The organism is Ferrovibrio sp. GW821-FHT12D07 (assembly GCF_058807275.1).
Genome location: NZ_JBXAQN010000002.1, coordinates 276,715 through 388,223 on the forward strand (window position 1 = coordinate 276,715; position 111,509 = coordinate 388,223).

Consider the following 111,509-nt stretch of genomic DNA (forward strand, 5'->3'; position numbering starts at 1 on the left):
GCCTCGCCGCCGATAATGACAAAAGCCGCATCGCCGGGATCACCCTGATGAAACAGGACATCGCCAGTTTTGTAGGTCAGACGCTGACTGGTAAAGGCCAGCAGTTTAAGCTTCGACGGTTCGATCTTGGCAAAAAGCGGAATCCGCCGCAGCAGGTCGACTTCTTCGTTCAGGCTCATGATCCGCTCTCCATCACTCAGGCCCCATCTGTTCAGGCTGGGGCAAGCATCTGCTTGAAACGGCTGCTGCGGTCGCGCATTTCGGCAAACGAGCCGACCTGACTGATCCGACCGCTTTCAACCAGAACCACAACATCGAATCCTTCGGCATCGGCCGCCCGCTGCAGCGACCAGACCAGACCTGCGTCCTTGCGTGCTTCCACGATTGCCTTCAGTACGGTGGCCTGGCTGCGCGGGTCCATTGCGGCCGTGGCTTCCGACAGCATCAGCCAGTCGGGACGCTTCACCAAGGCGCGGGCAATGGCCAGCTTCTGGCGCTGCCCGGCATTCAGCCGGCCGCCGGCGATCCCCACCTCAAACTGCAGGCCGACGGCGATGATCGGTTCGCGCAGCTTGAGCTGCTCGACCACATCGGCCATCACCTTGCCGATCTTTTCCTGCGCCTGCGCCTGCCCATAGGCAACCCGACCGAACAGGATGTTGTCGACGATACTGGACGATACCGTGAAATGTTCCGGATCGAAGAAAGCGATGGCGTCCTGCCGGTTCTCCGGCAGCGTTTCGGCAAAAATCCGACGGCCCTTGAGGATTGCCGCCCGCTCCTCTTCATTGAAATGCCCCAGACGGTGGCGCGCCAGGATCAGCTTGAACGGCAGCGACATCAATCTGACGCGGTCGTCTTCCGAAACCTGATCCAGGGCTTCGGCCTTCACCCGCATCAGCATGTCCTTGTAATCCGGCAGATCATCGGACGAGATGAAGCTGAATTGCTGGAAGAAGGCGTGATCCGGCGGCAGGTCGGCGAACAGTTCAACCATGGTCCCGGCCACTTCATATCCGATTTCCAGGAAGCGCCGGCGCAGCCCGACCTGATCCAGCACCGATAGCATGTGCGGATCGCGGGCCAGATTGTCTTCGTGATAAATGCCGTTGCGCGATGTGCCGAACATCAGATTCTCGGCCACGGTGGCATTGCTGTTGTAACGCTCCGGGTCCCAGCTTTCGACCAGATCGGCGAGCGCACCATTGGTCAGGTTATCGCGGAACGCGCGGCGCGCCGCGAGGACGCGATCAGCGACATCCGGATTGGCTTCGGGGTCGACAGTGCCGCGCATGCCGATCTGGTAGACATCGTCTTCGAAGGCCGTCGCCTTCAGGGCCGCAATGGCGACAGCGGTGATCTCTTCCGGGCTCTTGGCGCCCGCTGCCTCGTAATCGGTCCAGTCGGCATCCGGATCATGCGGTGAATTGCCCGAGGCCAGCGCCTCTGCGATCTCGCGCTCGAAACGCTGCAGAACCTCACCCTCCAACTTGCGCGACTGCTGCGGCCGGTGCCGCAGTCCGAGAAACAGGTTGTCGCCCAGCGTGGTGTTGAAGACATAGCTGGCCGGACCGACATAGGCGAGACGACGTCCGGTCACCGTTTCAGGTAGATCAGCGGTGTTATGCTCGTTCAGCACGATCTTGCCGCGCGCCGGCAGCAGCGTCCGGGCCAGCACATGCATCAGCTCATCGCGGCCATGATCGCCGACCACAGCCACCCGGGCCGGCCAGGGCAGCGTCAGGCTCGCATTGTCCAGGACCGTCAGCCCCTGGTCGTCGTGCAGCACGACATTGCTGGCCACCAGCGGGCCGGCCAGCGAGATTGCCTGCTCGGGTTCGTCATGCTGGTCTTCCGGCGGACGCATGCCCTCGGGTTCGAACTGACTCACCACCTGTTCATACTTCTGTTTCACGTCTTCGCGGGTCTGGTAGTGATTCAGCAGCTCCTTCCACGGCGCCGCCATTTCCTTATGGGCATTCACCGCAGCAACAACCGTACCCACATCCATCTGGCCCCGAATGGTCAGGTAGCCGCCGATGGCATAGAAGAAAAACGGACCAAGCTGCTGAATAAAATTGTTCAGGAACTTGATCATGAACTTGCGTTGAAAAATCTCGACGCGGATCCAGTAGCTGAAGCTCAGGCGCCGGGAAAATTCCGACAGCATGCGGTTCGACACGTCATGCGTATGCAGGTCGGTCACGCCGCTGATGGTTTCTCCGATCCGGTCCGACAGGCGGCGCTGGTTCTTGATGCGCTCGCGGCCCAGCGCCCGGACCTTGGCCTGCATTTTGGGCACGAAATAGAACTGGATCGGATAGAGCGCAATGGCGGCAAACGCCATCAACGGGTTCTGAAGCAGCAGGAACCCGAAAATAACCAGCAGCATGCCGCCCTGGAAAATCGGCAGAGCGAAGCTTTCGCCAATGAAGCCGCCGATGGGCTCCACCTCGGCGATGACCATCGGAATGATCTCACCCTGGCTGGTGCGCCGGAACGTTGGCAGCGGGAAGCGCAGAATCTGCGAATAGAGACTGTAGCGCAGCCGCCGCAGCATCCGCTCGCCAGCCACGCCCTGATAGTAGTTGATGATGTATTTGAAGCCCTGCTGGACCAGCACGAGGCCGAGAAAGCCGACGCAGAGGACGATCAGGTAATCGGTATGGTCGAGGCTGTAGCCCATCCCGAAAAGGTTGACGGGAAAGCTGATGTCCTTGCCTTGGATGCCCTGGTTGACGATCGCCTTGGGCATGGCGAGGTAATAGTAGTAGGGCACGAAGGACGCGACGGAGAGCAGGGTAATGATGACCTGCTGCTTCAGGCTGTATTTGAGAATAAAGCTGTAGAGATTCTTTTCCACGACGTCTCCGAGGCCAGCCCAGACCTTAACCCATGCCCGGCACTCCGCTCAATTGCCCGGCCTGCATGGAACCGTGTCCGTTGCATGGAACGTGCCCGCAGTCACGCCATGCCCCCAACACAGCGGGGGACTGGAGCCGATCAGGGGCTTGGCCTTGCCCCCCGGCCTATGCCATAGTCCCGCAAGATTATTACCCAGCCCAGCTCCCAAAACGGGGGGACCAGCATGGTATCGCGCAGCGATGGCACCCGTGTGCTGATCTACAGCCACGACACCTTCGGACTTGGCCATCTGCGCCGGTGCCGGACGATTGCCCATGCCTTGGTCGAACGCCACAAGGACATGTCGGTTCTGATCATGTCCGGCTCGCCGATCATCGGCAGCTTCGATTTCCGCAGCCGGGTTGACTTCGTGCGCATTCCCGGCGTGATCAAGCTGCGGGATGGCCAATACACCTCGCTCAGCCTGCCGATGGATATCGAGGAAACCCTCAAGCTGCGGGCCGAGATCATCCAGCACACCGCCCGCGTCTTCGACCCCGACATCTTCATTGTCGACAAGGAGCCCCTGGGCCTGCGCGGCGAAGTGCTGGAAACCATGAAAATGCTCAAGACCCGCGGCACCCGTCTGGTGCTGGGCCTGCGCGACGTCATGGACGAGCCCAGCGCACTGAAGCCCGAATGGGAACGCAAGAACGTCATGCCGGCGCTCAAGAACCTGTATGACCAGATCTGGGTCTACGGCCTGCCGCAGTTCTGCGACCCCCTGGAAGGCATCACCCTGCCCGAGAAGGTGCGGCGCAAGGTCGTGTATACCGGCTACCTGCCACGCGATGCCGCCGAAGCGACGCCCGAGCATCAACTGCCGGAAATCACCCAGCGTCCTTTCCTGCTGGTAACTCCGGGCGGCGGTGGCGATGGCGAAGGCCTGATCGAATGGGTGTTGCGCGCCTATGAGAGCAACGAGATGCTGCCCTATCCGGCCCTGATCGTGCTGGGGCCCTTCATGCACAAGGAGCGGCGGACCGACTTCCTGAACCGCGTCGCTCACCTGCCGCGTGTCGAGGCCATCACCTTCGATGCCCATATGGAACATCTGGTGCAGAATGCCGTCGGCGTGGTTGCCATGGGCGGCTACAACACCTTCTGCGAAATCCTCAGCCTGGACAAACGCGCCATTATCATGCCGCGCAAGCGACCGCGCATGGAGCAGTATATCCGCGCCGATCGCGCACAGCAGCTCGGTCTGGTTCGCATGCTGGAAGACGACGGCGAGTATAATGCCGGTGTCATGGCCGCGGCCCTGCGCAACCTGCCGCGCCAGAACCAGCCTTCGGAAATCGTCATTCCCGGCCTGCTCGAAGGTCTGGATAACCTTGACCGCCTGGTGCAGCCCTGGCTGCGTCCCGCGGCGCGGATGGCACCCGACAACGTCGTCGAGTTGCGGGGCTGACCGCCGCTCCGGCGCAGCACACAAAGCGTATGTCAGCGTTACTTTCCCCGACCGTTGCTTTCGTTCTGAAAGGGTATCCGCGCCTGTCGGAAACCTTTATCGCGCAGGAAATCGCCGCCCTGGAAGCACGCGGCCTCGACCTCATGATCGTTTCGCTGCGCCATCCGACCGACAAGAAACGACATCCGCTGCATGACCAGATCCGGGCACGCGTACTGTATCTGCCGGAATACCTCTATCAGGAACCGCTGCGCGTCCTGCGCGGCTGGTGGAAGGCCCGCCGTCTGCCCGGCTATGACGCGACCCTGCGCCAGTGGTGGCGCGACCTGAAGCGTGACCGCACGCCCAATCGCATCCGCCGGTTTGGCCAGGCGATGGTGCTGGCCGCCGAACTGCCAGACAGCTGCCGCCATCTGCATGCCCATTTCATTCACACGCCGGGCTCGGTCACGCGCTATGCCGCGCAGATTCTGCAATATCCCTGGACGGCGTCGGCCCATGCCCGCGACATCTGGATCACACCGGAATGGGAGAAGCGCGAAAAGCTGGCCGATTGCCAGTGGGCCGTGACCTGCACTGCCCATAACGTGTCGCATCTGATGGCGCTGAGCGAGCCTGCGAAGGTTTCGCTGGTCTATCACGGACTAGATTTCTCCCGCTTCCCTGCAGCGCCGGACTGGCGACCGCGCCGCGATGGCCGCGACGTGCAGGACCCGGTGAAACTGCTGTCTGTCGGCAGGGCGGTGGAGAAGAAAGGCTATGACATCCTGCTGCAGGCGCTGGCCCGCCTGCCCGTCGACCTGCACTGGCATTTCACCCATATCGGTGGTGGCCCTCTCCTGCCGACCCTGAAAGCCCAGGCGGCGCAACTCAACCTCACCGATCGCATCATTTGGCGCGGCGCCGAAGCGCAGGATGCAGTGATCGCTGCCTATCGCGAGGCCGATATCTTCGCTCTGGCCAGCCGCCGCGACAAAGACGGTGATATGGACGGTCTGCCCAATGTGCTGATGGAAGCGCAGAGCCAGGGCCTGCCCTGCGCTGCGACCTCGATTTCAGCCATCCCGGAACTGATTGTCGATGGCGAGTCCGGCCTGCTGGTACCAGCCGAGGATGTCGGCGAGCTGACGGTCGCCCTCAATCGCCTGATCGTCGATCCCATGCTGCGCCAGCGGCTGGGCGATCGGGCCTCTGCCCGCGTGCGGCAGGATTTCGGCATGAGCCGCGGCATTGCCGAACTGGCGAAACGTTTCGGCCTTTCGGCCTGAGGCGGCGCCATGCGGATCGGTTTCTATGCACCGCTGAAACCACCGGATCATCCGGCGCCGTCTGGCGATCGCCGTATCGCGCGGCTGTTCATGGCCGCCCTGCGCGGGCTTGGCCATGACGTGACATTGCTGTCCGATCTGCGCAGCTTCAATCGCGATGGCGATCCGGCACAGGAGGCCGCCACGGCCACCACTGCATCGGCCGAAGTGACCCGGCTGCTTGCTGCCTGGAAGCAGAATCCAGCGGTCAGGCCCGATCTGCTGTTCACCTATCACGTCTATCACAAGGCCGCCGACTATGTGGCACCGGCACTCAAGGCGCAGACCGGCCTGCCCTATGTGATCGCCGAGGCCTCGGTCGCACCGAAACGCAAGGATGGCCCCTGGGCGGCCGGCTATGCACAGGCAGCCACTGCCATCCGCGCAGCGGACACCATTCTGGCCATCACCGCGCTGGATCGTATCTGCCTGAATGACTTCGCCGGGACGAGCAAGGTCACTCCCTTCCCGCCCTTCCTGGAAACCGGCCTGTTCATGACGGGGGCGGCGCAGCGTGACGACCACCGCCGCACCCTGGCCGAACGCTTTGCCCTGCCGGCCGCAAAACCCTGGCTGCTGGCTGTCGGCATGATGCGCAGCGGCGACAAGCTGGCATCCTTCCGCCGGCTGGCCGAAGCACTGCCGCTGGCACTTCAGCATGACTGGCACCTGCTGCTGGTCGGCGACGGGCCCGAGCGGAGCGCTGTGGAGACAGCTTTCGCGGTGCTGAAAGATCGCGTGAGCTTTATCGGCCAGCTGGAACCGGACCGGCTATCGGCGCTTTACGCCGCCAGTGACCTGTATGTCTGGCCTGCCGTCAATGAAGCCTATGGCATGGCGCTGCTGGAGGCGCAGGCGGCAGGCTTGCCGGTGCTATCCGTCAATACCCGCGGCGTTCCCGACATCGTGCGCCACGATATCAGCGGCTGGCTCGCACCGGACGATCAGCCCGCCACACTGGCCGTCGCACTGAACATGCTGCTGGCCGATCCGGTCCTGCTTAAACGTCTGGCGTATGAAGCGCCGCGTCATGTCGCCGCCAATCACGCGATGCCGGCGGCGCAGATGCGGCTGAATGCCATATTCGACCGTCTGGGCCTGACGTCATGACCCGGCTTGTCCTGCTGCGTCATGGGGCAACAGAGTGGAATGCGGCGAAGCGGCTGCAAGGACACGCGGATATCCCGCTCTCCGAGACGAGTCGCGCGGTATTATCCACCCGCACCATCCCCGCTGCGTATCGCTACCATCCGTGGTTCGTCAGCCCGCTGCTGCGTGCGCGCCAGACCGCCGAAGTCCTGCATCTGCAGGCGACCGTGGAACCGGCGTTGATCGAGATGCACTGGGGCGATTATGAAGGCCATACGCTGGCCGAACTGCGGACCCTGCATGGCGATACTTTCGCCGCCAACGAGGCGCTTGGCCTGGATTTGCAGCCACCCGGAGGCGAAAGCCCGCGCATGGTGCAGCAACGCCTGCTACCCTGGTTGCGCAACCTGAAAGCCGATACCGGTGCAGTGACCCACAAGGGCGTGATCCGCGCCCTGCTCGCGCTGGCCTTCGACTGGCCGATGCAGGGCAAGCCGCCGGTGAAACTGGACTGGCACTGCCTGCAGGAATTTCGCATAACCGAAGACGGCCGGCCCGAGCTGCTGGCCGCCAATATTCCTCTGGAGTAACGCCATGTCCGCGCCGCGCGTCATGATCTATGTGCAGCACCTGCTCGGCGTCGGGCATCTGCACCGCGTGACCGCCATCGCCCGGGCTTTTGCCCGCCACGGCAGTCCCGTGCAACTGGTATCCGGCGGCATGCCCGATCCCACCCTGCACGGGCTGGATGGCATTACCTTCGTGCAACTGCCGCCGACCCGCGCCAAGGATGCCACCTTCAAGGTCCTGTTGGACGAGACCGGGGCCATCGTCACCGATGCCTGGCGCGCCAACCGCATCACTCGGCTCCAGTCGGTCTTCGATGACTTCGCACCCGATGCACTGCTGACCGAACTGTTTCCCTTCGGCCGCCGCCCGATGCGCTTCGAGCTGCTGCCGCTGCTGGCGCATATCCGCAAGATGCCGAAACGTCCTCTGGTGCTCTGCTCCGTGCGCGACATCCTGGTCGACCGCACCAAGCCGGAGCGCGACCTCGACAGCATCCAATGGCTGCAGGACTACTACGACTACGCCCTGATCCACGGCGATCCGACGGTGGTGCCGTTCGAAAAGACTTTTCCGCTGGCCGAGCGCATCAAAGACCAGCTGCGCTACACCGGCTATATCGTCGAGCAGCATGCGGTGCCGAAGACGGATGCCGGCAAGGATGAAGTGCTTGTCTCGGCCGGCGGCGGCGCCGTCGGCCTGCCGCTGTTCCGCATGGCGCTGGCTGCCCGCCCACTTTCGGCAGCGCGCGACAAGCCCTGGCGCATCCTTGTCAGCCCCCATGAAGACCCGACAGCGGTCGACGATCTTCGTCGGCTTGCCGGTGCCGGCGTCATCATCGAGCATGTGCGCCCCGATTTTCCAGGCATGCTGCGGCATTGCCTGCTGTCGATCAGCAAGGCCGGCTACAACACCGTGATGGAAACATTGAGCAGCGGCGCACGGGCGATTGTCGTTCCCTTCGCCGGTGGCGAGGAAACCGAACAGGCCTTGCGCGCCGAACTGCTGGCCGAACGCGGTCTGCTGCAGGTGCTGCGCGAAACCGATCTGACACCCGAACGTCTGGCCCAACGCATCGATCAGGCGCTCGCCATGCCCAAGGCAGCCGGCGCCGGCATCCGCCTCGATGGCGCAGACGAGGCCGTGCGCCTGGTGAATGACCTTCTGGGCAAGCCGCGCTGATGGAGGCCATGGCCACATGGGCGGACCTGCAGGCCGAGCTTGATCGCTGGGCTGCCGGAGACCGTGTGGCCAATATCTGGTGGCGTGACGACGATGCCATTGAGGTCACCCCGGCGCTGGAACGGCTGCTGGCCCTCCATCACAACACCGGTGCACCCCTGGCATTGGCCATCATTCCCGCCCGGGCCCAGCCCACGCTGGCTGCCCGGCTTATGGATATGCCCGGCATTGCTGCGCTGCAGCATGGTTTCGCGCACCAGAATCACGCAAGGGTGACGGCCAAGAAATCCGAACTGCCGGCTGACCGTCCGCTGCCACGCCGGCTGGATGATCTGCGGGCCGGACAAGACCGTATGAAAGATATGTTCGGCAGCCGCCTGCAGCCGATTCTGGTGCCGCCCTGGAACAGGGCCGCCGAGGACCTGTTGCCGGCGTTGCCGGCCCTGGGCTTCACCGCGATCTCGGGCTTCAAACCACGATCGGCATACTGGGCCGCCATGGATCTGACCTGGCTCAACACGCAGGTCGATCCGGTTGACTGGCATGGCGGAAACGCCGCAATCGGCGCGGCGCGGGCACTGCATGCCGCCTGCACTATGCTGCGCGGCATGCGGCTGGATGAACTGCCGCTGCAACCTCTAGGATTGCTGACCCATCATCTGCGCCATGACGAGGCTGTCTGGGATTTCATAGGCCGCTTTTTCGAGGTCACACGCCATCCGGCCATACGCTGGATCGATACGGCGTCGGCGCTCGGGGTCGGCCGCCCGGCCGACGTCATACCCCCGTCATGACCCGCCTGTATTACCCGGTCTCCCGGCTGCTGCCGGATTACCTGCGCGCCGGTCTCGGGCTGGTTATGTGTCTGGGACTTCTGTTGTTTGCCGCTCCCCAATCTGTCATTTTTACGGTGTTAGCCGGATTAAGCCTGTTACTGACCTGGCTCGGCGCCGTCACGTTATGGCGCCAGCAGACCGAGATCGCACTCGACGCGTCAGGCGTGACACGGACCGGCCGATGGGGTTTGGGAAAGCGGTTGGTCCTGCCATGGCCCGAGGTCCGGAAAGTGACCTTGCGGTATTATTCGACCCGCCGCGACCGCAGCGAAGGATGGCTGCGGGTGACCATTGAGGGGACTGGGGGAACTTTGCGCGCCGATAGCGAGTTGATCGGTTTTCCGCAACTGGTTGGCCAGGCATTCGCCGCGGCCGAGCGGAATGGTGCTGTCATTGACGACACATCCCGCCTCAATGCTGAGCATCTGCATGCCACAAAGGGTCTCTGAATATGAGCGCCCCGACCACCAGCACCTCCCCAGCCAGCGCGAATGTCCTTGAGGTCAAAGACCTCAAGGTGCAGTTCAGCCTGCCCGAGGGCCTGATCAGGGCGGTCGATGGCGTCAGTTTCCGCATTCCGCAGGGCGGCACGGTCGCGCTGGTGGGTGAATCCGGTTCCGGCAAATCCGTGGTCAGCCAGGCGATCATGGGCATCCTGCCCAAGCTGGCGCGCGTCGCAGGCGGCGAAATCCTGTTCAACGATCCGATGCAGCCGGGCCAGACCGTCAATATCGCGGCCCTGCCGCGCGGTGGCCGCGCCATGCGCGATCTGCAGGGTGGTCGCATCTCGATCATCTTCCAGGAGCCGATGACCTCGCTCAGTCCGCTGCACACTATCGGCGACCAGATCACCGAATCCTTGCAATTGCACCGCCGCGCCAGCGATGCGCAGGCCCGCGAACTGGCCATGGAGATGTTGCGCCTGGTCGGCTTCCCCGATCCGCAGCGCGCGCTCAAGACCTATGCCTTCGAACTCTCGGGCGGCCTGCGTCAGCGCGCCATGATCGCCATGGCGCTGGTCTGCCGTCCCGCCCTGCTGGTGGCGGACGAACCGACGACGGCGCTCGACGTCACCATCCAGGCCCAGATCCTGAAATTGCTGAAGGACCTGCAGGGCGAACTGGGCATGGCGATCCTGATGATCACCCATGACCTTGGCGTGGTTGCCAACATGGCCGACGAGATCGTCGTCATGTATCACGGCCAGGTCATGGAGCGCGGCGGCCTGCAGGATATCTTCGGCGCACCGGAGCATCCCTATCTGAAGGCCCTGCTGCATGCGGTGCCGCGCTTCAACATGAAGCCGGGCGAGCGCCTCGTGCCGATCCGCGAAATCAAGGGTGAGGTCGGCAGCCTGTTACGCAGCGGCAAGCAACGCGTGGAGACGACTGCGGCCAATGAAACGCTGCTGGACGTATCTCACGTCAGCAAGAGCTTCACCCTGCGCAAAAGCGGCCTGTTCGGGCGCAGCCCGTCCAGCGCCGTGACGGCCGTCGACGATGTCAGCTTCACCGTGAAACGCGGCGAATGCTTGGGCCTAGTGGGCGAGTCCGGATGCGGCAAAACCACGACCAGCAAGATGATCCTGCGTGCGGTCTCCACCGACAGCGGCAGCATCCGCTTCAACGACGGCACGAAGGAGGTCGATGTCCTGAAGCTGGAAGGCGACGACCTGTTCCGCTATCGCCGGCAGGTGCAGTTCATTTTCCAGGACCCCTTCTCGTCGCTCAACCCACGCATGACGGTGTTCGATATCGTTTCCGAACCGCTGGTGATCCACGGCATCGGTGATTCCGACGAGCGTTTCGCCCGGGTCAAGGAACTGATGACCCTGGTCGGACTCGACCCGCGCTTCCTGCGGCGCTATCCGCATTCCTTCTCGGGCGGGCAGCGCCAGCGCATCGGTATCGCCCGCGCCCTCGCCCTGCAACCTGACCTGCTGATCTGCGACGAACCTGTCTCGGCGCTGGATGTCTCGATCCAGGCGCAAATCCTGAATCTGCTGAAGGACCTTAAAAGCGAGCTGGGCCTGACCTATATGTTCATTTCGCACAACCTGGCCGTGGTCGATTACATCGCCGATCGCATTGCCGTGATGTGCGCCGGCCGGCTGGTGGAACTGGCGCCGCGCGAGCAGCTGTTCAGCAACCCTGTCCATCCCTATACCAAGGCGTTGCTGTCGGCCGTGCCCAAGCCCGATCCGAACAGCCGGCTCGACCTGCGACTGCTGATGGAGGGCAAGGCCTCGAAACCCGCCGCCTGGCCGCAGCCCTTCACGATTGACGCCAACGCGCGCCCGCGCATGATCGAGGTCAGTAATGGCCATCTGGTCCGCGCTGCGGCCTCTGCCGATTTCCGGGATCTGGTTGCATGAAGACGCTGTTCACTTTCGCTTTCCTTGCCGTCGCAGCCCCGTCTGCCACGCCTTCGCATGCGCAGACACCTGACCTGCAGGAAACACCGTCTCTCGCGGCGGATGTAGCAAGCGGCAAGCTGCCGGCCATTGCCCGGCGCCTGCCGGAGAAGCCGATGGTGGTGTCCTTTACCGCGCCCAACGAGGAAGGCCGGCAAGGTGGCGACCTGCGCACCATGATCAGCCGCGCCCGCGAGACCCGGCTGCTGAACGTGATCGGCTATACCCGGCTGGTCGTCTATAACGAGCGCTACCAAATCGTTCCCGATCTGGTGGAGTCGCTCGATGTCCAGGAAGAGCGCGTCTTCACCTTCCACCTGCGCAAGGGCCACCGCTGGTCGGACGGCAAGCCCTTCACGGCGGAAGACTTCCGCTACTACTGGGAAGATGTTGCCAATAACAAGGAGCTGTACCCGGCTGGCCCGCCGGCCGACCTGCTGCTGGATGGCGAAAAGCCCAAGGTCGAATTCATCGACGAAACCACCATCCGGTACAGCTGGTCGAAGCGGAATGCTGCCTTCCTGCCGCGCATCGCCGGCACCTCATCCTTCAATCTCTACCGCCCGGCTCATTACCTGAAGCAGTTTCACAGCAAGTATGCCGACGCGGCGAAACTGGCCGCACTGGTGACCGCCGAAAAGCGCGCCAACTGGGCGGCGCTGCATAATCGCATGGACAACATGGTCGAGGGTGACAATCCGGATATCCCGGGCCTTGATCCATGGATCATCGCAACCAAGCCGCCGGCCGTGCGCTTCATCGCCGTGCGAAACCCCTATTTCCACCGTATCGACAGCAGCGGCCGCCAACTGCCGTATCTGGATCGCATTGTCATGTCGCAGGCGGATGGCAAGCTGATCCCGGCAAAAAGCGGCGCGGGTGAAGTCGACCTGCAGTTCCGCAACATCAGTTTCAACAACTTCACCTTCCTGAAAGAAAATGAGAAGCGCGCCGGCTACCGCACGCTGCTCTGGCGCACGGCCAAGGGCTCTCATTTCGCCCTTTATCCCAACCTCAACTGCAACGATCCGACCTGGCGCAGCCTGATGCGCGATGTGCGCTTCCGCCATGCGCTTTCACTCGGCATCGACCGCCAGGCCATCAATGAATCACTGTTCTTCGGCCTGGCTATTGAATCCAACAATACGGTCTTGCCTGACAGCCCGCTGTTCAAGCCGGAATACCAGAACACCAATGCCAAGCTGGATGTGACCACCGCCAACCGCCTGCTCGACCAGATCGGCCTGACGCGACGGGACAGCAACGGCATCCGCCTGCTCAGTGACGGTCGCCCGGCCGAAATCATCGTCGAGACCGCCGGCGAGGATACCGAGCAGACCGATATCCTGGAACTGATCGGCGAGAACTGGGCCAAGATCGGCATCAAGCTCTTTGCCAAACCGAGCCAGCGCGACGTGGTTCGTAATCGCATCTTCTCGGGCGAGGCCATGATGTCGGTCTGGGCGGGCCTGGAAAACGGCCTGCCGAATGCGGACAGCAAACCCAACGAACTGGCGCCCACCTCGCAATACGGCCTGCAGTGGCCGAAATGGGGCCAGTGGCATGAAACCGGGCACCAGTCAGGCGAACCCATCGACATGCCGCTGGCGCAGGAACTTTACGATCTTTATCAGGCCTGGCTGGATACCGGCGACGCGGCAGAACGCGCCCGCATCTGGAATCGCATGCTGGCGATCCATGTCGAGCAGACCTACAGCATCGGCGTGGTCAGCGGCATATTCCAGCCGATCGTCGCCAGCAGGAAGCTGAGGAACCTGCCGAAGGAAGGGGTCTTCAATTACGACCCGGGCGCGTTCATCGGCCTCTATCGTCCGGAAACCTTCTGGCTGCAGCCGTAAGCCGGATTTGACATGCTGACTTATCTTGCCCGTCGCCTGTTGCTGATGATCCCCACCCTGATGGTCATCAGCCTGTTGATCTTCCTGATCATCAAGCTGCCGCCAGGCGATTATCTGACCAACCAGATCGCGGAACTGCGCGCACAGGGCGAGACCAGCGCATTGGAGCGCGCGGAATTTCTGCGCCGGCAATATGCACTGGACCGGCCGCTGCTTGAGCAATACGCCATCTGGATGGGCTTCTGGTCCGGGCCCAACGGCTTTTCCGGCCTGCTGCAGGGTGACTGGGGCTGGTCGTTTGAATACAACCGGCCGGTCGGCGAGCTGATCGGCGACCGTCTGGCCATGACGGCGATCATCAACTTCTTCACCATCCTGTTCATCTACCTGGTCGCCTTCCCCATCGGCGTTTATTCGGCGACCCGGCAGTATTCCTGGGGTGATTACGGCTTCACGCTGTTCGGCTATATCGGGCTGGCGACGCCGAACTTCCTGCTGGCGCTGGTGATGCTCTATTACGCCAATATGTGGTTCGGCATCAGCATGGGCGGTCTGGTTGATCCGGAACTGGTCGATGCACCCTGGGACATGGAAAAGATCCGTTCCCTCCTGGTCCACATGATCGTGCCGGTCATCGTGATCGGCACCTCGGGCACGGCAGCAATGATCCGCCGCCTGCGCGCCAACCTGCTGGATGAGCTGCAGAAGCAGTATGTCACCACCGCGCGCGCCAAGGGTCTGCCGCCGCTGCGCCTGCTGGTGAAATACCCCATCCGCATGGCGCTCAACCCCTTCATCGCCGATATCGGCAACCTCCTGCCTTCCATCGTCTCAGGCTCGGTCATCGTCTCGGTGGTGATGAGCCTGCCGACGGCAGGTCCCATGCTGCTGGGGGCATTGCAGTCGCTCGATCAGTATCTGGCCGGCTCCTTCCTCATGTTTCTCGCCCTGCTGACCGTCATCGGCATGCTGGTCTCCGATATCCTGCTCGCGCTGCTTGATCCGCGAATCCGCCTCACCGGTGGACAGGCGAAGTAGGCGTCATGAGCAACCAGAACCGCCCGCCGGTCGAACACTGGGTCAACCCCAGGCCCTTCGATCCCTATTCCGTAGAGGCGATGACGCCCGAACAGGAAAAGTATTACCGCGCCTCGCAATGGAAGATGATGTGGTGGAAATTCCGCCGCCATCGCCTCGGGCTGTGGAGTGGCGTGGTGCTGCTGCTGATCTATGCTTCCACGCTGTTTTCGGAATTCATCGCACCCTACAATCTGCAGACCCGCAATCCGCGTGGCATCTATGCGCCGCCGCACGAGATTCATCTGTTCCACGAAGGCAGCTTCGTCGGGCCGTTCGTTTATGGCCTGCGCTTCAAGATGAATACCGAAACCCTGAAGCGCGAATACAGTCCCGACACGACCAAGGTGCACAAGCTGCGCTTTTTCTGCCAGGGTGATGATTACGACTTCTGGGGCCTGGTGCCGATGAGCTTCCACTTCGTCTGCCCGGCCGAAGATGGCGCCTTCTACCTGATGGGAACAGACCGTCTCGGACGCGACATCTTTTCCCGCATCGTCTACGGCACCCGCATCTCGCTGACCGTCGGCCTGATCGGCATCGCCATCAGCTTCATCATCGGCATCGTGCTGGGCGGCATATCGGGCTATTACGGCGGCTGGATCGACAATGTGATCCAGCGCCTGATCGAACTGATCCGCTCGCTGCCCGAACTGCCGCTGTGGATGGCGCTCTCGGCCGCCCTGCCCGTCACCTGGTCGCCGATCCTGGTCTATTTCGGCATCACCATCATCCTTGGTCTGCTCGACTGGCCAGGGCTGGCGCGTGCTGTGCGATCCAAGCTGCTGGCCCTGCGCGAGGAGGACTTCGCCACGGCAGCAAAGCTGATGGGCGCATCACCCCAACGTATTATTGGGCGCCATCTGCTGCCCAGTTTCATGAGCCATCTGATTGCATCCGCCACGCTGTCGGTGCCGTCGATGATCCTTGGCGAAACCGCATTATCATTTCTTGGCTTGGGCTTACGTCCGCCCATAACCTCTTGGGGTGTACTCCTCAACGAAGCGCAGAATATCAATGTAGTCGCGCTTTATCCTTGGTTGATGGCGCCCGCCATACCCGTGATCATTGTCGTTCTTGCGTTTAATTTCTTCGGTGACGGCCTGCGCGATGCGGCAGACCCGTATCGCTAATCATCCGAAACGCAAAAACTAAATCACGTTTCAAGCGCTTCTCTCTCACTGCGCGCGGGATTAGATTCTCCAGAGTTTGTCTGGGATGAATCGTGATCTGGATTTCCGAGCCTCAGCGGTATGTCGACGACATCCGCATGCATCAAAAAGCGCATCTTGTCCAAATGATGCCGTTTCTCGTATTCGGAAACACCGTCATTGGAATCCTGACGTATTTGCATGCTCCCGATGCCGTCATGACATCAGGGGCCGTTTACGGCCTGATCGCAGAAGCCATCTGCAATGCGCCGATGTTCTTTACGTGGCTCAAGCTGCGCAAGGCCCCGCGCCGGCAATCCCGTACACACCGCCTGCTGCGCACAACACCTTATCATGCCGCGGCCATGGGCATCGCCTGGGCGATAACGGCCGCCCTGCTTCTGCCCGCGTTATCTCCCGAACAATTCGGCGTCCAGGTTGGAATTTTCTGCTTCCTGGCATTAGGCGCAACGCCAGCGCTTTCCTATCTGCCTGTCAGTTGCATGCTGTGCTCGGCCCCGCTGCTGCTCAGCATGCTTGTGAATGCCGTCATACTTGACCAGACCGAAACCCGGATCATCACCGCCGCCATCGTCGTGGCCGCGATCTGGTTCATCCTGATCGGACATCTCCTGTGGTTGAGCTTCCTGGACTATGTCCACGATTCCGCAGATCGCACGCGCTTGCTCGCCGAACGGCTGGAAACGCAGGATGCCATGGTCACGGCCCAGCATGACCTGATCGAAGCGCTTCCGTTTCCGCTCGTATTGACTGATGGCGACATGCCGCTTTATGCCAGCCAGCGGGCAATCGAGGTTTTCGGTTCTCCGTCATCCGAAAAAGACTCACCCCATACGAACAAGAGATTTTTCGTAAACCCGGATGATTACAACAGCATCGCCCGGAAGCAGCGACGCATGGAGCCGTATGATGAATACGAAGCTCAACTGTGCGATTCTGAGGGCCGGCCTTTCTGGGCACAACTTTCTGCCCGACCGGTTCGCCATAATGGCCGCATGGCATGGGTGAATGCATTTCTGCCGATCGATGAACGCAAGCGGGTGGAGCAAGAACTGGCGGAAGCCAGAAATCGCGCTGAAACCGCCTCCGATGCGAAGACCGACTTTCTCGCCAGCATGAGCCATGAACTGCGCACGCCGCTGAATGCCATCATCGGCTACAGCGAGATGCTGATCGAGGATCATGAAAGCAGTGCCAATGAAACGCTAAAAAGCGACTTGCGCCGCATTCGTATATCCGGCCGGCATATACTGGCTCTGGTAAACGACATCCTCGATCTGGCGAAGATCGAGGCGGGAAAAATGGAAATCCTGCCTGAACATGTCGAGATCGCCGATTTCATCGACGACGTATGCGCCGTCTGTCGCCGCCTGATGGATAAAAATGAAAACGACTTTGTGGTGGAGAATCGCGCCACCATCGGATCACTGAATACCGATGTCACGAAAGCCCGACAGACCGTCATCAATCTTCTGTCGAATGCCGCGAAGTTCACCAAGAATGGCACGGTATCCCTGATCGTCCAGTCCACGGAACGCGATGGCCAGTCATGGGTATCGTTCTCGGTTCAGGACACCGGTATCGGCATCGCCGAAGACCAGATCGAGGTCATTTTCGACCAGTTCAATCGCGGCGATGTCTATGCATCGCGGAAATTCGGTGGCACCGGCCTGGGCTTGGCCCTCAGTCGCAAGATTTCCCGTTTGCTGGGCGGCGACATCAGCGTCACATCCACTCTCGGCACCGGCTCGACATTCGCCTTTGAAATCCCCGCCCAGTTGACCGACTGACCGCACAGCATGCTGAAGATTCTGATCGTTGAAGACAATGAGATGAACCGGGACATGCTGTCGCGCCGCCTGATGAGGCGTGGCTATCATGTCTGTCTCGCCACCAGCGGCGAGGAAGCCCTGACTGTCGCCGTACATGAACACCCGGACGTTGTTCTGATGGATATCGGTCTGGGTGAAGGCATTGATGGCCTGGAAACCGTCCGACGCCTCCGGCAGCAGCCTGATTTCGCCGCCACACCCATTGTGGCCCTCACCGCCCGCGCCCTGGTGGCCGATCGCGAGCAGTGCCTTGCCGCCGGTTGCTCGGACTACGACACCAAGCCGGTCGATCTACAGCGTCTGATCACCAAGATCGACGCCCTCCTGCCTCACTGAGAAGGTCCCATGTCTGTCGTTCTGCCTGCATATTCGTCTTACCGCGTCCTGGTCGTCGACGACCAGTACGACATGATCGACCTTATACCGCGATTGCTGCGCCGCATCGGTTTTGTCGAGATTACCACTGCCCGCTCGGTCAATGAGGCGGCGCGCCTCCTCATGACACATGACTTCAATCTCATCCTGACCGACTTCAACATGGGCAACCATACCGGTCTGGATCTGATGAGAAAGCTGCGGGAACCTGAAGACAGGCAGATGACCTACGGCAGCGTACCCGTAATCGTTATCACCGGTTATCGTGAAAAGGGGAAGGTTCTCTCCGCCCGCGATGCCGGCGCCAACGCTTTCCTGATCAAGCCGATTGTGGCGAGGCAACTGGAAGAAAAGATCAGGACTGTCCTTATGAACGCGCCGCCACCCAAGCAGAACAGGGCAATCTAGATCGCGGGCTTTATCAGCCACAGGCTGGCCGGCAGGGATTCCGCCATATGCGGTAATCGGCCGACGATGCTGCCACTGACCGCCTGCGCTAGCCGTGTCCGCGCATAATGGCTGGCAAACAGCGGCTTGAAGCCGCCGGTGAGCAGCGGGCCGATCAGCTGCTGCTCGTTATAGCCGCGCCAGGCCCATTCGGCCGGATAGTCGTCCGGCATGAAGATGTCGTGGATATGCACCAGCACGCCATTCGGCAATGCCGGCAGCACGCGATTGAACAGCCAGTCGACATCGCTGCCCGGCATCAGGATATGGCTGGAATCGATGAACAGAATGTCGCCGGCCTGCAGCGTCGTAAACACCGCCGGATCAGCGGTCTGCACCACAGCCGGCAGGAAGCGTACATCCAGTCCGCTCAGCGCTGAGCGCGGCTGCGGATCGATGGCGGTAATTTCGGTCGGGATGCCGGCATCGGCCACGGCACGGACCAGAAAGCGGGTCGAATGCCCGGAGCCGATCTCGATGATGCGGCGCGGCGCGTGCTGGCGCACCAGCGTATAGGCTGCCACGGCATCCAGCGTGGGGAACCAGCTCTGCGTGAAGCGCGGCGCCGGCTGCGGAGCACCATCATTGGCAATACGGAGTAGCGCATCGGCATAAGTGTCGGCGCGGCGCAGCAAGTCAAGGAAAACGCCTTCCGCCGCAGCGAACTGCGTGGCGATGCCGTCATACAGCGGCTGATGCGGCGCAACGGTATCGGCATAGCGATAGGGAATGAAAAAACCCTGCCGGCGCAAGCCGAGTATGGTCTGCAGCCCCATGCGGAGCCGGCGCCAGGTTACGCGCGACATCAGGGACGCAGGACCAGGCCCTCGCGGGCCACCACCGACCCGGGCCGTGCGGCGGCGACATCGGCCGCCACCTTGTCCATGAAGGCGTCGTCATGCTCGGGGTCATGATGGAAGACCACGAAAGTCTTCACGCCCGCCGCGTCGCAAAGCTTGGCGCCGGCCTGCCAAGTGGAATGGCCCCAGCCCTTGCGGCAGCTATGCTCCTCGTCGGTATACATCGAGTCATAGATGACGATGTCGGCGCCCTGGATCAGCTTGAGGATATTCTGGTCTATGCCCTGCTCGGGATGCTCAGTGTCGGTCAGATAGCAGATCGATTTGCCCTGATACTCGACGCGATAGCCGGTCGCAAGATCGGGGTGGCTGAGCGGGCCAGTGCGCACTGTGACGCCCGGATGCGGATGCAGCACGGCACCCTGGTCGAAATCATGGAAGCTGATCTTGGCCTGGAAGATTTCCAGCGGCACCGGGAACAGCGGCGAGCACATCATCTGCTTCAGCACGCCCTTGATGCCGCCGTTATCGGTAACATGGCCGGCATGGATGCGGAACGTATTGCGCGGATCGAAGGCCGGGCAGAAATGCGGCAGGCCACAGACATGGTCGTAATGGGTATGGCTGAAAAAGACATCCGCATCGATCGGCTCTTGCCGGCCGGTCAGGGCAACGCCCAGCGCCCGGACGCCCGTGCCGGTGTCAAAGATCAGCGTATGCGCGCCGCACCGCACCTCGATCGACGAAGTGTTGCCGCCATAGCGCATGACTTCTGGTGAACCGACGGCAATGCTGCCGCGCACGCCCCAGAAGCGCACGTAAAAATCGTCAACCCCCACCTGGGCCTCCTTTTTCCCGTCAGCGTCGAGGGATGGAGTGCCTTCTGTGCCGACTGATCCTTGCCGGTCGGCGAGGTCTGTGCGGAAATCTGTCATGAACAAGATTAAGGGCGGGCATACGCATGTCTCAAGCGTTTATTACCGAAATCCAAGGTTCCTTGGCGGCCATCACATTTTGCCGGCCTGAAAAGCATAATGCCCTGGAAATCGCCGATCTGCAGGCCCTTGACGCGGAGTTGATGACGTTAGGGAAACGGTCCGATATCCGCACACTTTTACTGCGTGCTCAGGGCAAAAGCTTTTGTTCCGGCGTCGATTTCGGATCCGTGGCCGGTCATGACTGGCGCGATAATCCGCTGGAACACGTCTGTGACCGGCTGGAGGCTTTCCCCTTCCCCACGATCTGCGTGCTGCAGGGCGGCGTTTATGGCGGCGGCACCGATCTGGCGCTGGCCTGCGATTTCCGCCTGGGTGCCGAGGGCATCCGCTGCTTCATCCCGCCGGCTAAACTCGGCATCCAGTACCATCCGCATGGGCTAAAGCGCGCTGTCACCCGGCTGGGCCTGGGCCCGGCCAAGCGGCTGTTCCTCGCCACCGAAACCTTCGATGCGACAGAGATGCTGCGCACCGGTTTCCTCGACTGGCTAGTTCCGGGGGCCGAACTCGACGCCCGCGCCCAGGCGCTGGCGACGACACTGACCAGCCTCGCTCCGCTGGCGCTGCAGGGCATGAAGCGCAGTCTGAATGAAATCGCCGCCGGCCTGTTCGACGAGCGCGCCGCACGCGACCGTGCCGCCGCCAGCTTCCGTACCGCCGATCATGTCGAAGGCCGCCAGGCCCTGGCGGAGAAACGCCCGCCGCAATTCACCGGCGCCTGATCGGCGCCGCCCGAGCTTCACGGCTGCAGACGATAGCCGCCTGGATCGGTGATCAGCAGCCGGGCGACGCCCGGATCGCGCTCGATCTTCTGGCGCAGGCGATAAATGTGGGTTTCCAGCGTATGCGTGGAAACGCCGGCATTATAGCCCCAGACCTCGGCCAGCAGGGTTTCGCGTGGCACCGGCTTGGAACCGGCACGCAGCAGATATTTCAGGATTGCGGTTTCCTTCTCGGTCAGCCGCACTTTCTTGCCGGCCTTCTCGGTATCCAGCAGCATCTTGTTGGACGGACGGAAGCTGTAGGGTCCGATGGCGAAGACCGCGTCCTCGCTCTGCTCGAACTGCCGCAGCTGCGCCCGGATGCGAGCCAGCAGCACACCCAGCTTGAAGGGCTTGGTGACATAGTCGTTGGCGCCGGACTCCAGCCCCAGGATCGTGTCGGCCTCGCCGTCGGCCGCGGTCAGCATGATCACCGGCGCGCGCAAGCCCTGCTCGCGCATCTTGCGGCACAGGTCACGACCGTCCATGTCGGGCAGGCCGACATCCAGCAGCACCAGATCGAAATGTTCGCCCGGCAAGGTCTGCAGCGCAGCGGCCGCATCGTTGACGCAGAGCGTCGAGAATTCACGGGTGGTCTCGAGCTGTTCAGCCAACAGGCTTTGCAGCGTCGTATCGTCGTCCACCAGAAGCAGGCGTTTGGGTCCGCTCATCTTTCCCCCTCAGCGCAGCATGGCTGCCATTGCGCGATGCATGGCCGTGCCGGGTTGCGCCAGCTCGTCGATGATATCGAAATGATGCCGGTCTGGCACTGTGACCGCAGTCACGCGGCTGGTCCCTAGACCCTGCCAGGCTATCACAAAATCGTGCTGTTGCTGATGAAAGGCTGATGTTTCTGCTCCACCCACCGCGCAAACCAATGGCGGCAATGGTCCAGTGAAATCCGGCAGCAGCAGCAACGGCGAATTACGCTCCGCCACCGCATCATCCATCCCCAGCTTCTCGTTCAGATAGGTCTGCCGGATCGGTCGCAGGTCGTTGAGTCCGGACACCGAAAAACCGCTCTTGATCAGATCGGCCGGCGCCGCGCCGTCCAGCCGCGCCCAGTCAGTCAGCAGCGCCATGGTGGTCAGATGTCCGCCGGCGGAATGCCCGCAGACATGGATGCGGGCGGGGTCGAAACCCAGGGGCGCCGCTTCGCGCCACAGGAACAGGATCGCGCGACGGATCGAGGCCACGATGCGGTCCATGTCGGCCTCGGGTGCCAGTGGATAATTGATCACCGCGACATTGGCCAGGCCGGCCTCGCCGGCATAGCCCGAGGCCACGAAAGCATTGTCGGCCTTGCTCAGCGCCTGCCAGTAGCCGCCGTGAATGAAGACCAGCAGCGGCCCGTCCGCATGCGGCAGGGTATAGAGGTCGAGCGTCTCGCGCGGATGCGGGCCGTAGGCGATATCGGCGCGATGGCCCAGTGCCTGCCGCGTCCGGCTGCTGTTTGCAGCCCAGCGGTCAAGATCGCGCTGATGCGTCGGTACTGCAGCCCGGTTGTTGTAGAGCTTGTCGAGAGCCGCACGATCCAGCATCGGCATGCTCTCCGCCCCGCTTACTTGAAGGCGACCGAAACGATCTCGTAGGCCTTGGCGCCGCCCGGCGTCGAGACTTCAACGCTTTCGCCGGCAGCCTTGCCGACCAGGGCCCGCGCCAGTGGCGCGGTGATCGACAGCAGGCCGGACTTGATGTCGGCCTCGTCGGCACCAACGATCTGGTAGGTGCTTTCCTCGTCGGTGTCCTCATCGGCCAGCACAACGGTGGCACCGAACAGGACTTTCTCGCCCGACAGCTTCGACACGTCGATCACCTCGGCGCGGCGCAGCTTGTCCTCCAGCTCCAGGATGCGGCTTTCGATCCAGCCCTGGCGCTCCTTGGCGGCATGGTATTCGGCGTTTTCAGACAGGTCGCCATGCTCGCGGGCTTCCGAAATCGCACGGATCACCGACGGCCGTTCGACCGACTTCAAATTCTTCAGCTCGGCCTCCAGGCGCTGGTAGCCGCCTGCGGTCATCGGGATTTTCTGCATCATTCCCTTCCTGTCAGACCTTTAAAAGTAGGCTTGGAGGGGCGCGACCGCAAGGCTCCCTCCGCGCAGGGCCTCAATGGCCCGCACCGCGGCCTTGGCGCCGGCCACGGTGGTGAAATACGGAATCTTGTTCATCAGGGCAGTACGGCGCAGGTCAAAGCTGTCGCGGATCGACGCAGCACCCTCGGAAGTGTTGAAGACCAGCTGGATATCGCCGTTCTTCATGGCATCCACCACATGCGGCCGCCCTTCCATCACCTTGTTGACCCGGCTGACCGCGATCCCGTGCTCCTCGAAGAAACGGGCCGTGCCGGTGGTGCCGACCAGGCCGAAGCCCATGGCGATCAGGCGGCGTGCCGCATCCACCAGGGCCGACTTGTCATTATCGCGGACCGAGATGAAGACACTACCCTGCAGCGGCAGAATGGTGCCGGCGGCGATCTGCGCCTTGGCGAAAGCCGTACCGAAATCATGATCGATGCCCATGACTTCGCCGGTCGACTTCATCTCGGGGCCGAGAATGATGTCCACGCCGGGGAAGCGGGCAAACGGGAAGACGGCTTCCTTCACCGCGATATGGTCGACCTTGTTTTCATGCAGGTTGAAGCTGGCAAGCTTCTCGCCTGCCATGACGCGCGAGGCGATCTTGGCCAGCGGCACGCCGATGGCCTTGGCCACGAAGGGCACCGTACGCGAGGCGCGCGGATTGACTTCGAGGATGTAGACCACCCCGTCCTTCACCGCATACTGAACGTTCATCAGACCGACCACCTTGAGCGCACGCGCCAGGGCTTCGGTCTGCTGTTTAATATCGGCGATGATTTCCGGCGCCAGACTGTAGGGCGGCAGGGTGCAGGCGCTGTCGCCCGAGTGAATGCCGGCCTCTTCGATATGTTCCATCACGCCGGCGACGAACTGCGTCTCGGCATCGGCCAGGCAGTCGACGTCGACTTCGATGGCATCCGACAGGTAGCTGTCGATCAGCACCGGCGACGAGCCCGAGACCTTCACGGCCTCGGTCATGTAGCGCTCGAGCTGCGCGTTGCTGCGCACGATTTCCATGGCGCGGCCGCCCAGCACGTAGGAGGGCCGGATGACGACCGGATAGCCAATGCGGGCGACGACCGCGCGCGCCTCGTCTTCCGACCGCGCGATGCCGTTCTCGGGCTGCTTCAGGTCGAGCTTCTGCAGCAGCTGCTGGAAGCGTTCGCGGTCCTCAGCCAGATCGATGGCATCCGGCGAGGTGCCGAGGATCGGCACTTTTGCTGCTTCCAGGCCGGCGGCAAGCTTCAGCGGCGTCTGGCCACCGAACTGCACGATCACGCCTAGCAGCGTGCCCTTCGACTGCTCGACCCGCACGATCTCCATGACGTCTTCGACCGTCAGCGGCTCGAAATACAGGCGATCCGAGGTGTCGTAATCGGTCGAGACGGTTTCCGGGTTGCAGTTGACCATGATGGTCTCGAACCCGGCTTCCTTCAGTGCATAGGCGGCATGGACGCAGCAGTAATCGAATTCGATACCTTGGCCGATGCGGTTCGGACCGCCGCCCAGGATCATTACCTTCTTGCGGTCCTGCGGCTGCGCCTCGCATTCGGCCTGCGGGCCGAATTCGTAGGTCGAGTACATATACGGCGTATTGCTCTCGAACTCGGCAGCGCAGGTATCGACGCGCTTGAACACCGGCACGACGCCCAGCTTACGGCGGTCGGCCGAAACCTCGGCTTCCTTCTTGCCGGCCAGTTCGGCCAGACGGGCATCGGAAAAGCCCATGCGTTTCAGCGCCTGCAGGGCTTCGGCATCCTTGGGAACACCGGCCTTGCGGACCTGCTCCTCGGTCCGGACGATCTCTTCGATCTGCTCCAGGAACCACGGATCGTATTTGCAGGCGGCGTGAATCTCGGCGCTCGTCAGGCCATGGCGGAAGGCCTGGGCGATCACCAGCAGGCGATCCGGCGTCGGCTTGGCCAGCGCGGCAACGATGGCTTCCTTGCCGTCGGTGTCGTCGGCATTGGCGATCGTCACTTCATTGAGGCCGGTCAGGCCGGTTTCCATCGAGCGCAGCACCTTCTGCAGGCTCTCCTGGAAACTGCGGCCCATCGACATGGCCTCGCCCACCGACTTCATCGAGGTGTTCAGCAGGCGATCGGTGCCCGGGAACTTCTCGAAGGTGAAGCGTGGCATCTTGGTGACGATGTAGTCGATGGTCGGCTCGAACGACGCCGGCGTCACGCCGGTAATGTCGTTCATCAGTTCGTCCAGCGTGTATCCGACCGCCAGCTTGGCGGCGACCTTGGCGATCGGGAAGCCGGTGGCCTTGGAAGCCAGCGCTGAGGACCGCGACACGCGTGGATTCATCTCGATCACCACCATGCGGCCATCGGCCGGGTTGACGGCGAACTGCACGTTCGAACCACCAGTCTCGACGCCGATCTCGCGCAGCACCGCCATCGAGGCGTCGCGCATGATCTGGTATTCCTTGTCGGTGAGTGTCAGCGCCGGGGCGACGGTCACGCTGTCGCCGGTATGCACGCCCATCGGATCGATATTCTCGATCGAGCAGATGATGATGCAGTTGTCCTTCTTGTCGCGGACAACCTCCATCTCGTATTCCTTCCAGCCGAGCACTGACTCATCGATCAGTACTTCGGTGGTGGGCGAGGCATCGAGGCCGCGCGTGACGATTTCGTCGAATTCCTCGCGCGTATAGGCAATGCCGCCGCCGGTGCCGGCCAGCGTGAACGACGGCCGGATCACGGCGGGCAGGCCCACGGTGGGCAGCAGCGCGCGCGCTTCATCCAGCGTGTGGGCGGTGCCCGACCGCGGCATGTCCAGTTTCAGGCGGTTCATCGCCTGACGGAACTGCTCGCGATCCTCGGCCATCACGATGGCTTCGCGGCTGGCGCCGATCAGCCGGACGCCGAATTTCTTCAGCACGCCCTGCTCGTCCAGCTTCATCGCGGTGTTCAGCGCGGTCTGGCCACCCATGGTGGGCAGCAGCGCGTCGGGGCGTTCTTTCTCGATCACCATCGCCACGATCTCGGGCGTGATCGGCTCGATATAGGTCGCATCGGCCAGACCCGGATCGGTCATGATCGTGGCCGGGTTCGAATTGATCAGGATGACGCGGTAGCCCTCGGCCTTCAGCGCCTGGCAGGCCTGCGTGCCGGAATAGTCGAACTCGCAGGCCTGGCCGATCACGATGGGACCGGCGCCGATGATCAGGATGCTTTTGATGTCAGTACGTTTGGGCATGATTCACCTGGGAGCGAAGCGCAGCACGGATCAACCGCGCTTCTGCTCCATCAATTGCGCGAAGCGTTCAAACAGATAGTGGCTGTCCTGCGGGCCGGGCGAGGCTTCCGGATGATGCTGCACCGAGAAGACCGGCTTGTCGGTCAGCTTGATGCCTTCATTCGAGCCGTCGAACAGCGACACATGCGTGCGCACCACATTCTTGGGCAGGCTTTCCTCGATCACGCAGAAGCCGTGGTTCTGGCTGGTGATCTCCACCTTGCCAGTCTCCAGGTCCTTCACCGGATGATTGGCGCCGCGATGACCGCGATCCATCTTGCCGGTCTTGCCACCAAGCGCGAGCGCCAGCATCTGGTGACCGAGGCAGATGCCGAAGACCGGCTTGCCGCTGTCGACCAGCGCCTTGATCGTCGGCACGGCGTATTCGCCGGTCGCCGCCGGATCGCCTGGGCCGTTCGAGAGGAACACGCCATCGGGCTTGTGCCGCATGATGTCTTCCATCGTGGCGTTGCCCGGCACGACGGTGACCTTGGCGCCGATATCGGCCAGGCAGCGCAGGATGTTGCGCTTGATGCCGTAGTCGACGGCGACCACATGGAATTTCGGGTTGGTCAGCTTGCCGTAACCCTTGCCGAGCTGCCAGCGCGTCTCGTCCCAAGTGTAGGTCTGGCGGCAGGTGACCTCGGCGGCGAGATCCATGCCTTCCAGGCCCGGCCAGCTCTTGGCCTTGGCGTGGAGCGCGGCGAGATCGAGCTTGCCATCCTTGCGATGGGCGATCACGCCGTTCGGCGCGCCCTGGTCACGGATGCGGCGCGTCATCGCGCGCGTGTCGATGCCAGAAATGCCGATCAGGTTACGCAGCTTCAGCCAGTCGTTGAGATGGCTGTTGCTGCGGAAGTTGGACGGGCTGGTGATCGGGGCGCGCAGGATCAGGCCGCGCGCGGCGATGCCCTGGGTCTCGATGTCTTCGGCGTTGGTGCCGACATTGCCGATATGCGGGAAGGTGAAGGTGATGATCTGGCCGGCATAGGAGGGATCGGTGAGGATTTCCTGGTAGCCGGTCATCGAGGTGTTGAAGCAGACCTCGCCCACGCTGTCGCCCTCGGCGCCCAGTCCGTGGCCCCAGAACACGCTGCCATCCGCCAACACCACAACGCCGGTATAGCCGGGGCCCGGCGGTGCGGCGTATTTCGGTGTCTCGGCCATGATGGGCTCCATTTACTCGGGTCGGGCGGCGCAGGCGTCAGGCCGCAAAAAGCCACCGGAGGCGAGCGCATCCGGCGGTACGGCACAGCTGTTCACGATGATTGCGGCGGCGGCGGGCGCCGCTTCAACCGAGGCCGGACCATATCAAAACTTCCGCCCCAGTCAACCCCGCCCGAAAGGTTAAAAGCATATGAAAATCATATACTTATTCGCTTTGCACAGCGTGGTGGTCTGGGCTATGCTGCGCGCCTTCCGAAAACACCCCGATTCCGTCTACCGCTAGAGGACTGCGATGCTGCGCGACACGCTCAACCAGGCGATGAAGGATGCCATGAAGGCCAAGGACGCGCGGCGTCTGGCCACCATCCGCATGGTCCTGGCCGCCATCAAGGACAAGGACATCGCCGCCCGCACCTCGGCCGAAGAGCGCACCGGCATCGACGACGGCGCCATCCTGTCGCTGCTGCAGAACATGGTGAAGCAGCGCCGTGAGTCGGCTGCCGCCTTCGAGGCCGGCGGCCGCATGGAGCTGGCGACCCAGGAAAAAGAAGAAATCGTCATTATCGAGGGCTACCTGCCTCAACAGCTCTCCGACTCGGACGTCGAGGCCGCCGCCAAGGCCGCCATCGCCGAGTCGGGTGCCGCCAGCATCAAGGATATGGGCAAGGCCGTCGCGATTCTGAAGGCGAAATACGCGGGTCAGATGGACTTCGGCAAGGCAGCGGCTATCCTGAAGGCTCAACTCAGCTGAACAGCCCCGAGTCGTTCCGAGTCGCGGCTGGAATGGGCGTTTAGGGAGCGGCATGGCCTTCCCCGATTCCTTTCTGGAAGAACTGCGCAACCGGCTGCCGCTGTCGGGCGTGGTCGGCCGTTCGGTGCGCCTGATCAAGCGCGGCCGCGAGTTCACCGGTCTCTGCCCTTTCCATAACGAAAAGTCGCCGTCTTTCACCGTCAACGACGACAAGGGCTTCTTCCACTGCTTCGGCTGCGGCGCCCATGGCGACGTGATCGGCTTCACCATGCGCAGCAGCGGCATGGGCTTCCCCGAGGCCGTCGAGCTGCTGGCCGGCGAAGCCGGCCTCGATGTGCCACGCATGCGCCCAGAGGATCGCGAGAAGGCCGAGCAGGCCGCAACGCTGGGCAAGGTGATGGAGGAAGCCACCAGCTGGTATCAGGCGCAGTTGAAAGGCGCCGTCGGCAACGAGGCTCGCGCCTATATCCAGAAGCGCGGCCTGCAAGCTGAAACCGTCGAACGTTTCCGCATGGGCTTCGCACCGCAGAGCCGCACGGCGCTGAAAGAGGCGATGCTGGCCCGCAAACTGCCGGAAGACCTGCTGATCGAGAGCGGGCTTCTCATCAAGCCTGAAGACGGTGGCGCAAGTTATGACCGTTTCCGCAACCGTGTGATGTTCCCGATCGGCGACCGCCGCGGCCGCATCATCGCCTTTGGCGGCCGCGCGCTCGATCCCGATGCACCGGCGAAATACCTGAACTCGCCGGAGACACCGCTCTTCCACAAGGGCCACAATCTCTACAACCACTCGATAGCGCGTGAAGCGGCCCGAGAAGCCGGAACGGTGATCGTGGTCGAAGGCTACATGGACGTGATCGCACTGGGCCAGGCCGGCATCAATCACGCCGTGGCACCGCTGGGCACCGCGCTGACCGAAGACCAGATCGTCCTGCTCTGGCGCATGTCGGCCGAACCGATCCTGTGCTTCGACGGTGACAATGCCGGCATCCGGGCCGCCATGCGCGCCGCCGACCGGGCGCTGCCCATGCTCGAGCCAGGCAAGTCCTTCCGCTTCGCCTTGCTGCCGGGCGGCCAGGATCCGGACGACCTGATCAAAAACCAGGGCCGGGCCGCCATGGACGGGGTGCTGGCCGCCGCCGCCCCCCTGGCCGATATCCTGTGGCGCAAGGAAACCGAGGGCCGGCCGCTGGATACGCCGGAACGCCGGGCCGCCCTCGAAGCGGCACTGTACGGGGTGGCCGGCCAGATCAAGAATCCGGCGGTCCAGAACCATTACCGCGACCATTTCCGCACCCGGCTGCGCACCCTGTTCGCCCCGACCCGGACCTGGACCCCCAATAACCGGCCTAATCGCCCCCAGGGCCAGTTCGGCAAGCCCCTGCCCCCCTTGGCCGTGGGCGGCCCCATTAACGCAGCACCGGGCCGGACCGAACGGGCGCTTTTGGCCGCCGTTCTGGCCCATCCGTGGCTGCTGGAGGAGCATGGCGAGGCCTTTGGCAGCCTGAGCTTCCCGTCGGGGCCGCTTGACAGCCTTAAGAGCCGGATTCTAGAAGAAGCCTCCCGCCATCCGGGTCTTGACGGCGAGGCTCTCGCAGCCCATCTCAGGCAGCGAGGACTCGGAGCCGCGCTCGACCTCGTGACTGGCGAGACCGGCCGGATTCTGGAGCCCTTTGCGCGCGCCGATACCCCGGCGGACAAAGTTGAGCGAGGGTGGTGGCAGGCTGTGCAGCGGTACCGTCTGGCGGAGCTGGAGCAGGAGCTGGCGGCGGCAGAGGCCGATCTGGCCAGTAACACAAATCCCGAAGCATGGCAGCGCTTCCAGGCCTTACAGGCAGAGGTCGGTTCGGCGCGCAGTCAGGTTTCGGTATCGGATACGGATTGAACGACAGGCCGCTCATACCGGGCGGCCTTGAGCATTTTACAAGACAGGACAGTTAGGACCCGGCATGGCAAAACAGGCAGCGGCCCCTGACACCGCAGAAGCACCCGAAAAAGAAGAGACCGTTGACACGCCGCTGATCGACGCGTCGATGGCTGCCATCAAGCGCATGCTGGCCAAGGCCAAGGAGCGCGGCTACGTCACCTATGACGAAATCAATGCCGTGCTGCCGCCCGAGCATGTCTCGTCCGAGCAGATCGAAGACACCATGGCGATGCTGTCTGAAATGGGCATCACCATCGTCGAGTCCGAAGAGCAGGAAGATGGCGGCGTAGCCGCTGTCGACAAGGAAGAAGCCGACGGCGACGCTGAAAGCGGCGACGGCGACGGCCCTGCCGCCACCGCGCCGGCCAAGGCCGAGGTCGACCGCACCGACGATCCGGTGCGCATGTACCTGCGTGAAATGGGTTCGGTCGAGCTGCTGTCGCGCGAGGGCGAAATCGCCATCGCCAAGCGCATCGAGGCCGGCCGCGAGAAGATGATCGGCGCGATCTGCGAAAGCCCGCTGACCATCCAGGCCATCGTGAAGTGGCGCGATGACCTGGTGGACGGCAAGATTCTGCTGCGCGACGTGGTCGATCTGGAAGCGACGCTGGGCGGTTCCGCCGGCGGTCCGGATAATGCCGCGCTGGATGGCGTGGAGGCCGACGAGGCCGAAGACGCCAACGCGCCGCCGAAGGTGGACGCCAAGCCGGCGAAGCCGGCTGCCGCCGCGCCGCCCCCGGTGAAGGCCGAGAAGATCGAGAAGAAGAAAGCTGCGGCGCCTGGCGATGAGCCGGAAGTTCCCGCCGCGCCGGAAGAACCCGATGAGGAAGACGAGGCCAACCTGTCGCTCGCCGCGATGGAAGCCCAGTTGAAGCCGCAGGTTCTGGAAGCCTTCGACGCCATCGCCAAGCATTACAAGAAGCTGCAGAAAACGCAGGAAGAGCGCCTGCAGGCGGCTTTGGCACATGCCGATGCCGACGTTCGCAAGGACAAGGCCTATGCCAAGTCCAAGCAGGAAATGATTGTCCTGATGGAATCGGTGCACCTGAACAACGGTCGCATCGAGAGCCTGGTCGAAAGCATGTACGGCCTGAATAAGCGGCTGATGATGCTGGAAGGCAAGCTGCTGCGCTCGGCCGAGAGCTTCAAGATTCCGCGCGACGAGTTCCTCAAGCAATATGACGGCCAGGAACTCGATCCGAACTGGATGGCCAAGGTCGCCAAGCTGAAGTCGCATAAGGGCTGGGCTCGTTTCGGCGAGGCCGCTCCGCGGGAAATCAATCCGATCCGCGAGCAGATCACGACCATCGCCACCGAGTTCGGCCTGCCGATCTCGGAATTCAAGCGCATCTACAAGCAGGTGCGTGAAGGCGAGCGCGAAGCGAGCGTGGCGAAGAAGGAAATGGTGGAGGCCAACCTGCGCCTCGTCATCTCCATCGCCAAGAAGTACACCAACCGCGGCCTGCAGTTCCTCGATCTGATCCAGGAAGGCAACATCGGCCTGATGAAGGCGGTCGACAAGTTCGAATACCGCCGCGGCTACAAGTTCTCGACCTACGCCACCTGGTGGATTCGTCAGGCGATCACCCGTTCGATCGCCGACCAGGCCCGCACCATCCGTATCCCGGTGCATATGATCGAGACGATCAACAAGCTGGTGCGCACCAGCCGCCAGATGCTGCACGAGATCGGCCGCGAGCCGACGCCGGAAGAACTGGCGACCAAGCTCGGCATGCCGCTGGAGAAGGTGCGCAAGGTGCTGAAGATCGCCAAGGAGCCGATCTCGCTCGAAACGCCGATCGGCGACGAGGAAGATTCGCATCTGGGCGATTTCATCGAGGACAAGAACGCCGTCCTGCCGGTGGACGCCGCGATCAACTCGAACCTGCGCGAGACCACAACCCGCGTGCTGGCGACGCTCACTCCGCGCGAGGAGCGCGTGCTGCGCATGCGCTTCGGCATCGGCATGAACACCGACCACACGCTGGAAGAAGTCGGCCAGCAGTTCTCGGTGACCCGCGAGCGTATCCGCCAGATCGAAGCCAAGGCGCTGCGCAAGTTGAAGCACCCGAGCCGGTCGCGTAAGTTGCGTTCGTTCCTGGACACGTAAGCGGTCCGGAGCGACAGAGATCAGGGCCCCGGTCTCAACGCCGGGGCCTTTTTCATGACGGGGACTTTATCTTCGTCAGAGGGGAATGTGGGCCTGTAGCTCAACTGGTTAGAGCCGGCCGCTCATAACGGTCTGGTTGCTGGTTCAAGTCCAGCCGGGCCCACCATTCCCTGCCCTTTTCCGTTCAAACCATTGATATCTATGGGCCAGACCTGTCCCATTGGGGGCCAGCCGGAGCCCATTCAGGGCCAATTCCGTCCCATTGAGAGCCAGTTCGATCCCGTTCAGAGCCAATTGAGTCCGATTGGAGCCAATAGGGAAGTCGTATTCACGATGGACAACAGCGATCTTGAAATCAGAACATAAATCGAACATATATTCAAGACACGCCAGCCCCTGTTTCATTGCCCGCCGTCACAGCCGGGGCTGAAAGCCTCAGCGGACCGCGGGCAGCGGCGTATACTCGAACCATACGAGGGGACGATTTCCGATGACCGAGGCCGCCGACAGCATCCGCCGCAAACTGACAACGATCTTCTGCGCCGACGTGCAGGGCTACAGCGCGCTGGTCGAGCGCGACGAGGTCGGCACGGTGACGCGGCTGAAGCAGTATCGCGAAGTGATGGTGGCCGAGATCGAGCGCCATCACGGCCGCCTGATCAACACCTGGGGCGATGGCCTGCTGGCCGAATTCTCCTCGCCGGTCGAGGCCGTGTTCTGTGCCGTCGAAACCCAGCGCCGCCTTGCCTTGCGCAACCTCGACGAACCGATGGCCCCGGCCATGCAGTTCCGCATCGGCATCAACATCGGCGACGTCATGATTGACGGCAACGACATCTATGGCGAGGGCGTGAATATCGCAGCCCGGCTTGAATCGCTGGCCGAGCCCGGCGGCGTCTGCATTTCCGGCATGGTGTTCGAGCAGGTGCGCAAAAAGCTCGATCTGGGCTTCGATTTCATCGGCGCGCGCGAAATCAAGAATATCGCCGAGCCGGTGCAGGCCTATCGCGTGCAGATGGGCAGCGCCGATGCACCGCACGCGGTGCGTCCTATCGAGCCCGCAAGGTCCATTTCACCTGCATCCGACGAAACAGAAGCCGCCCTGCTCAAGTGGAAGCGGAACGCCTGGCGCTTCGGCGCCGTGCTGATCGCACTGATCATCATCAACCTGGCGACCTCGCCCGGCCGGCTGTGGTTCCAGTGGCCGATGATGGGCATCGCGCTGATGCTGGTCCTGCGCTTCCCCTATGGCGTCGATCCGCGCCGGCTCTGGCCGTCCAAGCGCGACTGATCCGGCTCAGGCCGTCTTGAGACGGCTCTGGTAGGCGCACAGGTTGACATAGGCAAGCGACAACAGCGGCATTGCCATGCCGGTCTCCTTCGCGCGGGCGATCAGGTCGCCGACGATCTGGTCGGCCTCGACAGCATTGCCCTTCAGCAGATCACGATACATCGACGAGGTATGCGCCGAGCCCTGCTTGGTCAGCGTCTCGCGGGTATTCGCCACGAAGGCCTCGCTGGGCGCAACGCCGACGGCCTTGACCGCCGCCACCACCTCATCCACCAGGCTGGCCGCGAACGCCGTGCCGCCCGGCGCGGCCACCACCTCGCCCACCGCGCCGCGCATCAGGCAGCAGATGCCGCCCAGCGCCGCCAGCAGAATCCATTTTTCCCACATCTCGCGTTCGATATGCGGCGTCAGCCTGGCGTCGAAGCCGGCATCTTTCAGCGCGGCATCCAGCTTCTGGATGCGCGGCGTGATGCTGCCATCCATCTCGCCATACGCAAGATCATGGAACTTGCCCATCTGTATCACCCGGCCATCATCGTCGAGCTGGGCCGGAATGCGGCACAGGCCGCCGATCAGCGCCTTTTGCCCGAAGCGCGCCACGATGGCATCGACATGCCGCATGCCATTGAGCACGGGGATGACCATGGTCTCAGGCCCGACCGCCGGTGCCATGTCGGCCAGCGCGGCCTCCAGCGAATAGGCCTTCACCGTCAGCAGCACGGCGTCATAGGGCCCGGCAATCCTGTCGGCCGTGACCAGCGTCGGCGTCAGGCTAGCATCGCCCACCGGACTGACGATCTGCAGACCGGTCTTCTGCAGCTGGGCTGCACGGCCGGGGCGGACCAGGAAAGTGACATCGCGGCCCGCCTGGGCCAGCCGGCCGCCGTAATAACCGCCGGTCGACCCCGCACCCACCACCAGAATACGCATGGAATTCCCCTCTCAGGATGACGCATCAATCTGTCCCGATATTGCGCGATCCGGCATCACGAATACAGGGTCGCAACCCGCTGCACTGGTATTCGCAGGCGCACCTAGAAATTTGTCGCCGTTCACAGCCATGATTGCAGTTGTGCGATCCGGTTCCACTGCCGCAGAAATTTTTTTGTAAGGCAATTATCGCTGGCACCCGGTTGCCGGCCGGTCCAGCATTATGCCTGCGGGGGTAGTGAGACTCGACAGGAGAGCGCCATGGTTGCCGCCACCCGACTGCAAACCGCCTATCAGTCCAGCATGCAGATTCTGGAACAGGTGATGCAGGCGCAAAATGATCTGCAGGCCGTGTTCGGCAATGGCGTGGTCGATACCCGGGGCATCATCCGCGATGTCGCCAGCTGCAACGAGGCCCTGAACGATGCAATCACGCATCTGCTGGACGCGCAGCGCCGGCTGAACGACACGCCCTGGCCGGAAGATGAGGATTACGACGTGGTGGATGCGGCCGACTGACCGGCCGGCTCAGTCCTCGCCTCAGTCCGGATCAGGATTGACGATGGTCTGACCGGGCTGCTTTGGGAGCTTGTCGCGGCCCTTCGGATCAGGTGGCAGCTTGTCGCCGACCTGCTTGCCCTCCACATGCTTTTCCTTTGCATGCTTGAGCGTGCGTTCGGTTTCCCGCACCCGCTCGTGTTTGGCGCGCGGGTGCTTGGGGGGATGCTGACTGGCCATGGTCGCCTCCTCAGGACTTCCGGCGTGTGGTGATGCCGACCACGCGCATGAACAGCGTCGGCGGCGGCATGGACAGTTCCGAATCAGCCTGCATGGCACCGCCCGTCCGGCTCAGCGCCCCGCCCGAGCCCGCACCGAAACCGTCGTCGAACATGCGGTCGATCTGGCGATCCAGGGACCGGAAGGGATTGAGGGCCACGCTGAACGGGCTGAATTCGCGGTCGGCCATGAAGGATTCTCCTGCGGCGCGGCTGAAGCTGCTGGCAGGGAAACAGGCCTGGAACCCCGGAGTTCCCATGCAGATGCTTTATTCCCGGGCCGCCAGCCCGGCCAGCTTCTTCGGCGCGATCAGCACGTAACTGCGCCGCACCAGCTCGGCCACCTCTGCCCAGTCGGCTTTCTTGTCGAGCCACATGCCGACCCAGCCTTTGTGGCCCAGATACGGCGGCACGAAGAAGCGTTTGGGATCAGCGCTGACCAGCAGTTCCTGGCTGCCGGGTTGCGCCTTGCACCAGACGGCGGGGCGCTCGTCGATGGCGCTTTCGAGCGCGAAAATCTTGCTGCGGATGCGGTAGGTGGAAATCTCCCAGGTCTCGCGCTCCTCGGCCTCGGGCAACGCCATGCAGATGGCGCGCAGGCGATCCGTTGGCGTCTTCGGTGCCATCTTGCGTACGTCGTTCTTTTTCGGCACCTGGTACTTCCCGGCCATCAGAACAGACTCCCCTGCCTGGTATCCAGCAGCGGCGGCTGGAACAGGTCCTTGCGGATCGACAGCCGGCGCTCGTTGAAGCCGATGCGCTTGATCGCCAGCCGGAAGCGTTGCGCGATCAGGTCGGCATAAGCGCCCTGCCCGCGCATGCGGTCGCCGAAATCGGCCACGTAATCCTGGCCGCCGCGCGACTCCTGAATCAGCTTCATCACCTTCGACGCGCGGTCAGGATAATGCGCCTGCAGCCATTCGCGCCACAGCTCGCGCAGCTCATAGGGCAGCCGCAGGAACACCCAGCCGGCCTCGCGCGCGCCGGCCACCCAGGCGGCCTCCAACAGGTTTTCCATTTCCATGTCGTTGATGGCCGGGATCATCGGCGCGGTCATCACGCCGCAGGGGATGCCGGCCTCGTTGAGCAAGCGGATGGCCTCCAGCCGCTTGCCCGGCGTCGATGCCCGCGGCTCCATGTTGCGTGCCAGATGCCGGTCGAGCGTGGTGACCGAGAGATAGACCTTCACCAGGTTGAGCCTGGCCATCTGCGCCAGCAGGTCGATATCACGGGTGACCAGATGGTTCTTGGTCACGATCCCCAGTGGATGTTTGGTCTCCAGCAGCACCTCGATGATGCTGCGGGTGATCTTCAAGTCGCGCTCGACCGGCTGGTAGGGATCGGTGTTCGTCCCCATCGACATGGTGGCGACCTTGTAATTTTTATGCGCCAGTTCCTTGCGCAGCAGCGCGGCGGCATTGCGCTTGACCATGATCTCGGTCTCGAAATCCAGACCGGGCGAGTAACCGAGATAGGCATGGCTCGGCCGTGCGAAGCAGTAGATGCAGCCATGTTCGCAGCCACGATAGGGATTGATCGAGCGATCGAAGGGAATATCGGGCGACTTGTTCCAGGAGATGATGCTGCGCGTCGCATCGTCATGCAGATGCGTGCGGATCGGATCGGCCTCTTCCAGGCTGTCCCAGCCGTCATCCTGCTTCTGCCGGGTTTCCGTGTCGTAGCGGCTGCGCACGCTCGACAGCGCGCCCCGGCCGCGCCGCGCATCGGGATGGGCGTGGTCCTCAGGCGTGGAAATGGCGCGGGCGACGACTCTCTTCATGACCGCGAGGATATCGCGGTGACAGGAACATTTCAAGAATACATAGATATTTGGGAATATAAGCTTAAATCAGGGCTTTAAAAGCGGAAAAGCCCGCCAATCCGTCCACTGGCATTGCCGCCATTCTCGCTGCCGCCACCATCCACTGAGGCATTGCTAGCGCAAGCCGTCAGGCCGACGCATATGAGACCGATCATCAGCAACCGCATCACCGTCATGGCTCGCTCCGGTTCTTGTGTTAGAGCTCGATATTATATCGCACGAAAGGCGCGCGTTTGGCCACGCGCTCGTAGAGCCGCCGTGCAGTGCCGTTGAACTCTTCCGTCTGCCAGTAGAGTACGCCTGCCCCCTTGGCCTTCGATATCTCGGCGACAGCAGCGATCAGCCGGCGGCCGATGCGTTTGCCGCGCGATTCCGGCACCACGAACAGGTCCTGTAAATAGACGTTGCCGCCCATGTTCCAGGTGGAGGGATGCAGCAGATACTGCACCAGACCCAGCGCTACATCGCCTTCCCAGGCGATCAGCCCCTCGATGGCATTCGCCGGATCGAGCAGACGCGTCCAGGTGGCGTCGGTGACGGCCTGCGGCACACTCTTCTCATAGAAGGCCAGATAGCCGAGCCAGAGCGGCTCCCACTGCTTGCGCTCGGTGGATGCAACGGGACGGATGACAATGTCGGACATGATGGGATTCCTGAGGAGGCGATCCCATCCGATTACCCCGACAGCGGTCCTGATAAAAGCACCAGTTTAGGCAAAAGACATGGGGCCAGTTTACTTGCCGGCCCCGCGGCGTTCGTGCTCGCGCAGGCGCGGGAACAGTTCGACGAAATTGCAGGGCTTGTGGCGATAGTCGAGCTGGTCTTTCAGAATCATGTCCCAGGCATCGCGGCAGGCGCCGGGCGAACCCGGCAGCGCGAACAGATACGTGCCGCGTGTTACGCCGGCGGTGGCGCGCGACTGGATCGTCGAGGTGCCGATCTTCTGGTAGCTGAGCATGCGGAACAGCTCGCCGAAGCCGGGGATGCTTTTCTCGTAGATGCCTTCAAAGGCCTCCGGCGTCACGTCGCGACCGGTGACGCCGGTACCGCCGGTGGCGAGGATAACATCGACGGTATCATCATCGATCCAGTCGGTGAGCTGGCCCTGAATCTCGGCCACGTCATCCTTCACAATGGCGCGCGCGGCGAGCTGATGCCCGGCCTCGGTCAGGCGCTCGGCCAGCGTGTTGCCGGATTTGTCATCCTCGAAATTCCGGGTATCCGAAACCGTGAGCACGGCGATGCGCACCGGCACAAACAGGCGCTTGCCATCGGCATCGACAAAGGACTGCGGCTGAAGGGCGGTCATGGCGGCTCCGGTGATGAGACGCCTTTAACCTATGGCGTCAGGTCGCGCTGGACCAGAGGCTCAGTTCTTCTTTTCAGCGCGCTGCTCGCCGCGGTCGAGGCCGCGATAGATGGGCCAGCCGCCGGTCATGGTGGCGCTTAAAGACGTATCGGGCTGGCCGATGCGGGTGCGATAGACCCAGTAATTGGTCAGCACGCGCTGCACGAAGTTGCGCGTCTCGGACAGCGGAATGGTCTCGATGAACAGATACGGGTCGTTCTGATCGGGCGAAGCCCGCAGCCACTTCTGCAGATTGCCCGGACCGGCATTGTAGGCGGCGGTCAGATACAGCAGGTTGCCGCGGATCATCGGCATTTCCAGCAGGTGCTGCAGATACTTCTGGCCCAACTCGATATTGTATTCCGGCGCGAACAGCTTATGGCGACCGGTCTTGTGGTGCAGGCTCTTGTCGTTGGCGACAGCACCTGCCGTGCGCGGCATCAGCTGCATCAGGCCGGTCGCGCCGGCCGTGCTCATGGCGCGCGCATTGAAGGCACTTTCCTGGCGCATGAAGGCGAAGACCAGCGCGCGGTCGACATTGAATCCACCCTCCGGTTCCCACGGCGGCAACGGATAAAGCGCGCTGTCATAGCCCTCGCCCTTCACCGTGTACCAGGCGATGGAAATCTTCATCGACGAGGCCGGTGCCGCCTGCATGCGGCTGACCAGACCGAGCAGCGCGCCGGCAAGCTGGTCCGGCGACTGCGCGAACAGCCGCAGCACCTCGCGGTCGGCCCGCACCGCCTCACCCACTTCGCTCAAGGCCAATGCACGGCGCACGGCAGGAATTTCAGACAGGCGCTTGGCTTCGGCCGGATCGAGCGGCGGCGGCGTCCAGCGCAGCGGCTGGTCAGTGCCAAGCTGCGCCAGTGCCAACTGGCCATAGAAGGTGCGTTCGCTCTGCGCGCCGATTTCGAGCAGGCGGATGGCTTCTGACGGCTGGCGCAGGCGCAGCTGCACGCGCGCGCCCCACCAGGCGCCGGCTGATCTTTCCCAGCTCGACGCGACCTTGGAGAACGCCAGGTTCTCGAAATGATGCGCGGCATTGTCGTATTTGCCCAGACGCCAGGCGGCGATGCCGGCGACCCAGTCGGGCTCGGACAGACGACCACGCGAGCGCTGCGCAGCCGCGGCGGCGAGATTGAGCGCGCGCTCGTCCTGGCCTTCCAGCACCGACATCCAGGCCAGACGGCGCCGCCAGTCATCAAACTCGACGGCGCTCAGCTTGCTACGCACATCGGGCTTGTTGAGAAAGGCTTCGGCCTCGCCCAGACGCTCGCGCTTGAGCAGCGCATTGAACTGGCTCTCGGCCTGCACGATGGCATTGCGATGTTCGGGATCGCGGTCCTTGGACTGCGGGATGCGCCGCGTGGTGGCGACCTGGCCCGGCTGCTCGCCGTTGTATTCGCCCATGTCGGTGCCCAGCGGCGCGACCGGTGCCTTGTCCTTGCGGCCCTTCTTTTTCAGCGCGGCGCGATAGATTTCCTCGGCACCGGAATGGTCACGGTATTTCGCCATCCAGTCAGACAACTCGGCGTAAGTCGCGTTGTAGCCCGTGGGATGGGTGTACCGTTGCTGCAGCACATGGCCGATCAGCACGCGGTCTTTCAGGCGGCTGATCTCACGATCGGCCTTGGCCCATTCGGCATCGGTCTGGAAATCGAAAATGCGCTGATAGCGGTCAACATCCTCGGCGGCCAGCACGGCGGGCAGGTCGTTGGCCTGCGCGGCAGCAGGACCGGCGGCGGCCAGCAACAGGCCACAGACAAGGAGTATCCCCCCGAAATGCATGATCCCCCCAACCCGAAAACGGTCTCCCGGATACCGCATGCGGCGGGAGGGGACAAGTAAAGTTACGTCAACCGAGGGTAGCGGCCTTACTTTTCAACATGTTGCGGCAAGCGCAGAACGATACCGGCAGCGATCACGCAGCCCACCGCGCAGATCAGGATCGGCCAGGTGTAGCTGCCGGTCGAATCGAAGACCCAGCCGGCCAGGGTCGGCCCAAGCAGCGTGCCCAGGGCCACAGAGGTATAGAGCACCCCCAGCACCGAGGACATGGCGCGCAGGCCAAAGAGATCAGCCGTCACCGCCGGCACCAGCGCGACAAAGCCGCCATAGAACAGTCCGAAGACCAGCGCGAAGACGGCCAGCGCCAGGAAGCCCTGCGCCACGATCCAGTAGAGCAGCGCCACGCCGGTGCAGAGCATGATCAGGCTGAGGCAGCGGCCGCGTCCGATGCGGTCGGCCAGACCGCCAAGCACAAAGCGGCCGAGCGTGCTGCCGACGCCGATCATGCCAACCAGCCAGACGCCCTCGCTGCGGCTCAGGCCCTGGTCCATGGCGAAGGGCGCGAGATGCACGAAGGGCACGAAGGTGCCGATGCAGTTCAGGCCGCCGGCGGCATAGAGCAGCCAGAAGGCCGGATGCCGCAGCGTGGCGGAAAGCTCGAGACCGGGTGGCGGACTGGCTGCGGCTGCCTGCGGCATGGCTGTCGCGCCATCGGGCTGCAGCCCCATCTCTGCCGGAGACGCGCGTAGCAGCAACGTGGCCAGCGCGCCGAGCAACAGCACGGCGACACCAAAGACAACGTAAGCATCGCGCCAGCCCAGATGTTCGATGACAACGGCGGCGGCCGGCGGCGCGGCCATGGTGCCGATGCCGATGCCGGCGACCGCCCAGCCCGAAGCCTGGCCACGCTTGGCAATGAACCAGCGCTGCACCGTGCCGATGGCGGGCACATAGGCGAAGCCGACGCCGATCCCGATGCCGATGCCATAAAAGATGATGATGCTGGCGAGGCTGTCGGCGAAGCTGGCAGCGATCAGCCCCAGCCCGATGCAGGCCATGCCGAAACCGACCACCGGCCGGGGCCCGATACGATCGGCGAGCCGCCCGCTGACGGCGCCAAGCGCGAAATAGAGGAAGCCGGCGGCGGAAAACACCAGCGAGACGGTGCCGCGCGTGGCGCCGAATTCGCGGCTTAACGGCTCGAAGAAGGCAGGAAAGCTGTAGGCCGCACCGAAGCAGGTGAACATCGCCAGGAAGGCGGCACCGACCACCACCCAGCCATAGAACACCCGCGTCATGCGCGCGCGATCTCTTCCAGCTTCGCGTTGAGCTCCAGCATATCGCGCCAGGCTTCACGCTTCACGCCGGGCTGGCGCAGCAGATAGGCCGGATGCAGCAGCGGCATCGCCGGGATCACCAGATCGCCGCGCTTGTAGTCATGCCAGCGACCGCGCACGCGAGTGATGCCCTGCGTGGTGCCGAGCAGGGTCGCAGCCGAAAACTTGCCGGCGCAGGCGATGATCCTGGGCTGCACCAGCTCGATCAGGCGTTCGATGAAAGGCCGGCAGGCCAGCAGTTCCTCGGTGGAAGGATCACGGTTGCCCGGTGGCCGCCAGAACAGCAGGTTCGAGATATAGACGTTGCTCTCGTCGCGGCCGATGGCCTTCAGCATCTTGTCGAGCAACTGGCCGCTCTCGCCGACGAAAGGCAGGCCTTGCGCATCCTCGTCGCGCCCGGGCGCCTCGCCGATGATCATCAGCGGCGCCTTCGGGTTGCCGCGCGCGATCACCGTGTTGGTGGCCGTCGCCTTCAGCGCGCAGCCGTCGAAGGCTTTGATCGCGGCTTCCAGTTCAGGAATGGTGTTGCAGGCCTGCGCCGCCTTGGTGGCGGCGGTTTCAACCGCCTGTCCCGACAGCATCGCCGGGCTGGGCATCTGGGCCGGACGCGAGGCCTGGAAAGCCGCGGCACCGAAAGCCGGGCCGGACGTTGGAGTATTGCCCTGGGCCCCTGCACCAGCCTGTGCCGTTACGGCAGGTTTCGACGCCGTCTGAGTCTGGGGTTGCGCCTGGGGCAGCGTGGTGCGGTCGATTGCCACATCACCGATCACCTCGTCCACGCCGGCTTCGGCATAGAACAAGGCAATATCGAGCATAGTCGGTGGAAAATCAGGAGTTTCCGTGGCGTTCATCGGTTCCGGCCAGTGGTCGCGCCGTTGGCTTGCCCCCTATAGTCTGGTAAGCAGACAGGGAGCGTCAAGCTGACCAGCAGTGATGCCCCCAAAATAAAAAAGACATCAATTCAGAGGTGCCCCGTGTCTGAACGCGAATCGATGGAATATGACGTGGTTATCGTCGGCGCCGGCCCGTCCGGCCTGGCTGCCGCGATCCGTCTGAAGCAACTGGCTGCCGAGCAGAATCACGAGATTTCCGTCTGCGTATTGGAGAAAGGCTCCGAAGTCGGTGCCCATATCCTGTCCGGCGCCGTGGTCGATCCCATTGCGCTGAACGAGCTGATCCCGGACTGGAAGGCCAAGGGCGCGCCGCTGAACACGCCGGTGACGGATGACCGGTTCTGGATCCTGACCGAAGCCAATCACATCCCGATCCCGAATATCGCGATGCCGCCGCTGATGAACAATCACGGCAACTACATCGTCTCTCTTGGCAATGTCTGCCGCTGGCTGGCGAGCCAGGCCGAAGAACTGGGCGTGGAAATCTTCCCGGGTTTCGCTGCCGCCGAAGTGCTGTATGGCGACAAGGGTGAAGTCGTTGGCGTCGCCACCGGCGACATGGGCATCGGCCGCGATGGCGAGCACAAGTCGGGCTATACGCCGGGCGTCGAGCTGCGCGGCAAGTACACCCTGATCGGCGAAGGCGTGCGCGGTTCACTGGCCAAGGAGCTACAGAAGAAATTCAATCTGCGCGACGGCGTCGATCCGCAGAAGTTCGGCATCGGCATCAAGGAACTGTGGCAGATCGATCCGGCCAAGCACCAGCCGGGCCTCGTTGTTCACACGCAGGGCTGGCCGCTGGACAACAGCACCGGCGGCGGCAGCTTCATGTACCATCTGGAAGACAATCAAGTGGCCGTGGGCTTCGTCATCCACCTGAGCTACGAGAATCCCTATCTCTCGCCCTTCGATGAGTTCCAGCGCTTCAAGACGCATCCGTCGGTGCGTGAGTTCTTCGAGGGCGGCAAACGCATCTCATACGGTGCCCGCGCCATCAACGAGGGTGGCCTGCAGTCGATCCCGAAGCTGACCTTCCCGGGCGGTGCGCTGATCGGCTGCTCGGCCGGGTTCGTCAACCTGCCGCGCATCAAGGGCAGCCATAACGCGATGAAGACCGGCATGCTGGCCGCCGAAGCCGCCTTCGCGGCGCTGAAGGGCGGCGCTGCCGGCGGCGACGAACTGACCGCCTATCCGGAAGCCTTCAAGGACTCCTGGTCGTTCAAGGACCTGTGGAAGGTGCGTAACGTCAAGCCGGCGATGAAGCACGGCATGTGGATCGGAACGCTGCTTGGCGGCATCCATATGTGGCTGAACGACCTGGGCCTGGGCTTCCTGGTGCCCTGGACCACGCGCCACACCAAGGCCGATCACGAGACCTTGAAGCTGGCCAAGGACTGCCAGCCTATCGTCTACCCCAAGCCCGATGGCAAGATCAGCTTCGACAAGCTGTCTTCGGTGTTCCTGTCGAACACCAATCACGAGGAAGATCAGCCGATCCACCTGAAGCTGAAGGACCCGTCGATCCCGATTGCGGAGAACCTGCCGAAATTCGACGAGCCGGCGCAGCGCTACTGCCCGGCCGGAGTCTATGAAGTGCTGCGGGACGACGCGGGCAACAACCCACGCTTCCAGATCAATGCGCAGAATTGCGTCCACTGCAAAACCTGCGACATCAAGGATCCTGCACAGAACATCAACTGGACCGTCCCTGAGGGGGGCGGCGGTCCGAATTATCCCAACATGTGAGCCATGACAGACACAGCCTCCCGCACCCGACGCACATCATACCGCCTGGCCGCCACGCTTCTGCTGGCCGCCATCCTGCCGCTGGCCGCCTGCAGCACGCAGGGCGGCTCTTCCGGCTTCTCATCGCGCGGCGGCTATCGTCTCGACTCTCCCTATGGCAATTTCCTCGCCGCCCGCCATGCGCGCGAGATGAACGACAACACCGCCGCCGCCAACTATTACCTGCGCGCGCTGCGGGACGATCCGGCCAGCAGCCTGCTGGCCCAGGGTGCCTTCATCGCCCTGATCGCCGATGGCCGGGTGCCTGAAGCCGTGACGCTGGTGCCTTCCTTGCGCCAGCTCAATCCCGGCGAATACCTGCCACGCATGACGCAGGCGTCGGCCATGATGCTGGCGCGCGATTACAACGGCGTGCTGAAGCTGGTGGCCGAAGGCCCGACCAGCGGCATTCACGCAGCCTTCAATCCGCTGCTCGCCGCTTTCGCCCATGCCGGCAATGGTGAGGGCGACCAGGCCATCGCCAACCTGCAGCGCCTGGAGCGCCACCCGCTGCTGAGCGGCGTGCACACCTATCTGAAGCCGCTGCTGCTGGAAATCCTCAATCAGGCCGAACCCGCCGAGGCCGCCTATCGCGAGGCCATCGAGGGCCGCGACCGGGCCGGCACGCGCCTGATCGACGGCTACAGCCGCTTCCTGGAGCGCCGCGGCCGTATGGCCGAGGCGCGACGCCTGCTGAACGAGCACATGGTGCAGAACCCGGACAATCCGGTGCTGATCCATGCACTGCGCCGCCTCGATTCCAATCGCGGCCAGACCGCGCCGCTGATCGGCAATGCAGTGGAAGGCATGGCCGAAGCCATGTTCGCCTCCGCCTCTGCGTTGGGCCGTTCGGATGGCGGCGAGCTGGCCGAACTGCATCTGCAGCTGGCGCTGTTCATGCGCCCCGATCTGGATGACGCCCGCATGCTGCTGGGCGACATCTACGAAAGCCGCAACCGCTACGACCAGGCGCTGACCATGTACAGCAAGGTCGCGACCGGCTCGGCCTACAGCGAAAGCGCCCAGCTGCGTGCCGCCTGGTGCATCAACGAACTGGGCCGCACGGATGAAGCCGTGCGTATCCTGCGCCGCATGGCCAGTGCCGATCCGGCCAGTTCGCGCGCCCTGCTCACGCTGGCCGACATGTATCGCAACATGGAAAAATGGCCCGAGGCGGCGAAGGAATATTCCAACGCGCTGGAACGGATTCCGCGCCTGGAGCAGCGCCACTGGAGCATCGTGTTCGGTCGCGGCATCGCCTACGAACGCTCGAAGCAGTGGGACAAGGCCGAAGTCGACATGCTGAAGGCGCTGGAACTGCAGCCCGACCAGCCGCTGGTGCTGAACTATCTCGGCTATTCCTGGGTCGACATGCATCGCCATGTTGATCGCGCCACCAAGATGATCGAGCGCGCGGCCCAGCTTCGCCCCAATGACGGCGCCATCATCGACAGCCTGGGTTGGGCGCTGTATCGCCAGGGCCGCTATGCCGAAGCCGTCGTGCAGCTGGAGCGCGCCGTCGAGCTCAAGGGCGGCGATCCGGTGATCACCGACCATCTGGGCGATGCCTACTGGCGTGTCGGCCGGCAGGAAGAGGCCAAGTTCCAGTGGCGTCGTGCGCTGGGCCTGAAGCCCGAGCAGGAACTGGGTCTGACCGTGCAGCGCAAGATCGATCACGGCCTCGATCCGGTCGCCGCCAAGTAGGACATGTCATGAGCGCCGGAACAGCGTTGAGCCGGCTGGCGCCGGCCAAGATCAACCTGTTCCTGCATGTTACCGGCAAACGAGCGGATGGCTATCACACGCTCGAAAGCCTGGTGGTCTTCGCCCAGGATGCCGTCGCCTGTGACCGCATCGCGGCCGCGCCGGCGGAAGACCTGAGCCTCGCCATCGAGGGCCCGCAGGCAAAAATCCTGCAGGCCGAAGCCGCCGCTGACAATCTGGTGCTGCGCGCCGCTTCCCTGCTGCAGCCGATGAACCTGCAGACCGGCGCCATGAAAGGTGCTGCGCTGACGCTGACCAAAACCCTGCCGGTGGCGTCCGGCATCGGCGGCGGTTCGGCCGATGCAGCGGCAGCGCTGCACTGCCTGCGCGCGCTGTGGCAGATCGAACTGGACGACGAAGCCCTGGGCAATGCGGCCATCCGGCTGGGCGCTGATGTGCCGGTCTGCCTGCAAGGCCGCGCAACATTCATGCAGGGGGTTGGCGAACAGCTGGCGCCGGCACCGCCCCTGCCGCCCTTCTGGCTGGTGCTGGTCAATCCGGGCGTGGCGCTGGCGACCAAGGATATCTTCACGGCGCTGGCGGGACAATACGGCGCACCGCAGCCTCTGGAGCGCCGGCCCGACAGTGCGGCGGATCTGGCCATCCTGCTGCGGGCGCGGCGCAACGACCTGGAGGCGCCGGCGCGCTTCATGGCGCCGGAGATCGATCCGGTGCTGGCGGCGCTGAAGGCCCAGGCCGGCTGCCTGCTGACAAGACTCTCAGGCTCGGGCGCGACCTGTTTCGGCCTGTTCGCCGAGAAACGGGATGCCGATTTCGCCGCCCGCAATATCGGTCGCGCCTATCCGAAATGGTGGGTGGCAGCAACGGCGGCGGGTTGAAACCGCTCCCCGCCCCCAGTATTGTCCGGCCCGCCTGACCGGCCTGCTTCATGCGGGCGGTTTCTTCAGGCCCTGCTGGGGCGTAGCCAAGCGGTAAGGCAGCGGTTTTTGGTACCGCCATTCGGAGGTTCGATCCCTCCCGCCCCAGCCAGCCTGTACAAGGCTGCACAGATCACGACGATGATCCCCTGGATGCTCCCCAGTCGCTTTTGAAGATCGCCACCAGATGGTCGATCACGGCACGGATCGCCGGCGCCTTGCCGACATCGCGGTGGAACACCAGCCAGAGCTCGCGAGACGGCGCCGGCGTTGCCGTCTTGATTTCCTTGAACGCCTTGTCCTGGCCGACCATGCCGCGCGGCAACGCAGAAATGCCAAGCCCGGCACGCACCGCACCGATGATCGCCGTCATGTCATTGGCGCGCAGCGTCAGTTCGCGGCCATCGGAAAGTGTCCTGAGCCATTGTTGCTGGGGCACATGATCCCGGCTTGAATCAAATCCCACATAATCCCACTCCTCCGGCGATCGCGCGGCCAGATAATCCTTCGCGCCATACAGGCCGTAACTGATCTCACCCAGCTTGCGCGTGATGAGGCCGCTCTCGCGCGGCTTGGACAGACGCAGGGCGACATCCGTCTCGCGCCGGTTGAGCGACAGTTCGCGCGACTCCCCGATCAGCTCCAGCTGCACATTCGGATACTGGCGCTGCAGCTTGAGGGAGCGTGGGGTGACGAAATTCATGATGATGGCGTGCGGCCCGCTCACCCGCACCAGCCCTTCCGGTGACGCGGCATTGCCGCGGGCGAATCTCTCGATTTCTTCGACAGCGGCCTCGGCCCGCGCTGCCATCGTGCAGACCTCCTGGCCCGCCGCCGTGATGCTGTAGGCCCGTGCGCGCCGGTCCACCAGCCGCAGCTTGAGCTCTTTCTCCAGCGCCACGATGCGCCGGGCGACAGTGGAATGATCGGTCCCCAGTATCTTCGACGCAGCCGAAAGACTGCCCGTGCGGGCAAGCGTCAGGAAATAATGGAGATTATCCCAGTTCATGGCTTGCGCGTTTTTCCCCAAGCGATCTGCAAATATATGCATTTTCACCCAATAGGGGGCAGCATAAACAGGCGGACCAGACACCTCAACGTCAAACCGTGAAGATACATGCCCAGCCTTACGATCAATGGAAAGACCGTCGAGATCGATGCGGACACCGACACCCCGCTGCTGTGGGCGATCCGGGAGAATGCCGGCCTGACAGGGACAAAATACGGCTGCGGCATCGCCGAATGCGGCGCCTGCACTGTCCATATCGATGGTGTGGCTGCACGATCCTGCGGCGTGCTGGTCGAGGATGCGATCGGCAAGGCGATCACCACCATCGAGGGACTGGCGGCCAGCGGCGCGCCGCACAAGGTGCAGCAGGCCTGGATTGAGCATGACGTGCCGCAATGCGGCTACTGCCAGAGCGGCATGATCATGGCCGTGGCCGCGCTGCTGCGCGAGAATCCGAAACCGACCGACAAGGATATCGACGAGGCCATCACCAATATCTGCCGGTGCGGCACCTTCCAACAGGTGCGCGCGGCCATTCATGCCGCCGCGAACGCTTAAGAGGCAGACATGACCGCATCAGCAGCCGTCCTCAACCGTCGCGCCTTTGTCATTGGTGCCGCCGCCCTGGGCGGCGGACTGACGCTCGGACTGAGCATTCCCTTTGGCGGTACCTCCGAGGCGCAGGTAGCCGATGGCGCACCGGAAGTGAATGCCTGGGTCGTCATCCGGCCGGACGAGACCGTGGTCGTCCGCATCGCGCGCTCCGAAATGGGCCAGGGCCTGCAGACCGGCCTCGCCCAGCTCGTGGCGGAAGAACTCGACTGCGACTGGTCGAGGGTCACGACGGAATATCCCACGCCCGGGCAGAACCTGGCCCGCAAGCGGATCTGGGGCAGTTTCTACACCGGCGGCAGCGTCGGGATCCGTCTGTCGCAGGACTATATGCGCAAGGGCGCCGCCGCCGCCCGCATGCTGCTGCTACAGGCCGCGGCCAATGACTGGAACGTGCCAGTCACAGAATGCACCACGGCCAACAGCGTCATCACCCACACGCCGTCGCGCCGCACCACCACCTACGGAAAAGTGGCAAGCGCCGCCGCAAAGCTCGAGCCGCCGGCCACCGTCAGTCTGAAGGACCCGAAGGACTGGAAGATCGCGGGCAAGCCACTGAAGCGCCTCGACACCGTGGACAAGACCACGGGCAAAATGATCTACGGCATCGATGTGAAGCTTCCCGGCATGCTCTGTGCCGCGATCAAGGACTGTCCGGTCTTCGGCGGCACGCTGAAGCTTTTCGACGACAGCATGATACGCCGTATGAAAGGCGTGAAGGCAGTCCTCAAAGTCGGGGCCACTGCCGTTGCAGTTGTGGCCGATACCTGGTGGCACGCCAAGACGGCGCTGGATGCCCTGCCCATTGTTTGGGACGACGGCGAGCATGCCCAGGCGTCCAGCACCGCCACCGCCGCATGGGTGGCGGAGGGGCTTGATCCGGCACAGCCGGCATTCGCCGGCAACCAGAACGGCGACGCGAAATTCGCCATCTCCACGGCCGCGAAAAAAGTGGAGGCGGTCTATTCATATCCGCATCAGGTCCATGCTCCCATGGAGCCCCTGAATGCCACCGCGCTTTATACGACCGAGCGGTGCGAAGTCTGGACCGGCACCCAGAATGCCGACATCGCCCTGGCGGCCGTGGCGCGGGCCTCCGGCCTTCCCATCGAAAAATGCGATGTCCACAAGGTCATGATGGGCGGTGCCTTTGGTCGCCGCGGCGTGAGCGACTACGTTCAGCAGGCGGTGGTCATCGCCCGGCAGATGCCGGGCATTCCGGTCAAGCTGCTGTGGTCACGCGAAGAAGACATGACCCATGGCCGATACCATCCGCTGACGCAGTGCAGGCTCACCGGCGCATTCGACACCAACAACACCCTCACTGGCCTACATATGCGGATTTCCGGCCAGTCTATTTTCGCCAGCGCGAACCCCGAAGCCCTGCAGAACGGCATGGATCCCTTCGCGTTTCAGGGGCTGGCCAATAATATCCCAGGCAATATCGGACCGGCCAATATCGGCTACACGATCCCCCATCTGCTCGTCGACCACGCGATCCGCAACCCCCATGTTCCGCCCGGAGTCTGGCGCGGCGTGAACGCCAACCAGAATGCGATCTATCTGGAATGCTTCATGGACGAGCTGGCGCATGCCGCCCGTCAGGACCCGCTGGCGTTCCGGCGCAAGCTGATGGCCAATCATCCCAAGCATCTCGCCGTGCTCAATGCCGTCGCGGAAAAAGTCGGCTGGGACAGGCCCGCTCCGCGCGGCGTTTTCCGCGGCATCGCCCAGCAGATGTCGTTCGGCAGCTATGTCGCCGCAGTTGCGGAAATCTCGGTGACCAACGGCAACAGGATCAAGATCCATCGTATCGTGGCCGCCACCGATCCAGGCCATGCCGTCAATCCGGCCCAGATCGAGCGGCAGATCGCGGGCTCGTTCGTCTTTGGCCTGTCCGCCCTCTTCTATGGGGAATGCACGGTGAAGGATGGCCGCATCGAGCAGGAGAATTTCGACACCTACAACTCGATGCGCATCGCGGACATGCCGAAGGTCGAGTCGATCATCATGCCCAGCGGCGGCTTCTGGGGTGGTGTCGGGGAACCGACGATTGCGGTGGCCGCACCGGCTGTCCTGAATGCCTTCTTTGCAGCGACCGGAAAGCGCATCCGCTCTGTTCCATTGAAGAACCACGACATCGCCTTTGCGTGATGCCCGCGGGTATCGCCCCATATAGGCCACCCATGCGGCCAGACGAATCGTGGCAATGAGGTGCGGCGGTTCGCTGACCTTGACATCGCCCAGGTCGGTTGCAATCATCCTTCGGTAATTTGGGGATGGGGGACTTCACCTTGCCGGCAGCCAGTACACAAGAAATATCGCCCGACACCTATCTCAAACCACTGGCTGAGTTGGTCGCCCTATGCACTGGCATGCCTAACACGCCGATGTCGGCGCATGCACGCATCAGCGCCCTTGCCGCCCTGAACCTGCGATACATCCCAATCCTCTCTAATCACAATCTTCCAGAGCACCCTTATAAAATCGTTGCCGGCTTCATCGCCGACACCACTGCTGCGATCAGGGCATGGGCCGAGGTGCCGTGGGCAGAGATTGACACCAAGTCGTTCGACGCCGTGCGCCCGGAAGACATGGAGGCCATGCACAAGGAAGTGTTTCCTTCGCTGTGGACCCAGTACGACATTGAAGAATACAAATCGGATCGGCTGTCCCGCTATCAGCGGCGCATTGAGGTCAACAATCTTGAGCCCCTGATCAAAGGGAAACGCTGCATCGATTTCGGCTGTGGTCATGGCAGTTTTGGCCAGGCCCTGCTGACCCGCGGCGCCGGCTACGTCCTCGGCGTGGATTATGCCGCAGGCAATATCGAGCATGCCCGCAGCATGTCCCAGGCCCTGGGCGTCACCGAAGATCGCATCCAGTTCCGCATGGCGACGGTCTACGAAACGGGAGAGCCGGATAATTCCTATGATTTCGCCATCCAGAATGGCGTCTTCCATCATCTGCACGATGAGGATTCCGCCTATAAAGAGGTGTTCCGGGTTCTGAAGCCCGGCGCCTGGCTCTGGGTTTACACCGACGGCGAAGGCGCGATCTCACATCATCTGTGGGATGCATCGCGGGAATCCCTGGCCAACATCCCGCCCGGCTTCATCATCCGGCAGCTCAAGGACATGAACCTGCAGACCGGCCTGCGCTATCACCTGGGCGACGGCTTCAACGCGGTCTACCGCCACACCACCTGGGAAGGCATCACCGGGCGTCTCGGCCGACTGGGCTTTGGTAATTTCCGCCGGCTTGTCGGCGGATATCCTTCGGATTTCGATCACGATGCCATCGCCGCCGATCGCTACGGCAAAGAGAAATTCGGCTCCGGCGACCTGCGGCTGCTCTGCCAGAAAGTCTAAGGGTCTTTCTAGTCGGCGTAGATCATCTTCACGCTCAGGCCACCGTCGATGATGATGTCTTGGCCGGTCATGAATTCCGCCCCGGCGATGTAGAGACAAGCATCCGCGATATCCTCTGGCCGGCCGACACGGCCGACCGGATGCTGTGCGCGATCTTCCTTTGAATGCTGCGGCGTCTCGCCGCGTGTTTTCAGGCTATCGAGAAGTTCTGCGCCGGCATCATGGGCCGGATCGGCGATCGAGACCGCATAGCCCGCCGCGGCGAAGCCCTGCGCCCCGCCGGTAATCGCCAACAACCGTCATGCCATCCTCCACTTCTGCCGCACCGAAACTGCCGCCGAGGCGTTTCGGTGCGGCAGATGGAGAACGTCAATTACTTCGCACCCGGTTACTTGGCCAGCGGGCAGTTGCCGTCGGCCAGCGGGCGGAAGGCCTTGTCGGCAGGCACAGTGCCCGCAACCTTCAGGAAGTCCCAGTCGCCTTTCGATTCAGCTGGCTTCTTGGCTTCCAGCAGATACATCGGATGCAGCTTGCGGCCATCCACGCGGATCGTGCCCTTGCCGAACAACGCGTCATCGGTAGGCATCGCCTTCATCGCCGCCACCACGGCGCGGCCATCGGCCGGGCTGCCGACCTTCTCCACCGCCTTGAAATAATGCATCAGGCTGGCATAGACGCCGGCATGCATGTCGTTCGGCATCATCTTCTTGCCATGACGGGCCTGGAAGCGCTTGGACCATTCGCGGGTTCCGTCATTGAAATCCCAGTAGAAGGGCGCGACCGACTGCAGACCCTGCGTCGCCTGCAAGCCGAGCGCAGGCACGTTGGTCACGCCGAAAATCAGGCCGACCAGGCGCTGCTTGGTGCCGAGGCCGAACTCAGCCGCCTGCTTCAGCGCGTTGGTCAGGTCGCCGCCGGCATTGGCAAAGGCCACCACATCGGCGCCGGATGACTGCGCCTGCAGCAGGAAGGAACTGAAATCGCTGACGCCGACCGGATGACGGGCAGAGCCGATAATAGTGCCGCCCAGCACCTTGATCTCGTCGCTGGCCTGCTTTTCCAGGTCATGGCCGAAGGCATAGTCCGCAGTGATGAAATACCACTTCTTGCCGCCCTGCTCGAAGGCTGCACGCGCCGCCGAATGGCCGTAGGACCAGGTGTCGTAGGTCCAGTGCACGAAATTGGCCGAGCATTGTTCGCCGGTCAGCAGCGAACTGCCCGCACCCGAACCAAGCACGGCCTTGTTCTTGTCCTTGGCGATCTGGTTGACGGCCAGCGCCACCGCGGAATTGGGCAGATCGACGATCACGTCGACATTGTCTACGTCATACCACTGGCGCGCCATGTTGGCGCCGACATCGGGCTTGTTCTGATGATCGGCGAAGATCACATCGACCTTGCGCTTGCTCATCTTCATGAAATCCTCGGCGGCCATCTGCGCCGCCAGCACCGAACCCGGCCCCTGGAAATCGGCATAGACGCTGGACATGTCGTTCAGCACGCCGACCTTGATCGGCTTGTCCTGGGCCTGCGCGGCGAGAGGAGCGATCAGAGCGGATAATGCGCCGGCAGCCATAAAGACTGCGGCGCCAAGAGTGTGGCGCATGGTTTCCTCCGTTTATTGTTACGGAGGATTATTGTTTGTATTGCAAACGATCGTCAATGGGCTTTCACCATGCTGCAGTGCACAGCATGGCGGGCCCGAAAAGACTCCGGCAGATCAGGGCAATTGCAGCAGCACCGGCAGCCAGCCGGCCTCCTGCAGCATCTCGATGCCTTCCAGCAGCGGAATGGCGATGAGGAAAGACAGCGCATCGCGGAAGGTGATCATCACCATCCGCGGCTGCACGGTCAGCTCGGCATCGGAATGCCAGTTGGAAAAGCACGGCCCCCAGCGCGGCACCAGCGCTGCATAGGCGGCGAACTCAGCGGGGAATTTCGACTTGAGGAAACCCTCTTCCTGGGCGATCACCACGCTGAACAGCGCGAAGACGAACAGGCCCAGCACCAAGCCGGTCACCATGTTGCCAGCCTGCAGGCCGATGCCCAGTCCGCCCAGCACGGAGAAGAAGTACAGCGGATTGCGGCTCAGCGAATACGGTCCCTGGTCGACCAGAAGCTTCTTCTTGCGCCCGCCGATATAAAGCGAACACCAGGTGCGGCCGGCGATGCAGAGCAGGATCAGGCCATAGCCCAGCAGCTCCAGGCTTTCATGCGGCATGGTCTCCGAGGGCCACATCGATTCCGTGAGCAGCAGCACCAGCAATAGCAACAGGCCGCTGCCGAAGGCGAACTGCTTGCGGCGGCGCTGCACGAGCGACAGACGGTCCTCGACTGGCTGTGGTGCTGCGGACAGGGTGGCGGATGCAACGGATGACATGGCGGTGGTTCCCCGGGATTGCCTGCCCGCAGTATAGCACCGGTTTCATGACCGTTCGGCCACCCCGCCTGCGACCTGACGTCGCGGGCGCTCCTCTCTTAACGGGCCCTCCCTTAACGGGCGAAGTGGCGCCGCAAGGCGCGCGCATAGGGCGCGGCCGGGGTCGCCTTGATCCATTCGATGGCGCGCTTTTTCAGTGAGAAGGTGAAGGCCTGGGTGCCGTAAATGTCGACATCGCTGCCGAAGATGCGCGCCGACTTCTCGAAGTAATAGCCGCAGCGCGCACGCAACGCGCTGCGATAAAAGCCGGTATCGCCGGCGAAGGTGAAATAGGTCTTGTTCGGTGTGACGGCAAAGGGCCGCAGGCGGCTGGCGGGCTCCATCATGTAACGCGCCACGCCCGAGGCGACATCGGGCCAGTATTCGTTGAAATAGTCGTCCAGGATCACCACGCCTTTCGGTGCCAGTACGGACTCTATCAGGCCGAAATCATTGACCACGCAGTCCTCGGTATGGCCGCCATCGATGGAAGCCAGTCGCAACGGCCCGACGCTGTCGAGGATATCGGCCGGCGCAACATCAAAGGAGGAGCGCTGCAGGATGCGTACGGCGGATGCATCGGCCAGCCAGCGGCCGATATTGCGCTCGAAGACCGCACGGTCGCCGTTGCCGGAATCATCCAGATTGAGATGCTGGTCGTCGAAGACATCGATCGCGATGGCGCGCTCGCCCGGTTTGCGCCCCAGCGCCATCAGGATGAACAGCTTGCCGTGATGCACGCCGATCTCGCCGACCGCACCGGCGATGCCGGCCTCGCGCTGGAGAGCGCCCAGATCGTCGATGAACGTTGCGCTATAGGGAAAAAGCCAGCCGCCCACCCGGCGCTGGCCCTGCTTCAGATATGCCTGCCGTTCCGCCACGCCATAGTCCTCTCTGCTGCCGATATGCAGAGGTAAGATCAGCGCAGCGCTTTGGGCGTGACCAAGCTGTGGCCACACCCATTGCGAAACATGACGGTTAGTTGACGACGCGCCAGGCGCCATCCGGCATCAGGCAGGCGGTGCCATAGCCGCGCTGCGGACCGCCACCCACCGTGACGCCGCCCTGGTATTCGCGGCAATACTGGCCGTTCGGCGCGACATAGACCGGCGAGGCCGGGGCGGCCGACATCATCGGCGGCGCGGCATAGACCGGAGGCGCGGCGTAAACTGGCGGCGGTGCGTAGACGACCGGCGGCGGCACATACATCACGGGCGGTGGCGCGTAATACCGGTAGCTGTAATACGAGGAATACCGCGGATAAGGGCGGTGATAGTGCCGTGGCCCGTAATAGCCCCGGCGGTAATCGCCCGAGGAATAGCCGAACGAGAAGCTGTCGGCCTTGGCCGGCGCGGGCGCAAACAGCACCCCGGCAGCAACGGCGGTGAAAGCGACAACAGCGAGCGAGCGGATCATGATACAGCCTCCTTGGACTGCTTCTACAACAGTCAAGCTGTGCCGGGATCATGGCGGATTTGTGTTAGATGCGGCTGTGACAAAACAAAAAAACCGCCGCAGGATTTCTGCGGCGGTTTCGTAACGATGGCACAAGCGGCGGAAAACCGCCCGAGCTTCGCCCAAGAACTGGCTTTTGTCAGTACATATGCTGGCCGCCGTTGATGCTGAGCGTCGAGCCGGTGATGAAACCGCCCTCGTCCGCCACCAAGAACAGCACGCCGCGTGCAATTTCCTCGGCGCGGCCGAGTCGACCGACCGGAATCTTGGCAACGATCTTTTCCAGCACATTGGCCGGCACGGCAGCGACCATGTCGGTGTCGATATAGCCCGGCGCAATGGCGTTCACGGTGATGCCGCGCGCGGCACCTTCCTGCGCCAGCGCCTTGGTGAAGCCGTGGATGCCCGACTTGGCGGCGGCATAGTTCACCTGGCCATACTGGCCGGCCTGGCCGTTGATCGAGCCGATATTGACGATGCGGCCAAAGCCGCGCTCACGCATGCCATCGATGGCGGCGCGGCACATGTTGAAGCAGCCGCCGAGATTGGCGTCGATCACCGCCTGCCACTGGTCATGCCCCATGCGATGCATGGTGCCGTCGCGGGTGATGCCGGCATTGTTGACGATGACATCGACCGGACCGAGATCGCGCTCGACCTGCTTGACGCCGGCCTGGCATTCATCGAAATCGGCGACGTTCCACTGATAGGTCTTGATGCCGGTTTCCGTCTCGAAGGCCTTGGCGCGTTCGGTATTGCCCGCATAGTTGGCGGCAACCTTGTATCCGTTCTGATGCAGCAGACGGGAAATCGCAGCGCCGATACCGCGGCTGCCGCCAGTGACAATGGCTACGCGAGACATGGTAATCCTCCTGTTGAATACTTTTTTGCTATTTGGCTGTCAGATGATGGTCTTTTCTTGATGAAAAAAAAGCCGGGATCTCCCCTCCCGGCCTTTTTCCCAAATCGTCAGTCGCGCTGGATGCACATCGCGATGCCCATGCCGCCGCCGATGCACAGCGTGGCGAGGCCTTTCTTGGCATCGCGGCGCTGCATTTCATAGAGCAGCGTCACCAGCACGCGGGCACCCGAGGCACCGATAGGATGGCCGATGGCGATGGCGCCACCATTGACGTTCACCTTGTCGGTATCCCAGCCCATGTCCTTGTTCACGGCACAGGCTTGGGCGGCGAAGGCTTCGTTGGCCTCGACCAGATCCAGATCGCTCGCCTTCCAGCCGGCTTTCTTCAGCGCAGCGCGCGAGGCCGGGATCGGGCCGGTGCCCATGATCGACGGATCGACGCCCGACTGCGCCCACGACACGATGCGGGCCAGCGGCTTCACGCCGCGCTTCTTGGCTTCGTCGGCGCTCATCAGCACCACGGCGGCAGCGCCGTCGTTGATGCCTGAGGCATTGCCAGCGGTGACCGAACCATCCTTGGAGAAGGCCGGACGCAGCGCCTTCATGGCGTCCACAGTGGAGCCATGACGGATGTATTCGTCATTCTCCACCACGGTGTCGCCCTTGCGGCCCTTGATGGTGACGGGAACGATCTCGTCCTTGAACTTGCCGGCCTTCTGCGCGGCCTCGGCCTTGTTCTGACTCTTGGCTGCGAATTCGTCCTGCTGGTCGCGGGTGATCTGGAACTGCTTGGCCACGTTCTCGGCCGTGGTGCCCATATGATAGCCGTTGAAGGCATCCCACAGACCGTCGCGGATCATGGTGTCGATGAAGCCGAGATCGCCCATCTTGTGACCGGCACGCAGGTAAGCGGCATGCGGCGCCTGGCTCATGCTTTCCTGGCCGCCGGCGACGACGATCTCGCTGTCGCCGTTCTTGATCGCCTGGAAGCCCAGCGCCACCGCGCGCAGGCCCGAACCGCACAGCATGTTGACGCCCCAGGCCGGGACCTCCACCGGCAGGCCGGCATTGATCGACGCCTGTCGTGCGGGATTCTGCCCCTGCGCGGCAGTCAGGATCTGGCCCATGATCACTTCGCTGACGTCTTCGGCCTTCACGCCGGCACGCTTCAGCGCGCCATCGATGGCAACCTGGCCAAGGTAATGCGCCGGCACGCCGCTGAGCGCACCATTGAACGAGCCGACCGGCGTGCGCGCGGCGCTGGCAATGACAATATCGGTCATGGGATGTCCCTCCACTCTGGACTTATATATGTGATGCTAGGTCGAGACGGTGTTGTCTAACTGGAATTTGTCGAAACGATACCGGTCTTTTCGCAACTGCGGCAAGACCCGCGGCACCGCAAAAACGCCGGTCAAGCTTGCACTTTGGTCTTGCGCCTCTGAGGTGACGTAGCGGATCGCTCCGTCACCAGAGTACCCGCCTGCAAAAGCCAGTCGGCCAGCGGTTGCCACAGCCCGGTTTCCGCACGCGGCCCGGCCACCATGCCGATATGTCCGCTGGGCGCGTCCAGCCGCGTCGCCTGCGGGAGCTGATCCAATAAAGCGGCAGCCCCTTCCTTGGGCACCAGCTTGTCGCGTTCAGGCAAGACCACCAGCGTCGGTCCGGTCCAGTCCTGCGGCCGCACCGGCTTGCCGCCGATATGCCACGCGCCCCGCACCGGACGGTTCTCGCCATACCAGCCGATCAGGCATTCGCGCGCCACCGGTCCGGCCAGCGGCACGCCGTCATTCAGCCAGTCTTCCATGGCAATGAAACGCCGCTCGCCCTCGCTTTGCTCCGGCATGGCGTCGAACAGGTTGAACTTTTTCAGCGCCGTGAAGGGGTCCAGCGCCCAGAAGAAGCCCTGCAGCGTATCCACCTCCAGCATCGGCGGCGGCTCATCATCGGTGGCGGGCGGCGGCACCAGCGCCGGCGCGAGCGCCTGGACCAGGGCGGCATGATGGGCGCCGCCGGCGTGGAAATCCCAGGGCGTCGCCAGCAGAGCCAGCGCCGCCACGTCATCGGGCGCCTGCAGCGCCGCGGCCAGGGTCAGGTTGCCGCCCATGCAATAGCCCAGCAGCAGCGGGGCGCGCCCGGTTTCGTGCTTCACCGCGGCCAGCGCCCGCACCAGCCGTGCGATATAGGCCGTAAGATCGAAGCGTTGCTCGGTCTCGCCCGGGTCGCCCCAGTCGAGCAGGAAGGGACGCAGGCCGCGCCCATCTTTGCGCACACTGGGCAGCCAGCGCGCGAGGCTCTGTCCTTCGGCCAGGTCGAGGATATAGGCGCGATTGACCAGCGAGGGCACCAGCAGCACGGGAATGCCGTCATCGGCAAAAGACAGCAGCCGGCTGCCGCCCTCACGCCAGAATGTCGGTGGATCGGCAAGCTGGCGGCGATAGTCATGCTGGCGATAGCGGAACATCGCCCCGCTCATGGTGGTGAGCCGCGCCAGACCGGCGCGCATCAGTTCGGCGGTGAACTCAGCCGGATCGACGCTTGCCAGTTGCGGCGCGAGGGCGGCGAACCTTGCCTGCAGCTGCGGATTCCAGAACGGCGAGGCGTGCCTCGCACTCGGCCAGGCGGCGAGCGAGCTCAGCAACATCAGGTTGGCGGTCGCCAGATGCAGCGGCAGCGGACGCGGGCCCAGACGGAGTTGATGATGGGGACTTTGCGACATTACCGCCTCCCTGCGCCGCTGCGGCCGCGCCCTGCTTCCAGAGATTGAGCCAGGTCGCCGACAATTCAGCCAGTTTCGGATCGGTAGCCAGCAATCCGGCCTGTTCCTGCCAGAGATCGAGGAACTGCTGTGCCAGCGCCTGTGCATCGCCGGCTGATTTGGGGCCAGCCTTGGGATCGTCCATGTCCGCCAGCCTACACCCTGCGGACCATTCCGGGCCACCCTTTCGCGGTGTACAAGAGACTTGCGTATACAAAGGATTACGCGCGAAGATGTGTGCAACTGACCGAGGGAGCGTGGGACCGTGGCCGAAACCGACCAGACGACAGCAGCGCCTGCCATAAAGATCAAAAAGTATGCAAACCGGCGGCTGTACAATACGGCGACCTCCTCCTACGTGACCCTGGAGAACCTTTGCCAGATGGTGAAGGACGGTCAGGATTTCGTGGTCGAGGACGCCAAGAGCGGCGACGACATCACCCGCAGCGTGCTCACCCAGATCATTTTCGAGGAAGAGTCGAAGGGGCAGAATCTGCTGCCAATCGGCTTCCTGCGTCGCCTGATCACCTTCTATGGCGATAGCCTGCAGACTCTGGTGCCGAGCTATCTCGAAATCTCGATGGCCTCGTTCCAGCGCAATCAGGACGAGATGCGCCAGTATATGGCCGAAGCCTTCGGCGAGATGTTCCCCTTCCGCAGCATCGAGGAAATGGGCCGCCAGAACATGCAGATGTTCCAGCGCGCCATGACCCTGTTCAATCCCTTCGTCGCCGGCAGCGAAGCCGACGAGAGCGCCGCCGGCGAGAAAAAGCCGGAGGTCGACACCCTGAAGAAGCAGATGGAAGACCTGCGCAAGCAGGTCGAGGCCCTTGCCCGAACCAAGGGCTGAGCAGGCCGCTCCCTCGCCGGGATCCGAACCGACCGACCCGAAGCCCGCACGCCTGAAAACCCGACGGGGGCCGCGCGTACGGCCATCGATCACCTTTGTGCTGACCGTGGCTGTCGGCCTGCTGATGGTGCTGGCCGGCGTGGCCTATGGCATTGCGCTGCTCAGCGGCCGCCTGAACACGGTCGAGCTGCTGCGCGACCGCAACGAACGCATCGTCGCCCGCCTGATCGAACGCACGCGCGACCAGCTGGTGCCGGCCGCCGAGCAGGTGGAATCCCTGCGCACCCGGCTGCAGCGCAACCAGATCGGCGTCAACGACATCGGCCGGCTGACCGATTACATGACGGCAGCGCTGGACGCCCTGCCCCAGGTCGATGCCGTTGCCCTGCTGCGCAATGATGCGGTGGCGACGCGCGTGATCCGCCAGGGCGGCAACACACTGGCGCTGCATGACAGCATCCGTAATTACCCCGATACGGCGGCGCGTCTGGAAGCGCTGCGCCGCCTTTTCGAGATGCAGAACCGCCCGGACCTCTACAACAAGCCGGTGCACTGGGGCGACCTGATCTGGAACCCTGAAATCGGCCAGCCGCTGATCAATGCCCAGACGCCGGTCGTTCTCGATGGAAACTTTGTCGGCCAGGTACTGGCTGTGGTGTCTCTGGGCACGCTGTCGCGCCTGATCGAGATCGACAGCGTGGACAACGAGGCGACCAACTTCATCCTCTATGACGATGAATATGTACTGGCGCACCCCACGCTGTTGAACCACGAATACGGCCTCTCGGCGGAAAATCCCGTCCCGGCGCTGCAGAAAATCCACGATCCGGTGCTGCGCCGGATATGGACCGGCCGCATCGACCGTGTGCTGGCGCGCTCGCTGCTGGGTGATGACGGCAACGCGCATATCGTCGAGACCGACGGCCGGCAATGGATTTTCGTCTATCGCCGCATCAACGACTTCGGCGACCGGCCCTGGCTGATCGGTCGCTACTTCGCCTTCGACCAGATCCAGACCGAAATCAGCCGCCTCCAGGTCTCTGTCGCGGTCGGCCTGCTCAGCCTGGCACTGTCGCTGATGATCGCCTGGCGCCTGGGTCGCCTGATCCGACGGCCGCTGCTGGCGATCAGCCTGTCGGCCAACCGGCTGCGCAACCTGGATTTCGATGCGCCGCCGCTGGACCGCACCCGCCTGCGTGAACTCGACGACGCGGCACAGGCGATCAACTCCGCCAACGCGGCACTGCACTGGTTCGGCAACTATGTGCCGCGCAAGCTGGTCAGCCGGCTGGTGCGCGAGGGCGAGGATGCGATCAACGTCAGCAAGCGCCGCGACGTGACGGTGATCTTCACCGACCTGGTCGGTTTCACGGCCATGTCGGAAAAGATGAGCGCGGAGGAAACCGCCGATATCCTGAACGACCACTTCCGGCTGGTGACCGCCTGCATCGAGGCCGAGAACGGCATTGTCGACAAGTTCATCGGCGACGCCGTGATGGCGGTCTGGGGCGCAATCAAGCGCGACGAGGATCATGCCGCCCATGCCTGCCGCGCCGTGCAGGCGATCTGCCGTGAATTCGCCGCAGATAACGCCCGTCGCGCCATGCTGGGCCGGCCCGTCCTGCGCATGCGCATCGGCCTGCATTCCGGCCCCGTCGTGGTCGGCAATATCGGTGCGCCCGGCCGCATCAATTACACCGTGGTGGGCGATACCGTGAATACCGCCCAGCGATTGGAACAGCTGGGCCATGACTACCAGCTTCAGGACGAGGCGTTCATTGCCCTGACCAGCGCCGAAACCGTCGCGGAAGCCGGCCTGGACCCGAAGCCCCCGCTGATCGGCAAACTGGCCGTGAAGGGCCGGGTCGAGGCGGTCGAGGTCTACCGGCTGGACCAGCCGATCACAAATCCGGAACGTTAACCCGCCGTTTACCGACTCCCTGCTTGAGTCCGACCTCTAAACGCGAGGGGTCATGGTCAATCTGGTCGGTCACGGTATTCTGGTTTCGCCTGCGGGCAACCAGACCGATTCCGCCGCAGAAACCCGCAAAAAACAGCGCCAGAATACCGCCACTGAGGGGTTCCGGACCCAGGAAGACGCCGGCCAGGCTCCCGCCCGGGGCGCCGGCCTGCTGCAGAAGACCCGGGAAGCCGGCCAGGCCGTCCTCCAGATCCTGCGCCGCCGCACCGACCGGGGCGAGGCTGCCGACCCCAATGCCGAGATTCCCCCCCATCTGGAGCGCCGGCGCGCCTGGCGCGAGGCCTTCGGGGTTAACACCTACCATACCCAGCAGCTGGCCCAGTCCGAGGAGCCTGCGGTGACCCGGGAAGCCCGGAGCAGCGCCCATTCGACCTATCGCAGCGCCGGCCGGCGCGGACGGCTGGAGCTCGACCTTGCACAGCAGATCAGCGTGACCGTATAAAGGCCGCTTTCCTGCCTTTCAGCGGTTATTTTTCAATGTCTTCTAAACCTGCCGATCTGTTGATCATCGGTGGCGGCGTAAACGGGACCGGCATCGCCCGCGATGCCTCCGGTCGCGGCCTGAGCGTCATTCTCGCCGAGCGCGGCGACCTCGCCGGCGCCACCTCCTCGGCGGCCACCAAGCTGATCCATGGCGGCCTGCGCTATCTCGAGCATTACGAATTCCGTCTGGTCCGCGAGGCACTGGGCGAGCGCGAAGTGCTGATGAAGATGGCGCCGCATATCATCTGGCCGCTGCGCTTCGTGCTGCCGCACCATCCCGGCCTGCGTCCGGCCTGGATGATCCGCATCGGCCTGTTCCTGTATGACAACCTGTCGCGCCGCCAGAGCCTGCCGGGCTCGACCGGCCTCGACTTCACCGCCGACGATCCGCGCGGCCGTCCGCTGAAATCGAAATTCAAGCGTGGCTTCGAATATTCCGACTGCTGGGTCGATGACGCCCGCCTCGTGGTGCTGAATGCCATGAGCGCCCGCCAGAAGGGTGCGCAGATTTTCACCCGCACGGCGGTGACCGCGGCGAAGCGCGACGGCGGCCTGTGGCATGTCACGCTGACTGACCAGACCACCGGCAGCAGCCGCACCGTGACGGCGCGCGGCATCATCAATGCCGGCGGCCCCTGGGTGCGCGAGACACTGACCGGTGCTTTCAGCCAGACTCCGAAGAACAGCGTGCGCCTGATCAAGGGCAGCCATATCGTCACCAAGAAGCTGTTCGACGGCGATCACTGCTACATCTTCCAGAATGCCGACAACCGCATCATCTTCGCGATCCCTTACGAGCGCGACTTCACGCTGGTCGGCACCACCGACGTGCAGGTCGACAAGCTGGATGGTCCGCCACGCATCAGCGAGGACGAAACCACCTACCTGCTGAAATCGGCCAGCGAGTATTTCCGCCAGGACGTGACCCGCGACATGATCGTCTGGTCCTATGCCGGTGTGCGGCCACTGTATGACGATGGCGACAACGATCCGTCTGCCATCACGCGCGACTATGTGCTGGACCTGGAAGCGGGCGCGAACAATCAGACGCCGCTGCTATCGGTCTATGGCGGCAAGCTGACCACCTCGCGCCGCCTGTCGGAACAGGTGCTGGACAAGATCGCGCCCTTCTATCCGAAGATGGGCAAGGCCTGGTCCGGCGGCGAGCCGCTGCCCGGCGGCGACCTGAAGGGCCTCAGCTTCGATGCCTTCGTGGCTGATCTCAAACACCGTTATCCCGGCCTCGATCCGGCCTGGCTGACGCGGCTGGCGCGCCGGCACGGATCGGCGGTCGACATCATTCTCGGCGACACGCAGTGGTCGGCCGATCTGGGCGAGCATTTCGGCGGCGGGCTCTATGAGCGCGAAGTCGATTATCTGATGCGCCAGGAATGGGCACGCGAGGCCGATGATGTGCTGTGGCGCCGCACCAAATGCGGCCTGTGGGTCACCGCGCTGGAACGCGAGCGCCTGACCAGCTGGATGGCGCAGCATCGCCCCAACATCGAGGCGGCATGAAAATCGGCATCGTTGGCGCAGGCGCCATCGGCGGCTATTTCGGCGGCCTGCTGGCCCGCGCCGGCCATGACGTTACCCTGATCGCCCGCGGCGCCCATCGCGATGCCATCCGCGACCACGGCCTGACCATTGAAAGCAACGGCACGCGCTTCACCGTGCATCCGGGCTGCACCGACGATCCGGCCGAGGCTGGCGTGCAGGATGTGGTGATCCTCAGCCTGAAGGCGCCGGCGGTGCCTGACATGGCCGAAAAGATGCTGCCGCTGTTCGGCGCCGATACCCCGATGATCACGGCGATGAACGGCATGCCCTACTGGTATTTCCATCGCCATGGCGGGCCGCTGGATGGCACGCATCTGGCGTCCGTCGATCCGGGTGACCTGCAGTGGAAGCTGATCGGACCGCAGCGCGCCATCGGCAGCGTGGTCTGGGTCGCCGGCGCGATCTCGGCACCCGGCGTGATCAGTCACAGCAGCGGCAGCCGCCTGCCGCTGGGCGAACCCGACGGCAGCAAGTCCGAGCGCGTGCAGCGTCTGAGCGCCGTGCTGACCGAAGCCGGCATCGAAGCACCGGTGCTGGACAATATCCGGCAGGAAATCTGGACCAAGCTCTGGGGCAATCTCTCCTTCAATCCGGTCAGCGTCCTGACCCATGGCACGCTGGGCGGTCTGGCCACCGATCCCGATGCGCGCATGGTGCTCGGCGCCATGATGCGCGAGGCCCAACAGGTGGGCGAAGCGCTGGGCATTGTTTTTCCCATCACGGTCGAACAGCGCATGGACGCCGCCCGCAAGGTCGGCCCGCACAAGACATCCATGCTGCAGGATCTGGAAACCGGCCGGCCCATGGAAATCGGCGGCCTGATCGGCGTGATCGCCGAACTCGCCGGCAAACTGAAGATCGCCACTCCCACCCTCGACATCGTGCTGGCGCTGCTGAAAACGCGCGCACGCGTCGCCGGAACCCTGCAGGACTGAACAGCATGAGCAGCTTCGACTGGCGCAGCCTCTCTCCGGAACAGATCGAAGCGCAGTTCAATCCGCGCAAGGCCGTGCCGGATTTCGAGAAGCACTTCAACAGCTATGTCGAACGCTCGGCGGCGGCCAAGGCCGAGATCGGCGGTGAATATGACCTGCGCTACGGTGCAGGCCCGCTGCAGACCTATGACCTGCACAAGCCGGCTGAAGCGAAGCCGAATGCGCCGGTGGTGGTCTTCATCCATGGCGGCTACTGGCGCGGACTGGACAAGAACACCGCCACCTTCGCCATCGTGCCATTCGTGAAGGCCGGCGCGGTGGTCGTGAACCTGAATTACGATCTCTGTCCGACGGTTACGGTGGATGCCATCGTACGCCAGGTGCAGGAGGCGCTGGTGCATGTCGCCGGTCGCGCGCTGGACTGGGGCGCCGACCCGGCAAAGATTCATGTCATCGGTCATTCAGCCGGCGCGCATCTGGCCGCCATGATGGTAGCCGCGCCCTGGCCCGCCGACCTGCCGGCCCAGCCGCCGGTCGCCTCACTCGGGCTGGTCAGCGGCGTCTATGAACTCGAACCGGTGCTGCATGTCAGCGTCAACGCCGATATCCGGCTGGATGGTACCATGGCGGTGCGCAACAGCGTCACACGCCTGCCGCTCAAACTGGCGGGCAAGGTGACCGGCACCACCCTGGTGGCCTGCGGCGATGCCGAGCCGGAGGGCTGGATCGCCCAAAGTCTGGATTTCCATCAGGCGCTGCGTGATGCCGGCACCAACGCCAACCTGCTGCGCATCAAGGGCGCCGACCATTTCAGCATCAAGTTCGATGGCGCCAATCCCAGCCATCCGCTGGGTGCCGCCCTGCTGCGCCAGACCGGCCTGGCAAAAGTCTGATCAGCGGCTGAGCTGCTCGTAGACCACGCGCGCCGCCGGCAGCAATGCCTCACGGCCGTTTTCACCGGTCAGCGCATAGCCGAAGCCGCCGTCGATCCAGTAGAACGCCGCCGCACTGCCCTCACCGGCAAAGCGGAAGGACGTATCGCCCTCACCTTCGCCCGAACGCACATAGAGCGTCAGGCGCTGGCCCTGGCGATTTTCATACATGAACTGCGCAGCCGTGTGGTTGCCGCTGGAAGCCGGCAGCAGCCGCCCGCCCACCAGCGAATAGCCCTGCGTCGTCAGGCTCGGCACCTTCAGCGCCGTGCCCAGACGCTTGGACAGCCAGGCCACCAGATGCTGTTCTTCCCTGGCCGGCACTTCGACGGGATGCAGCACCTCGCGGCTGTAGACCAGATGCGCGCGCGTGGCTTCCTGCGGCAGGGCCGCCACTGCCCGCGATGGCGCGACAATGCCGCGACCGTACCAGCCTGCGCCGACACCCAGCACGGCGACCAGCAGCAGGGCTGCGATGCGCATGGCGGTGCGGCCGAAACTGTTTTCGCGACGCGACGCAAACAGCGCGGCCAGCGCCGGCGACACGATCTCTTCATTCAGGCTGCCGGTAAAATGTGCGCGCAGGTCTTCCGCCTGCTGCTGCCAGACGGCGACCTTCGCCGCATCATCGGCATGCAGGGCCAGATGCGCCTCGACATCGGCGCGTCGCTCGGGCGGCAGCCGGTCGTCGACATAAGCCTGCAGATCGGCTTCGCTTACAGTCCTTGCCAGATCGCCGCTCATTTCACTCTCCTCAAATGCACGGTCTGGCCATCGCCCTGTACAGGCGGTTCGCCATCCATCAGGCGGCGCAGGCGTTCACGCGCACGGCCCAGACGCGACATCACGGTGCCGAGCGGAATGTCCTGCACCCTGGCCGCTTCCTCGTAACTCAATCCTTCCACCACGACCAGCAGCAGCAACGCGCGCCACTCGTCGGGCAGATATCCCAGCGCGGCATCCATGTCGCGCAGTTCCAGCCGCTCCCACTGGCCGCCGCTGGTCTGCGGTCCTTCGCCAATGTCGTCCAGCGCCCGGCTGTCGGGCCGCATGCCTTCCCGCGCCATCCGGCTGCGCCAGCGGTTATGCAGGATGGTGAACAGCCAGGGCCGCAGGCTGGTGGCATCGCCGCGACGGGTGGTCCAGGCACCCAGCGCGCGCTCGACGCAATCCTGCACCAGGTCGTCAGCCAGATCGCGGCTACGGGTCAGCGCCAGCGCAAAACGGCGCAGGCGTGGCAATTCAGCTTCGATCGGATGGGGCGCGCGGCGGAACAGCATGCTCTCTCGGCAGGCGTCAGGGAGGTGGTGGGCGACAGCATAACAGCCGCCGCCCGACCATACCCTTCCGTTTACGGCTTGGCGATATGCCAGGCGCCGTTCAGGAAGCCGTCGCCGGTGGTGTCACCCGGCTTGGTGTCCTTGGTCCAGGCATAGAGCGGCTTGCCCTTGTAAGCCCACTGCTTGCCGCCATCATCGCGGGTGATCACCGTCCAGTCGCCCATGTTGGCGGCGCCAGCGGCGGCCATCAGCGGCGGCCAGTTGGTGGCGCAGGGACCGTTGCAGGCCGACTTGCCCGGGGTGGCGTCACGGTCGAAGGTGTAGAGCGTCATGCCTTTGGCATCGACCAGCACCGGGCCGAGCGCGGTGGTGCCAGTCTTGGCCGGCGCCATGCTGTCGGCGCTGGCGCAGGCGACGAGGCCCAGCGACAGCAGGCCGGTCAGCATCAGGTTGCGCATCATCATCGGGAAATCCCCTCATTTGCGTTGTGGGCGGCGGCCGGTATGGCGCCGCTGAAGGGGAAGACCCCCGGATGGACGCTTTATTCCCGTCATTGTGAAAAAAACCGCTCTTGCCGCCGGACCAAGCCGGACCTAGCATTGGTTCATGCGGTTGCGGTTCCTTCCTGCCCTGCTTCTCCTGCTGCTGCCCCTGCCGGCGCAGCCGGCCAGGGCACAGTCCGTCCTCGACGGCCTGTTCGATAAACTGCAGGAAACCCAGAATCCCATCGAAGCCCGCCAGACCGAGCGCAAAATCTGGGATGCCTGGTCCAAGGGCGATTCCGATACGCTGGACGCCCTGATGCAGGGCGGCGTCGCCGTCATGGAAAAAGGCGATTACAAGCGCTCGGCCGAAATCTTCACCGCCATGATCGAGCTGAAACCCGATTTCGCCGAAGCCTACAACAAGCGGGCCACCGTGCGGTTTCTTGCCGGTGACTATCCGGGCTCGGTGGCCGATATCGAGCGCACGCTGAAGCTGGAACCGCGCCATTTCGGCGCGCTGACCGGCTTGGGACTCATCATGGAGCGGCTGGACAACCTGGAGGAAGCGCTACGCGCCTATCGCCGGGCGCTAGCCGCCAATCCGCATCTGAATGACGGCACCGACAAGCTGAAAGAGCTGCGCCGCCGCATCGACGCCAAGGAGCTGTAGGCGTCGCTTACTTCTGGAAGATGAAAAACACCGCGCCGACCAGACAGAGGAAGGCGGCCAGGTAGTTCCAGCGCAATCCCTCGCCCAGATAGAAGACGGCAAAGCCGGCGAAGACCGCCAGCGTGATCACTTCCTGCATCACCTTCAGCTGCGCCGCCGAGAAGCCACCGGTCGTATAGCCGATGCGGTTGGCCGGCACGGCGAGGCAGTATTCGAAGAAGGCGATCGCCCAGGAAATCAGGATCACTTTCCACAGCGCCTGCTCCTGGTATTTCAGGTGCCAGTACCAGGCGAAGGTCATCAGCACGTTCGAGCCGATCAGCAGCAGAATCGTCGGCATCAGCCGGCCTCCACGCGGGCAATCCTCAGCACATTGGTGTTGCCGGGCGAACCGAAGGGCACACCCGCGGTCACTACCAGATTGTCGCCGGGCTTGGCCATCTGGCTCTGGCGCGCCACGGTCGTCGCCTTCTCGATCATGTCCGAGAAGTTGATGGCATCGGCCGCCACCACGGCATTCACGCCCCAGGCAATGCTCAGGCGTCGCGCGGTTTCCAGCAGCGGCGTCAGGCACAGGATGGGCGAGCGCGGCCGTTCGCGGGCAGCGCGCAACGCCGTCGAGCCCGACATCGTATAGGTGACGATGGCCGCGGCGTTGATCGTCTCGGCCACCTGGCGGGCGGCCGCGGTGATCGCATCGGACGGCGTGTTTTCCGGATTGTTGTGCTCGGCATCCATGATGCCGCGATAGAGCGGATCACGCTCCACCTGCATGGCGATGCTGTTCATGGTGCGCACGGCCTCGACGGGGAAATCGCCAGAAGCGGATTCCGCCGACAGCATGATGGCATCCGCGCCATCATAAACAGCCGTCGCCACATCCGAGACCTCGGCGCGCGTCGGCACCGGCGCCTTGATCATGCTTTCCAGCATCTGGGTGGCGACCACGACAGGTTTGCCCGCGCGCCGCGCCAGCCGCACGATTTTCTTCTGCAGCCCCGGCACCGCCTGCAGCGGCATTTCCACGCCCAGGTCGCCGCGCGCCACCATCAGCGCGTCGCAGAGCTGCACGATCTCGTCCAGCGTATCGACGGCCGAGGGCTTTTCGATCTTGGCCAGCAGGGCCGCGCGGCCCTGGATCAAACTCCGCGCCTCGCGCAGATCATCCGGCCGCTGCACGAAACTCAGTGCGATCCAGTCGACACCCTGCGACAGCGCGAAATCCAGGTCGGCGCGATCCTTCGGCGTCAGCGCCGAGAGCGGCACCAGCGTATCGGGCAGGTTGACGCCCTTGCGGTCGCTCAGCCGGCCGCCGACCATCACCTTGGTCTCGGCCCAGCCCGGGCCCACGCCGGTGACCTTCAGGCGCAGTTTGCCGTCATCGAGCAGAAGTTCAGTGCCGGGCTTCAGGCTGCCCAGCACTTCCGGATGCGGCAGCTGTACCCCGGTGATATCGCCGGCCCCGGCCTGCAGGTCGAGGCGGAAGCTCTGGCCGGTCTGCAGCTCCACCGCACCGTCCCGGAAGGCGCCGATTCGCAGCTTCGGCCCCTGCAGATCGGCCAACAGGCCGATCGGCCGGCCGGTTTCGGCCTCCAGCGCCCGCACATCCCGGACGCGGGCGGCGTGATCCTCGTGGGTGCCATGGCTGAAATTGAGGCGGAAGACATCCGCGCCGGCCTCGAACAGGGCCCTGATCCGCTCCGGACTGCTGGAGGCGGGCCCCAGCGTAGCGAGGATCTTGACGTTACGTTCCCTATGCATACTCCCCCCGAAACCAGAGGTCCTATCATAGTCACCGGCAGGCCCGGACTGCGACGAAAATATTAGGTATCAAGCAGTTGCGTTTTTTGCTGCATTTGCGAAAAAGGCGCCCGCACCCCCTTCGCAGAGTCCAAAGGACCAGACGACCATGGATATCGCACGCATCAGCGTCGGCAAGAACCCGCCCTATGACCTCAATGCCGTGATCGAGATTCCGGCCGGCGGCGTGCCGGTGAAGTATGAACTCGACAAGGATTCCGGCGCGCTGTTCGTCGACCGTTTCCTGCACACCGCCATGTTCTACCCGGCCAATTACGGCTTCGTGCCGCATACGCTGGGCGGCGACGGCGACCCCTGCGACATCCTGGTGGTGAGCCATGTGCCGGTGGTGGCCGGTGCGGTGATCCGCTCGCGCCCGATCGGCGCGCTGAAGATGGAAGACGAGGCCGGCGGCGACGAGAAGATCATCGCCGTGCCGGTCGACAAGCTGCACCCGTTCTACACCAACGTGACGACCTACAAGGACCTGCCAGCCAGCCTGCTGGAGCAGATCGAGCACTTCTTTGTCCACTACAAGGACCTGGAGAAGGGCAAGTTCGTCAAATCGGCCGGCTGGGTCGGCCCCGACGAGGCCGCCAAGATGATCACCGAAGGCATCGTGCGCGCGGCCGGAATCAAGTAGGCGGAATCAAGTAAGTCAAAGCGTTATAGAGATTTCAGAGCGCGGCGGTCCGGTGATCCGGGCCGCCGTTTTCGTGCCAGCCGCGTCCAATCCTGGCCAGCGGCATGCCAGTGACGCGCCAATTCTGACCTATTTTGACCAATCCGAGCCAATTCCAGCCAATTTGAGCCAGCTGGAGCCAATGGTGGCCAGCGGTAGCCGGCGACCGGAACGCCCTTCCGTTCAGGTAAGGCGCTCGGTCGCGCGCATCAACCCCGGTTATCCTCGAGCACCATCTCGGCGCCCTTCTCGGCGATCATCAGCGTCGGCGACGCGGTATTGCCCGACGGGATCAGCGGCATGGCGGAGGCGTCGATCACCCTGAGGCCATCCACACCCCTTACACGCAAACGTCCGTCCAGCACCGCCATCGGATCGCTGTCGACGCCCATCTTGGCGGTGGCGACCGGATGAAAAATCGTCGCGCCGATCTGGCCCGCCGCCACACGCATGTCGGCTTCGGTCTGCACCTGCGGACCGGGCAGGTATTCCTCGGGCTTGTAACGGCTGAGTGCCGGCGCGGCGGCCAGCTTGCGCGTCAGCTTGAGACTGTCGATAGCCACCTGCATGTCGGCTTCGGTGCTGAGGTAATTCGGCTGGATCGCCGGGGCCTGATGCGGATCGGCCGACTTGATGCGCACAGACCCACGCGATGTCGGCCGCAGGTTGCAGATGCTGGCGGTGAAGGCCGGGAAGCTGTGCAGGGGCGAGCCGAAGGCATCCAGCGACAGCGGCTGGATATGGAATTCCACATTCGGCGTCTCATGCTCCGGCGACGAGCGCGTGAACATGCCAAAGGTTGACGGCGCCATGGTGAGCGGACCACGCCGGCGGATCGCATAATCGAGACCCATCAGCGCGCGGCCGAACAGGCCAGCACCGTTGATGGTGCGCGCGCCATTGACCTTGTAGATCAGGCGGAGCTGCAGATGATCCTGCAGGTTCTCGCCCACGCCGGGCGCGTCATGCACCACGTCGATACCATGCTCTTTCAGCAGCGCGGCCGGGCCGATGCCGGAAAGCTGGAGAAGCTGCGGCGAGTTGATCGCGCCAGCGGCCAGGATGATCTCCTTGCGTGCCTTGATGCGCTTGCGCTCAAAATCGTCGGCCACCACCACCGAGACGGCGCGCGGACGGCCAGTATCTGTGGCCGTCTCGAATTCCACCTTCTCGACATGGGCGCGCGACAGCAGCCCGATATTGCCGCGCTGGTCCATCACCGGCACCAGGAAGGCCGAGGCGGCCGACCAGCGCAGGCCCTTCTTCTGGTTGACCTGGAAGTAGCCCGAACCCTCGTTGGTGCCGCGGTTGAAATCGTCGGTCTTCGGGATGCCGATCTGCTCGCCGGCATCGGCCACGGCATCGAGCAGGTCCCAGCGCACGCGCGCCTTTTCGACGCGCCACTCGCCACCAGCGCCATGCAGCTCGGATGCGCCGCCGTGGAAATCCTCATGCTTCTTGAAATAGGGCAGCACGTCGTCCCAGCCCCAGCCGGACAGGCCCATCTGCGCCCAGGTGTCGTAATCCTGCACCTGGCCGCGCATGTAGACCATGGCGTTGATGGCGGTGCAGCCGCCGATCACCTTGCCGCGCGCATAGCCGATGGAGCGGTTGTTCAGCCCCGGCACCGGCTCGGTCTTGTAGCACCAGTCGGCGCGCGGGTTGCCGATGGCGAAGAGATAGCCGATGGGGATGTGAAACCAGATCCAGTTGTCGCGCCCGCCGGCCTCGATCAGCAGGACCTTGTTCTTCGGGTCTTTCGAGAGCCGGTTGGCCAGCAGGGTGCCGGCCGTGCCGCCGCCGACAATGATGTAATCGAAGGTTGCCCCTTCGGTGATGTCTTGGGCCTGAGCGGCCATGGCGTTTCCTCGTTAATACACGCTAAATTTGCATCATCCGCAGAAAATCTTGCAAGGGTATATGCGCCTGCTAAACTAGACCGGTGCGGGTGGAGCCGATCTCGTATCGGCTGACTCCCCAAGGGGGTCTTGCTTACAGAGTAAGGTAATCCTTAGCGTAGGCTATCTTAATTTTAGGAGATAGTAGCCAGTCATTACACCCGCACACATTTCACGGGAGGGGTGATGACGGAAGAAGCTATTCAAATCATCAAGCGAAAAATATGGCTGACCTATAAGACGAGGATGCTCTCTGAAACTCGGCTCCGAAATTATGGAACCTTGTTTCACCTCGCCACGCTTTGGGCTTCGCTTCATTTAATTCTGTATTCGATATTCACCGATGTTTTGACTGCCTACATCCCATTATTCGACAAACTTGTAATTTGCTTAAGCATCGCTCTCTTTGCGCTCTCTATTGGCAATTATGTTTTTCGCTTTTTTGAGAGAGCCCAGTTATTCAGAGAGTGCTATCTTGATCTGCAAAGACTGTACGAATCAGAGTTACCAAGAATCGATATCGTGAATAAGTATCACGATATTTTAAAGCAATATTCCAACCACTCCGATTGGGATTATGACGACTTGGTCGTCAAAACTGTTGTCTTCAAGAAACAACCTCTTCTTGCAAGCGACGGAACCCCCATCACAGCCAGCAAAGCTACAGTCGCCGAATTCTTCATAAGAAACTTTATTTACTATTTCATTTATGTCGTTGTTTTCTTGCTACCCCTTGCGCCGTACTTAGTGCCGTTTTGGAGCTGATTATGGCGGCCCAACATCACTTCAAAAAAATATTCAACGAGAAGAACCTCGTCGCTTTATACGATCAGGTTAAACTCAAACCGGGCGCGACAGGTCGAGATGGAGTATCGCCAGCTTCATTTTCTGCTTTGCTTCCAGAAGAAGCTAAGTTGATAGAAAAAAAGGTATGGCTGAAGAATTACAAATTCACACGATACAAAGACAAACTAATATCCAAGGGTTACAAAAAGTATCCGCGCTTAATTTCCATACCGACACAGCGCGACAGATTAACATTAAGAGCTTTATTTAATTTTCTCGTCAAAACATTCCCTGATGTCAGCACACGAAAACCACACAAGTACATTTCAGATATCCGAGACTATATACGCGCCAATAGCTCCGATGAGCTATCCTTTCTGCGTTTGGACATTAAAGACTACTACCCCAGCATTGACCACGCCCTATTAATAAAATCAATCCGCCGAAAAGTACGAACGCCAGAAGCTCTCAAGCTCATCAATGACGCAATCAAAACCGAGACCTATGAAGGAATTCCGGAGTCTGGAATTCCCCAAGGGTTAAGCATTTCAAACCTATTAGCCGCCATTCACCTCAAACGATTTGACGCAATGGCGGAAAAGAAGTGGCCGTACTATCGGTATGTTGACGACATTTTAGTTATATGCCCTCGGGGGCAAGAAAAACCTGCATTCCGCTGGATGCAACGTCGCTTAAAAGCAATGAAACTTCATTGCCACGACATAGATAAGAAGAATCAAAAATCGTATTACGCCCCCATAAATGAAGGCGTGAGTTATCTTGGCTTTCACATCAGCAAGGATACTATTTCAGTACGAGAGTCCTCATACAAAAGAATGTTCGAGACTATAACTGCGGTTTTTACGTCGAATAAAAATAATGAGAGAAGATTAGTGTGGCAGTTGAATTTGAAAATCACAGGATGCGTACTCGACAAGAAAAGATTTGGCTGGATGCATTTCTTTTCAATGACAGAGGACATTTCTCAACTGAAGAGGTTAGATAAATTCATTAATGACCAACTAAAGAAGAGGCAGCTCACTCACTTAAACTCCAGAATCAAGAAGTTTACTCGCTCTTATTATGAAATCCGACATGACAGCGGCTCCAATACCTACATACCGAATTTTGACACATACTCATCTTCGGATATGGCTGCAGAGCTAAATATGATAGGAGTTGACACATCTCGCATGACTGAGGAAGAAGTGAAAGTCCGCTTCGCGCAGACCGTCAAGAAAGAGGTTAACGCCCTCGAGCGGGACCTACTTGATCCCCTTTCATAAAGGGCATCGTCTCGCAGATGATGCCTCTAACACTCTATCAACAGATCATCAAAATTAGGGAAGCCCCCATGCTGTTCGTCGTTCACGCCAAGGACCGCCCCGGCACCGGCATGCGCCAGAAATGGCGCGCCGCCCATCTGGAGTTCATCGCTGACTGCAAGGACGCGTTCAAATATGGCGGGCCGCTGATCGACGAGGCCGGCACCGTGGTCGGCAGCATCATGGTGCTGGAGATGGCCGATCGCGCTGCCCTGGATGCTCATCTGGCGCGCGATCCCTATTTCCGCGAGCCGGTCTTCGAGAGCGTGGAGATTTTCCAGTCCCGCCAGATCATGCCCGAAACCGTGCCGGGATCGCTGGCGGCCGAGCTGGAGCGGCAGAAGGCGGCGACGGCGGGCTGAGTTAGCTCCGTCGTCATTTCCGCGAAAGCGGGAATCCAGACTTACTGCATGCAGCCTGTGGCCCCTGGGTCCCCGCCCGTCGCGCTTTGCGCGACAGCATATATATTGGGCGGCAAAGCCGCCCGGGCGCGGGGACGACGCGCGTGGGTTACAAAGCCTGTGCGCAGGCGTGGCCGGAACTCCAGGCCCACTGGAAATTGAAGCCGCCGAGATGGCCGGTGACGTCCACCACCTCGCCGATGAAATAGAGCCCCGGCACGGCTTTCGCGCCCATGGTCTGCGAGGACAGCGCATCGGTATCGACGCCGCCGAGCGTCACTTCCGCCTTGGCATGGCCTTCGGTGCCGCCGGGCGTCAGCCGCCAGTCCTGCACGGTTGCAGCCACGGCGCGTAGCCGCGCATCAGCCAGATCGGCCATCTTTGTGCTTCCTTGGCGGCCCTCAGCCATCGCGACCTCGGCCATGCGCTCGGCCAGCCTTTTGGGAATCAGTGTGCCCAGCACGGTGACCAGATCGCTTTTCGGCTTGTCATTGCGCGCGGCTTTCAGCAGCGCGAACAGGTCCTGACCCGGCAGCAGGTTGAGGGTGACAGGCTCCTTGCGGGCCTGCTGCTCCCAGTAGGATGAAATCTGCAGGATGGCCGGCCCGCTCAGGCCCTTATGCGTGAACAGCAGCGCCTCGCGGAAACTCTTCCTGCCGCATTTCGCCTCGGCATCCTCCACGGCGACGCCGGCCATGCCATCCCATTTCTGGCTGTCCCTGGCATCGAAGGTAAACGGCACCAGCGCCGGCTTCGGCGTGACGATATTCAGGCCGAACTGTTTGGCAACCTCGTAGCCCCAGCCGGTGGCCCCCATTTTCGGAATGCTCGGCCCACCGGTGGCGATCACCAGTTGCGCAGCCTCGAAACTTTCTGAACTGGCGCTGTCGACGCGGAAACCGCTGTCGGTTTTCGCCACCGTTGCGACCGGCGTAGAGAGGCGGATGGTGACATCGCCTTTGCCGCACTCGTCCAGCAGCATCTGGATGATCTGCTTCGAGCTGCCATCGCAGAAGAGCTGCCCTAGCGTCTTTTCGTGCCAGGCAATGCCATGGCGATCCACCAGGGCGATAAAATCCTGCTGGGTGTAGCGCTTCAGCGCCGATTTGGCGAAATGCGGGTTCTGCGACAGGAAGTCGTTGGCCCCAGCGTGGAGATTGGTGAAGTTGCAGCGCCCGCCGCCGGAAATGCGGATCTTCTCGCCCGGGTTCGCTGCATGATCGAGCAGCAGCACGCGCCTGCCGCGCTGGCCGGCAAGGGCTGCACAGAACAGCCCGGCGCCGCCGGCGCCGATGATGATGGCGTCATATTGGGGAGAGGTCATGGGAGGTTCTTTAGCGGGAAAACTCAAAGCCGTCATCCTCGGGCTTGTCCCGAGGATCCATCCCAACCCTGCGTGCATCGGCCGAGAGAGCTTCTTGGACAGATGGACCCTCGGAATAAATCCGAGGGTGACGTGTAAACATGCTCAGAACTTCCGCGCTGCCACCACGTAGACGTTGATGGTCGCCTCGCCCAGGCTACGCATGGCCTCCAGCCGGTGCAGGCCGGCGATCAGCACATAGCGTTTCTGGGCATCATCGCGCCGCACCTGGATCGGCACGGTCATGCCGCCATCGGTGACGATCTGGTCGGACAGCGTCTGGACCTTGGCGGGATCGATCAGCCCCTTGAACTTGGCCGGCACATAAATCTCGGCCAGCTTCACCGGCACGGCCTTCATCGTTGTCATGCTTCGTCCCCGCTCTCATAGGTGATCTTCACCACCTCGATCTGCTCCGGCCCGTGCGGTGTGCGCAGGTCGACGATATCGCCCTCGCGGGCCTTCATCAGGGCACGGGCGACCGGTGAAATCCAGCTCACCTCGCCCTGCTCGATCCGCGCCTCGTCGATGCCGACGATGCGGACGGTCTTTTCCGCCTCATGGGGATCGATATAGGTGACCGTCGCACCGAAGAAGACCTGTGCGCGGTTCTTCTGCAGCTTGGGATCGACCGGTTCGGCGATCTCCAGCCGTTTGAGCAGGAAGCGGATGCGGCGGTCGATCTCGCGCAGGCGCTTCTTGCCATAGAGATAGTCGCCATTCTCCGACCGGTCGCCGTTGCCGGCGGCCCAGGACACGATCTCGACCACCTTGGGCCGCTCGACCGTCTTGAGCTGGCGCAGTTCGGTCTGCAGCCGGTGCAGGCCGGCCGGCGTGATGTAGTTCTTGGCGCCAGCCGGAATCGGCGGCGCGGCGTCTTCCAGATCGTCGTCCGGGTCGCTGTCGGTCTCTTTTGTGAAGGCCTTGCTCATGGCGCGATCCTATCACGGCATGGCATAAAGCGGCCATGCTGACGGTTTATGTCGATGCCGATGCCTGCCCGGTCAAGGCCGAGGTCTACAAGGTGGCCGAGCGCCATGGCGTGCCCGTGGTCGTGGTGGCCAATGCCTGGCTGAATGTGCCGCGCGTGGACTGGCTGCGGCTGGTGGTGGTGGAAGCGGGCCTCGACAAGGCCGATGACTGGATCGTGGAGCAGGCCAAGGCCGGCGATATCGTGATCACCGCGGATATTCCGCTGGCGGCGCGCGGCGTCAAGGGCGGCGCCGTGGTGCTGAGCCCCACGGGCCGCGTCTTCACGGAAGCGTCGATCGGCATGGACCTGGCCAGCCGCGACCTGATGACATCCCTGCGCGATGCACATCCCACCGAACGGATCGGCGGCGGGCCGAAGCCCTTTTCGCAGAAGGAGCGCTCGACCTTCCTGCAGGCCCTGCATGAGGCCATCGAAAGGCGCAAGCGCCAGGGGTAGTGCGCGCTTACGGACCGGCTATTACTGGCCGGCTTTACTGACCGGGAACGCGGGTGATGGTCTTGATCGGACCGCGCGGGCGACCGGACTTCAGCGCGATCTCGCGATCCTGCTCTTCGATGAAGGCCTTGATCGGGCCCTCCCCGTCCAGGCCGCCGACCAGCTCGGGCGGAACGCGACGGTTCGAGGTCTGGGCGCCATCCTCATAGATCACGTTGAACAGGATGAAGGTGGCGTTGGGGTTGATCTTGGGCTTCTTGGCCATGACTGGCTGCTCCGGGACGTCTTAAACATCGACTGCTAACAAAGGGAAAGGGGCGCCCGTCGCCGGACGCCCCTTCTTACTCAATACGCGAAACGGCTTAGACGGCCTTGAGATTCACCGCCGAGGTCTTGCCGCGCTTCGGATCGCGCTGCTCCTCGAAGGAGACCTTCTGGCCTTCGTTCAGGCCGCTCATGCCAGCGCGTTCGACGGCAGAGATGTGGACGAACACGTCCGCGCCGCCGCTCTCGGGCTGAATGAAACCGTAACCCTTAGTGCTGTTAAACCATTTCACAGTGCCGGTGGCCATGTGCTTTTCCTCGTTCAGTGGTAGGTCGCACTCCACCCATGTGGGGTGCATCAGACTATGTCCAGGATGGCAGAGGTCTGGACCCGTCCGAAATGATCGAGGGGGTAGCAGGCCGGCAGTCCGAAGTAGAATGACAAAACCTAAGATAGGCGGTTTTCCCATTCCTGCAAGGCTGACGACACCCAAAGATGCCGCCGCCCTGGCACACAAGTCCACTCGCCCAAACGGAAATCCGGCCGATTAGTTCCCGGCTGCCTACCGGAAAATGCAACCTGGGCGCTTCCAGGTGCTCCCCGGGACGGATTTGCATTGATTCCACATACCCTATGCGGCTATTCCAACCGCAATCACTAGGGGTGGGCCCTTCCGATCATGACGACCAATAGCGCATTCCGGGAGGATGCCCTGCGGCGACAGCTGCATGGCATCTTTTTCGACCTGTGGCGCTTTGGCAGCAACGCGCTGGTCGGCTGGCGGCCCAGCCGCAACGGCATCGAGATCATCACCGTGCCCAAGGCCCGGCTGTTCGGCGAGCATGCCCGCCACCTCCCCACGCTCTCGGCCGGCAACCTGATGAGCGGGCCGGAGCTGGACGATGCCGCCCGGCTGCTCGACAGCCAGCCGATGGAGCTGCGGCTGGAGACCAAGGTGGGCACCGGGCCGGGCGAGATTCCGCCAGCCCTGGTCGAGACGGTGTTCAACCTGTTCACCGTCAGCAAGACGCCCTATCGCGCCGTGCTGCTGATCGACATCGTCGGCTTTTCCAAGACCACGCCGGAACTGCAGGCGGCCCAGCTCTCGACTCTGGAATTCTCGCTCAACCTGGCCGAGGAAATGGCGCAGGCCAACGGCCTCGCCGTCACGTTTGGCCGCACCACCACCGGCGACGGCTTCTATGTCTGGAACGAGCGCCAGGGCCTGCGCGCCGATATCGACCTGTTCTGCGCCGTCGCCATCTTCCAGATCCTGTTCTCGGCGCTGCGCCGCACGGCCTCCGTGCCCGGCACCGTGCCGGTGCTGCGGCTGTGCATGAGCATCGGCAGCCATTTCCTCTATCACCAGCCGCGCAAGGATGGCGGCAACGGCGGCGCCTTCATCGTCGGCGACGTGACGATCCAGGTGGCGCGCCTGATCGAGATCGCGCAGGACGACCAGATCGTGATGGGCGATTTCCAGCGGCCGCTGGGGCTGGGCCAGAATCTGTGCAACACTGAGACCTTCCTCACCGCGGTGAGCGAGCGGCTGACCCATCTGAAGAACCTGCGGGTGCTGGGCGAGACGATCAATCGCGTCACCTTCTACCTCACCGGTCCGCGCGAGGGCGGGGACGGCCGGCACAAGCCGACGCTGATCACGCTGACCGACAAGCACGGCTTCGAGCATCGCTGCTACAACGCCAAGCTCAACGCATTCCCCGAGCAGGGCGAACCCTACTATTGCGGATTGCAGCATACGGATTTCGTGCGGGCGGCCAAACGCGCGCCGCAGACCTGAGCGTCACTTCGTATCGGTGACGCAGTCCTGCAGGTCGAAGCCGTCGAGCCGGGCGGCATCGAGGCGGGCGCGGGTGAAGTCGGTGGCGACATGGCGGCCACTGAACCGGCCGCTGGCCAGATAGATCGGCATACGGCCCGACTGCGCGGCCGAGAAATCGCTCCAGCGCAGGTTGGACTCCACGAACCGCACGCCGGCCACCTTGGCATCCGTGAAGTTGGCGCCGGCCAGGTTGGCGCGGGTGAAGTTCGCCAGCAGCAGGCTGCTGCCCTTGAACTTGGTGCCGCGCAGGTCGCAATCGGCGAAATCGCCGCCATCCAGCACCAGGCCGGAGAAATCGTGGTAGGCGATGCGGCGGCCCGACAGGTTGAGCTGACGGCCCTGCTTGCCATGGGTCTCGACCCAGACGCGATGCTGTTCGACGGCCTCGGCCAGTTGGGCGGCATAGGCGGCCGGGCCGACCAGACGCTCTTCCTGGCTCTGCAGGCGCTTGGTGTCGACACCGCGGATCACCGCATTGGAGAAATCAGCCCCCGTCGCCACCACGTCTTCGACCGTGGCGTTGACGATCTGGGCGTCCTTCAGGTTGGTGCCCACCATGCGGGTGCCGACCAGACGGGCGTCGTTCAGGTTGGCGCCGGTCAGATTGGCGTAAGAGAGATCGGCGCCACGCAGGTTGCTGCCGAAGAAATTCGCGCCGGTCAGATCGGCGCCGACCAGCGATGCGCCGCTCAGGTCGACGCCGGCGAACTGCGCCCGCGAGGCGGTGGCATATTCCAGCAGGCAGTCGCTGAGGTCGGAGACGTCGACGCCCACGCGTTCCTGCCCGCCCGGCTTCATCATCAGGCCGCCGCGGAAATCGGCATCAACCAGGATGGCGTTGTTCAGGTTGGCGGCCTTGAGGTTCACGCCGCGCAGCACCGCCTTGGTCAGGTTGGTATTCTGCAGGTCGGCATTGGCCAGATCAGCGCCGAACAGGTCGGCCTCGGCCAGGTTGGCGCGCGCCATGCGGGCCGAGCGCAGGTTGGAGCCCACCATCTTGGCGCGGCGCAGCGAGCGGCCTTCGAAATTGGCGTTCTCGAGATTCTTGTGCGTGTAGTCCAGCACCTCAGGCACGGCTTTCCCTTCGCGCGACAGGTCATCGCGATGCACAAAGGTCGTCGTCCGGGTCTTGCGGGAGGTCATGATGGCGGCGGGTTTTCGAATGGGGCCTGTTTACCACATCCCCGGCCGGCTAAAAGCGGATTCTGGTTGTTTTGAAACGGTTCCAAAACAGAACGGCCCGGAGGGGTGCTCCGGGCCGCGGGTCTCTCGCGGGACATAAGCGTAAAGATTACAGCCCCTTGACGATGTCCTCGACCATCTTCTTGGCGTCGGCCAGCAGCATCATCGTGTTGTCCTTGTAGAACAACTCGTTATCGATGCCGGCATACCCTGACGCCATCGAGCGCTTCACAAACAGAACCGTCTTGGCCTTGTCCACGTCCAGGATCGGCATGCCGAAGATCGGGCTCTTGGGATCGTCGCGGGCGGCCGGATTCGTCACGTCATTGGCGCCGATCACAAACGCGACATCGGCGGTCTGGAATTCGGAGTTGATCTCCTCCAGCTCGAACACCTCGTCATAGGAGACGTTGGCTTCGGCCAGCAGCACGTTCATATGACCGGGCATGCGGCCCGCCACCGGATGGATGGCGTATTTCACTTCCACGCCCTCTTCCTTCAGCTTGTCGCCCATTTCGCGCAGCGCATGCTGGGCTTGGCTGACCGCCATGCCGTAGCCCGGCACGATGATGACCTTGCCGGCATTCTTCATGATGAAGGCCGCGTCGTCGGCCGAACCCTTCTTGTAGGGACGATCGACCTTCTGGCCGCCGGCAGCGGCAGCCGTGTCGCCACCGAACCCGCCGAGGATGACGTTGAACAGCGAGCGGTTCATGCCCTTGCACATGATGTAGGACAGGATCGCGCCCGAAGAACCGACCAGCGCGCCGGTGACAATCAGCGCCGGGTTCTGCAGGGTGAAGCCGATGCCGGCCGCGGCCCAGCCCGAATAGCTGTTCAGCATCGAGACGACGACAGGCATGTCGGCGCCGCCGATCGGGATGATGATGGTGAAGCCGACGATCAGCGCCAGCACCGTCACCGCCCAGAACAGTTCACGGCTCGGGTTCATGCAGAAGGCGACGACCAGGCCGACGATGACCAGGCCGATCAGGGCATTCAGGATATGCTGGCCCTTGAAGATCACCGGGCTGCCCGAGACCAGGCCCTGCAGCTTGGCAAAGGCCACCAGCGAGCCCGAGAAGGTGATGATGCCGATGACGACGCCGAGCGACATCTCGATGCGCGCCGCCACGGTGATCACGCCGGCAGCATCCACGATGCCGTAGGGCGCGGGATTGTAGAAGGCGGCCGCGGCCACCAGCACGGCGGCAAGGCCGACGAGGCTGTGCATGGCGGCGACCAGCTGCGGCATCGCCGTCATCTGGATGCGGCGGGCCAGCACGGTGCCGACGGCACCACCGATCACCAGCGCGACCAGCACCCAGACGATGGTGTCGCCGAGCGCGCCGAGATTGGCGATGGTGGTCAGCACGGCAATGCCCATGCCGGTCATGCCGTAGAAGTTGCCCTTGCGGCTGGTCTCGGGCGACGAAAGCCCGCGCAGCGCCAGGATGAACAGGATGGAGCTGACGAGGTAGAGCAGCGCGGTCAGTTGGATCGGCATGGCGCGGCCCTCACTTCTTTTCTTTTTTCTTGTACATGGCCAGCATGCGCTGCGTGACCAGGAAGCCGCCGAAGATATTCACGGCGGCGAGCGCGATGGCCAGCAGGCCAAAGATCTTCGAGGCATCGAACACGGCCGATGCGCCGGCGGCGATCAGCGCGCCGACGATGATGACCGAGGAAATCGCGTTGGTAACGCTCATCAGCGGGGTATGCAGCGCAGGCGTCACGCTCCAGACCACGTAATAGCCGACAAAGCAGGCAAGTGCGAAAACCGTCAGCAGCGAGAAGAAGGAATAAACCTCACCCATGATCAATTCCCCTCTTTCAGCATCGCATGCACCACCTGCCCGTCACGGGTCAGGCAGGTGCCGGTCACGGTCTCGTCTTCCGGATTGAACTTGAAGGTCTTGGCATCCTTGTCCCAATGCGGGCTGAGGAAATTCCACAGATTCTTGGAAAACAGGTTGGAGGCATCGACCGGCACGCGGCTGGGATAGTTGGTGTAGCCGACGATCTTCACGCCGTTCACCACCACAACCTCGTCGGGCTTGCTCAGCGGGCAGTTGCCGCCGGCCTCGACGGCCAGATCGATGATCACCGAACCCGGGCGCATCGACTTCACCATGTCTTCCGTCACCAGCACGGGAGCCGGACGGCCCGGGATCAGCGCCGTGGTGATGATGATGTCCTGCTTCTTCACGGTCTCGGCCACCAGGGCGGCCTGCTTGGCCTTGTACTCGGCCGACATTTCCTTGGCATAGCCACCCGAGGTCTGCGAGCTGCGGGCCTCTTCGTCATCGACCCAGACGAACTTGCCGCCCAGGCTTTCCACCTGCTCCTTGGTGGCCGGACGCACGTCGGTGGCCGACACCACCGCGCCCAGGCGCTTGGCCGTCGCGATGGCCTGCAGGCCCGCCACGCCGACACCCATAACGAAGACGCGCGCCGGGGCAATCGTGCCGGCCGAGGTCATCATCATCGGGAAAGCGCGACCGAAATGGCTGGCCCCATCCAGCACCGACTTGTAGCCGGCGAGATTGGACTGCGAGGACAGAATATCCATCGACTGGGCACGCGTGATGCGCGGCATCAGTTCCATGGCATAGGCATTCACGCCAGCGGCGGCATAGGCCTTGACCTGATCACGCTGCTGCAGCGCCTGCAGGCCGGCGACGAGAACCGCGCCCTTCTTGAGCAGCGCCAGTTCATCGCTGCCTTCGGCCGCCGTCATCGGCCGCTGCACCTTCAACACCATGTCGGCATCGCCGACGGTGGCCTTGGCATCGGCAGCGATCTGCGCGCCCATGGCGGTGTATTGATCATCGGGGATATCGGCAGCGAGGCCCGCACCGGTCTCGATCACGACCGTGCAGCCAAGGCCGACGAATTTCTTCACCGTCTCCGGCGAGGCTGCCACGCGCTTTTCGCCGCTGCGGCGTTCCTTTGGAATACCGATTTTCATTGTGATCCCCCCGAACGCTTAAACAAGAAAAAGGCGGCGCCTCGCAGCGCCGCCCGGCAGCTTCAGGCCACGAACAAGGCCATCAGGATCAGCAATACGATCACCGCAACCGAACCCCAGGTGGTCAGCTTCATGAAGCCGGCCCAGGTGCTCTTGTGCATGCTGATATCCATGGTGCCCATCTTGTGTTCTTCGGCCATAACGCCCTCTACCTGTTTAGGGATTGAATCCACGGGGATATTACGCTGGCGGCCAAAGCCCGCACAACCCTTGCTCCGCCCCGGCCCCTTCCCCCATGGGCCCGGAACCACAGGAAAACGCAAGGGAAATCAGGCGATCAGGCCGACGAGCTGGCCGATGCGGCGATGGGCGGCGGCGATATTGTCATTGGCGCCGCTCTGGTAAGCCCGGCTGGCGCGCTGGGCCGGACCATCGGACGACGGGCTGACGGCGGCAGCGCCGGGCGCCGGCGTGGCCGCTGCCGCGGCAGCAGTGCCGGTCTGGTCCGCAGCAGGCTGCGTCGTCCCCGCTTCATCCTTTCCGGGCTGGCCCGCCTCGGCCTGCTTTGCGCCGACCGGAGCCGGCCCGATCAGCCTGACCTCGACGCCGCCGGTCTCGGCGGCGGCTTCGCCCGGCAACGGCGACGCCTCGCCTTCGGTCTGCGCCTTCAGGTCCGCTTCGGCCTTCTCCCGGTCCTCGGCCCGCTCGGCTTCCTTGGTTTCGGCTTCCACCCGCTTCTCTTCGCGGATCTGGGCCAGCGCCTGGACACGCAGCTGCGCGGCGGCTGCCGCCACCGCACGATCCGCACCCGACGGATCGGCCGGCGCCAGCGCGGCGGCGGCAACCTGCGATGCCTTGCGCAGGGTGGCTTCGGGATCGGCTTCCGCGCCAATGTCGATGGCGACCTCGCCGCCAACCGCATATTGCTGGCCATCGGGGCCCTTGGCGTAGCTGTAAGACGGCGCGCCGGCATACTGGCCGCCGACCGCGGCATGCGCGCGCTCATGGGCGCGCACCTTGGCGTCCACCTGCTTCAGCTTGGCGACCTGTTCTTTCTCTTCGTCGGAGAGCTCACCACCCGGGCCCTTCTTCTCGTCGCCGCCCTTCTGCTCCTGCGCGCCCAGCAGCGTGGCGCCGCTGGCCAGTGGTTTCTCCGGAGGCTTTTCCTGGGGTCTGCCCTGAGGAGCAGCCTGCTCACCCGCGCCACTGCCGGGCACCGGCCGCCGCGTGTCAGCCGTGCCGCTGCGCTCCGGCCCTGCCGCCGCTTCGCCACCCAGGACGATCAGTCCGGGAAACTCGGCCTGCAGCCGCGCCTTGTTGGCGGCGCCATGGATGTTGCATTCGAAGGACGAGCAGGCGGCATCTCCGCCGGCAGCGGGCTGCGACGGGATGGAAGCGCCGTAACTCGGGATCGAACCCGGCGAAAAGAGCGACAGACTGCCGACCATGCCCCATTTTCGGGCCAAAACTGCCCGGCGGCAACCGGGAATCGGGCCTGTTCCAGAAGGGTTGGAGCGGGATTACCGGGGAAATCTGACCGGCTGGCGGCGGCCCGACAGGCGATGGGGCCGAGCCGGCTGCGCCGGCGTTTCGGCCTGTACGCCGTGCGAGCCATAGACCGCGTCATCGCCATCGCGATGGCGGTCGAGGTCGCTCTCGAAGGCGCGTTCATGCGTGGGATGGTCGGACGTGCGGCCGTCTTCGGCAGCAGGTTGGCGCGGTGGCATAACAGGTCTCCTCTGCTGATACCGGGTTTAACCCGCGAGGCAGAGGCCGGTTCCGCTATATCGGGCTATCGAGCCCGGCCGCCTTCAGCGCCGCGGCCTGGCGTTTTTCCAGCGCTGCCGCATCGAAGCCCGCGATCAGGTCATGGAACAGGCGGTGCCAGTTGATCTCGGCCTTCAGATGGAGGAACACGCCGCCGAGACCGATGGCTGCGCGATCCATGAAGACGAATTCGCGCGGCGGCGTAACGCCGCCCAGCGTCTTCAGCTTGCGATGCACCTCCTCGGCCACCTCGCGACCATAGACGCCGCTCTGCTCCATCTCCTGGATGCGGCGCGGCCGGTCTTCCAACAGCGGCGCATAGACGAACGCGGCCCAGAGATTGAGCGTGTCGATCACATCATTGCTCAGACCTGTAAAACCCCAGGTCTCGTAAGCATGCACGGCCAGTGCGCGGTCATCGGTGGAGATGGCGCGATAGAGATCAATCACGCCGGAGACGAATTTCGCCGGGAAGATGCGCACGCAGCCGAAATCCAGCAGGTTGATGCCGAAGTCGTCGCGCACCGTGTAATTGCCCAGATGCGGATCGCCATGGATCACACCGCAGCGGTAGAACGGCACATACCAGGCGCGGAACAGGTTCATCGCAATGGTATTGCGGGTTTCCTGCGACGCATCCTTGAAATCCAGCAGGCGGCGGCCCTCAAGCCAGCTCATGCTGAGCAGGCGTCTGGTCGTCAGGTCTGCGACCGGCACCGGCACATGCACCTGCGCCTCGTCGGCCAGCATGGCACTGTAGAGCCGCATATGCCGGCTCTCACGCTCGTAATCCAGTTCCTCGCGCAGGCGGGTGGCGATCTCGTCATGGATATGCGTGGTGTCGATGGCGGCATCATACCGCTTGTAGATGCCGAAGATCAGCTTGAGCTGTCGCAGGTCGGCTTCCACCGCCGAGGACATGTCGGGATATTGCAGCTTCACCGCCAGCGGCGCGCCATCCTTGGCCACGGCGCGATGCACCTGGCCGAGGCTCGCCGCGGCCGACGCTGCCAGATCGAAGCTTTTATATTTCGCCTGCCATTGCGGCCCCAGCTCGGTGGCCATGCGGCGCTTCACAAAAGCCTGACCCATCGCGGGCGCATTGGCCTGCAGCTGCGCCAGTTCCTGCACGTATTCCTTGGGCAGCGCATCGGGGATGGTGGACATGATCTGCGCCACCTTCATCAGCGGGCCTTTCAGACCGCCGAGCGCATTGCGCAGGTCCACCGCATGCTGCGCGCGATCCATCTTCACGCCCAGCACGCGTTCGGCGCCCAGCCGCGCCGCCAGGCCGCCGACGGAGGCGCCGACCCTGGCGTAACGGCGGACGCGACCGAGTGTGCTGTCGCGCTCTGTCATGGATTTAGGACAGCTGCTCCAGCTCGTCGATGAAGCCGCCGATGACGTTGAGACCCTTCGACCAGAAAGCCGGATCGGAGGCGTCAAGACCGAAGGGCTTGAGCAGCTCCTGATGCCGCAGCGTGCCGCCCGCCTTCAGCATGGCGAAATACTTCTCCTGGAAGCCCTGCTCGGCATCCTGGTAGCGCGCATAGAGCGCATTCACCAGACAGTCGCCGAAGGCATAGGCATACACATAGAAGGGCGAATGGATGAAATGCGGGATGTAGCACCAGAAGGCGCTGTAATCCTGGTCGAAGCGGATCGCCGGTCCGAGGCTTTCCTTCTGCACGCCCATCCAGATTTCGCCGATGCGGTCCGGCGTCAGCTCGCCCTCGCGACGCGCGGCGTGCACCTGACGCTCGAACTTGAAGAAGGCGGTCTGGCGCACCACCGTGTTCAGCATGTCCTCGACCTTGGAGGCCAGCATCAGCTTGCGGCGTTCCGGCCCGGCCTGATCGAGCAGGGCGCGGAAGGTGAGCTGCTCGCCGAAGACCGACGCCGTCTCGGCGAGCGTCAGCGGCGTATCCGACATCAGCGGACCCTGCTCGGCGGCCAGCAGTTGATGCACGCCATGGCCCAGCTCATGCGCCAGCGTCATCACGTCGCGCGTGCGGCCCTGATAGTTCAGCAGCAGATACGGATGCGCGCTCGGCACAGTCGGATGCGCAAAGGCGCCGGACGCCTTGCCCGGCCGCGCCGGGGCGTCGATCCAGGCATTGTCGAAGAACTTCTTGCCCAGACTGGCCAACTCCGGCGAGAAGCGGCCATAGGCCTTGAGCACGATGTCGCGCGCCTCGTCCCAGACGATCACGCGGTCGTTGTCCTCGGGCAGCGGGGCGTTGCGATCCCACCAGGGCAGCTTCTTCATGCCCATCCACTGGGCTTTCAGCTTGTAATAGCGATGCGACAGCTGCGGATAGGATGCCGTGACCGCATCGGTCAGCGCATTCACCACGTCCGGCTCGACGCAGTTGGACAGATGGCGGAAGGCTTCCGGCGTCGGGTACTTGCGCCAACGGTCCTCGACTTCCTTGTCCTTGGCCAGCGTGTTGGTGATCAGCGCAAACAGCCGGATATTCTGCTTGAAGACTTTCGCCAGCGTCTTGCCGGCCAGCTTGCGGGTCTTGCCATCGCGATCCGACAGCTTGTGCAAGACCTGCTCGGCGGTCAGCTGCTCCTTGCCATAGGGAAAGCGCAGGCCGGCCATGGTCTCGTCGAACAGGCGGTTCCAGGCCGCCTTGCCAGCCACAGCCTTTTCATGCAGCAGCCGCTCCAGTTCGTCATCAAGCTGATGGTCGCGGAACAGCCGCAGGTCACGCAGCCAGGGCCGGTAATGCGCCAGCTTTGCCGAGGCCGCATATTTCTGTTCCAGCGCAGACTCTTCCAGCCGGTTCAGCTCCAGCGTCAGGAACAGCAGGCTGGTGGTGATGTCGTTCAGCTTTTCCTGCATGTCCTGATAGAAGCCGGCGACCTTCGGGTCAGCCATGTCGCCGGCATAGGCCAGCGAGGCATAGGAGTACATGCGGCCGAGCAGGTCCTGCAGCGCTTCGTATTCCGTGACCACACCGGCGAGGTCGTCGCCCGAGGCGTTTGCGACCTTGCCTTTCCAGTCGCGTTGCAGCTTGCTCGCGCGCTCGGCGACCGCGGCGAGGTCGCGCTTGAGTTCGGATGATTCCAGACCCGGATAAAGATCGTTCAGGTCCCAGACCGGCAGGGCGCCGTAATCGTTGGCGACAGAATCCTTGGCGGGAGAAACAGCGGCGGGGGAAGCCATGCGGAAACCTCGTTTTGCGGTTGCAGCATTATATGGGAGAGGACGCCGGCTTTGACCAGAGCGAGCCCCTCAAACGGTGATTATCCCAGCAGAAAATGTGCGTGCGCCGTGGCCACCGGCTTGGCCGGGTCGTCCTGCCAGGCCTCTGCGCGCACATTGGCGACGCGCCGGCCATGCTTGGTGATGATGGCACGGGCAAAGGTCTCGACCGGACGGGCCGAGCGCAGGTAGTCGACCGACAGGTCAATGATCTTCGGGATGGCGTCGGTTTCGGCCGACCAGATCAGCTGCACGATGGCGGCCGATTCCAGCAGCGCACCGACCACGCCGCCATGCAGCGCCGGCAGGCGCGCATTGCCGATCAGCTTGGGGTCGCCGGGCAGCACGCAAACCAGTTCGCCCTGCTCCGCCCCCGCCTTCACGCTGAGGCCGAGGAAGCGGAAATACGGCACCGCATTGAGGAAGGGCGTGAAGTCGCGATTGGCCCGCGCCTCTGCGATCAGGGTCGGAAAGTCGAGGCTCATGCCGCACCTCCCGGAACCGGGATCGGCGGCTTGTCGGAAGACCCGATCATGAAGGTGGCGACGCAATTGGCCACCAGATCATCGGGCGCATCGGGGTGATAGGCGCGCGCGCGCACAAAGGCGATGGAGCGGGTCAGCTTGTAGCATTCGGCGGTGGCGTAGAGGTCCTTCTGCGCCGCCGCCGGCTTCAGGTAGTCGATGCGCAGGTCGAGCGTGGCGATGGCCTGCAGCTTCTGGTGCTTGGCCAGTAGGGCGCCGAAGACCACCATGCCGGCGACACTGTCGATCAGCGAAGTCACCGCGCCGCCATGCAGCACGCCGCTGACCGGATCGCCGACCAGATCGGGATTGTAGGGCAGCGACAGGGTGATATGCGTGCGCTTCACCTCGATCACCTTTACGCCCAGCGCCGCGCAATGGGGAATCCCCTGCACGATCATGGCCTCGACCACCTTGGGGTCGACGCCGTTCGGATCGATCTGCGGCACTTCACTCATCAGAGCATATTATGATAGCGGCGATACCAGTCGACAAAACGCGGAATGCCCACGTCGATGGGCGTGGTGGGCTTGAAGCCGGTGTCGCGCTGGATGGCAGAAATGTCGGCATAGGTCGCCGGCACGTCACCTTCCTGCAGCGGCAGCAGTTCCTTTTCGGCCTTGCGGCCCACTGCCTGCTCGATCAGGTCGATCATGCGCAGCAGCGGCTCGGACTTGTTGTTGCCGATGTTGTACAGGCGATAGGGACGGCCGTGTTCATTGGGCGGCGGCGGATTGTCCAGCGTCTTCACGATGCCGTCGACGATGTCGTCGATATAGGTGAAGTCGCGTTCCATATTGCCGTAATTGAAGACCTTGATCGGCTTCCCCTCGAAGATCGCCTTGGCGAAGATGTACATCGCCATGTCGGGCCGGCCCCAGGGACCGTAGACGGTGAAGAAGCGCAGGCCGGTCTGCGGGAAGCCGAAGAGATGCGTATAGGCATGGCTCATCAGCTCGTCGGCCTTCTTGGTCGCGGCATAGAGCGAGATCGGCGCATCCACGCGATCCTCGACAGCGAAGGGCAGCTTGGTATTGCCGCCATAGACCGACGACGACGAGGCATAGACCATATGCTCGCAATTCGGCAGGTTGCGGCAGAATTCCAGCATCACCAGATGGCCCAGCACATTGGACCGGATATAGGCGTAAGGGTTGGTCAGCGAGTAGCGTACCCCGGCCTGGGCGGCCAGGTGAATCACCTTGCGGATATCGGCGCCCTTGGTGGCGGCCTGCACGGCGCCGGCTTCGGCGACGTCGATCTGATGGAATCGGAAACCCTTTTGATTGAGCAGCTGTTCGAGTCGTGCGTGTTTCAGGCGCGGATCGTAATAATCGTTCAGATTATCGAGACCGATCACCTCTTCGCCGCGCGCCAGCAGGGACTGCGCGACATGAAACCCGATGAACCCAGCAGCGCCCGTCAGCAGAATGGCCATGAATCAACCCGATTTACGGGACAGTGTGTCCCTTTAATGCTCCCGCGCTATCTATCAGAATAGCCTGAAAGAGCAACCGGCCCACTGTTGCAGTGCACGCTTCGTTTTCTCTCGACCCGGCGCGGCTGGCACCCTATAATTAGGTAAGTAATGCTGACCTAAATTTGGCAGCAGGCCGCCGGAAGCGGCCAGACATGGTGATGGTATCGGGAGGATATCGAATGCTGGCGAATGTCACGCTGGACGATAAATACACCCTCGAACGCGGTCGCGTCTTCCTGACCGGCACCCAGGCGCTGGTGCGCCTGCCCATGTTGCAGCGGAAGCGCGACCTGGCCGCCGGCCTGAACACCGCCGCCTTCATTTCCGGCTATCGCGGCTCCCCGCTCGGCCTGTTCGACCAGCAGCTCTGGAAAGCGCGCAAGTATCTCAAAGAGAATCACATCCAGTTCCAGCCCGGCGTGAACGAGGACCTGGCCGCCACCGCCGTCTGGGGCAGCCAGCAGCTCAACATGTTCCCGCGGGCGAAATACGACGGCGTCTTCGGCATCTGGTATGGCAAGGGTCCGGGCGTCGACCGCTCGATGGACGTGTTCAAGCATGCCAATTCGGCCGGCACGTCGAAGCATGGCGGCGTGCTGGCGCTGTGCGGCGACGATCACGGCGCCGCCTCCTCCACCGTGGCCCATCAGTCCGAACACATGATGATGGCCGCCATGATGCCGATGCTGCATCCGGCCAATGTCCAGGAATTCATCGATTACGGCCTGCTGGGCTGGGCGATGTCGCGCTATGCGGGCATCTGGGTCGGCTTCAAGTGCCAGACCGAAACCGTCGAAAGCTCGGCCAGCGTCTCGATCGATCCGGATCGCCTGCAGATCGCCTACCCCACCGATTTCCAGATGCCGCCGGGCGGCCTCAACATCCGCTGGCCCGATGCGATCCTGGAGCAGGAAGACCGCCTGCAGCGCCACAAGGCCTATGCAGCCCTGGCCTTTGCCCGCGTCAACAAGATCGACCGCGTGGTGATCGACAGCCCGCGCCCGCGCCTTGGCATCATCACCACCGGCAAGTCCTACCTGGATGTGCGTCAGGCGCTGGAAGACCTCGGGATCACCGAGGAGATGGCTGCCGACATGGGTATCCGCCTCTACAAGGTCGGCATGGTCTGGCCGCTGGAGCGCGAGGGCGCCCGCCATTTCGCCGAAGGCCTGGAAGAGGTTCTGGTCGTCGAGGAAAAGCGCGCCGTCATCGAGAACCAGCTGAAGGAACAGCTCTACAACTGGCGCGAGGACGTGCGTCCGCGCGTGATCGGCAAGTTCGATGCCGAGGGCAAGTGGCTGCTGCCGTCGTCTGGCGAAATCTCACCGGCAATCGTGGCCAAGGCGCTCCATACCTGGCTCAAGCGTTACGGCACCAATGCCCGCATCGAGGAGCGCATCGCCTTCATCGAGCAGAAGGAGCGCGAGACCGCCGCCAGCAGCATCGGCAAGACCCAGCGCACGCCATATTTCTGCTCGGGCTGCCCGCATAACACCTCGACCCGCGTGCCCGAAGGCAGCCGCGCGGTAGCCGGCATCGGCTGCCACTTCATGTCGCTGTGGATGGACCGCTCGACTGCGACGTTCACGCAGATGGGCGGCGAAGGCACGCCCTGGATCGGCCAGGCGCCCTTTACCGAAGACAACCACATCTTCGCCAATCTGGGCGACGGCACCTATTTCCATTCCGGCCTGCTGGCACTGCGCGCCTCCATCGCGGCCAAGGTGAACATCACCTACAAGATTCTGTTCAATGACGCGGTCGCCATGACCGGCGGCCAGCCGCATGACGGCCAGCTCACCCCGCAGCAGATTTCACTGCAGGTCTATGGCGAGGGCGTGCGCCGCATTGCCCTGGTCAGCGACGAGCCGGATAAATATCCGGTCGGCACTGAATGGGCGCCGGGCACCACTTTCCATCATCGCGACGACCTGGACGCCGTGCAGAAGGAACTGCGCGACATCCCGGGCTGCACCGTGCTGATCTACGACCAGACCTGCGCCGCCGAAAAGCGCCGCCGCCGCAAGCGCGGCACCTTCCCTGATCCCGACAAGCGCGTATTCATCAACGAGGCGGTCTGCGAGGGCTGCGGCGACTGCTCGGTGAAATCCAACTGCGTCTCGGTCGAGCCGCAGGAGACCGAGCTTGGCCGCAAGCGCAAGATCAACCAATCGTCGTGCAACAAGGACTTCTCTTGCGTGAAGGGCTTCTGCCCCAGCTTCGTCACCGTGCATGGCGGCAAGGTCAAACGCGCCAAGGTGCAGGTGAAGAAGAATCCCGAGGGCGTAGCGGATGACCTGTTCGCCAACCTGAAAACCCCGGAAGTCGCGCCGCTCAGCCAGCCCTACAACATCCTGATCACCGGCATCGGCGGCACGGGTGTGGTCACCATCGGCCAGATTCTCGGCATGGCGGCGCATATTCAGGGTTACGGCACCAGCGTGCTGGACTTCACCGGTCTGGCACAGAAGAACGGCGCCGTGCTCAGCCATGTGCGCATCGCCATGAACCCCGACGACATCCATGCCGTGCGCGTGGCAGCCGGCGGCGCCAACCTGGTGCTGGGCTGCGACATGGTGGTGGCGGCCGGCGACGCGGCGCTGGAGAAGATGCAGAAAGGCGCGACCCGCGCGCTGATCAACACACACCTGACTCCCACAGCCGCCTTCCAGCTCAATCCTAATCTTCAGCTGGACGACAACCAGATGGCGCAGGCCATCCGCAATGCGGCGGGCGAGAACCTGTCGGAATTCGTGGAAGCCACCCGCATCGCCACGGCTTTGATGGGCGATGCCATCGCCACCAACATGTTCATGCTGGGCTATGCCGTGCAGCGCGGCCTGATCCCGGTCTCACTGGACGCCCTGCTGCAGGCCATCGAGCTGAACGGCACTGCCATCGACGCCAATAAGAAGGCGCTGAACTGGGGCCGGCTCTATGCCCAGGACGCCAAGACCGTGGATGCCATCGCCGAGCCGACCATGGCGACGATGATCCCCAAGGCCTTTGCCAAGACCACCGAAGACCTGCTGGCCGATCGCATGCCGCGTCTGGTTGCTTATCAGAACGAGGCTTACGCGGAACGTTACAAGACGCTGGTGGAAAAAGCGCAGGCCGCCGAGACCCAGAAGGCCAAGGGCTTGACCGGTTTCTCCGAAGCCGTCGCGCGCTATGCCTACAAGCTGATGGCCTACAAGGACGAGTACGAAGTCGCGCGGCTGTATACCGACGGCGAGTTTCTGAAAAAGCTGAACGCGCAGTTCGAGGGCGACTTCAAGCTGGAATTCCATCTGGCGCCGCCGCTGCTCAACCCGCCCGATCCCGAAACCGGCATCGCGCAGAAGAAGCAGTTCGGCCCGTGGATGTTCCGCGCCTTCAAGCTGCTGGCCAAGTTCAAGGGTCTACGCGGCACCAAGCTGGATGTCTTCGGCTACACCCATGAGCGCCAGACCGAACGCAGGCTGATCGAGGATTACGTCAACCTGATCGAGGAACTCTGCGCCAAGCTGAACTCCGACAATCACGGCCTTGCCGTGGCTTTGGCCAAAATCCCGGAAGACATCCGCGGCTACGGCCATGTGAAGGTGAAGCACCTGAAGGCGGCCAAGGACAAGGAAGCCAAGCTGCTGGCCAGCTTCCGCGATCCGGCACCCCTGGCGACGGCTGCGGAGTAGAAAAAGTCAGATGCCCGGGCTATGCCCGGGCATAACAAATACAAGCGGCCTTCAGGGCTTTGTCGAGAAATACCATATGCCAGATGCTGCAAAAATCAGCAGAAACAGACCAACCAGACCCCACATAATTTTTCTTGTGCGGGGATGGACGAATAGAAATTCAGAAATCAGATCGAATATAAAACTGAACATATCGCCTCCGGCTACAACAGAAATTGTATAATACTTTTCTAGCTGTACCATCGTTCTTAGTGTGAGTTCGGAAACCTAAAACGATACTCCTGCCGCTGCGGCATGCCGCAGCGTTATAATCCAAAAGGTAATTGCGGATCATCGGACGTCATGGCTTGATCTGGCCATGACGACGCCCGAGATCATCCGCCTGCAGCGCAACACAGAAGCCACCAGCTTCGCATTGCATGTCTACCCCGCCACGAATGCAGCTGCACCGGCCATCCTGATCGAGCCGGCCATGGGCGTGAAGGCCGGCTATTACACGCCGCTCGCCGCCGGACTGCAGCAGGCCGGCTACAATGTCGCTGTCGCCGAACTGCGCGGCCATGAAGAGACCGGCGGCCGGCGGCCGGGACGCGACTACGACTTCGGCTACACCGAGATGCTGACCGAGGACTGGCCGCAGGCCGTCACGGCCGTGAAGGCGCGCTTTCCCGACGCCCCCTTCTATCTCTACGGCCACAGCCTCGGCGGTCAGATCAGCGCGATCTATGCCGCCCATCATCCAAAGCAATTAAACGGCCTGATCCTCACCGCCGTCAGTTCGGTGCACTGGAAACTCTGGCCGCTGCCCTTCTGGCCCTACAGCCAGGCGGCCGTGCTGGTCTCGAAACTGCTTGGCCATTTTCCAGGCGAAAAATTCAAATTCGCCGGTCGCGAGGCGCGCAGCGTGATCGCCGACTGGGGCCGGCAGGCACGCACCGGGCGGTTCTGGTTCGGCAAACCGTCCCGCGTCGACCATGATGCCGCATTGGCGACCATGGCCCTACCCGTACTGGCGATTTCGCTGCAGGGCGATTTCTTCGCGCCCAAACACGCGATGGACGACATCGTGCGGCGCTTCCCCGGGGCGGCAGTGACCCGCCACCATCTCGATCCCAAGGCAATGGGCATCGACGGCATCGACCATTTCCGCTGGGTGCGTAAGCCCCAGGTAGTAATTCCGAGCATCATAGACTGGCTGAACAGCCACTGACCGCTTGCACGGCCGCGCGGGATCGGTCAGAACCCGCGAATGATCTCGCTTCAGATACTCGACGCTCCCACGTTAGAGCGCATGGCCACCGATCCGGTCGCCGCGCTGGCCGCCTATCCCAACCACGCGGATGTCGCCGACGTGGTGAAAGACGTGGCCGAAGCCACGCTGGCGCTCTATGCGCGGACCGGCGCGACCGCACCCTGGCTGAGCTACCTCACCATTCGCGAGGCCGACAATGCCGTCGTCGGCACCTGCGCCTTCAAGTCGGCGCCGGTGCAGGGCCTGGTCGAGATCGCCTACTTCACCTTTCCGGGCCATGAAAATCAGGGCATAGGCAAGGCCATGGCGCGCGAACTGCTGAAGATCGCGTTCAATGAATATGAGATTCAGGCCGTGGTGGCGCATACCCTGCCGGAGGAGAATGCCTCCACCTCCATCCTGCGCAGCCGCGGCTTTGCGCTGATCGAAGCCGTGGATGATCCGGAAGATGGTCACATCTGGCGCTGGGGACTGGCGCGCCCGTAAGGCGGAACGGCCTAGCGGCCCTCGTAGCACTTCACGTCGGTGCGTTCACCGCTATCCATGTTTTTGTCGGGCACGCGGAAGATTTCCATGGTGCCGCGATTGCGCAGCTTGCATTCGCCCAGCGGCATCCAGGCCGAGCGCAACGTCACGATGATATGCTCGCCGGCCTTCAGCTTGTCGGGCGCGCAATAACGCATCACTTCCTGCGCCTTCACGTTCACCGTGCTGCGCTGGCGGCCTTCGCGCGCCAGCGTGATCGGCCAGTTGAATTTCGTGAGATTGGCTACCGAGATGCAGGCCTGCGCGTCATCGGTGATGATCGATGGCGGGCGCTGCTGTGCGACAGCATCGAGGGAAAGCAGCGCTGCCAGGCCGACAAGTGCCAGACTGGCGGCGCGCATGGGTTATTCCGCCGCGGCGGCGTCGGCAGCGCTGTGGTCGGTCGTCATACCCAGCGCGTCCATGTAAACCTGCAGGAGTGTTTCCTGCTCGGCCAGATCGGCCCTGTCCATCTTGCGCAGACGGATCACTTGGCGAAGAATCTTCGCATCAAAGCCATGCGCCTTCGCCTCGGCGTAGACTTCCTTGATATCATCGGCCAGCGCCTTCTTCTCTTCTTCCAGACGCTCGATGCGGGCGACAAGCTGGTTGAGCTGGTCAGTCGAGAAGTTGCCGGAGTTGAGCTTGGCCATGGTGGCGACCCTTCATGAAAATCGGTGAATGCGGTTGGCGCGGATTATAGCCAGCAGCGCCCGCCCGCCTACCACCGCACATCAGTTATCCACAGGAATGCGCCACCTGTGGACAGATGGCGGTTATCCCTAATGTTTATGGCTTTTCTGCGCCTCGGCGAAGGCCTTCTGCTGATTGGGGCTCGCCTCTTTCTGGTATTTCGCCTGCCAGTCGGCATAGGGCATGCCGTAGATGGTCTCGCGGGCCGCCATTTTATCGATCTCGATTCCCTTGCCCTTGGCGGCGTCCTGGTACCAGTTCGACAGGCAGTTGCGGCAGAAGCCGGCCAGGTTCATCAGGTCGATATTCTGCACATCGGTGCGCTCGCGCAGATGCTCCACCAGGCGGCGGAAGGCGGCGGCTTCCAGCTCGGTCTGCGTCTTGTCGTCGATCTTGTCGGCCATCGGAATGCCTCTCAGCTTGGTATCTCGAAATTGACGGTCTCGGCGATCAGCCAGTCCACCACGGCCTTCAGCGCACCCGCCTTGTCCATCCCAGCATGTAGCGCATCGCGGTAGACTTGCAACTGCCGTTGCGCGGATGTGCCACGGGAAAGAATACCGCGCGCCTGCTCGATTTCGGGCAGGCAGTCCATCCGGGCGGCTTCCTCGCGCACCAATTCGATCAGTTCCTCCAGCAGGCTGGCGTAGGGCAGCGCCTCGCCCTTGCCGAAATCAACCAGCGTGCCCGCGATACCGTAGCGCTGGGCCAGCCAGCGGTTCTCGTCGATCAGCGCATTGGCATAGATGCGCCAGCGCTGGTTCTTCTGCTTCAGCCGCAGCAGCACAGCGAGCAGGCAGCGATAGAGCGCCGCGATACTGATGCCGTCATCGAGCCTTGTGCAAACATCGGTGACGCGCAGCTCCAGCGTGGGATAGCGCGCCGAGGGCCGGATATCCCACCACAGCTTGGTCGCATCCTGGATCAGGCCGGCCTGCATCAGGCGGTTCACCAGCCGCTGGTATTCGCCCCAGGTTTCCAGACGCTCGGGCAATCCCGTGCGCGGCAGGCTATCGAAGACCGAGAGGCGATAGGATTGCAGCCCGGTTTCCTCGCCCTGCCAGAACGGCGACGACGCCGAGAGTGCCAGCAGATGCGGCAGGAAATAGCTGACCTGATTCATCAGGTCGATGCGCAGGTCATCATCCGGGATGCCAACATGGACATGCATGCCGCAGATGATCAGCCGCCGCGCCACGCCGGCCAGATCCTTGGCCAGCTGGTCGTAACGCGCGCGGTCGGTATGCTTCTGGTCGCTCCATTTAGCGAAGGGATGCGTGGATGCAGCGATCGGCGCCAGCCCGTGCCTGGCGGCAACCCCGGCGATGGCAGACCGCAGGCGCACCAGATCGCTGCGTGCCTCAGCCATATTGCCGCAGACCTTGGTGACAATCTCGATCTGGCACTTCAGGAATTCGGGATTGATCTGGCCGCCGACCAGGCTTTCACATTCGGCCAGCAGCGCATCGGGCGGCTCCACCGCCAGTATACCGGTCTGGCGGTCGACCAGCAGATGCTCCTCCTCGATGCCGATGGTGAACTCGTCGGCAGAGATCATGGTTCCCCCGGATACGCTGTAAAGATCAGGCAGCAGTAACCGCCGGGCGCAGCAGCCCGGCGTCGATGAGCATACGCCGGAAGCAGCGTTCCAGCCGCACCGACCATTCCTTCACGCCGGCCTCATCGCTGACCAGATCCTGCCGCACTTCGATCATCACGTGATGCAGCCCCTTGTTCTGGCCATGGGCAAAGATCGAATAGCCGGAATGGTCCTTGCCGCTGTAGGGCTCGTTGTCGCCCACGACAAGGTCGCCCTCGTCGCGCAGCGCCTTGAGCAGCGGCTGGGCCAGACGACCGTCGCGGTCCCAGACCACGCCGATATGCCAGGGCCGGTCCGTGCCCTTCACCCGCATGCGCGGCGTGAAGCTGTGGATCGACAGCAGCGCCGGCTCGGGCACGCGTTCGCGTGCCGCATCCAGCGTATCCTCGATGGCGGCATGATAGGGATGGAAATACTTGTTCAGCCGGCGCTCGCGCTCGGCCGGGTCGAGATTGCGATTGCCCGGCACGATGGTGCCGTCGCTCACTTCGCAGATCAGGGTCGGATCGTCGGGCCGGCGATTGCAGTCGATGATCAGGCGCGATACGCCGCTGAACACCGCCGGCGCATCCAGCGTCTGTGCCAGCCGTTCGGTGATCGCGGCCGTGCCCGGGTCCCAGCCTATATGCCGCAACAGTTCGTCATCGGGCAGGCCGAGGTTGTTCATGGCTGACGGCACCGCGCGCGAGGCGTGATCGCAGATCAGCACGGCCGGGGCGCGGCCCTGCGCATTGAGAACGCGGAAACTCGGGGGGTCTTGTTCGCTCATCGGCCAGAAAAGGTTTCAGCTCTGAAACAGTCCGGCCGGCTGGAGGGAAATCCGGGATGCCAGGTTTGCATAACAGCGGCAGGCTGCACTAAGGTTGCGGCGACATTTTGACAGATCATAGACGAAACCAGGCTGTGCTGCACCATATCGCCATTATCGGCAGCGGTCCTTCGGGACTGTTTTGCGCCGACGCCCTGATCCGCCAGCGTCCGGACCTGAAAATTGACGTTTTCGACCGGCTGGCCACGCCTTACGGGCTGGTGCGATTCGGAGTGGCGCCTGATCACCAGGGCACCAAGGCGGTGACCCGCCAGTTCGACCGCCTCTTCGCCAACGAAAATGTGCGCTTCCTGGGTAACGTGGCCGTGGGCCGGGACATCCCGCTGGCCGAGCTGAGCAGTCATTACGATGCCGTCGTGCTGGCGCTGGGCGCTCATGCCGACCGGCCTATGGGCGTGCCCGGCGAGGACCTGCCCGGCTGCTATGGCTCGATGGCCTTTGTCGGCTGGTATAACGGCCACCCCGATTTTCGCGACCTTGAACCCCTGCTCGACCGCCCGGCCGTGGCCGTGATCGGCGTGGGCAATGTGTCGGTCGATATCCTGCGCGTGCTGGGCAAGAGCAAGGCCGAGATGGCGAGCAGCGACCTCACTGCTCATGCGGCCGAGGTCATCAGCGCAGCGCCGCTGACCGATCTCTATGCGCTCGGCCGTCGCGGCCCGATCGAGGCCAGCTTCACCAGCGCCGAACTGGCCGAGATCGGCCGGCTGGAACGCGTGCGTCCGGTGGTGAACAAAGCCGATCTTCCTGAATGCCTGCCCGCTGGCATCGGTCCGGCCGAGCTGAAGGTGAAGGAAAAGAACCTGCAGCTGCTGCATGAATTCGCCGACCGCACCGATGACAAACCTATCAAGCTGCATTTCATGTTCAACCAGCGCTCTGAAGCCGTGCTGGGCAGCAGCCGCGTCGAAGGCCTGAAGCTTGTCGGCCGCGAAGCGCCGCTGGAGATCGGCACGCTGATCCGCGCCATCGGCTACTACACCGCCACCGACGGCGACCTGCCGCCGGCCGATGCGAAAGGCGTGATCGCCAATACCGACGGCCGCATCACCTCCGGTCTCTATGTCGTGGGCTGGGCCAAGCGTGGCCCTTCGGGCACCATCCCGACCAACCGCGCCGAAGCCAAGACTGTCGCCGACCTGATTCTTGCCGATTACGCCGAAGACATGTCGCCGGCGAAAGCCGGATCGGGCGCGCTGGATTCCTGGCTGATGGCGCGCGGCGTCAATGTCGTGGACTGGGCCGGCTGGAAACGTATCGAGACAGTTGAGACCGCAGGCGCCATCGCGCCAAGCCCCCGCGCCAAGTTGGCCGACTGGACCAGCCTGCGCCAACATGGATGCAAGCTATGAAACTCTACAATTACGACGCCTCGCCCTTTGCCGCCCGCGTGCGCCTGTTCTTGCGCGCCCGCAATGCCACGCTTGAAATGATCAAGCCGCCGGCGCCGGCCGAATACCGGCAGATCACGCCACTGGGCAAGGTGCCGGCCCTCCTGCTGGATGACGGCAGCATCCTGCCGGAATCCGAAGTGATCTGCGCGTATCTTGATGGCGTGCTGCCCGGCGCCTCGCTCTGGCCTGCCGATCCAGCAGAGTGCGCTAGGGTCAATCTGATCGTGCGGCTGGTCGATCTCTACGTTGCGCCGGCGCTGCATGATTTCTTCGTCCTGCTGTTCACCGCACCCGAAAACCATGCCGCCGTCGCCGCCCTCGCCCCGCCGCTGGCGCGCGGGCTGAAGTTCCTCGATGTCTATGTGGCGAAGGAGGGCTGCGCCGCCGGTGCAGGCATCACGCAGGCCGACTGCGCGCTAGCGCCGGCCCTGCTCTATGTGGCGGAAGTGATGCCGCTGGCACTGGGCCAAGACCTGCTGGAAAAGCGTCCGGCGCTGGCCGCCTACTGGCAGCGTATCCGCGAGCATGAGACGGCAAAGCCAGTGCTCGAAGAAATCCGCGCCAATATCAAGAAAAGCTACGCCGCGGCGATCGAGAAAATGCAGCCGCGCTGAGCGCTGCCTACTGCAGATCGCCGATCTTGAAGTCCATCACCAGGATTTTGGGGTAGCCTTGGGCATTGGGCGGCATGGCCATCGGCTGCGCGTTGCGCATCGCCCGCATCAGGGTTTCCATCGCCGTGCGCAGCGCGATTGCCTGCGGGCGCTGGTCATTGGCGATCCGGTCCCAGCCGCGGATCATCGCGCTCATGTCCCAGGGATCGTTCTTGCCGAACGGCGGCGCCAGCATGCCATTGGCCAGCACCATATAGGCGCCATCGATCTGGATATTGGCGAATTGCGGCGCGTCGAAATCGATCGGCCAGATGGTGACGATCTGGCTGAGGAAGAAATCGCTTTCCGACTGCGTCATCCGTTCGCCCGGCATGCCCGGCGTGCCGGCGGCGCCGGCCTGGCGATTGCCGGACTGCGCCTGGTTCTGGCGTTGCTGCGGTTGTTGCTGGGCTGCGCGCGGACGAGAACCGAGCGCATCCTGCGGCGGGGTCGGCTGCTGGTCGGCAGGTTTTGATTGCGGGCGGTTGCGCTCGCCTGCACTGGGCGGCGCCATCGAGCGGTCGGTGACCGGCGCGCCACGCTGAAGCTGCGGCACGGCCGAAGGCGGCGGCGGCTCGACCTGCGGTGCCTGCGCCTGAGGTGCAGGCTGTGTCGGGATGGGCGGCGGTGGAGGTGGAAGCGCAGCCTTGGGCGGCTCGGGCATGACGAACTCGGCCAGAATCGGCGGCGGCTCGGGCTGGAGCCGCCAGGTCCAGGGCTCCAACACCATCATCAGAGCGACCAGCCCATGCAGCACGACGGATAACAATGCCGCCAGCATCAGCCGGCGATCATCCCAGTCACGTGCACGATATTCAGAAAAACTGGCCATTCCATACACTTAGCGCTGACGTAGCGGCAGTCCAAGGCTTTTGCCCGCATTCTTTCGGTCGGCTATAACCGATTGTCCGACAATGTAGAAGATTCCCGGAGAGAAACGTGACCGATCCCGTCGCCTATGCCGTCCAGGACGGCGTTGCCGTCCTCACCATCGAAAATCCCCCCGTCAACGCGCTGAGCCAGGGCGTGCGCGCCGGCATCATCGCCGGGCTCGACAAGGCCGATGCCGATGCCGCCGTTCAGGCGGCCGTGATCATCGGCGGCGGTCGCACCTTCATTGCCGGTGCCGACATCAAGGAATTCGGCAAGACCCCCACCCAGCCCTATCTGCCCGAAGTGCTGAAGCGCATCGAGGCGATGACGAAGCCGGTCGTCGCGGCCCTGCATGGCACCGCATTGGGCGGCGGCTTCGAGGTCGCACTCACCTGCCATTGGCGTGTCGGCATCGACAGCGGCCAGGTCGGCCTGCCGGAAGTGAAGCTCGGCCTCTTGCCCGGTTCGGGCGGCACGCAACGCCTGCCGCGCGTGGTCGGCCCCAAGGTGGCGCTCGACATGATCGTGTCCGGCAACCCGATGCCGAACAAAAAGGCCGCCGAACTGGGCGCCATCGATGAGATCGTCGGCGGCGACCTGCTGACCGGCGCACTCGCCTTCGCGAAGAAGGTCGTGGCCGAGAAGCGCCCGCTGCGGCTGGTGCGCGACATGAACGACAAGGTCACCAATGTCGACCCTGCGGTGTTCGCCGATTATCGCAAGAGCATCGAGAAGAAGGCCAAGGGCTTCCTCGGTCCCTGGCGCTGCATCGACGCAGTCGAAGCCGCCACCAAGCTGCCGATCGATGAAGGCCTCGCAAAAGAGCGCGAGTACTTCTTCGAGTGCATGGCCAGCCCGCAGCGCAAGGGGCAAATCCATGCCTTCTTCTCCGAACGCGAAGCGGCGAAAATCCCCGGCCTGCCCGAAGATGCGCAGCCCAAGCAGATCAAGTCCGCCGCCATTCTGGGCGCCGGCACCATGGGCGGCGGCATCGCCATGAATTTTGCCAATGCCGGCATTCCGGTGAAACTGCTGGACACCTCACAGGAGGCTCTGACGCGCGGCCTGGGCGTGATCGAGAAGAACTACGCGACCTCTGTCGCCCGCGGCAGCATGAAGCAGGAGGCCATGGATCGCGCGATGAAGCTGATCTCGGCCACCCAGCATTTCGAGGATATCGGCGATGCCGACATCGTCGTCGAGGCCGTGTTCGAGGAGATGGGCGTCAAGAAGGAAGTCTTTGGCAAGCTCGATAAGGTGATGAAGCCCGGCGCGGTGCTGGCCACCAACACCTCGACGCTGGACATCGACGAGATCGCCAGCGCCACCAAGCGGCCCGAAGCCGTGATCGGCACACATTTCTTCAGCCCGGCGAATGTGATGAAGCTGCTGGAGAATGTGCGCGGCGCCAAATCCTCGCCCGAGACCATCGCCACTGTAATGGCGCTGGGCAAGACGCTGAAGAAGGTCGCCGTGCTGGCCGGCAATTGCGATGGCTTCATCGGCAACCGCATGCTGCATGGCTATAGCCGCCAGGCCAACTTCCTGCTGGAAGAAGGCGCGACACCCGAGCAAGTCGACAACGCATTGGAGCGTTTCGGCCTCGCCATGGGGCCATTCCGCATGGGTGACCTCGCCGGCCTCGACGTGGGTTGGCGCATCCGCAAGGGCAAAGCGCATCTGCGCCCCAAGGATGAGCGCTATTCGCCCGTCGCCGACCGCCTGTGCGAACTGGGCCGTTTCGGCCAGAAGACCGGCGCCGGCTTCTACAAGTATGACGGCCGCAATGCCATGCCCGATCCGGTGGTTCAGGAGATCATCCTGGCCTCGGCCAAGGAACAAGGCATTGAACGGCGGGAGATTTCCGACGAGGAAATCGTGCAGCGCTGCATGTATCCGCTGGTCAATGAAGGCGCGAAAATCCTGGAGGAAGGCATCGCCATCCGGGCCAGCGATATCGACATCACCTACCTTTTCGGCTATGGCTTCCCCGTCTATCGCGGCGGGCCGATGTTCTGGGCCGAACAGATCGGTCTCGACAAGGTCCTCGCCACGATCCGCGGCTTCCACAAGATCCACGGCAAGCACTGGGAACCAGCCAATCTGCTGGTGCAGCGTGCCGAAGCCGGCAAGGGGTGGAACGACCGCTAAGCGGGCCCATATCAGGACAGCCGGGCCAGATTTCTGAGGTAGCATAAACGTCCGATGTCCGAAACTGCAGTCACCATACCGGGCGCCAGTGATCCCATTGGCGCCCGGCGTACTTTCGCCATCATCGCGCATCCTGACGCGGGCAAGACGACGCTGACCGAAAAGCTGCTGCTGTTCGGCGGCGCGATCCATCTGGCCGGCGCCGTGAAGGCGCGTGGCGAAAACCGGCGTGCGCGCTCGGACTTCCTCAAGATCGAGCAGCAGCGCGGCATCTCGGTCTCGACCTCGGTGATGAACTTCGAGTTCAGGGGCTGGACCTTCAACCTGCTCGACACCCCGGGCCACGAGGATTTCAGCGAAGACACCTACCGCACCCTCACCGCCGTCGACAGCGCCGTCATGGTGCTCGACGCCGCCAAGGGTATCGAAACCCAGACCCTCAAGCTGTTCGAGGTCTGCCGTCTGCGCGACGTGCCGATCGCCACCTTCGTCAACAAGATTGACCGTGAGGCGCAGGACCCCTTCTCGCTGCTGGATGAAGTTGCCTCCACGCTGGCGCTGGAATGCGTGCCGGCCAACTGGCCCATCGGCATGGGCCATGATTTCCGCGGCTGCTACGACCTGTTCGGCAAGCGCCTGCTGCTGGTCGGCAAGGACAACAAGAATCTGGAGCCGGAAGTCATCATCCTGGACAAGGGCCTGGATGACCCGCGCGCCGCCGATTACATCCCCGAGGCCCAGCGCGCCAAGCTGCTGGAAGACATCGCACTGATTGAGGGCGCCTGCGCGCCCTTCGATATCGAGGCCTATCGTCAGGGCCATATGACCCCGGTCTATTTCGGTTCGGCGCTGAAGAATTTCGGCGTCGACGAGCTGCTGAAAGGCCTGGGTGAATTCGCGCCCCCGCCGCGCCCCCAGCAAACCGACAAGCGTCTCGTGCAGCCGACCGACAAGGGCGTCACCGGCTTCGTGTTCAAGGTCCAGGCCAACATGGACAAGAACCACCGCGACCGCGTCGCCTTCCTGCGTTTGTGCTCGGGCCACTTCAAGCGCGGCATGAAGCTGAAGCAGGTGCGTAGCGGCAAACCGATCACGGTGAGCAACCCGACGCTGTTCTTCGCCCAGGACCGCTCGCTGGCCGACGAGGCCTGGCCGGGCGACATCATCGGCATCCCCAACCACGGCACACTGCGGGTGGGCGATACGCTGACCGAGAACGAGGACCTGCGCTTCACCGGCATCCCGAATTTCGCGCCGGAAATCCTGCGTCGCGTGCGGCTGGGTGATCCGATGAAGGCCAAGCACCTGCAGCGCGCGCTGGAGGATCTGGCCGAGGAAGGCGTAACCCAGGTGTTCCGCCCCCGCATCGGCGCCGACTGGATCGTCGGTCTGGTCGGGCAGCTGCAGCTTGACGTGCTGGCCGCACGGCTGGCCGAGGAATACAGCCTGGAGGCCGGCTTCGAGCAGGCCCCCTTCGAGACCGCCCGCTGGGTCGACGCTGCCGAGAAGCGCGATCTGGAAGACTTCCTCGAACAGAATCGCGGCGCGCTGGCCGATGACCGGGACGGGAATCCGGTCTTCATGGCCCGCAATGCATGGGAACTCTCCTATATCGAGAAGAAATGGGATAAAATCCGTTTCCATGCGACGCGCGAACGCTCTTAACCATATCGATCGCCGGGCCCTGCTGGCCGGCCTGACGGCCGCCCTGTTGGGCGGCAGCCTGCTGCTGCCGGTGCATGCTTTTGCCGCCAGCGGCGCGGACAAGAAAAAAGAAGACAAGAAGAAGAAAGAAGGCGCGGAAGAGAAGCTGCCCGAAAAGCCGCTGGTCAACACGTCGATCCTGGTGGTCGATGCTGTCACCGCGCCGGTCAGCGGCCCGCCGGGCAGCCGCGTGATCATGACGCTGAACATCGACTGCGGGAATGTCGAGAACGCGCGCAAGGTCGATGCCCTGATGCCACGTGTCTACAATGCCGTGATCATGGAATTGAACCGCGAGCCGCTGGGCGCCAATGGCCGGGTCTATGACAAGGATCTGGACGGCCTGAAGCGTCGCCTGGTCTTCCAGGTCAACCGCTCGCTGCAGGGCCCCGAAGTGGTCGGCATCTATGTCCGCTCGCTGCAGGACGTACCGATCATCAAACCGGCCGCGCCCCGCCAGTAATCAATACCCGTCATCAGGGCGGCTGCGCCGCCCGTAGCCCATTACTGGGACGGCGTTACGCCGCCCGTGGCATTGCGCAGCATGATATCCGCATAGATGCGCATCAGCGCCCTCACCACCGGCGGGCAGGCATTCACGACGCCCTTGAAATGCGTCGAGGTGATGGTCTCGCAGACCGTCGGCTCCATCGCGATGGCCGAGGCGCGGCGGTTGCCGCCGGTCAGTAGCGCCAGTTCGCCGAACACCTCGCCCGGGCCGACGCTGCGCAACCGCTCTTCGCCGGCCTTTTCGCCATCGGGCCCCGCCAGATCACGGATCAGATCGACACGGCCGCTCTGCACCAGATAGAGATTGTAGCCCGGCTGACCGGTGCGGAAAACCGCCTCCTTGGGCTGATAGACCTTGCGATCCAGCACCCGCATGGCGTTGTGTTCGGACTTGATCGTCGCCGCCATCATCTCGCCGGTCACAACTTCGAGGGCATTGCCCGGCATCGGAATGCCGGCGGCATGGCGGATATTGCGGATGAAGGTCTGCAGCAGATAGCGCGCCAGCGGCGGGCTGCTGGCCAGTGCGCGCTCCAGCGCCGCACCATTGATGCGCCGTCCGGTCGTCGGCTCGATCGCCACCACGGTGGCCGAACGCGGCGCAGGATCGATCAGCGCCATCTCGCCGACCACGCCGCCCTCGCCGATCTCGCCCAGCTTGGTCTTCTCGTCATCCTTCATGCGGAAGACTTCGACCCGGCCCGACAGCAGCAGGTAACAGAAGTCACCGCTCGCGCCTTCGCTGAACAATGTCGCGCCACGCCCGAAGGAATAAATCTGGTCACCCGGCTCACTCATGAAGAAGCCCGCTCATCGGATGTTACTTGTCGTCTTCGTCGTCGCGGCCGAACAGGATCGACTTGGCCTGGATGTCGTCGATGCTGCCCATCAGGTCAGCGATCTTGGATTCCAGCAGGTCGGCGGCCTGACGCGCCAGATGCAATTCCTCTTCCACCGCCTGCAGCATGGCCTGCCGCGCCGCGCCGATGATGGCGCCATTGGGCTGGACCGGGAAACTGACGCATTTCGCCACGAAGCGACGCACGGCCGAGGTGCTGGGCAGCGTGCCGAGCACCAGCTTGGCTGGCAGCGCGATCACCAGCCAGGAGTCTTCATGGCCGACAACGGCAAAATCGCCCTTGGCAAAGCCCGGCTGCGGCGCGGCGTCATCGGGCTGTCCCGGCACGACCAGGGACACGGCATTCCAGCCGAAGGACAGAAATTCCTGTTCGCCCGCCGCCATGCTGCCCGCTGCTTCCACGTTCTCTCCGCTCACGCCGGCCTCCCAGTCACCGCTGCGGCATTGGCCCGCAGATTGGCCACCGACAGCGTGCCCACCACGATACTGGAAACCCCCGGCAGTGTCGCGGCCATCGCCAGCGCCTCGGCCGGATCATGGGCATGCCCACTGGCCAGCGCCTTCTTGATCAGGATGCCCCTGCCCTGCTTTGCGGCCCGTGCGATCACCGGCGCTTCCTCCGTGTAATCCGGATTATAGGTCACCATCAGCAGGTCGGTGCAATTCACCATCCTGTCAGCGCCGGCCGCCGTCTTGCCCGAAAAGCCGCAGGCCCGGATCAGGCCGCGCTGTTTCAGGTGTTGCAGCTCTTCCGCTGCTGGCAGGAAGCGGTCGGTGTCTTCATCCACGCCATCGGAATGCAGGAGCACGGCATCGACATGATCCATGCGCAGACGGCGCAGGCTGGCCTCGACCGAACTGCGGATGGCGGCCGGCGAGAAATCGAAGCGCGACACGCCATTCTCGAAAGTCTCACCCGCTTTGGTCACAATCACCCAATCTTCGCGAGGGCCTGGCAGCAGCCGGCCCAGACGCTCTTCCGAAAGTCCGTAAGCCGGCGCGGTATCCAGCAGATTGACCCCCAGCGTTTTCGCCCCGTTCAACAGCGCGACGACGGCAGCATCGTCAGGCAGATCGAAACCACCGGGATACTTCACGCCTTCGTTGCGCCCGATCTTCACCGTGCCCAGACCCAGCAGGCTGACCCGAATGCCGGTATTGCCGAGCAGCCTCATCTCCATGACGTAGCTTCCCATGGCGCGGCGGCAACAGCGGGCGCCGGCCATACACCCATCTGTGATGATGCCGCGCCAGACGACGGCGGCAGATCGGCCAGCACCAGATCGGCCAGCTGCGGCGCCAGTGCCAGCTTGGTCGGCCAGGCCAGCAGCACACGGCCGGCACGTTTCAGGACAGGACCTTCCGGCTTGCGACCGTCATCGGTGGCGCCCTCGGCGCGGTCGACACGATGGCCGGCAAAGCGGCTGCGGCTGAAATCAAGCTTGGGCAGCAGCGTCGCGAATTCCTGTTTTGCCGCCGCGATCAGCTCTGTTTCGCTCTGCTGCACGCCGGCCTCGGCGATCAGGCCGCCGACATACCAGACCAGTTTTCCATCGGTCCCGGTATGCGTAGTGATGGTGACGCGCGGCTTGTCGCTGGCATCGAAGCAATGCGCCCAGAGCGGGCCGGGTGCATTCTCGACCATCAGCATCTGCAGCGGCCGGCGCTGCGCCGTCTGCTTGGGCAGCCCGAGCCGGGCGATGATCGCCTCGTTGCCCGCCCCGGCGGTGGAGACGAGCGTGCCCGCGGTAAAGCTGCGGCCGTCAGCCGTGATCGTCACTCCATCATCCTGCGGCGTGATGGTGACATCGCCATCGACCTTGCCGATGCAGCCCTCGCTCAAGCCGGCCAGCGCCGCAAGCAGGCTCGGCACATCCAGCACGCATTCATCCAATGCATAGACAGCGGCAACATTGTCAGTGTCTTGCAGCACCGCCGGCCATTGCGCCGGCTGCAGGGCATCGACGCGGCCACGCAGGAGCTTGCTGCCGAAAAAGCCGGCGATGCGGCTGGCCAGCGTCTTGCGCGCCCAGAACAGATGATTCGACGCGGCCAGTTTCGCCGCGCGCAGATCGAGGTCGCCAGTACCGTCCAGGCAGGCGCGCCAGCGCGCCGGCATGTCGGCCAGCGCATCAGTATCGGCATTCAGCTTGAGATCGAGGGCGTATTTCAGGCCGCCATGGATGATGCCCTGCGAGGCCAGCGTCTGCCCCGCACCCAAGGCGTCGCGCTCTAATAGCAACGCGCTGTAACCCGCCTTGCGCAGGCGTGCCAGCAGCCAGAGGCCGGCAATGCCGCCGCCGAGGATCGCGACGTCGACATCCGTTCGTGCCATGCGCAAAGAGCTCTTAACTACGAAGCCGGGCGATGGTCGCCGTGGTGCTCTGGCCCGCGACATGGCGCGAGACCTTCACCTCGCCACCATAGGCGCGCACCAGATCGGCACCCACCACCTGATCGACGGTATAGTCGCCGCCCTTGACCAGCAGGTCGGGCCTGATCAGGTCCAGTAGAGGCACCGGCGTGTCTTCGCTGAAGATCAGCACCATGTCGACAATACTCATCGCCGCTAGAATCTGGGCGCGATGGCGTTCGTCCTGCACCGGACGGCTGTCGCCCTTCAGCTTCTTTACGGAAGCATCAGCATTGATGGCGACCACGAGGCGGTCGCATTGCCCACGCACCTCTCCCAGCAGGGCCAGATGGCCGGGATGCAGCAGGTCAAAAACGCCATTGGTGAAGCCGATGCGCTCACCCCGGCTGCGCCACAGGTCGGCGCGGTCCTTGGCCTGCTGGCGTGTCATCACCTTGGCATCGATGCCATGTGGATCGGGCATGTGGAGGGCTGCGCGCAGCTCTTCGGGATGCACCACCGCCGTGCCGATCTTGGCCACGACGATGCCGGCGGCGGCATTGGCCAGCCGTGCGGCCTGCGCCAGCGACCGGCCAACAGCCAGGGCGGCGGCAATGGTGGCAACGACGGTGTCACCGGCGCCAGAGACATCGAAGACCTCACGGGCCTCGGCTGCGAGATGAAGCGGTGCGTCTTTTCCTTGAACAAGAGTCATGCCGGCGGCACCGCGCGTGATCAGCACATTGGCGATGCCGGCCTCCTCGCTCAGCTTCTGGCCGGCCGTCACGGCGCTGGCATCGCTGTCGCAGGGTTCGCCGCTGGCAAGCGCTGCTTCCTGGCGGTTCGGCGTCACCAGATGCGCACCCTTGTAGCGGCGGTAGTCGCTGCCCTTGGGATCGACCAGCACGGGTTTGGACAGTT

At 63.2% G+C, this 111,509-nt stretch carries 109 protein-coding genes, 2 tRNA genes and 1 pseudogene (2 of these 112 only partly in view); 49 read left to right on the forward strand and 63 right to left on the reverse strand.

All coding sequences use genetic code 11. The features are described from left to right. On the reverse strand, window positions 1-179 hold the 5' end (the start) of the coding sequence (locus tag AC1RRE_RS13155; RefSeq protein ID WP_492981640.1) for a cyclic nucleotide-binding domain-containing protein. It extends 277 nt beyond the left edge of the window; only the first 179 of its 456 coding nucleotides appear in the window; it begins with the start codon at window positions 177-179; its stop codon lies off the left edge, out of view. 32 nt (window positions 180-211) lie between these two features. Further along, window positions 212-2,863 (reverse strand): ABC transporter transmembrane domain-containing protein, encoded by a 2,652-nt coding sequence (locus AC1RRE_RS13160; RefSeq protein WP_492981641.1) that lies wholly within the window; start codon window positions 2,861-2,863, stop codon window positions 212-214. 225 nt (window positions 2,864-3,088) lie between these two features. Here AC1RRE_RS13160 and AC1RRE_RS13165 point away from each other — a divergent pair, with 225 nt between their 5' ends. From AC1RRE_RS13165 to AC1RRE_RS13230, 14 genes are all read left to right on the forward strand, one after another. Then, a complete protein-coding gene (locus AC1RRE_RS13165; protein ID WP_492981642.1) occupies window positions 3,089-4,315 on the forward strand; it encodes a glycosyltransferase family protein in 1,227 nt (408 codons plus the stop codon). A 29-nt stretch (window positions 4,316-4,344) separates the two neighbouring features. After that, window positions 4,345-5,583 (forward strand): glycosyltransferase, encoded by a 1,239-nt coding sequence (locus tag AC1RRE_RS13170; RefSeq protein WP_492981643.1) that lies wholly within the window; start codon window positions 4,345-4,347, stop codon window positions 5,581-5,583. Between the two features lie 9 nt (window positions 5,584-5,592). Next, window positions 5,593-6,732: a glycosyltransferase family 4 protein gene (locus AC1RRE_RS13175; RefSeq protein ID WP_492981644.1), complete on the forward strand. Its 1,140-nt coding sequence runs from the start codon at window positions 5,593-5,595 to the stop codon at window positions 6,730-6,732. Continuing rightward, entirely contained in the window at window positions 6,729-7,301 is a 573-nt protein-coding gene (locus AC1RRE_RS13180; protein ID WP_492981645.1) for a histidine phosphatase family protein, read from the forward strand. The genes AC1RRE_RS13175 and AC1RRE_RS13180 overlap by 4 nt, the downstream gene beginning before the upstream one ends. A gap of 4 nt (window positions 7,302-7,305) precedes the next feature. Next, entirely contained in the window at window positions 7,306-8,460 is a 1,155-nt protein-coding gene (locus tag AC1RRE_RS13185) for a glycosyltransferase family protein (protein ID WP_492981646.1), read from the forward strand. Window positions 8,461-8,468: 8 nt separating this feature from the next. After that, window positions 8,469-9,254, forward strand: a complete 786-nt coding sequence (locus tag AC1RRE_RS13190; RefSeq protein WP_492981647.1) for a polysaccharide deacetylase family protein — start codon at window positions 8,469-8,471, stop codon at window positions 9,252-9,254. After that, window positions 9,251-9,745, forward strand: a complete 495-nt coding sequence (locus AC1RRE_RS13195) for a hypothetical protein (protein WP_492981648.1) — start codon at window positions 9,251-9,253, stop codon at window positions 9,743-9,745. The genes AC1RRE_RS13190 and AC1RRE_RS13195 overlap by 4 nt, the downstream gene beginning before the upstream one ends. 2 nt (window positions 9,746-9,747) lie before the next feature. Beyond that, the gene (locus tag AC1RRE_RS13200) at window positions 9,748-11,670 is read left to right on the forward strand and encodes an ABC transporter ATP-binding protein (protein ID WP_492981649.1); all 1,923 of its coding nucleotides are present in this window, start codon (window positions 9,748-9,750) and stop codon (window positions 11,668-11,670) included. Then, window positions 11,667-13,568 carry an ABC transporter substrate-binding protein gene (locus AC1RRE_RS13205; protein ID WP_492981650.1) on the forward strand — a complete coding sequence of 634 codons (1,902 nt, stop codon included), beginning with the start codon at window positions 11,667-11,669 and terminating at the stop codon, window positions 13,566-13,568. The genes AC1RRE_RS13200 and AC1RRE_RS13205 overlap by 4 nt, the downstream gene beginning before the upstream one ends. Before the next feature lie 12 nt (window positions 13,569-13,580). After that, complete coding sequence (locus AC1RRE_RS13210; RefSeq protein WP_492981651.1) at window positions 13,581-14,606, forward strand: ABC transporter permease; 1,026 nt, start codon at window positions 13,581-13,583, stop codon at window positions 14,604-14,606. Window positions 14,607-14,611: 5 nt separating this feature from the next. Then, entirely contained in the window at window positions 14,612-15,778 is a 1,167-nt protein-coding gene (locus AC1RRE_RS13215) for an ABC transporter permease (protein ID WP_492981652.1), read from the forward strand. 92 nt (window positions 15,779-15,870) lie between these two features. Next, complete coding sequence (locus tag AC1RRE_RS13220) at window positions 15,871-17,607, forward strand: PAS domain-containing sensor histidine kinase (RefSeq protein WP_492981653.1); 1,737 nt, start codon at window positions 15,871-15,873, stop codon at window positions 17,605-17,607. A 9-nt stretch (window positions 17,608-17,616) separates the two neighbouring features. Then, complete coding sequence (locus AC1RRE_RS13225; protein ID WP_492981654.1) at window positions 17,617-17,985, forward strand: response regulator; 369 nt, start codon at window positions 17,617-17,619, stop codon at window positions 17,983-17,985. A gap of 9 nt (window positions 17,986-17,994) precedes the next feature. After that, on the forward strand, window positions 17,995-18,432 hold the full coding sequence (locus tag AC1RRE_RS13230; protein ID WP_492981655.1) for a response regulator: 438 nt from the start codon (window positions 17,995-17,997) through the stop codon (window positions 18,430-18,432). Here the strand turns inward: AC1RRE_RS13230 and AC1RRE_RS13235 are convergent. Continuing rightward, complete coding sequence (locus AC1RRE_RS13235) at window positions 18,429-19,277, reverse strand: class I SAM-dependent methyltransferase (RefSeq protein ID WP_492981656.1); 849 nt, start codon at window positions 19,275-19,277, stop codon at window positions 18,429-18,431. The two genes, AC1RRE_RS13230 and AC1RRE_RS13235, sit on opposite strands and share 4 nt — an antisense overlap. Continuing rightward, on the reverse strand, window positions 19,277-20,110 hold the full coding sequence (locus AC1RRE_RS13240; RefSeq protein ID WP_492981657.1) for an MBL fold metallo-hydrolase: 834 nt from the start codon (window positions 20,108-20,110) through the stop codon (window positions 19,277-19,279). The genes AC1RRE_RS13235 and AC1RRE_RS13240 overlap by 1 nt, the downstream gene beginning before the upstream one ends. 122 nt (window positions 20,111-20,232) lie before the next feature. On the opposite strand from AC1RRE_RS13240, the gene AC1RRE_RS13245 reads away from it, so the two are divergent. Then, window positions 20,233-20,988, forward strand: coding sequence for an enoyl-CoA hydratase/isomerase family protein (locus AC1RRE_RS13245; protein ID WP_492981658.1), 756 nt, complete (start codon window positions 20,233-20,235; stop codon window positions 20,986-20,988). Window positions 20,989-21,005: 17 nt separating this feature from the next. Here the strand turns inward: AC1RRE_RS13245 and AC1RRE_RS13250 are convergent, their stop codons facing one another. From AC1RRE_RS13250 to carA, 5 genes are read right to left on the reverse strand one after another with little or no spacing between them, the layout of a single operon-like run. Then, window positions 21,006-21,698, reverse strand: coding sequence for a response regulator transcription factor (locus AC1RRE_RS13250; protein ID WP_492981659.1), 693 nt, complete (start codon window positions 21,696-21,698; stop codon window positions 21,006-21,008). Window positions 21,699-21,707: 9 nt separating this feature from the next. Continuing rightward, window positions 21,708-22,574 (reverse strand): alpha/beta hydrolase, encoded by an 867-nt coding sequence (locus AC1RRE_RS13255; RefSeq protein ID WP_492981660.1) that lies wholly within the window; start codon window positions 22,572-22,574, stop codon window positions 21,708-21,710. A 14-nt stretch (window positions 22,575-22,588) separates the two neighbouring features. Continuing rightward, entirely contained in the window at window positions 22,589-23,062 is a 474-nt protein-coding gene (gene greA, locus AC1RRE_RS13260) for a transcription elongation factor GreA (protein WP_492982933.1), read from the reverse strand. 21 nt (window positions 23,063-23,083) lie between these two features. Beyond that, window positions 23,084-26,317, reverse strand: coding sequence for a carbamoyl-phosphate synthase large subunit (gene carB / locus AC1RRE_RS13265; protein ID WP_492981661.1), 3,234 nt, complete (start codon window positions 26,315-26,317; stop codon window positions 23,084-23,086). Window positions 26,318-26,347: 30 nt separating this feature from the next. Then, the gene (gene carA, locus AC1RRE_RS13270) at window positions 26,348-27,523 is read right to left on the reverse strand and encodes a glutamine-hydrolyzing carbamoyl-phosphate synthase small subunit (protein ID WP_492981662.1); all 1,176 of its coding nucleotides are present in this window, start codon (window positions 27,521-27,523) and stop codon (window positions 26,348-26,350) included. Between the two features lie 292 nt (window positions 27,524-27,815). Between carA and AC1RRE_RS13275 the strand changes: the two genes are divergently transcribed. The 5 genes from AC1RRE_RS13275 to AC1RRE_RS13295 all read left to right on the forward strand — a co-directional run bounded on the left by AC1RRE_RS13275 (window position 27,816) and on the right by AC1RRE_RS13295 (window position 33,602). Next, on the forward strand, window positions 27,816-28,274 hold the full coding sequence (locus AC1RRE_RS13275) for a GatB/YqeY domain-containing protein (protein ID WP_492981663.1): 459 nt from the start codon (window positions 27,816-27,818) through the stop codon (window positions 28,272-28,274). Window positions 28,275-28,326: 52 nt separating this feature from the next. Further along, window positions 28,327-30,159, forward strand: coding sequence for a DNA primase (gene dnaG, locus AC1RRE_RS13280; RefSeq protein WP_492981664.1), 1,833 nt, complete (start codon window positions 28,327-28,329; stop codon window positions 30,157-30,159). Between the two features lie 64 nt (window positions 30,160-30,223). Continuing rightward, window positions 30,224-32,311: an RNA polymerase sigma factor RpoD gene (gene rpoD, locus AC1RRE_RS13285; protein ID WP_492981665.1), complete on the forward strand. Its 2,088-nt coding sequence runs from the start codon at window positions 30,224-30,226 to the stop codon at window positions 32,309-32,311. Between the two features lie 89 nt (window positions 32,312-32,400). Continuing rightward, window positions 32,401-32,477: transfer RNA gene (locus AC1RRE_RS13290), tRNA-Ile, on the forward strand. 324 nt (window positions 32,478-32,801) lie between these two features. Next, the gene (locus tag AC1RRE_RS13295; protein WP_492981666.1) at window positions 32,802-33,602 is read left to right on the forward strand and encodes an adenylate/guanylate cyclase domain-containing protein; all 801 of its coding nucleotides are present in this window, start codon (window positions 32,802-32,804) and stop codon (window positions 33,600-33,602) included. 6 nt (window positions 33,603-33,608) lie between these two features. Here AC1RRE_RS13295 and panE read toward each other — a convergent pair whose 3' ends face one another. Continuing rightward, window positions 33,609-34,532 carry a 2-dehydropantoate 2-reductase gene (gene panE, locus AC1RRE_RS13300; RefSeq protein WP_492981667.1) on the reverse strand — a complete coding sequence of 308 codons (924 nt, stop codon included), beginning with the start codon at window positions 34,530-34,532 and terminating at the stop codon, window positions 33,609-33,611. 261 nt (window positions 34,533-34,793) lie between these two features. Here panE and AC1RRE_RS13305 point away from each other — a divergent pair, with 261 nt between their 5' ends. Next, entirely contained in the window at window positions 34,794-35,051 is a 258-nt protein-coding gene (locus AC1RRE_RS13305) for a hypothetical protein (protein WP_492981668.1), read from the forward strand. A 21-nt stretch (window positions 35,052-35,072) separates the two neighbouring features. On the opposite strand, the gene AC1RRE_RS13310 is transcribed toward AC1RRE_RS13305, so the two are convergent. The 10 genes from AC1RRE_RS13310 to AC1RRE_RS13355 form a co-directional block, all read right to left on the reverse strand. Further along, the gene (locus AC1RRE_RS13310; RefSeq protein WP_492981669.1) at window positions 35,073-35,270 is read right to left on the reverse strand and encodes a hypothetical protein; all 198 of its coding nucleotides are present in this window, start codon (window positions 35,268-35,270) and stop codon (window positions 35,073-35,075) included. A 10-nt stretch (window positions 35,271-35,280) separates the two neighbouring features. Beyond that, the gene (locus tag AC1RRE_RS13315) at window positions 35,281-35,499 is read right to left on the reverse strand and encodes a hypothetical protein (protein WP_492981670.1); all 219 of its coding nucleotides are present in this window, start codon (window positions 35,497-35,499) and stop codon (window positions 35,281-35,283) included. A gap of 78 nt (window positions 35,500-35,577) precedes the next feature. Then, a complete protein-coding gene (locus AC1RRE_RS13320; RefSeq protein ID WP_492981671.1) occupies window positions 35,578-35,979 on the reverse strand; it encodes an MmcQ/YjbR family DNA-binding protein in 402 nt (133 codons plus the stop codon). Beyond that, on the reverse strand, window positions 35,979-37,088 hold the full coding sequence (locus AC1RRE_RS13325) for a PA0069 family radical SAM protein (protein WP_492981672.1): 1,110 nt from the start codon (window positions 37,086-37,088) through the stop codon (window positions 35,979-35,981). The genes AC1RRE_RS13320 and AC1RRE_RS13325 overlap by 1 nt, the downstream gene beginning before the upstream one ends. Before the next feature lie 77 nt (window positions 37,089-37,165). Beyond that, entirely contained in the window at window positions 37,166-37,306 is a 141-nt protein-coding gene (locus AC1RRE_RS13330) for a hypothetical protein (RefSeq protein WP_492981673.1), read from the reverse strand. Window positions 37,307-37,326: 20 nt separating this feature from the next. Then, window positions 37,327-37,773 carry a GNAT family N-acetyltransferase gene (locus AC1RRE_RS13335; protein ID WP_492981674.1) on the reverse strand — a complete coding sequence of 149 codons (447 nt, stop codon included), beginning with the start codon at window positions 37,771-37,773 and terminating at the stop codon, window positions 37,327-37,329. 90 nt (window positions 37,774-37,863) lie between these two features. Beyond that, window positions 37,864-38,439 carry a molybdenum cofactor biosynthesis protein B gene (gene moaB, locus AC1RRE_RS13340; RefSeq protein WP_492981675.1) on the reverse strand — a complete coding sequence of 192 codons (576 nt, stop codon included), beginning with the start codon at window positions 38,437-38,439 and terminating at the stop codon, window positions 37,864-37,866. A 60-nt stretch (window positions 38,440-38,499) separates the two neighbouring features. Further along, the gene (locus AC1RRE_RS13345) at window positions 38,500-40,269 is read right to left on the reverse strand and encodes a lytic transglycosylase domain-containing protein (RefSeq protein ID WP_492981676.1); all 1,770 of its coding nucleotides are present in this window, start codon (window positions 40,267-40,269) and stop codon (window positions 38,500-38,502) included. 86 nt (window positions 40,270-40,355) lie between these two features. Then, entirely contained in the window at window positions 40,356-41,567 is a 1,212-nt protein-coding gene (locus AC1RRE_RS13350; protein ID WP_492981677.1) for an MFS transporter, read from the reverse strand. After that, window positions 41,564-42,421: a uracil-DNA glycosylase gene (locus AC1RRE_RS13355; protein ID WP_492981678.1), complete on the reverse strand. Its 858-nt coding sequence runs from the start codon at window positions 42,419-42,421 to the stop codon at window positions 41,564-41,566. Before AC1RRE_RS13355 ends, AC1RRE_RS13350 begins: the two co-directional genes overlap by 4 nt. Window positions 42,422-42,598: 177 nt before the next feature. Here AC1RRE_RS13355 and AC1RRE_RS13360 point away from each other — a divergent pair, with 177 nt between their 5' ends. The 4 genes from AC1RRE_RS13360 to AC1RRE_RS13375 all read left to right on the forward strand — a co-directional run bounded on the left by AC1RRE_RS13360 (window position 42,599) and on the right by AC1RRE_RS13375 (window position 47,038). After that, window positions 42,599-44,245 (forward strand): electron transfer flavoprotein-ubiquinone oxidoreductase, encoded by a 1,647-nt coding sequence (locus AC1RRE_RS13360; protein WP_492982935.1) that lies wholly within the window; start codon window positions 42,599-42,601, stop codon window positions 44,243-44,245. 3 nt (window positions 44,246-44,248) lie between these two features. Further along, window positions 44,249-45,988: a tetratricopeptide repeat protein gene (locus AC1RRE_RS13365; protein WP_492981679.1), complete on the forward strand. Its 1,740-nt coding sequence runs from the start codon at window positions 44,249-44,251 to the stop codon at window positions 45,986-45,988. A gap of 8 nt (window positions 45,989-45,996) precedes the next feature. Further along, window positions 45,997-46,887 carry a 4-(cytidine 5'-diphospho)-2-C-methyl-D-erythritol kinase gene (locus AC1RRE_RS13370; RefSeq protein ID WP_492981680.1) on the forward strand — a complete coding sequence of 297 codons (891 nt, stop codon included), beginning with the start codon at window positions 45,997-45,999 and terminating at the stop codon, window positions 46,885-46,887. A 76-nt stretch (window positions 46,888-46,963) separates the two neighbouring features. Continuing rightward, a tRNA-Gln gene (locus AC1RRE_RS13375) sits at window positions 46,964-47,038 on the forward strand. A gap of 21 nt (window positions 47,039-47,059) precedes the next feature. Here the strand turns inward: AC1RRE_RS13375 and AC1RRE_RS13380 are convergent. Further along, window positions 47,060-47,935, reverse strand: coding sequence for a LysR family transcriptional regulator (locus AC1RRE_RS13380; RefSeq protein ID WP_492981681.1), 876 nt, complete (start codon window positions 47,933-47,935; stop codon window positions 47,060-47,062). Between the two features lie 108 nt (window positions 47,936-48,043). On the opposite strand from AC1RRE_RS13380, the gene AC1RRE_RS13385 reads away from it, so the two are divergent. The 3 genes from AC1RRE_RS13385 (at window position 48,044) to AC1RRE_RS13395 (ending at window position 51,918) form a co-directional block, all read left to right on the forward strand. Next, a complete protein-coding gene (locus tag AC1RRE_RS13385) occupies window positions 48,044-48,493 on the forward strand; it encodes a (2Fe-2S)-binding protein (protein WP_492981682.1) in 450 nt (149 codons plus the stop codon). Between the two features lie 9 nt (window positions 48,494-48,502). After that, window positions 48,503-50,701 carry a xanthine dehydrogenase family protein molybdopterin-binding subunit gene (locus AC1RRE_RS13390; protein ID WP_492981683.1) on the forward strand — a complete coding sequence of 733 codons (2,199 nt, stop codon included), beginning with the start codon at window positions 48,503-48,505 and terminating at the stop codon, window positions 50,699-50,701. A gap of 125 nt (window positions 50,702-50,826) precedes the next feature. Further along, complete coding sequence (locus AC1RRE_RS13395; RefSeq protein ID WP_492981684.1) at window positions 50,827-51,918, forward strand: class I SAM-dependent methyltransferase; 1,092 nt, start codon at window positions 50,827-50,829, stop codon at window positions 51,916-51,918. Between the two features lie 8 nt (window positions 51,919-51,926). Here the strand turns inward: AC1RRE_RS13395 and AC1RRE_RS13400 are convergent, their stop codons facing one another. From AC1RRE_RS13400 to AC1RRE_RS13435, 8 genes are all read right to left on the reverse strand, one after another. Next, window positions 51,927-52,214 (reverse strand): SDR family oxidoreductase, encoded by a 288-nt coding sequence (locus AC1RRE_RS13400; RefSeq protein ID WP_492981685.1) that lies wholly within the window; start codon window positions 52,212-52,214, stop codon window positions 51,927-51,929. Between the two features lie 92 nt (window positions 52,215-52,306). Next, window positions 52,307-53,524: an ABC transporter substrate-binding protein gene (locus tag AC1RRE_RS13405; protein ID WP_492981686.1), complete on the reverse strand. Its 1,218-nt coding sequence runs from the start codon at window positions 53,522-53,524 to the stop codon at window positions 52,307-52,309. 114 nt (window positions 53,525-53,638) lie between these two features. After that, window positions 53,639-54,298, reverse strand: coding sequence for a methyltransferase family protein (locus AC1RRE_RS13410; protein WP_492981687.1), 660 nt, complete (start codon window positions 54,296-54,298; stop codon window positions 53,639-53,641). Between the two features lie 113 nt (window positions 54,299-54,411). Further along, window positions 54,412-55,218 (reverse strand): class I SAM-dependent methyltransferase, encoded by an 807-nt coding sequence (locus AC1RRE_RS13415; RefSeq protein WP_492981688.1) that lies wholly within the window; start codon window positions 55,216-55,218, stop codon window positions 54,412-54,414. Window positions 55,219-55,315: 97 nt separating this feature from the next. Next, the gene (locus AC1RRE_RS13420) at window positions 55,316-55,753 is read right to left on the reverse strand and encodes an RT0821/Lpp0805 family surface protein (protein WP_492981689.1); all 438 of its coding nucleotides are present in this window, start codon (window positions 55,751-55,753) and stop codon (window positions 55,316-55,318) included. A gap of 178 nt (window positions 55,754-55,931) precedes the next feature. Next, window positions 55,932-56,654, reverse strand: coding sequence for an acetoacetyl-CoA reductase (gene phbB / locus AC1RRE_RS13425; protein WP_492981690.1), 723 nt, complete (start codon window positions 56,652-56,654; stop codon window positions 55,932-55,934). A gap of 107 nt (window positions 56,655-56,761) precedes the next feature. Next, window positions 56,762-57,937, reverse strand: coding sequence for an acetyl-CoA C-acetyltransferase (locus AC1RRE_RS13430; protein WP_492981691.1), 1,176 nt, complete (start codon window positions 57,935-57,937; stop codon window positions 56,762-56,764). 131 nt (window positions 57,938-58,068) lie between these two features. After that, window positions 58,069-59,373: an alpha/beta fold hydrolase gene (locus AC1RRE_RS13435; RefSeq protein ID WP_492981692.1), complete on the reverse strand. Its 1,305-nt coding sequence runs from the start codon at window positions 59,371-59,373 to the stop codon at window positions 58,069-58,071. Window positions 59,374-59,677: 304 nt separating this feature from the next. Here AC1RRE_RS13435 and phaR point away from each other — a divergent pair, with 304 nt between their 5' ends. The 6 genes from phaR (at window position 59,678) to AC1RRE_RS13465 (ending at window position 66,114) form a co-directional block, all read left to right on the forward strand. After that, window positions 59,678-60,262, forward strand: a complete 585-nt coding sequence (phaR, locus tag AC1RRE_RS13440) for a polyhydroxyalkanoate synthesis repressor PhaR (protein WP_492981693.1) — start codon at window positions 59,678-59,680, stop codon at window positions 60,260-60,262. Window positions 60,263-60,359: 97 nt separating this feature from the next. Then, a complete protein-coding gene (locus AC1RRE_RS13445) occupies window positions 60,360-62,183 on the forward strand; it encodes an adenylate/guanylate cyclase domain-containing protein (RefSeq protein ID WP_492981694.1) in 1,824 nt (607 codons plus the stop codon). A 52-nt stretch (window positions 62,184-62,235) separates the two neighbouring features. Then, window positions 62,236-62,685, forward strand: a complete 450-nt coding sequence (locus tag AC1RRE_RS13450; protein ID WP_492981695.1) for a hypothetical protein — start codon at window positions 62,236-62,238, stop codon at window positions 62,683-62,685. Window positions 62,686-62,720: 35 nt separating this feature from the next. Continuing rightward, on the forward strand, window positions 62,721-64,244 hold the full coding sequence (gene glpD, locus AC1RRE_RS13455; RefSeq protein ID WP_492981696.1) for a glycerol-3-phosphate dehydrogenase: 1,524 nt from the start codon (window positions 62,721-62,723) through the stop codon (window positions 64,242-64,244). Beyond that, the gene (locus AC1RRE_RS13460) at window positions 64,241-65,221 is read left to right on the forward strand and encodes a 2-dehydropantoate 2-reductase (protein ID WP_492981697.1); all 981 of its coding nucleotides are present in this window, start codon (window positions 64,241-64,243) and stop codon (window positions 65,219-65,221) included. Before glpD ends, AC1RRE_RS13460 begins: the two co-directional genes overlap by 4 nt. A 5-nt stretch (window positions 65,222-65,226) precedes the next feature. After that, window positions 65,227-66,114: an alpha/beta hydrolase gene (locus AC1RRE_RS13465; RefSeq protein ID WP_492981698.1), complete on the forward strand. Its 888-nt coding sequence runs from the start codon at window positions 65,227-65,229 to the stop codon at window positions 66,112-66,114. Here the strand turns inward: AC1RRE_RS13465 and AC1RRE_RS13470 are convergent, their stop codons facing one another. From AC1RRE_RS13470 to AC1RRE_RS13480, 3 genes are all read right to left on the reverse strand, one after another. Next, the gene (locus AC1RRE_RS13470; protein ID WP_492981699.1) at window positions 66,115-66,897 is read right to left on the reverse strand and encodes an anti-sigma factor family protein; all 783 of its coding nucleotides are present in this window, start codon (window positions 66,895-66,897) and stop codon (window positions 66,115-66,117) included. After that, on the reverse strand, window positions 66,894-67,433 hold the full coding sequence (locus tag AC1RRE_RS13475) for an RNA polymerase sigma factor (RefSeq protein WP_492981700.1): 540 nt from the start codon (window positions 67,431-67,433) through the stop codon (window positions 66,894-66,896). The genes AC1RRE_RS13470 and AC1RRE_RS13475 overlap by 4 nt, the downstream gene beginning before the upstream one ends. 71 nt (window positions 67,434-67,504) lie before the next feature. Continuing rightward, window positions 67,505-67,897: a COG4315 family predicted lipoprotein gene (locus AC1RRE_RS13480; RefSeq protein ID WP_492981701.1), complete on the reverse strand. Its 393-nt coding sequence runs from the start codon at window positions 67,895-67,897 to the stop codon at window positions 67,505-67,507. 142 nt (window positions 67,898-68,039) lie between these two features. On the opposite strand from AC1RRE_RS13480, the gene AC1RRE_RS13485 reads away from it, so the two are divergent. Beyond that, window positions 68,040-68,588, forward strand: a complete 549-nt coding sequence (locus AC1RRE_RS13485; RefSeq protein WP_492981702.1) for a tetratricopeptide repeat protein — start codon at window positions 68,040-68,042, stop codon at window positions 68,586-68,588. Window positions 68,589-68,595: 7 nt separating this feature from the next. On the opposite strand, the gene AC1RRE_RS13490 is transcribed toward AC1RRE_RS13485, so the two are convergent. Further along, on the reverse strand, window positions 68,596-68,928 hold the full coding sequence (locus AC1RRE_RS13490) for a DMT family protein (RefSeq protein WP_492981703.1): 333 nt from the start codon (window positions 68,926-68,928) through the stop codon (window positions 68,596-68,598). Further along, on the reverse strand, window positions 68,928-70,349 hold the full coding sequence (gene pyk / locus AC1RRE_RS13495) for a pyruvate kinase (RefSeq protein WP_492981704.1): 1,422 nt from the start codon (window positions 70,347-70,349) through the stop codon (window positions 68,928-68,930). Before pyk ends, AC1RRE_RS13490 begins: the two co-directional genes overlap by 1 nt. A 148-nt stretch (window positions 70,350-70,497) precedes the next feature. Here pyk and ppa point away from each other — a divergent pair, with 148 nt between their 5' ends. After that, on the forward strand, window positions 70,498-71,031 hold the full coding sequence (gene ppa, locus AC1RRE_RS13500) for an inorganic diphosphatase (RefSeq protein ID WP_492981705.1): 534 nt from the start codon (window positions 70,498-70,500) through the stop codon (window positions 71,029-71,031). A 248-nt stretch (window positions 71,032-71,279) separates the two neighbouring features. Here the strand turns inward: ppa and AC1RRE_RS13505 are convergent, their stop codons facing one another. Further along, window positions 71,280-72,929, reverse strand: a complete 1,650-nt coding sequence (locus AC1RRE_RS13505) for a GMC family oxidoreductase (RefSeq protein WP_492981706.1) — start codon at window positions 72,927-72,929, stop codon at window positions 71,280-71,282. 225 nt (window positions 72,930-73,154) lie between these two features. On the opposite strand from AC1RRE_RS13505, the gene AC1RRE_RS13510 reads away from it, so the two are divergent. From AC1RRE_RS13510 to AC1RRE_RS13520, 3 genes are all read left to right on the forward strand, one after another. After that, window positions 73,155-73,733, forward strand: coding sequence for an SLATT domain-containing protein (locus AC1RRE_RS13510; protein ID WP_492981707.1), 579 nt, complete (start codon window positions 73,155-73,157; stop codon window positions 73,731-73,733). 2 nt (window positions 73,734-73,735) lie between these two features. Beyond that, on the forward strand, window positions 73,736-75,040 hold the full coding sequence (locus tag AC1RRE_RS13515; protein WP_492981708.1) for a reverse transcriptase domain-containing protein: 1,305 nt from the start codon (window positions 73,736-73,738) through the stop codon (window positions 75,038-75,040). Between the two features lie 68 nt (window positions 75,041-75,108). After that, entirely contained in the window at window positions 75,109-75,441 is a 333-nt protein-coding gene (locus tag AC1RRE_RS13520) for a YciI family protein (protein ID WP_492981709.1), read from the forward strand. Between the two features lie 148 nt (window positions 75,442-75,589). Here AC1RRE_RS13520 and AC1RRE_RS13525 read toward each other — a convergent pair whose 3' ends face one another. From AC1RRE_RS13525 to greB, 3 genes are all read right to left on the reverse strand, one after another. Beyond that, on the reverse strand, window positions 75,590-76,804 hold the full coding sequence (locus AC1RRE_RS13525) for a BaiN/RdsA family NAD(P)/FAD-dependent oxidoreductase (RefSeq protein ID WP_492981710.1): 1,215 nt from the start codon (window positions 76,802-76,804) through the stop codon (window positions 75,590-75,592). Between the two features lie 144 nt (window positions 76,805-76,948). Then, on the reverse strand, window positions 76,949-77,212 hold the full coding sequence (locus tag AC1RRE_RS13530) for a ParB N-terminal domain-containing protein (RefSeq protein ID WP_492981711.1): 264 nt from the start codon (window positions 77,210-77,212) through the stop codon (window positions 76,949-76,951). Next, window positions 77,209-77,775, reverse strand: coding sequence for a transcription elongation factor GreB (greB, locus tag AC1RRE_RS13535; protein ID WP_492981712.1), 567 nt, complete (start codon window positions 77,773-77,775; stop codon window positions 77,209-77,211). Before greB ends, AC1RRE_RS13530 begins: the two co-directional genes overlap by 4 nt. Before the next feature lie 38 nt (window positions 77,776-77,813). Between greB and AC1RRE_RS13540 the strand changes: the two genes are divergently transcribed. Continuing rightward, entirely contained in the window at window positions 77,814-78,272 is a 459-nt protein-coding gene (locus tag AC1RRE_RS13540) for a YaiI/YqxD family protein (protein WP_492982937.1), read from the forward strand. A gap of 34 nt (window positions 78,273-78,306) precedes the next feature. Here the strand turns inward: AC1RRE_RS13540 and AC1RRE_RS13545 are convergent, their stop codons facing one another. Together AC1RRE_RS13545 and AC1RRE_RS13550 are read right to left on the reverse strand one after the other, a co-directional pair. Beyond that, entirely contained in the window at window positions 78,307-78,537 is a 231-nt protein-coding gene (locus AC1RRE_RS13545; RefSeq protein WP_492981713.1) for a hypothetical protein, read from the reverse strand. Between the two features lie 97 nt (window positions 78,538-78,634). Beyond that, window positions 78,635-78,844, reverse strand: a complete 210-nt coding sequence (locus AC1RRE_RS13550) for a cold-shock protein (protein ID WP_492981714.1) — start codon at window positions 78,842-78,844, stop codon at window positions 78,635-78,637. A 372-nt stretch (window positions 78,845-79,216) separates the two neighbouring features. On the opposite strand from AC1RRE_RS13550, the gene AC1RRE_RS13555 reads away from it, so the two are divergent. Further along, window positions 79,217-80,338, forward strand: a complete 1,122-nt coding sequence (locus AC1RRE_RS13555; protein ID WP_492981715.1) for a hypothetical protein — start codon at window positions 79,217-79,219, stop codon at window positions 80,336-80,338. Window positions 80,339-80,341: 3 nt separating this feature from the next. Here the strand turns inward: AC1RRE_RS13555 and AC1RRE_RS13560 are convergent, their stop codons facing one another. From AC1RRE_RS13560 to AC1RRE_RS13615, 12 genes and pseudogenes are all read right to left on the reverse strand, one after another. Next, window positions 80,342-81,523, reverse strand: a complete 1,182-nt coding sequence (locus tag AC1RRE_RS13560; protein WP_492981716.1) for a pentapeptide repeat-containing protein — start codon at window positions 81,521-81,523, stop codon at window positions 80,342-80,344. 148 nt (window positions 81,524-81,671) lie between these two features. After that, a complete protein-coding gene (locus tag AC1RRE_RS13565) occupies window positions 81,672-83,069 on the reverse strand; it encodes an NAD(P)(+) transhydrogenase (Re/Si-specific) subunit beta (RefSeq protein WP_492981717.1) in 1,398 nt (465 codons plus the stop codon). Between the two features lie 10 nt (window positions 83,070-83,079). Then, window positions 83,080-83,361: pseudogene (locus AC1RRE_RS13570) on the reverse strand (proton-translocating transhydrogenase family protein); the annotation flags it as partial. A gap of 20 nt (window positions 83,362-83,381) precedes the next feature. Continuing rightward, window positions 83,382-84,533 (reverse strand): Re/Si-specific NAD(P)(+) transhydrogenase subunit alpha, encoded by a 1,152-nt coding sequence (locus tag AC1RRE_RS13575; RefSeq protein ID WP_492981718.1) that lies wholly within the window; start codon window positions 84,531-84,533, stop codon window positions 83,382-83,384. A gap of 62 nt (window positions 84,534-84,595) precedes the next feature. Then, window positions 84,596-84,733: an aa3-type cytochrome c oxidase subunit IV gene (locus AC1RRE_RS13580; RefSeq protein WP_492981719.1), complete on the reverse strand. Its 138-nt coding sequence runs from the start codon at window positions 84,731-84,733 to the stop codon at window positions 84,596-84,598. Window positions 84,734-84,862: 129 nt separating this feature from the next. After that, entirely contained in the window at window positions 84,863-85,981 is a 1,119-nt protein-coding gene (locus tag AC1RRE_RS13585; RefSeq protein ID WP_492981720.1) for a putative metalloprotease CJM1_0395 family protein, read from the reverse strand. A gap of 72 nt (window positions 85,982-86,053) precedes the next feature. Next, window positions 86,054-86,260 carry a hypothetical protein gene (locus AC1RRE_RS13590; protein WP_492981721.1) on the reverse strand — a complete coding sequence of 69 codons (207 nt, stop codon included), beginning with the start codon at window positions 86,258-86,260 and terminating at the stop codon, window positions 86,054-86,056. 55 nt (window positions 86,261-86,315) lie between these two features. After that, window positions 86,316-87,659 (reverse strand): ABC1 kinase family protein, encoded by a 1,344-nt coding sequence (locus AC1RRE_RS13595; RefSeq protein WP_492981722.1) that lies wholly within the window; start codon window positions 87,657-87,659, stop codon window positions 86,316-86,318. 4 nt (window positions 87,660-87,663) lie between these two features. Next, the gene (locus AC1RRE_RS13600; RefSeq protein WP_492981723.1) at window positions 87,664-89,475 is read right to left on the reverse strand and encodes a M3 family oligoendopeptidase; all 1,812 of its coding nucleotides are present in this window, start codon (window positions 89,473-89,475) and stop codon (window positions 87,664-87,666) included. 80 nt (window positions 89,476-89,555) lie between these two features. After that, window positions 89,556-89,999, reverse strand: a complete 444-nt coding sequence (locus AC1RRE_RS13605) for a PaaI family thioesterase (protein WP_492981724.1) — start codon at window positions 89,997-89,999, stop codon at window positions 89,556-89,558. Continuing rightward, window positions 89,996-90,496 (reverse strand): PaaI family thioesterase, encoded by a 501-nt coding sequence (locus tag AC1RRE_RS13610; RefSeq protein ID WP_492981725.1) that lies wholly within the window; start codon window positions 90,494-90,496, stop codon window positions 89,996-89,998. The genes AC1RRE_RS13605 and AC1RRE_RS13610 overlap by 4 nt, the downstream gene beginning before the upstream one ends. Then, window positions 90,496-91,476: an NAD-dependent epimerase/dehydratase family protein gene (locus AC1RRE_RS13615; RefSeq protein ID WP_492981726.1), complete on the reverse strand. Its 981-nt coding sequence runs from the start codon at window positions 91,474-91,476 to the stop codon at window positions 90,496-90,498. Before AC1RRE_RS13615 ends, AC1RRE_RS13610 begins: the two co-directional genes overlap by 1 nt. Window positions 91,477-91,697: 221 nt before the next feature. Here AC1RRE_RS13615 and AC1RRE_RS13620 point away from each other — a divergent pair, with 221 nt between their 5' ends. The 3 genes from AC1RRE_RS13620 to AC1RRE_RS13630 all read left to right on the forward strand — a co-directional run bounded on the left by AC1RRE_RS13620 (window position 91,698) and on the right by AC1RRE_RS13630 (window position 96,930). Continuing rightward, window positions 91,698-95,192, forward strand: a complete 3,495-nt coding sequence (locus AC1RRE_RS13620) for an indolepyruvate ferredoxin oxidoreductase family protein (protein ID WP_492981727.1) — start codon at window positions 91,698-91,700, stop codon at window positions 95,190-95,192. A 358-nt stretch (window positions 95,193-95,550) separates the two neighbouring features. Then, window positions 95,551-96,402: an alpha/beta hydrolase family protein gene (locus tag AC1RRE_RS13625; RefSeq protein WP_492981728.1), complete on the forward strand. Its 852-nt coding sequence runs from the start codon at window positions 95,551-95,553 to the stop codon at window positions 96,400-96,402. A 39-nt stretch (window positions 96,403-96,441) separates the two neighbouring features. Continuing rightward, a complete protein-coding gene (locus tag AC1RRE_RS13630; RefSeq protein WP_492981729.1) occupies window positions 96,442-96,930 on the forward strand; it encodes a GNAT family N-acetyltransferase in 489 nt (162 codons plus the stop codon). An 11-nt stretch (window positions 96,931-96,941) separates the two neighbouring features. On the opposite strand, the gene AC1RRE_RS13635 is transcribed toward AC1RRE_RS13630, so the two are convergent. The 5 genes from AC1RRE_RS13635 to AC1RRE_RS13655 form a co-directional block, all read right to left on the reverse strand. Next, on the reverse strand, window positions 96,942-97,331 hold the full coding sequence (locus AC1RRE_RS13635; protein WP_492981730.1) for a hypothetical protein: 390 nt from the start codon (window positions 97,329-97,331) through the stop codon (window positions 96,942-96,944). 3 nt (window positions 97,332-97,334) lie between these two features. Beyond that, window positions 97,335-97,622 (reverse strand): DUF2312 domain-containing protein, encoded by a 288-nt coding sequence (locus AC1RRE_RS13640; protein WP_492981731.1) that lies wholly within the window; start codon window positions 97,620-97,622, stop codon window positions 97,335-97,337. A gap of 129 nt (window positions 97,623-97,751) precedes the next feature. Beyond that, window positions 97,752-98,066, reverse strand: a complete 315-nt coding sequence (locus AC1RRE_RS13645) for a DUF1244 domain-containing protein (protein WP_492981732.1) — start codon at window positions 98,064-98,066, stop codon at window positions 97,752-97,754. Window positions 98,067-98,077: 11 nt separating this feature from the next. After that, window positions 98,078-99,217, reverse strand: coding sequence for a carboxylate-amine ligase (locus AC1RRE_RS13650; RefSeq protein ID WP_492982939.1), 1,140 nt, complete (start codon window positions 99,215-99,217; stop codon window positions 98,078-98,080). Between the two features lie 28 nt (window positions 99,218-99,245). Next, complete coding sequence (locus AC1RRE_RS13655) at window positions 99,246-100,031, reverse strand: N-formylglutamate amidohydrolase (protein ID WP_492981733.1); 786 nt, start codon at window positions 100,029-100,031, stop codon at window positions 99,246-99,248. Window positions 100,032-100,165: 134 nt separating this feature from the next. On the opposite strand from AC1RRE_RS13655, the gene AC1RRE_RS13660 reads away from it, so the two are divergent. Both AC1RRE_RS13660 and AC1RRE_RS13665 read left to right on the forward strand, forming a co-directional pair. Continuing rightward, complete coding sequence (locus tag AC1RRE_RS13660) at window positions 100,166-101,443, forward strand: ferredoxin--NADP reductase domain-containing protein (protein WP_492981734.1); 1,278 nt, start codon at window positions 100,166-100,168, stop codon at window positions 101,441-101,443. After that, window positions 101,440-102,099, forward strand: coding sequence for a glutathione S-transferase family protein (locus AC1RRE_RS13665; RefSeq protein ID WP_492981735.1), 660 nt, complete (start codon window positions 101,440-101,442; stop codon window positions 102,097-102,099). The genes AC1RRE_RS13660 and AC1RRE_RS13665 overlap by 4 nt, the downstream gene beginning before the upstream one ends. A 7-nt stretch (window positions 102,100-102,106) precedes the next feature. On the opposite strand, the gene AC1RRE_RS13670 is transcribed toward AC1RRE_RS13665, so the two are convergent. Then, window positions 102,107-102,970, reverse strand: a complete 864-nt coding sequence (locus AC1RRE_RS13670; RefSeq protein ID WP_492981736.1) for a hypothetical protein — start codon at window positions 102,968-102,970, stop codon at window positions 102,107-102,109. Window positions 102,971-103,077: 107 nt separating this feature from the next. Here AC1RRE_RS13670 and AC1RRE_RS13675 point away from each other — a divergent pair, with 107 nt between their 5' ends. Genes AC1RRE_RS13675 through AC1RRE_RS13685 form a run of 3 tightly spaced genes read left to right on the forward strand, consistent with a single transcriptional unit; the run spans window position 103,078 to window position 107,329 of the window. After that, window positions 103,078-105,162, forward strand: coding sequence for a 3-hydroxyacyl-CoA dehydrogenase NAD-binding domain-containing protein (locus AC1RRE_RS13675; protein WP_492981737.1), 2,085 nt, complete (start codon window positions 103,078-103,080; stop codon window positions 105,160-105,162). 54 nt (window positions 105,163-105,216) lie between these two features. Further along, window positions 105,217-106,827, forward strand: a complete 1,611-nt coding sequence (locus AC1RRE_RS13680; protein ID WP_492981738.1) for a peptide chain release factor 3 — start codon at window positions 105,217-105,219, stop codon at window positions 106,825-106,827. Further along, window positions 106,805-107,329 carry a hypothetical protein gene (locus AC1RRE_RS13685; RefSeq protein WP_492981739.1) on the forward strand — a complete coding sequence of 175 codons (525 nt, stop codon included), beginning with the start codon at window positions 106,805-106,807 and terminating at the stop codon, window positions 107,327-107,329. Before AC1RRE_RS13680 ends, AC1RRE_RS13685 begins: the two co-directional genes overlap by 23 nt. Before the next feature lie 41 nt (window positions 107,330-107,370). Here AC1RRE_RS13685 and AC1RRE_RS13690 read toward each other — a convergent pair whose 3' ends face one another. The 5 genes in view from AC1RRE_RS13690 to hldE are tightly spaced (at most 22 nt apart) and all read right to left on the reverse strand, a layout consistent with a single transcriptional unit that may run on beyond the window. Further along, window positions 107,371-108,174, reverse strand: coding sequence for a cyclic nucleotide-binding domain-containing protein (locus AC1RRE_RS13690; protein WP_492981740.1), 804 nt, complete (start codon window positions 108,172-108,174; stop codon window positions 107,371-107,373). 22 nt (window positions 108,175-108,196) lie between these two features. Continuing rightward, complete coding sequence (locus tag AC1RRE_RS13695; RefSeq protein WP_492981741.1) at window positions 108,197-108,652, reverse strand: hypothetical protein; 456 nt, start codon at window positions 108,650-108,652, stop codon at window positions 108,197-108,199. Continuing rightward, the gene (locus AC1RRE_RS13700) at window positions 108,649-109,416 is read right to left on the reverse strand and encodes an aldo/keto reductase (protein WP_492981742.1); all 768 of its coding nucleotides are present in this window, start codon (window positions 109,414-109,416) and stop codon (window positions 108,649-108,651) included. Before AC1RRE_RS13700 ends, AC1RRE_RS13695 begins: the two co-directional genes overlap by 4 nt. Beyond that, window positions 109,407-110,570 (reverse strand): NAD(P)/FAD-dependent oxidoreductase, encoded by a 1,164-nt coding sequence (locus AC1RRE_RS13705; protein WP_492981743.1) that lies wholly within the window; start codon window positions 110,568-110,570, stop codon window positions 109,407-109,409. Before AC1RRE_RS13705 ends, AC1RRE_RS13700 begins: the two co-directional genes overlap by 10 nt. A 13-nt stretch (window positions 110,571-110,583) precedes the next feature. Then, on the reverse strand, window positions 110,584-111,509 hold the 3' portion of the coding sequence (hldE, locus tag AC1RRE_RS13710) for a bifunctional D-glycero-beta-D-manno-heptose-7-phosphate kinase/D-glycero-beta-D-manno-heptose 1-phosphate adenylyltransferase HldE (protein WP_492981744.1). 529 nt of this gene lie beyond the right edge of the window; 926 of the gene's 1,455 nt are visible here — the last part of the coding sequence; the start codon falls outside the window, past its right edge; its stop codon occupies window positions 110,584-110,586.

Excerpts from the sequence above, each read along its gene's own strand:
- ppa (WP_492981705.1), top strand. The coding sequence starts at position 70,498 with ATGGATATCGCACGCATCAGCGTCGGCAAGAACCCGCCCTATGACCTC.
- AC1RRE_RS13620 (WP_492981727.1), top strand. The coding sequence starts at position 91,698 with ATGCTGGCGAATGTCACGCTGGACGATAAATACACCCTCGAACGCGGT.
- AC1RRE_RS13235 (WP_492981656.1), bottom strand. The coding sequence starts at position 19,277 with ATGTCGCGCGTAACCTGGCGCCGGCTCCGCATGGGGCTGCAGACCATA.
- AC1RRE_RS13700 (WP_492981742.1), bottom strand. The coding sequence starts at position 109,416 with ATGGAGATGAGGCTGCTCGGCAATACCGGCATTCGGGTCAGCCTGCTG.
- dnaG (WP_492981664.1), top strand. The coding sequence starts at position 28,327 with ATGGCCTTCCCCGATTCCTTTCTGGAAGAACTGCGCAACCGGCTGCCG.
- AC1RRE_RS13685 (WP_492981739.1), top strand. The coding sequence starts at position 106,805 with ATGCGACGCGCGAACGCTCTTAACCATATCGATCGCCGGGCCCTGCTG.
- AC1RRE_RS13385 (WP_492981682.1), top strand. The coding sequence starts at position 48,044 with ATGCCCAGCCTTACGATCAATGGAAAGACCGTCGAGATCGATGCGGAC.
- AC1RRE_RS13200 (WP_492981649.1), top strand. The coding sequence starts at position 9,748 with ATGAGCGCCCCGACCACCAGCACCTCCCCAGCCAGCGCGAATGTCCTT.
- AC1RRE_RS13705 (WP_492981743.1), bottom strand. The coding sequence starts at position 110,570 with ATGGCACGAACGGATGTCGACGTCGCGATCCTCGGCGGCGGCATTGCC.
- AC1RRE_RS13345 (WP_492981676.1), bottom strand. The coding sequence starts at position 40,269 with ATGCATTTCGGGGGGATACTCCTTGTCTGTGGCCTGTTGCTGGCCGCC.
- AC1RRE_RS13665 (WP_492981735.1), top strand. The coding sequence starts at position 101,440 with ATGAAACTCTACAATTACGACGCCTCGCCCTTTGCCGCCCGCGTGCGC.
- AC1RRE_RS13565 (WP_492981717.1), bottom strand. The coding sequence starts at position 83,069 with ATGCCGATCCAACTGACCGCGCTGCTCTACCTCGTCAGCTCCATCCTG.
- AC1RRE_RS13630 (WP_492981729.1), top strand. The coding sequence starts at position 96,442 with ATGATCTCGCTTCAGATACTCGACGCTCCCACGTTAGAGCGCATGGCC.
- AC1RRE_RS13395 (WP_492981684.1), top strand. The coding sequence starts at position 50,827 with ATGGGGGACTTCACCTTGCCGGCAGCCAGTACACAAGAAATATCGCCC.
- greB (WP_492981712.1), bottom strand. The coding sequence starts at position 77,775 with ATGAGCAAGGCCTTCACAAAAGAGACCGACAGCGACCCGGACGACGAT.
- AC1RRE_RS13335 (WP_492981674.1), bottom strand. The coding sequence starts at position 37,773 with ATGTCCGACATTGTCATCCGTCCCGTTGCATCCACCGAGCGCAAGCAG.
- AC1RRE_RS13195 (WP_492981648.1), top strand. The coding sequence starts at position 9,251 with ATGACCCGCCTGTATTACCCGGTCTCCCGGCTGCTGCCGGATTACCTG.
- AC1RRE_RS13355 (WP_492981678.1), bottom strand. The coding sequence starts at position 42,421 with ATGCTCGATATTGCCTTGTTCTATGCCGAAGCCGGCGTGGACGAGGTG.
- AC1RRE_RS13645 (WP_492981732.1), bottom strand. The coding sequence starts at position 98,066 with ATGGCCGACAAGATCGACGACAAGACGCAGACCGAGCTGGAAGCCGCC.
- AC1RRE_RS13470 (WP_492981699.1), bottom strand. The coding sequence starts at position 66,897 with ATGAGCGGCGATCTGGCAAGGACTGTAAGCGAAGCCGATCTGCAGGCT.
- greA (WP_492982933.1), bottom strand. The coding sequence starts at position 23,062 with ATGCAGAAAATCCCGATGACCGCAGGCGGCTACCAGCGCCTGGAGGCC.
- carB (WP_492981661.1), bottom strand. The coding sequence starts at position 26,317 with ATGCCCAAACGTACTGACATCAAAAGCATCCTGATCATCGGCGCCGGT.
- AC1RRE_RS13460 (WP_492981697.1), top strand. The coding sequence starts at position 64,241 with ATGAAAATCGGCATCGTTGGCGCAGGCGCCATCGGCGGCTATTTCGGC.
- AC1RRE_RS13480 (WP_492981701.1), bottom strand. The coding sequence starts at position 67,897 with ATGATGATGCGCAACCTGATGCTGACCGGCCTGCTGTCGCTGGGCCTC.
- AC1RRE_RS13295 (WP_492981666.1), top strand. The coding sequence starts at position 32,802 with ATGACCGAGGCCGCCGACAGCATCCGCCGCAAACTGACAACGATCTTC.
- AC1RRE_RS13275 (WP_492981663.1), top strand. The coding sequence starts at position 27,816 with ATGCTGCGCGACACGCTCAACCAGGCGATGAAGGATGCCATGAAGGCC.
- AC1RRE_RS13520 (WP_492981709.1), top strand. The coding sequence starts at position 75,109 with ATGCTGTTCGTCGTTCACGCCAAGGACCGCCCCGGCACCGGCATGCGC.
- AC1RRE_RS13545 (WP_492981713.1), bottom strand. The coding sequence starts at position 78,537 with ATGGCCAAGAAGCCCAAGATCAACCCCAACGCCACCTTCATCCTGTTC.
- AC1RRE_RS13315 (WP_492981670.1), bottom strand. The coding sequence starts at position 35,499 with ATGGCCGACCGCGAATTCAGCCCGTTCAGCGTGGCCCTCAATCCCTTC.
- AC1RRE_RS13325 (WP_492981672.1), bottom strand. The coding sequence starts at position 37,088 with ATGAAGAGAGTCGTCGCCCGCGCCATTTCCACGCCTGAGGACCACGCC.
- AC1RRE_RS13465 (WP_492981698.1), top strand. The coding sequence starts at position 65,227 with ATGAGCAGCTTCGACTGGCGCAGCCTCTCTCCGGAACAGATCGAAGCG.
- AC1RRE_RS13560 (WP_492981716.1), bottom strand. The coding sequence starts at position 81,523 with ATGACCTCCCGCAAGACCCGGACGACGACCTTTGTGCATCGCGATGAC.
- AC1RRE_RS13600 (WP_492981723.1), bottom strand. The coding sequence starts at position 89,475 with ATGGCTTCCCCCGCCGCTGTTTCTCCCGCCAAGGATTCTGTCGCCAAC.
- AC1RRE_RS13515 (WP_492981708.1), top strand. The coding sequence starts at position 73,736 with ATGGCGGCCCAACATCACTTCAAAAAAATATTCAACGAGAAGAACCTC.
- moaB (WP_492981675.1), bottom strand. The coding sequence starts at position 38,439 with ATGACCGCCCTTCAGCCGCAGTCCTTTGTCGATGCCGATGGCAAGCGC.
- AC1RRE_RS13550 (WP_492981714.1), bottom strand. The coding sequence starts at position 78,844 with ATGGCCACCGGCACTGTGAAATGGTTTAACAGCACTAAGGGTTACGGT.
- AC1RRE_RS13175 (WP_492981644.1), top strand. The coding sequence starts at position 5,593 with ATGCGGATCGGTTTCTATGCACCGCTGAAACCACCGGATCATCCGGCG.
- AC1RRE_RS13310 (WP_492981669.1), bottom strand. The coding sequence starts at position 35,270 with ATGGCCAGTCAGCATCCCCCCAAGCACCCGCGCGCCAAACACGAGCGG.
- AC1RRE_RS13655 (WP_492981733.1), bottom strand. The coding sequence starts at position 100,031 with ATGAGCGAACAAGACCCCCCGAGTTTCCGCGTTCTCAATGCGCAGGGC.
- rpoD (WP_492981665.1), top strand. The coding sequence starts at position 30,224 with ATGGCAAAACAGGCAGCGGCCCCTGACACCGCAGAAGCACCCGAAAAA.
- AC1RRE_RS13350 (WP_492981677.1), bottom strand. The coding sequence starts at position 41,567 with ATGACGCGGGTGTTCTATGGCTGGGTGGTGGTCGGTGCCGCCTTCCTG.
- AC1RRE_RS13180 (WP_492981645.1), top strand. The coding sequence starts at position 6,729 with ATGACCCGGCTTGTCCTGCTGCGTCATGGGGCAACAGAGTGGAATGCG.
- AC1RRE_RS13320 (WP_492981671.1), bottom strand. The coding sequence starts at position 35,979 with ATGGCCGGGAAGTACCAGGTGCCGAAAAAGAACGACGTACGCAAGATG.
- AC1RRE_RS13365 (WP_492981679.1), top strand. The coding sequence starts at position 44,249 with ATGACAGACACAGCCTCCCGCACCCGACGCACATCATACCGCCTGGCC.
- AC1RRE_RS13435 (WP_492981692.1), bottom strand. The coding sequence starts at position 59,373 with ATGTCGCAAAGTCCCCATCATCAACTCCGTCTGGGCCCGCGTCCGCTG.
- AC1RRE_RS13485 (WP_492981702.1), top strand. The coding sequence starts at position 68,040 with ATGCGGTTGCGGTTCCTTCCTGCCCTGCTTCTCCTGCTGCTGCCCCTG.
- AC1RRE_RS13380 (WP_492981681.1), bottom strand. The coding sequence starts at position 47,935 with ATGAACTGGGATAATCTCCATTATTTCCTGACGCTTGCCCGCACGGGC.
- AC1RRE_RS13635 (WP_492981730.1), bottom strand. The coding sequence starts at position 97,331 with ATGCGCGCCGCCAGTCTGGCACTTGTCGGCCTGGCAGCGCTGCTTTCC.
- AC1RRE_RS13640 (WP_492981731.1), bottom strand. The coding sequence starts at position 97,622 with ATGGCCAAGCTCAACTCCGGCAACTTCTCGACTGACCAGCTCAACCAG.
- AC1RRE_RS13245 (WP_492981658.1), top strand. The coding sequence starts at position 20,233 with ATGTCTCAAGCGTTTATTACCGAAATCCAAGGTTCCTTGGCGGCCATC.
- AC1RRE_RS13370 (WP_492981680.1), top strand. The coding sequence starts at position 45,997 with ATGAGCGCCGGAACAGCGTTGAGCCGGCTGGCGCCGGCCAAGATCAAC.
- AC1RRE_RS13205 (WP_492981650.1), top strand. The coding sequence starts at position 11,667 with ATGAAGACGCTGTTCACTTTCGCTTTCCTTGCCGTCGCAGCCCCGTCT.
- carA (WP_492981662.1), bottom strand. The coding sequence starts at position 27,523 with ATGGCCGAGACACCGAAATACGCCGCACCGCCGGGCCCCGGCTATACC.
- AC1RRE_RS13330 (WP_492981673.1), bottom strand. The coding sequence starts at position 37,306 with ATGACGGTGATGCGGTTGCTGATGATCGGTCTCATATGCGTCGGCCTG.
- AC1RRE_RS13585 (WP_492981720.1), bottom strand. The coding sequence starts at position 85,981 with ATGGTCGGCAGTCTGTCGCTCTTTTCGCCGGGTTCGATCCCGAGTTAC.
- panE (WP_492981667.1), bottom strand. The coding sequence starts at position 34,532 with ATGCGTATTCTGGTGGTGGGTGCGGGGTCGACCGGCGGTTATTACGGC.
- pyk (WP_492981704.1), bottom strand. The coding sequence starts at position 70,349 with ATGCATAGGGAACGTAACGTCAAGATCCTCGCTACGCTGGGGCCCGCC.
- AC1RRE_RS13595 (WP_492981722.1), bottom strand. The coding sequence starts at position 87,659 with ATGACAGAGCGCGACAGCACACTCGGTCGCGTCCGCCGTTACGCCAGG.
- AC1RRE_RS13690 (WP_492981740.1), bottom strand. The coding sequence starts at position 108,174 with ATGAGTGAGCCGGGTGACCAGATTTATTCCTTCGGGCGTGGCGCGACA.
- AC1RRE_RS13190 (WP_492981647.1), top strand. The coding sequence starts at position 8,469 with ATGGCCACATGGGCGGACCTGCAGGCCGAGCTTGATCGCTGGGCTGCC.
- AC1RRE_RS13610 (WP_492981725.1), bottom strand. The coding sequence starts at position 90,496 with ATGAGTGAAGTGCCGCAGATCGATCCGAACGGCGTCGACCCCAAGGTG.
- AC1RRE_RS13505 (WP_492981706.1), bottom strand. The coding sequence starts at position 72,929 with ATGGCCGCTCAGGCCCAAGACATCACCGAAGGGGCAACCTTCGATTAC.
- AC1RRE_RS13360 (WP_492982935.1), top strand. The coding sequence starts at position 42,599 with ATGGAATATGACGTGGTTATCGTCGGCGCCGGCCCGTCCGGCCTGGCT.
- AC1RRE_RS13305 (WP_492981668.1), top strand. The coding sequence starts at position 34,794 with ATGGTTGCCGCCACCCGACTGCAAACCGCCTATCAGTCCAGCATGCAG.
- AC1RRE_RS13490 (WP_492981703.1), bottom strand. The coding sequence starts at position 68,928 with ATGCCGACGATTCTGCTGCTGATCGGCTCGAACGTGCTGATGACCTTC.
- AC1RRE_RS13225 (WP_492981654.1), top strand. The coding sequence starts at position 17,617 with ATGCTGAAGATTCTGATCGTTGAAGACAATGAGATGAACCGGGACATG.
- glpD (WP_492981696.1), top strand. The coding sequence starts at position 62,721 with ATGTCTTCTAAACCTGCCGATCTGTTGATCATCGGTGGCGGCGTAAAC.
- AC1RRE_RS13510 (WP_492981707.1), top strand. The coding sequence starts at position 73,155 with ATGACGGAAGAAGCTATTCAAATCATCAAGCGAAAAATATGGCTGACC.
- AC1RRE_RS13525 (WP_492981710.1), bottom strand. The coding sequence starts at position 76,804 with ATGACCTCTCCCCAATATGACGCCATCATCATCGGCGCCGGCGGCGCC.
- AC1RRE_RS13430 (WP_492981691.1), bottom strand. The coding sequence starts at position 57,937 with ATGACCGATATTGTCATTGCCAGCGCCGCGCGCACGCCGGTCGGCTCG.
- AC1RRE_RS13170 (WP_492981643.1), top strand. The coding sequence starts at position 4,345 with ATGTCAGCGTTACTTTCCCCGACCGTTGCTTTCGTTCTGAAAGGGTAT.
- AC1RRE_RS13590 (WP_492981721.1), bottom strand. The coding sequence starts at position 86,260 with ATGCCACCGCGCCAACCTGCTGCCGAAGACGGCCGCACGTCCGACCAT.
- AC1RRE_RS13625 (WP_492981728.1), top strand. The coding sequence starts at position 95,551 with ATGACGACGCCCGAGATCATCCGCCTGCAGCGCAACACAGAAGCCACC.
- phbB (WP_492981690.1), bottom strand. The coding sequence starts at position 56,654 with ATGTCTCGCGTAGCCATTGTCACTGGCGGCAGCCGCGGTATCGGCGCT.
- AC1RRE_RS13185 (WP_492981646.1), top strand. The coding sequence starts at position 7,306 with ATGTCCGCGCCGCGCGTCATGATCTATGTGCAGCACCTGCTCGGCGTC.
- AC1RRE_RS13250 (WP_492981659.1), bottom strand. The coding sequence starts at position 21,698 with ATGAGCGGACCCAAACGCCTGCTTCTGGTGGACGACGATACGACGCTG.
- AC1RRE_RS13215 (WP_492981652.1), top strand. The coding sequence starts at position 14,612 with ATGAGCAACCAGAACCGCCCGCCGGTCGAACACTGGGTCAACCCCAGG.
- AC1RRE_RS13615 (WP_492981726.1), bottom strand. The coding sequence starts at position 91,476 with ATGGCCATTCTGCTGACGGGCGCTGCTGGGTTCATCGGGTTTCATGTC.
- AC1RRE_RS13230 (WP_492981655.1), top strand. The coding sequence starts at position 17,995 with ATGTCTGTCGTTCTGCCTGCATATTCGTCTTACCGCGTCCTGGTCGTC.
- AC1RRE_RS13450 (WP_492981695.1), top strand. The coding sequence starts at position 62,236 with ATGGTCAATCTGGTCGGTCACGGTATTCTGGTTTCGCCTGCGGGCAAC.
- AC1RRE_RS13405 (WP_492981686.1), bottom strand. The coding sequence starts at position 53,524 with ATGCGCCACACTCTTGGCGCCGCAGTCTTTATGGCTGCCGGCGCATTA.
- AC1RRE_RS13580 (WP_492981719.1), bottom strand. The coding sequence starts at position 84,733 with ATGGCCGAAGAACACAAGATGGGCACCATGGATATCAGCATGCACAAG.
- AC1RRE_RS13410 (WP_492981687.1), bottom strand. The coding sequence starts at position 54,298 with ATGTCATCCGTTGCATCCGCCACCCTGTCCGCAGCACCACAGCCAGTC.
- AC1RRE_RS13605 (WP_492981724.1), bottom strand. The coding sequence starts at position 89,999 with ATGAGCCTCGACTTTCCGACCCTGATCGCAGAGGCGCGGGCCAATCGC.
- AC1RRE_RS13680 (WP_492981738.1), top strand. The coding sequence starts at position 105,217 with ATGTCCGAAACTGCAGTCACCATACCGGGCGCCAGTGATCCCATTGGC.
- AC1RRE_RS13575 (WP_492981718.1), bottom strand. The coding sequence starts at position 84,533 with ATGAAAATCGGTATTCCAAAGGAACGCCGCAGCGGCGAAAAGCGCGTG.
- AC1RRE_RS13555 (WP_492981715.1), top strand. The coding sequence starts at position 79,217 with ATGACGACCAATAGCGCATTCCGGGAGGATGCCCTGCGGCGACAGCTG.
- AC1RRE_RS13210 (WP_492981651.1), top strand. The coding sequence starts at position 13,581 with ATGCTGACTTATCTTGCCCGTCGCCTGTTGCTGATGATCCCCACCCTG.
- AC1RRE_RS13670 (WP_492981736.1), bottom strand. The coding sequence starts at position 102,970 with ATGGCCAGTTTTTCTGAATATCGTGCACGTGACTGGGATGATCGCCGG.
- AC1RRE_RS13475 (WP_492981700.1), bottom strand. The coding sequence starts at position 67,433 with ATGCTGTTCCGCCGCGCGCCCCATCCGATCGAAGCTGAATTGCCACGC.
- AC1RRE_RS13165 (WP_492981642.1), top strand. The coding sequence starts at position 3,089 with ATGGTATCGCGCAGCGATGGCACCCGTGTGCTGATCTACAGCCACGAC.
- AC1RRE_RS13420 (WP_492981689.1), bottom strand. The coding sequence starts at position 55,753 with ATGATCCGCTCGCTCGCTGTTGTCGCTTTCACCGCCGTTGCTGCCGGG.
- AC1RRE_RS13255 (WP_492981660.1), bottom strand. The coding sequence starts at position 22,574 with ATGCCGATGCTGGATCGTGCGGCTCTCGACAAGCTCTACAACAACCGG.
- AC1RRE_RS13530 (WP_492981711.1), bottom strand. The coding sequence starts at position 77,212 with ATGACAACGATGAAGGCCGTGCCGGTGAAGCTGGCCGAGATTTATGTG.
- AC1RRE_RS13390 (WP_492981683.1), top strand. The coding sequence starts at position 48,503 with ATGACCGCATCAGCAGCCGTCCTCAACCGTCGCGCCTTTGTCATTGGT.